97 protein-coding genes and 3 tRNA genes are annotated in these 106,904 nt (G+C 73.4%); 72 read left to right on the top strand and 28 right to left on the bottom strand.

The window, feature by feature from the left end; translation table 11 throughout:
* Positions 1-328 (top strand): hypothetical protein (locus tag VMF70_07065; protein HTT67770.1); only part of this gene is annotated, 328 nt, incomplete at its 5' end.
* Between the two features lie 245 nt (positions 329-573).
* On the opposite strand, the gene VMF70_07060 is transcribed toward VMF70_07065, so the two are convergent.
* From VMF70_07060 to VMF70_07020, 9 genes are all read right to left on the bottom strand, one after another.
* Positions 574-1,101, bottom strand: a complete 528-nt coding sequence (locus VMF70_07060) for a nuclear transport factor 2 family protein (GenBank protein ID HTT67769.1) — start codon at positions 1,099-1,101, stop codon at positions 574-576.
* A gap of 145 nt (positions 1,102-1,246) precedes the next feature.
* Positions 1,247-1,320, bottom strand: a tRNA-Ile gene (locus tag VMF70_07055).
* A 79-nt stretch (positions 1,321-1,399) separates the two neighbouring features.
* Complete coding sequence (locus tag VMF70_07050) at positions 1,400-2,518, bottom strand: glycosyltransferase family 9 protein (protein ID HTT67768.1); 1,119 nt, start codon at positions 2,516-2,518, stop codon at positions 1,400-1,402.
* Positions 2,518-3,702 carry a glycosyltransferase family 4 protein gene (locus VMF70_07045; protein ID HTT67767.1) on the bottom strand — a complete coding sequence of 395 codons (1,185 nt, stop codon included), beginning with the start codon at positions 3,700-3,702 and terminating at the stop codon, positions 2,518-2,520. The genes VMF70_07050 and VMF70_07045 overlap by 1 nt, the downstream gene beginning before the upstream one ends.
* 13 nt (positions 3,703-3,715) lie before the next feature.
* The gene (locus tag VMF70_07040; GenBank protein ID HTT67766.1) at positions 3,716-4,858 is read right to left on the bottom strand and encodes a glycosyltransferase; all 1,143 of its coding nucleotides are present in this window, start codon (positions 4,856-4,858) and stop codon (positions 3,716-3,718) included.
* Entirely contained in the window at positions 4,855-5,499 is a 645-nt protein-coding gene (locus VMF70_07035; protein HTT67765.1) for a methyltransferase domain-containing protein, read from the bottom strand. Before VMF70_07035 ends, VMF70_07040 begins: the two co-directional genes overlap by 4 nt.
* Positions 5,496-6,767 (bottom strand): glycosyltransferase family 4 protein, encoded by a 1,272-nt coding sequence (locus VMF70_07030; GenBank protein ID HTT67764.1) that lies wholly within the window; start codon positions 6,765-6,767, stop codon positions 5,496-5,498. Before VMF70_07030 ends, VMF70_07035 begins: the two co-directional genes overlap by 4 nt.
* The gene (locus VMF70_07025; protein ID HTT67763.1) at positions 6,767-8,215 is read right to left on the bottom strand and encodes an oligosaccharide flippase family protein; all 1,449 of its coding nucleotides are present in this window, start codon (positions 8,213-8,215) and stop codon (positions 6,767-6,769) included. Before VMF70_07025 ends, VMF70_07030 begins: the two co-directional genes overlap by 1 nt.
* A 12-nt stretch (positions 8,216-8,227) precedes the next feature.
* Positions 8,228-9,115: a class I SAM-dependent methyltransferase gene (locus tag VMF70_07020; protein HTT67762.1), complete on the bottom strand. Its 888-nt coding sequence runs from the start codon at positions 9,113-9,115 to the stop codon at positions 8,228-8,230.
* 60 nt (positions 9,116-9,175) lie between these two features.
* On the opposite strand from VMF70_07020, the gene VMF70_07015 reads away from it, so the two are divergent.
* Positions 9,176-10,324, top strand: coding sequence for a glycosyltransferase family 1 protein (locus VMF70_07015; protein HTT67761.1), 1,149 nt, complete (start codon positions 9,176-9,178; stop codon positions 10,322-10,324).
* Here VMF70_07015 and VMF70_07010 read toward each other — a convergent pair.
* The 3 genes from VMF70_07010 to VMF70_07000 are packed head-to-tail and all read right to left on the bottom strand — an operon-like array spanning position 10,321 to position 14,196.
* Positions 10,321-11,337, bottom strand: coding sequence for a PfkB family carbohydrate kinase (locus VMF70_07010; protein ID HTT67760.1), 1,017 nt, complete (start codon positions 11,335-11,337; stop codon positions 10,321-10,323). The two genes, VMF70_07015 and VMF70_07010, sit on opposite strands and share 4 nt — an antisense overlap.
* A complete protein-coding gene (locus VMF70_07005) occupies positions 11,334-12,458 on the bottom strand; it encodes an NAD(P)/FAD-dependent oxidoreductase (GenBank protein HTT67759.1) in 1,125 nt (374 codons plus the stop codon). Before VMF70_07005 ends, VMF70_07010 begins: the two co-directional genes overlap by 4 nt.
* 4 nt (positions 12,459-12,462) lie before the next feature.
* Positions 12,463-14,196 carry a hypothetical protein gene (locus tag VMF70_07000; protein HTT67758.1) on the bottom strand — a complete coding sequence of 578 codons (1,734 nt, stop codon included), beginning with the start codon at positions 14,194-14,196 and terminating at the stop codon, positions 12,463-12,465.
* A gap of 110 nt (positions 14,197-14,306) precedes the next feature.
* Here VMF70_07000 and VMF70_06995 point away from each other — a divergent pair, with 110 nt between their 5' ends.
* From VMF70_06995 to recN, 42 genes are all read left to right on the top strand, one after another.
* Positions 14,307-15,215 carry a DMT family transporter gene (locus VMF70_06995; protein HTT67757.1) on the top strand — a complete coding sequence of 303 codons (909 nt, stop codon included), beginning with the start codon at positions 14,307-14,309 and terminating at the stop codon, positions 15,213-15,215.
* Between the two features lie 12 nt (positions 15,216-15,227).
* Entirely contained in the window at positions 15,228-16,292 is a 1,065-nt protein-coding gene (locus tag VMF70_06990) for an asparaginase (GenBank protein ID HTT67756.1), read from the top strand.
* Between the two features lie 79 nt (positions 16,293-16,371).
* Positions 16,372-17,004, top strand: coding sequence for a carboxymuconolactone decarboxylase family protein (locus tag VMF70_06985; GenBank protein ID HTT67755.1), 633 nt, complete (start codon positions 16,372-16,374; stop codon positions 17,002-17,004).
* A 3-nt stretch (positions 17,005-17,007) separates the two neighbouring features.
* Complete coding sequence (gene obgE, locus VMF70_06980; GenBank protein ID HTT67754.1) at positions 17,008-18,012, top strand: GTPase ObgE; 1,005 nt, start codon at positions 17,008-17,010, stop codon at positions 18,010-18,012.
* Entirely contained in the window at positions 18,009-18,929 is a 921-nt protein-coding gene (gene dprA, locus VMF70_06975; protein ID HTT67753.1) for a DNA-processing protein DprA, read from the top strand. The genes obgE and dprA overlap by 4 nt, the downstream gene beginning before the upstream one ends.
* Positions 18,930-18,984: 55 nt before the next feature.
* Complete coding sequence (gene hemW, locus VMF70_06970; GenBank protein HTT67752.1) at positions 18,985-20,115, top strand: radical SAM family heme chaperone HemW; 1,131 nt, start codon at positions 18,985-18,987, stop codon at positions 20,113-20,115.
* Between the two features lie 31 nt (positions 20,116-20,146).
* Positions 20,147-21,181, top strand: a complete 1,035-nt coding sequence (gene hrcA / locus VMF70_06965) for a heat-inducible transcriptional repressor HrcA (protein HTT67751.1) — start codon at positions 20,147-20,149, stop codon at positions 21,179-21,181.
* Positions 21,182-21,188: 7 nt separating this feature from the next.
* Positions 21,189-22,403, top strand: a complete 1,215-nt coding sequence (dnaJ, locus tag VMF70_06960; GenBank protein ID HTT67750.1) for a molecular chaperone DnaJ — start codon at positions 21,189-21,191, stop codon at positions 22,401-22,403.
* Complete coding sequence (locus VMF70_06955) at positions 22,400-23,137, top strand: RsmE family RNA methyltransferase (protein HTT67749.1); 738 nt, start codon at positions 22,400-22,402, stop codon at positions 23,135-23,137. The genes dnaJ and VMF70_06955 overlap by 4 nt, the downstream gene beginning before the upstream one ends.
* 206 nt (positions 23,138-23,343) lie before the next feature.
* Positions 23,344-23,685 carry a histidine triad nucleotide-binding protein gene (locus VMF70_06950; GenBank protein ID HTT67748.1) on the top strand — a complete coding sequence of 114 codons (342 nt, stop codon included), beginning with the start codon at positions 23,344-23,346 and terminating at the stop codon, positions 23,683-23,685.
* A 104-nt stretch (positions 23,686-23,789) separates the two neighbouring features.
* The gene (rpsU, locus tag VMF70_06945; GenBank protein HTT67747.1) at positions 23,790-23,981 is read left to right on the top strand and encodes a 30S ribosomal protein S21; all 192 of its coding nucleotides are present in this window, start codon (positions 23,790-23,792) and stop codon (positions 23,979-23,981) included.
* Complete coding sequence (locus VMF70_06940; GenBank protein ID HTT67746.1) at positions 23,971-24,417, top strand: GatB/YqeY domain-containing protein; 447 nt, start codon at positions 23,971-23,973, stop codon at positions 24,415-24,417. Before rpsU ends, VMF70_06940 begins: the two co-directional genes overlap by 11 nt.
* Positions 24,414-26,498, top strand: coding sequence for a hypothetical protein (locus VMF70_06935; protein ID HTT67745.1), 2,085 nt, complete (start codon positions 24,414-24,416; stop codon positions 26,496-26,498). The genes VMF70_06940 and VMF70_06935 overlap by 4 nt, the downstream gene beginning before the upstream one ends.
* A gap of 37 nt (positions 26,499-26,535) precedes the next feature.
* On the top strand, positions 26,536-28,317 hold the full coding sequence (gene dnaG, locus VMF70_06930; GenBank protein HTT67744.1) for a DNA primase: 1,782 nt from the start codon (positions 26,536-26,538) through the stop codon (positions 28,315-28,317).
* A gap of 21 nt (positions 28,318-28,338) precedes the next feature.
* A complete protein-coding gene (locus tag VMF70_06925; protein HTT67743.1) occupies positions 28,339-29,043 on the top strand; it encodes a hypothetical protein in 705 nt (234 codons plus the stop codon).
* Positions 29,030-30,754 carry a single-stranded-DNA-specific exonuclease RecJ gene (gene recJ / locus VMF70_06920; protein HTT67742.1) on the top strand — a complete coding sequence of 575 codons (1,725 nt, stop codon included), beginning with the start codon at positions 29,030-29,032 and terminating at the stop codon, positions 30,752-30,754. The genes VMF70_06925 and recJ overlap by 14 nt, the downstream gene beginning before the upstream one ends.
* Positions 30,755-30,756: 2 nt before the next feature.
* A complete protein-coding gene (gene rsmD / locus VMF70_06915) occupies positions 30,757-31,275 on the top strand; it encodes a 16S rRNA (guanine(966)-N(2))-methyltransferase RsmD (protein ID HTT67741.1) in 519 nt (172 codons plus the stop codon).
* The gene (gene coaD / locus VMF70_06910; GenBank protein ID HTT67740.1) at positions 31,272-31,757 is read left to right on the top strand and encodes a pantetheine-phosphate adenylyltransferase; all 486 of its coding nucleotides are present in this window, start codon (positions 31,272-31,274) and stop codon (positions 31,755-31,757) included. Before rsmD ends, coaD begins: the two co-directional genes overlap by 4 nt.
* Complete coding sequence (locus VMF70_06905) at positions 31,754-32,752, top strand: phosphate acyltransferase (protein ID HTT67739.1); 999 nt, start codon at positions 31,754-31,756, stop codon at positions 32,750-32,752. The genes coaD and VMF70_06905 overlap by 4 nt, the downstream gene beginning before the upstream one ends.
* On the top strand, positions 32,752-33,087 hold the full coding sequence (locus tag VMF70_06900; protein ID HTT67738.1) for an STAS domain-containing protein: 336 nt from the start codon (positions 32,752-32,754) through the stop codon (positions 33,085-33,087). The genes VMF70_06905 and VMF70_06900 overlap by 1 nt, the downstream gene beginning before the upstream one ends.
* Before the next feature lie 7 nt (positions 33,088-33,094).
* Positions 33,095-33,562, top strand: a complete 468-nt coding sequence (locus VMF70_06895; protein ID HTT67737.1) for an ATP-binding protein — start codon at positions 33,095-33,097, stop codon at positions 33,560-33,562.
* The gene (locus tag VMF70_06890) at positions 33,466-35,157 is read left to right on the top strand and encodes a GAF domain-containing SpoIIE family protein phosphatase (protein HTT67736.1); all 1,692 of its coding nucleotides are present in this window, start codon (positions 33,466-33,468) and stop codon (positions 35,155-35,157) included. The genes VMF70_06895 and VMF70_06890 overlap by 97 nt, the downstream gene beginning before the upstream one ends.
* Before the next feature lies 1 nt (position 35,158).
* Complete coding sequence (gene rsmA, locus VMF70_06885; GenBank protein ID HTT67735.1) at positions 35,159-35,935, top strand: 16S rRNA (adenine(1518)-N(6)/adenine(1519)-N(6))-dimethyltransferase RsmA; 777 nt, start codon at positions 35,159-35,161, stop codon at positions 35,933-35,935.
* Positions 35,936-35,955: 20 nt separating this feature from the next.
* Positions 35,956-36,582: a redox-sensing transcriptional repressor Rex gene (locus VMF70_06880; GenBank protein HTT67734.1), complete on the top strand. Its 627-nt coding sequence runs from the start codon at positions 35,956-35,958 to the stop codon at positions 36,580-36,582.
* Positions 36,579-37,811 carry an arginine deiminase family protein gene (locus VMF70_06875; GenBank protein ID HTT67733.1) on the top strand — a complete coding sequence of 411 codons (1,233 nt, stop codon included), beginning with the start codon at positions 36,579-36,581 and terminating at the stop codon, positions 37,809-37,811. Before VMF70_06880 ends, VMF70_06875 begins: the two co-directional genes overlap by 4 nt.
* Positions 37,808-38,584 (top strand): 3'-5' exonuclease, encoded by a 777-nt coding sequence (locus VMF70_06870; GenBank protein ID HTT67732.1) that lies wholly within the window; start codon positions 37,808-37,810, stop codon positions 38,582-38,584. The genes VMF70_06875 and VMF70_06870 overlap by 4 nt, the downstream gene beginning before the upstream one ends.
* 98 nt (positions 38,585-38,682) lie before the next feature.
* Positions 38,683-39,549 carry an MBL fold metallo-hydrolase gene (locus tag VMF70_06865; protein ID HTT67731.1) on the top strand — a complete coding sequence of 289 codons (867 nt, stop codon included), beginning with the start codon at positions 38,683-38,685 and terminating at the stop codon, positions 39,547-39,549.
* 178 nt (positions 39,550-39,727) lie between these two features.
* Complete coding sequence (gene infC, locus VMF70_06860) at positions 39,728-40,264, top strand: translation initiation factor IF-3 (GenBank protein HTT67730.1); 537 nt, start codon at positions 39,728-39,730, stop codon at positions 40,262-40,264.
* A 49-nt stretch (positions 40,265-40,313) separates the two neighbouring features.
* Positions 40,314-40,505 (top strand): 50S ribosomal protein L35, encoded by a 192-nt coding sequence (gene rpmI, locus VMF70_06855; GenBank protein HTT67729.1) that lies wholly within the window; start codon positions 40,314-40,316, stop codon positions 40,503-40,505.
* A gap of 12 nt (positions 40,506-40,517) precedes the next feature.
* Complete coding sequence (gene rplT / locus VMF70_06850; GenBank protein HTT67728.1) at positions 40,518-40,871, top strand: 50S ribosomal protein L20; 354 nt, start codon at positions 40,518-40,520, stop codon at positions 40,869-40,871.
* 81 nt (positions 40,872-40,952) lie between these two features.
* Positions 40,953-41,993: a phenylalanine--tRNA ligase subunit alpha gene (locus VMF70_06845; protein HTT67727.1), complete on the top strand. Its 1,041-nt coding sequence runs from the start codon at positions 40,953-40,955 to the stop codon at positions 41,991-41,993.
* On the top strand, positions 41,990-44,356 hold the full coding sequence (pheT, locus tag VMF70_06840) for a phenylalanine--tRNA ligase subunit beta (GenBank protein HTT67726.1): 2,367 nt from the start codon (positions 41,990-41,992) through the stop codon (positions 44,354-44,356). The genes VMF70_06845 and pheT overlap by 4 nt, the downstream gene beginning before the upstream one ends.
* The gene (locus tag VMF70_06835; GenBank protein HTT67725.1) at positions 44,331-44,645 is read left to right on the top strand and encodes a hypothetical protein; all 315 of its coding nucleotides are present in this window, start codon (positions 44,331-44,333) and stop codon (positions 44,643-44,645) included. The genes pheT and VMF70_06835 overlap by 26 nt, the downstream gene beginning before the upstream one ends.
* A gap of 16 nt (positions 44,646-44,661) precedes the next feature.
* Positions 44,662-44,961, top strand: a complete 300-nt coding sequence (locus VMF70_06830; GenBank protein ID HTT67724.1) for a cell division protein ZapA — start codon at positions 44,662-44,664, stop codon at positions 44,959-44,961.
* A gap of 92 nt (positions 44,962-45,053) precedes the next feature.
* Positions 45,054-46,640 carry a ribonuclease Y gene (gene rny, locus VMF70_06825; GenBank protein ID HTT67723.1) on the top strand — a complete coding sequence of 529 codons (1,587 nt, stop codon included), beginning with the start codon at positions 45,054-45,056 and terminating at the stop codon, positions 46,638-46,640.
* A gap of 203 nt (positions 46,641-46,843) precedes the next feature.
* Positions 46,844-47,725 (top strand): tetrahydrofolate dehydrogenase/cyclohydrolase catalytic domain-containing protein, encoded by an 882-nt coding sequence (locus VMF70_06820; protein ID HTT67722.1) that lies wholly within the window; start codon positions 46,844-46,846, stop codon positions 47,723-47,725.
* Positions 47,722-48,945: an exodeoxyribonuclease VII large subunit gene (xseA, locus tag VMF70_06815; GenBank protein ID HTT67721.1), complete on the top strand. Its 1,224-nt coding sequence runs from the start codon at positions 47,722-47,724 to the stop codon at positions 48,943-48,945. Before VMF70_06820 ends, xseA begins: the two co-directional genes overlap by 4 nt.
* Positions 48,942-49,196, top strand: coding sequence for an exodeoxyribonuclease VII small subunit (gene xseB, locus VMF70_06810; GenBank protein HTT67720.1), 255 nt, complete (start codon positions 48,942-48,944; stop codon positions 49,194-49,196). Before xseA ends, xseB begins: the two co-directional genes overlap by 4 nt.
* Complete coding sequence (locus VMF70_06805) at positions 49,189-50,151, top strand: polyprenyl synthetase family protein (protein HTT67719.1); 963 nt, start codon at positions 49,189-49,191, stop codon at positions 50,149-50,151. The genes xseB and VMF70_06805 overlap by 8 nt, the downstream gene beginning before the upstream one ends.
* Positions 50,152-50,173: 22 nt before the next feature.
* Entirely contained in the window at positions 50,174-52,075 is a 1,902-nt protein-coding gene (gene dxs, locus VMF70_06800) for a 1-deoxy-D-xylulose-5-phosphate synthase (GenBank protein HTT67718.1), read from the top strand.
* Positions 52,072-52,932 (top strand): NAD(+)/NADH kinase, encoded by an 861-nt coding sequence (locus tag VMF70_06795; GenBank protein HTT67717.1) that lies wholly within the window; start codon positions 52,072-52,074, stop codon positions 52,930-52,932. The genes dxs and VMF70_06795 overlap by 4 nt, the downstream gene beginning before the upstream one ends.
* Positions 52,933-52,981: 49 nt before the next feature.
* On the top strand, positions 52,982-54,649 hold the full coding sequence (gene recN, locus VMF70_06790) for a DNA repair protein RecN (GenBank protein HTT67716.1): 1,668 nt from the start codon (positions 52,982-52,984) through the stop codon (positions 54,647-54,649).
* A gap of 9 nt (positions 54,650-54,658) precedes the next feature.
* Here recN and VMF70_06785 read toward each other — a convergent pair whose 3' ends face one another.
* The 3 genes from VMF70_06785 to VMF70_06775 form a co-directional block, all read right to left on the bottom strand.
* Positions 54,659-56,221, bottom strand: coding sequence for a hypothetical protein (locus VMF70_06785; GenBank protein HTT67715.1), 1,563 nt, complete (start codon positions 56,219-56,221; stop codon positions 54,659-54,661).
* Between the two features lie 169 nt (positions 56,222-56,390).
* The gene (locus VMF70_06780; protein ID HTT67714.1) at positions 56,391-57,686 is read right to left on the bottom strand and encodes a hypothetical protein; all 1,296 of its coding nucleotides are present in this window, start codon (positions 57,684-57,686) and stop codon (positions 56,391-56,393) included.
* A gap of 17 nt (positions 57,687-57,703) precedes the next feature.
* On the bottom strand, positions 57,704-59,083 hold the full coding sequence (locus VMF70_06775) for an outer membrane protein transport protein (GenBank protein HTT67713.1): 1,380 nt from the start codon (positions 59,081-59,083) through the stop codon (positions 57,704-57,706).
* Between the two features lie 163 nt (positions 59,084-59,246).
* Between VMF70_06775 and VMF70_06770 the strand changes: the two genes are divergently transcribed.
* The 7 genes from VMF70_06770 to VMF70_06740 all read left to right on the top strand — a co-directional run bounded on the left by VMF70_06770 (position 59,247) and on the right by VMF70_06740 (position 66,721).
* A tRNA-Gly gene (locus VMF70_06770) sits at positions 59,247-59,319 on the top strand.
* A 4-nt stretch (positions 59,320-59,323) separates the two neighbouring features.
* Positions 59,324-59,406, top strand: a tRNA-Leu gene (locus tag VMF70_06765).
* Between the two features lie 154 nt (positions 59,407-59,560).
* A complete protein-coding gene (locus VMF70_06760) occupies positions 59,561-59,908 on the top strand; it encodes a YciI family protein (protein HTT67712.1) in 348 nt (115 codons plus the stop codon).
* 119 nt (positions 59,909-60,027) lie between these two features.
* The gene (locus VMF70_06755) at positions 60,028-61,182 is read left to right on the top strand and encodes an RNA polymerase sigma factor (GenBank protein HTT67711.1); all 1,155 of its coding nucleotides are present in this window, start codon (positions 60,028-60,030) and stop codon (positions 61,180-61,182) included.
* A gap of 138 nt (positions 61,183-61,320) precedes the next feature.
* On the top strand, positions 61,321-64,590 hold the full coding sequence (locus tag VMF70_06750) for a glycosyl hydrolase (GenBank protein ID HTT67710.1): 3,270 nt from the start codon (positions 61,321-61,323) through the stop codon (positions 64,588-64,590).
* Positions 64,591-64,594: 4 nt separating this feature from the next.
* Positions 64,595-65,332, top strand: a complete 738-nt coding sequence (locus VMF70_06745) for a class I SAM-dependent methyltransferase (GenBank protein HTT67709.1) — start codon at positions 64,595-64,597, stop codon at positions 65,330-65,332.
* 72 nt (positions 65,333-65,404) lie between these two features.
* Entirely contained in the window at positions 65,405-66,721 is a 1,317-nt protein-coding gene (locus VMF70_06740; protein ID HTT67708.1) for an NAD(P)-binding domain-containing protein, read from the top strand.
* Between the two features lie 9 nt (positions 66,722-66,730).
* Here the strand turns inward: VMF70_06740 and VMF70_06735 are convergent, their stop codons facing one another.
* Genes VMF70_06735 through VMF70_06695 form a run of 9 tightly spaced genes read right to left on the bottom strand, consistent with a single transcriptional unit; the run spans position 66,731 to position 79,689 of the window.
* Positions 66,731-68,245 (bottom strand): hypothetical protein, encoded by a 1,515-nt coding sequence (locus tag VMF70_06735; GenBank protein ID HTT67707.1) that lies wholly within the window; start codon positions 68,243-68,245, stop codon positions 66,731-66,733.
* The gene (locus tag VMF70_06730) at positions 68,242-70,059 is read right to left on the bottom strand and encodes a hypothetical protein (GenBank protein HTT67706.1); all 1,818 of its coding nucleotides are present in this window, start codon (positions 70,057-70,059) and stop codon (positions 68,242-68,244) included. Before VMF70_06730 ends, VMF70_06735 begins: the two co-directional genes overlap by 4 nt.
* Complete coding sequence (locus VMF70_06725; protein HTT67705.1) at positions 70,059-70,949, bottom strand: hypothetical protein; 891 nt, start codon at positions 70,947-70,949, stop codon at positions 70,059-70,061. The genes VMF70_06730 and VMF70_06725 overlap by 1 nt, the downstream gene beginning before the upstream one ends.
* A 31-nt stretch (positions 70,950-70,980) precedes the next feature.
* Positions 70,981-72,600 (bottom strand): hypothetical protein, encoded by a 1,620-nt coding sequence (locus tag VMF70_06720; GenBank protein HTT67704.1) that lies wholly within the window; start codon positions 72,598-72,600, stop codon positions 70,981-70,983.
* A 2-nt stretch (positions 72,601-72,602) separates the two neighbouring features.
* Positions 72,603-74,453 carry an asparagine synthase (glutamine-hydrolyzing) gene (gene asnB, locus VMF70_06715; GenBank protein ID HTT67703.1) on the bottom strand — a complete coding sequence of 617 codons (1,851 nt, stop codon included), beginning with the start codon at positions 74,451-74,453 and terminating at the stop codon, positions 72,603-72,605.
* A 10-nt stretch (positions 74,454-74,463) separates the two neighbouring features.
* On the bottom strand, positions 74,464-76,272 hold the full coding sequence (locus VMF70_06710; GenBank protein ID HTT67702.1) for a glycosyltransferase family 39 protein: 1,809 nt from the start codon (positions 76,270-76,272) through the stop codon (positions 74,464-74,466).
* On the bottom strand, positions 76,269-76,976 hold the full coding sequence (locus VMF70_06705; protein ID HTT67701.1) for a uracil-DNA glycosylase: 708 nt from the start codon (positions 76,974-76,976) through the stop codon (positions 76,269-76,271). The genes VMF70_06710 and VMF70_06705 overlap by 4 nt, the downstream gene beginning before the upstream one ends.
* The gene (locus VMF70_06700; GenBank protein ID HTT67700.1) at positions 76,973-77,344 is read right to left on the bottom strand and encodes a response regulator; all 372 of its coding nucleotides are present in this window, start codon (positions 77,342-77,344) and stop codon (positions 76,973-76,975) included. Before VMF70_06700 ends, VMF70_06705 begins: the two co-directional genes overlap by 4 nt.
* Positions 77,329-79,689 carry a type II/IV secretion system protein gene (locus tag VMF70_06695; protein ID HTT67699.1) on the bottom strand — a complete coding sequence of 787 codons (2,361 nt, stop codon included), beginning with the start codon at positions 79,687-79,689 and terminating at the stop codon, positions 77,329-77,331. The genes VMF70_06700 and VMF70_06695 overlap by 16 nt, the downstream gene beginning before the upstream one ends.
* A gap of 98 nt (positions 79,690-79,787) precedes the next feature.
* Here VMF70_06695 and VMF70_06690 point away from each other — a divergent pair, with 98 nt between their 5' ends.
* From VMF70_06690 to rseP, 16 genes are all read left to right on the top strand, one after another.
* Positions 79,788-81,572 (top strand): 2-oxoacid:acceptor oxidoreductase subunit alpha, encoded by a 1,785-nt coding sequence (locus tag VMF70_06690; protein HTT67698.1) that lies wholly within the window; start codon positions 79,788-79,790, stop codon positions 81,570-81,572.
* An 11-nt stretch (positions 81,573-81,583) separates the two neighbouring features.
* Positions 81,584-82,483, top strand: coding sequence for a 2-oxoacid:ferredoxin oxidoreductase subunit beta (locus VMF70_06685; GenBank protein ID HTT67697.1), 900 nt, complete (start codon positions 81,584-81,586; stop codon positions 82,481-82,483).
* Positions 82,484-82,585: 102 nt separating this feature from the next.
* Complete coding sequence (aroA, locus tag VMF70_06680; GenBank protein HTT67696.1) at positions 82,586-83,860, top strand: 3-phosphoshikimate 1-carboxyvinyltransferase; 1,275 nt, start codon at positions 82,586-82,588, stop codon at positions 83,858-83,860.
* 7 nt (positions 83,861-83,867) lie between these two features.
* Positions 83,868-84,584 (top strand): (d)CMP kinase, encoded by a 717-nt coding sequence (cmk, locus tag VMF70_06675; protein ID HTT67695.1) that lies wholly within the window; start codon positions 83,868-83,870, stop codon positions 84,582-84,584.
* A 117-nt stretch (positions 84,585-84,701) separates the two neighbouring features.
* Complete coding sequence (locus VMF70_06670) at positions 84,702-86,498, top strand: 30S ribosomal protein S1 (GenBank protein HTT67694.1); 1,797 nt, start codon at positions 84,702-84,704, stop codon at positions 86,496-86,498.
* A gap of 84 nt (positions 86,499-86,582) precedes the next feature.
* Complete coding sequence (locus tag VMF70_06665) at positions 86,583-87,836, top strand: methyltransferase (GenBank protein ID HTT67693.1); 1,254 nt, start codon at positions 86,583-86,585, stop codon at positions 87,834-87,836.
* A gap of 174 nt (positions 87,837-88,010) precedes the next feature.
* On the top strand, positions 88,011-88,469 hold the full coding sequence (rplM, locus tag VMF70_06660; protein HTT67692.1) for a 50S ribosomal protein L13: 459 nt from the start codon (positions 88,011-88,013) through the stop codon (positions 88,467-88,469).
* 14 nt (positions 88,470-88,483) lie between these two features.
* Positions 88,484-88,867, top strand: coding sequence for a 30S ribosomal protein S9 (rpsI, locus tag VMF70_06655; protein HTT67691.1), 384 nt, complete (start codon positions 88,484-88,486; stop codon positions 88,865-88,867).
* Positions 88,868-88,981: 114 nt separating this feature from the next.
* Positions 88,982-89,899: a 30S ribosomal protein S2 gene (gene rpsB / locus VMF70_06650; GenBank protein ID HTT67690.1), complete on the top strand. Its 918-nt coding sequence runs from the start codon at positions 88,982-88,984 to the stop codon at positions 89,897-89,899.
* A 98-nt stretch (positions 89,900-89,997) separates the two neighbouring features.
* A complete protein-coding gene (gene tsf, locus VMF70_06645; GenBank protein ID HTT67689.1) occupies positions 89,998-90,600 on the top strand; it encodes a translation elongation factor Ts in 603 nt (200 codons plus the stop codon).
* Positions 90,597-91,307, top strand: a complete 711-nt coding sequence (gene pyrH, locus VMF70_06640; GenBank protein HTT67688.1) for a UMP kinase — start codon at positions 90,597-90,599, stop codon at positions 91,305-91,307. Before tsf ends, pyrH begins: the two co-directional genes overlap by 4 nt.
* Positions 91,304-91,864, top strand: coding sequence for a ribosome recycling factor (frr, locus tag VMF70_06635; protein ID HTT67687.1), 561 nt, complete (start codon positions 91,304-91,306; stop codon positions 91,862-91,864). Before pyrH ends, frr begins: the two co-directional genes overlap by 4 nt.
* The gene (gene uppS / locus VMF70_06630; protein ID HTT67686.1) at positions 91,861-92,607 is read left to right on the top strand and encodes a polyprenyl diphosphate synthase; all 747 of its coding nucleotides are present in this window, start codon (positions 91,861-91,863) and stop codon (positions 92,605-92,607) included. The genes frr and uppS overlap by 4 nt, the downstream gene beginning before the upstream one ends.
* Complete coding sequence (locus tag VMF70_06625; GenBank protein HTT67685.1) at positions 92,607-93,470, top strand: phosphatidate cytidylyltransferase; 864 nt, start codon at positions 92,607-92,609, stop codon at positions 93,468-93,470. The genes uppS and VMF70_06625 overlap by 1 nt, the downstream gene beginning before the upstream one ends.
* A gap of 35 nt (positions 93,471-93,505) precedes the next feature.
* Positions 93,506-94,672 (top strand): 1-deoxy-D-xylulose-5-phosphate reductoisomerase, encoded by a 1,167-nt coding sequence (gene dxr, locus VMF70_06620; protein ID HTT67684.1) that lies wholly within the window; start codon positions 93,506-93,508, stop codon positions 94,670-94,672.
* On the top strand, positions 94,663-96,036 hold the full coding sequence (rseP, locus tag VMF70_06615; GenBank protein ID HTT67683.1) for an RIP metalloprotease RseP: 1,374 nt from the start codon (positions 94,663-94,665) through the stop codon (positions 96,034-96,036). The genes dxr and rseP overlap by 10 nt, the downstream gene beginning before the upstream one ends.
* A 153-nt stretch (positions 96,037-96,189) precedes the next feature.
* Here rseP and VMF70_06610 read toward each other — a convergent pair whose 3' ends face one another.
* Positions 96,190-97,089 (bottom strand): serine/threonine-protein kinase, encoded by a 900-nt coding sequence (locus VMF70_06610; GenBank protein ID HTT67682.1) that lies wholly within the window; start codon positions 97,087-97,089, stop codon positions 96,190-96,192.
* A gap of 109 nt (positions 97,090-97,198) precedes the next feature.
* Between VMF70_06610 and rpsO the strand changes: the two genes are divergently transcribed.
* From rpsO to VMF70_06590, 4 genes are all read left to right on the top strand, one after another.
* Positions 97,199-97,459 (top strand): 30S ribosomal protein S15, encoded by a 261-nt coding sequence (rpsO, locus tag VMF70_06605; GenBank protein HTT67681.1) that lies wholly within the window; start codon positions 97,199-97,201, stop codon positions 97,457-97,459.
* Positions 97,460-97,537: 78 nt separating this feature from the next.
* Positions 97,538-99,622, top strand: a complete 2,085-nt coding sequence (locus VMF70_06600) for a polyribonucleotide nucleotidyltransferase (protein HTT67680.1) — start codon at positions 97,538-97,540, stop codon at positions 99,620-99,622.
* A gap of 1 nt (position 99,623) precedes the next feature.
* Positions 99,624-100,874: a pitrilysin family protein gene (locus VMF70_06595; protein HTT67679.1), complete on the top strand. Its 1,251-nt coding sequence runs from the start codon at positions 99,624-99,626 to the stop codon at positions 100,872-100,874.
* On the top strand, positions 100,856-101,692 hold the full coding sequence (locus tag VMF70_06590; protein ID HTT67678.1) for a polysaccharide deacetylase family protein: 837 nt from the start codon (positions 100,856-100,858) through the stop codon (positions 101,690-101,692). Before VMF70_06595 ends, VMF70_06590 begins: the two co-directional genes overlap by 19 nt.
* 65 nt (positions 101,693-101,757) lie before the next feature.
* Here VMF70_06590 and VMF70_06585 read toward each other — a convergent pair whose 3' ends face one another.
* The 3 genes from VMF70_06585 to VMF70_06575 form a co-directional block, all read right to left on the bottom strand.
* Positions 101,758-103,212 carry an aminotransferase class I/II-fold pyridoxal phosphate-dependent enzyme gene (locus VMF70_06585; GenBank protein HTT67677.1) on the bottom strand — a complete coding sequence of 485 codons (1,455 nt, stop codon included), beginning with the start codon at positions 103,210-103,212 and terminating at the stop codon, positions 101,758-101,760.
* The gene (locus VMF70_06580; protein ID HTT67676.1) at positions 103,202-105,595 is read right to left on the bottom strand and encodes a serine hydrolase; all 2,394 of its coding nucleotides are present in this window, start codon (positions 105,593-105,595) and stop codon (positions 103,202-103,204) included. The genes VMF70_06585 and VMF70_06580 overlap by 11 nt, the downstream gene beginning before the upstream one ends.
* Before the next feature lie 102 nt (positions 105,596-105,697).
* Entirely contained in the window at positions 105,698-106,099 is a 402-nt protein-coding gene (locus tag VMF70_06575; GenBank protein ID HTT67675.1) for a hypothetical protein, read from the bottom strand.
* Positions 106,100-106,323: 224 nt separating this feature from the next.
* Between VMF70_06575 and VMF70_06570 the strand changes: the two genes are divergently transcribed.
* Positions 106,324-106,902: a hydrolase gene (locus VMF70_06570; protein ID HTT67674.1), complete on the top strand. Its 579-nt coding sequence runs from the start codon at positions 106,324-106,326 to the stop codon at positions 106,900-106,902.
* Positions 106,903-106,904 lie beyond the last annotated feature (2 nt).

Raw genomic sequence — 106,904 nt, 5'->3', positions numbered from 1 at the left:
GATGGCCGAATTCGCGCGTGAGGCTCTGGGCTGGAACGAGTGGTTCGCCTCGCAATCCGGCCGCTGTCGCGGGAATGACAGCTTCGCACGCGTTGCCGCGGTTGATCGTGACCAGCTCCTGCTGCTCGGCGCACCCGGCTTGTTTCGGGCCAAGATCTCAGGCAAGTACCACGACGCAGCGGCCGCCTCGCAGCGGCCCTGCGTTGGGGACTGGGTGTGCGTGGAGAAGTCCGGGGAAAGAGTCCGAGCACCACCATGTTGCGGCGGTTCCTGCCTGTTGCTGACAATGGGCCCTGGTGGGATCGAACCACCGACCAACGGATTATGAGAGGGGTACTGGCTCGGCACCACTCGGCACGACTCGGCACAGCTCAGCACAGCTTGGCCGTTCTTGTGCATGCGGCTCGGGACTACTCAGCACCACTTGTACCACTTGGCACTGCTCGGCACCACTCGTCACCCACGGTTTCACCCACCGCCTGTTCGGCCATTGCTCTAGAGGCCGAACCTCACGAATCAGAAGGGCCCGGCAATGTGCCGGGCCCTTCGCGTCAACGGGTGGACTGCGTCGGCCTAGTGCTTCTTCGCAGCCGGGGCTGGCATCGCCCGGCTCGTAACGCCGATATCTACGAAGGCCAGCCACTGGCCGTTCACCTTCCTGAAGGCGGTCACGGAGTTGCCCGTGTCGGGGAACATCGCCGCCATTCCCGGGGGCGCGTGCGGCCCGGGCTTGAAGGTCTCTACGTAGGTGTACCACGCCAACGCCAGCGGGCCGTTCGCCTCGACGCCAGTGACGGTGAGGGAGCATTGGTACGTCCCGTAGCTCAGGTCCTTGACGAGCTCAGCCTGAATTGCCGCCCGGCCCTTGACTGCAGGCTCGTTGGGGTACATCGCCACCGCGTCTTCGGCGTAGAACATCGCGACCGAGTCCGCCCGGCCAGCGGCCCATTCCCGGCAGAATCGGTCGAGGCCAGCCTGAAGAGCGGTCTTGGCCGAGTCCGACTCGGCTTTCATACGGGCGGCCATCTGCTCGGGGGACTCGGGCTTCGGGGCGCAAGCGGCGAGCGCGAGCAAGGTGACCGCGGCGATGCAGCGGGTCATGCCTTCCTCCTGGATTGCGGTCGCGGGCAAATGTACGCCGCGCCCAACCACTCGCCAGCCAATGGCGAGGGCCGTAGTCGGCATGCTCTCGCCGCCGCGCATGGTTGCGCCGAGAGCATACCGCTGACCGTTGTGGAAGGGAGAATGGGCCCTGGTGGGATCGAACCACCGACCAACGGATTATGAGTCCGCCGCTCTAACCATCTGAGCTAAGGGCCCGTGCCGGGCAATCTGGGGCCGCCGCCAGGGCGCGACAAGACCGGCCGGCGGCTCCGTCGCGGCGCGAACGCCGGAACGCCTACGGTGCCCGGTCGGCGCCGCTCACCCTCCCCGACGGCCCGGAGGGTCGCGACCACCGGGACCGGCTCAGCCAGCGCGCCGTCGCGTCGAACAGCCGCGCGACGCCGATGCTCTGCATGCAGTGCGGGCGCACCTCGCAGTCCTGGAGGTAGCAGCGGCGACAGGGCAGCGGCGTGACGACCTTCTCGCCGAGGCCGAACAGGTCGATCTCGGCGTCGGAGGTCGGGCCGAAGAAGGCGATGGTGCTCACGCCCTGCGACAGCGCCAGGTGCATCGCGAGCGAGTCGCTGGTCACCACGGCGTCGCACCGGCCCAGCAGCGCGGTGAACACCAGCAGGTCCGGCAGGAGCGGCGCCGCCAGCACGCCCGGCCGGTCGGCGGCGGCCACGATCCGCGCGTTGCGCACCGCCTCCTCCACGCCGCCCGTGAGGATCACCGCGGCGCCCAGCTCGTCGTGCAGCCGGGCGGCCAGCTGCGCGGTGTCGTCCTCGCCCCAGCTCTTGTACTTCCACCGCGTGCCGGCGCCGGTGTTGAGCGCGACCACCTTCGCGCGACGCTCTCCGCCGAGGTCCGTGCCGGTCTGCGCGGCGAGGTCCATCAGGACCCGGTCCGCCTCGAGGCGCGCCGCCGGCGGGATCTGCACCAGCGGCCGCTCGACCGGCCCGGCCAGGCGCAGCCCGTCGAAGAGGATCTGGCCGAAGGTGCGCGCGTTCGCCTGCTTGCGCCGGTTGGCCTCGGCGAGCCCGCCGTCCTCCTCGGAGCGCAGCAGCCCCATCCCGAACCACTCCTCGAGGTCGGGCGTGTAGCGCAGGCTGCCGTCCGCCGCGCGGTAGGCGCCGGAGAGCTGCAGCGACCTGAGCAGGCTCGCGAGGTGGCAGGCCACCCGGCTGTCGTCGAGCGAGATGACCCAGTCGAACTGGGTCTCGCGCCAGGCGCCGGGCTCGTCCGGCGTGCGCACGAAGCGCACGTCGCCGTGGTAGCCGATCAGCGGGACCGCGGCGGCGTCGGTGATCCAGGTCAGCTCCAGCGCGGGGTCGAGGCGCTTGAGCCCCGGCACCAGCGACGTGGTGCGCACGACGTCGCCCAGGGCACCGAGCTTGATCAGGGCGACGTGCATCAGCGGTGCGCCGTCCGGGACGACCAGGCCGCCAGGAGGTCCCCGGCCACGGCGGACCAGTCGTAACGCTCGAGCACCGCCGCGCGCCCGCGCCGCGCGAGCGCCGCTCGCTCGTCCGGCGCCGCGACGAGCCGCGCGAGCTGCGCCGCGAACCGTTCGGCGTCGTCGGCCAGCACGAAGCCCTCACCCTCCGACAGCTCGAGCCCGCCCACGCCCGGCGTGGTGGTCACCACGGCGCGCTCGTAGGCCAGCGCCTCGAGGATCTTGCCCCGCGTGCCGCTGCCCTGGAAGACGGGCACCACGCACAGCGCGTGGGCCGCGTAGAGCGGCGCCACGTCCTCGGGCGAATCCTCGAAGCGCACGGGGGCGCGCGCGAGCCGGCGCCGCACCTCGTCGGGGGCGCGCGAGCCGGCGATGGTGACGGCGACCCCGCGCGGCAGCAGCGGCAGCACGTGATCGAGGAACCAGTACAGCCCCTGCACGTTGGGCGCGTAGCCGAGCGACCCGAGGAGCAGCACGGCCGGCGGGGTCGGCGGCGGGGCCGGCGTGATCGCGGCCGCGTGGGTGCCGTTCCGGGTCGCGGCCCAGCGGCCGCCGGGCACGAGCTGGCGGTAGCGGGCGAGATCGGCCGCCGAGTATGCGAACGCCAGGTCGGCGCCGAGGACGGCTTCCCGCTCGAACCGCGCCAGCGAAGCGCGGTGCAGCAGCTCGACCAGCGGGCGGCCGCGGCGCACCGCCGTGGAGCCGGTCTGCCGCAGGAGGTCCGACTCCACGTTGTGGAGGGTCATCGTGCGGAGCGACCGGGGCAGGTGGCTGCGGTCCGGCAGGTACGCCGCCATCCGCAGCTCCTCGGCGTGGATCACGTCGGGGTGCCACCCGTGCATGAACTCGTGCACCCGTTGCCGGAGCGAGCTCGAGACCGGCCACTGGTGGTAGCTGCGCGTCAGCGCGTGCCAGGCGCGGAGCGGCAGGCGCTCGCGGTCGAGCGTGTGCAGCTCGACCTCGGTGCGCCCGCCCGCGTCGGCGGCGTGGTTGCGGACGATGGGCCCGTGGCCCTGGTCGAGCGCGAGCAGCCTGACCTCGACGCCGAGGCGCTGGAGCTCCGGCCAGAGGTACGCGTTGCGGACGCGCGAGCCGGTGTTCGGCGGCCACGGGTTGTCGGAGAGCAACGCCAGGACTTTCACGCGGCGCTCGCCGTCACGGAGTGGGCGCTCCGGTCAGCAGCCGCTCGAGGGGCACGACCAGCCGGTCCCAGTCGTACCGGTCCACCGCCGCGTCCCAGGCGGCCTGCCAGCCGGCGTCGAGCGACGCCAGCACCGCGGCGGCGAACTCCCCGGTCGCCGGGGCCGCGATCCGCAGGAACGGCAGGTCCTCGCCCGCGTACGCGCCGAGCGGTGTGCTCACCACCGGCTTCCGCGCGGCGGCGCAGTCGAACACCTTGATCGGCAGCATCGCGTCGGTGAGCGCGTTCCGCGCGAACGGAACCACGCCGACGTCGAACAGCGCGACGTGCGCCGGCACCTCGTCGGGGGCGACGAACCCGGTGACGGTCACGCCGGCGCCGGCGTCTCTCAGCTCGCCCGCGCGCTCGCCGCCGCCCACCACCAGGAGCTGTGCCGTCGGCCGCGCGCGCCGCACGGTGCGCCAGGTCTCGATCAGCAGTCCGGCCAGCAGCCATCCGTCGAGCCCGCCGGTGAATCCGATCACGGGCCCCGGGCCCAGCGCCAGCCGCTCGCGCAGCGACGCGGTCGGGAGCGCCACCGCGTCCCGGAACCGGCGCACCCAGGTGCCGTTGGGCACCAGCAGGGCGTCGCGGCCGAACTCCCGCTTGAGCACCTCGATCAGCACGCGCGAGGAGGCGGTCACGGCAGCCGCGCCCCGCAGCTCGCGTGCGATGAACCGCCGCACCTCGCCGGCAGCCGCGCCGCGTGAGGCCAGCTCGAGGCCCGCGACGTGGTCGTCGGGCAGATCGTACACCACGCGCACGCGCCGAAGCCGCGGTGCGCGCACCTCCCCGGTGTTCTGCGTGACCACCCCCTCCGCCCGGGCGGCGCGCGCGAATACGGCGAGCCACAGCGACTGCCAGGCGCGGGAGGCCGCGGGCCAGCGCGGCAGGGAGGGGAGCCGCCGGGCCGTGACGCCCGGGCCGAGCGGGCGGCGCGCGGTGGTGAATGCCTGGCGCAGGTGCCACAGCAGCTTGCCCGCGAGGCCGAGGCCCGACGGCTGGCGCTCGCCGTAGAGGATGGTGACGCGATGCCGCGCGCCGAGCGCGAGCGCGATGTCCGCCGCCCGGTGCCGCAGCGGCGTGTTGGGCACGGCCGGCACGACCCAGATCTTCACGGGCGCCGCGCCGTCATCACCAGGCTCTCGAAGTCGCGCGCCGCCTGCTCGTACTCCCGCGACGGGGCGACGGCGCGCGGATCCGCGAAGCCCGCGGCGCGCAGCCGCTCGGCGAGCGTCTCGGCGTCGTAGGCGTAGAGGTGCTCGCCGTCCTGCCGGAAGTGGTGGTTGAGGGCGTCGGCGCGGGTCACCGCTCCCGGCGGAAGGAACGGCGCGAACGCGCCGGCGAACGCGGCGTCGCCGTCGACGTAGGCGCGCACGTGACGGGCGAGATCCGGGACGCTGAGGCGCAGCACGCCCCCGCCGTGGAGCACCCGCCGCGCCTCCGCGAGGAAGTGCGCGGTCTCCGCCGGCCACGCGAGGTGCTCGAACAGGTGCTCCGCGTAGACCTCCCCGGCCGATCCGTCGGCGAACGGCCAGGCGCGACGCACGTCCAGCCGGAGGTCGGCGGCCGGGTGGATGTCCACGTTCACCCAGCCCGTCCGCAGCCGGTCGCCCGATCCGAGGTGCAGCCTGAGGCCGCCGCCCGTGTTCAGCGCCGCGATCGCGTGCCGCCGCGTGAGCAGCGTTCGCCGGTGCACGTAGGCCACCACCAGCTCGAGCCGGAGCCGGCGCCAGGCCGCAGCGAGCGGGCCGCTCACGCGCTCACCCGCCGCCGCGTCCGCACGATCTCGGCGAGGTGCGCCTCGACCTCGTCCACCATCCGCGCGCCGAGGAACCGCTCGCGCACGGTGGCCTTGCCGCCTTCCCGCAGCCGCTCGCGCAGCGGCGCATTTCCGAACAGAAACGCCAGCCGGTCGGCCAGGTCGCCAGCGTCGCCCGCCCGGAAGAGCAGGGCATTCCGGTCGCGTTCGAGGATCTCCGAGCTGCCGCCCGTGCCGGTGCCCACCACCACGCATCCCGCCGCCATCGCCTCGAGCTGGACGATGCCAAACGGCTCGTCGTACTCCGACGCGAACACCAGCACGTCATGCGCGCGGTAGAGCGGTAGCAGCTTCTCGCGCGGAACGGCGCCCGCCCACCGTACTTGGGCGGCCACTCCCAGCTGGTCCGCCCGGCGGCGCAGTGCCGCGACGTAGTCCAGCTGCTCTTCGGGACCGGCCACCGTGAGCGTCACCCCGCTCTCGCCTCGCCGGCGCAACGCGCCCAGCGCCTCGACGACGGTGTGCACGCCCTTGGCCTCCCACAGGCGGCCGACGAACAGGATCTCCCGTCCGCCGGCGCCGCGCGGCGCGGGCGCCTCGTCCGCGGCGCGCGCGTAGTCGCCGAACAGTCCGTAATAGACCAGCCGCTCCGTGCCTGCGGCCGTGAAGCCGCTGCGGTGCAGCAGGTCCATCATGAAGCGCGAGCCGTACTCGAGGTGGTCGAACCGCAGCGGCGCGGCCTCCGTGGCCACGCCACGGAGGCGCGCGAGGCCGGCGAACACCCGGCGCGCCGCGCGGCGCCAGCTCGGCTCGGGCCGGGGCGCGAAGATCCCCGCCCAGGGATCGAGGTCGGCCGGATCCACGAACTTCCGGAGCGGCCAGTCGCCGAACACGTAGATCACCGTCGGCACCGGCCCGTTCATCAGGCGGCTCAACACCTGGTGCGACACGCCGCCGGTGTTCCAGAGGAAGACGACGTCCGGGCGCGCCTCGGCGAGCAGCCGCTCGACCGCCGCGCGGTCGGCCGCCTGCCGGCGCGCCTCGCCGCCCAGGCCGAGCACGCCGGGCGTCGTGCCCATCCGCGAGCGCAGCACGCGGGCGACCCGCGGCTCGGCCGCGGCTCCGCTGGCCGCGCCGGCGTCGCCGGTGAGCACCCACACCGCGTGGCCGCGCGCGGCGAGCGCCTCCGCGACCTCGCGCGCGGCGACCTCGTAGCCCCCGAGGCTCACCGGCGGATACAGGTCCGAGAGGACGAGGACGCGCATCAGGCCCCGGACCGGGCGGGCGCCAGGTGCCGCAGGTCCCGCACCAGCTCGGGCCAGATGGTGCGGCGGCCGAGCAGGTACACGGCGGCCGCGGCGGCGACCGCGCCGGCGGCGCAGCCGGCGAACAGCGCCGGCCAGGGCGCCAGCGCGCCCGCCACCCAGAAGCTGGCGGCGAACGTCGCCGCGAGCGCGACGAGGGGCAGCACGACGTTGTCGAGCCAGGCGGGCCGCGCCGCCGCCGGCAGCAGCGCCCGCAGCACCACGACCAGCGGGACCGTGGCCGCCAGGTGCGCCACCGGAATGGCGACGATGCCGAGCGGGCCGGCGAGGGCGAGCGCCAGCCCGACCTCGACCGCGAGGTATGCCAGGATGATGCCGAGCGACCACAGCGCCGGCCGCACCACGCGGACCGCGGCGTCGAGCGGGATCAGCACCGCGCCGGCGGTCATGTGGAGCGCGAAGATCCGCAGCGCGAGCGTCGCCGGCAGCCAGCGGCCGCCGAAGACGGCGGTGATGACCGGCGTGGCGAGGCCGGCCAGCAGCGCGAGCGGGAAGCCGATGAGGAGCGCGTTGTAGCGGACGGCGCGCGCGAGCACCCGGCCCAGGCGCACGGCGTCGTCCTGGATCAGCGCGACCGTGGGGAAGACCACCTGGCCGATCGCGTGCGCGAGGCCGATGCCCACGCGGCTGGTCATGTCCAGGCTCCACCGCAGGTAGCCCACGCCCACCGGGCCGAACAGCGGCGTCCCCAGCCAGTTCACCATGCCGGCGTGAAAGCCGGACACGATGCCGGTGAGGTGGAGGGGCAGGCCGCTCCGGATCACCTCGCGGAGCCGGCCGAGGCGCGGGAGGGCGCGCGGGCGGACCGGATACCACCAGGCGAGGACGACCTGGCGGGCGGCCTGCGTCAGCGCGGTGGCGGCCACCAGGCCGGCCACCCCGGCACGCAGGAACCCCAGCGTGGCGAGGATCGTGATGTAGGCGACCTGCTGCACCAGGTCGAGGACTGCGAGCCGCGCGAAGTCGAGGCGGCGCTGCACCAGGACGTTGGCGCGGAGCGCCGCGGCGCCGAGCAGGGTGGGCAGGTAGAGCAGCACCGCCAGCGGGAGCCACGACGGCGCGCCCCGGACCTCGGCGCCGGCGGCGACGGCGATGACGGGGAACGCCAGCACCGCGACCCACAGCTGCAGCGACGAGGCGAGCGAAAGGTCGCCGGCGGCCGGGTCGTCCTTCTGGCGCACGAACGCCTGGGAGAGCCCGAAGTCGCCCACCAGCGCGGGAATCGAGACGACGAAGGCGAGGATGCCGAAGCGCCCGAGGTCGGCCGGCGCGTAGAGACGGGCGACGGTGATGGCGGACAGCAGCCCGAGCGGCAGCGCGAGCACCTGGCGCACGCTCGCCACGGCGGTCATCCGGGCGGCGCGGCGCTCGATCCCGGGGTCAGCCACGCCGGGGGGCGCTCATCCCGGGGTGCGCGCTCCGGGGCGCGACCTGGCCAGCAGCCATTCCATCGGTCCGGGGCGTTGCTCCGCCATGGCCAGCTCGCGGGCCAGCGGGGAGAGTCCGCGGAGCGCCGCGAACCGGCCCGGATGGCGCCGCGCGGTCCGCACGGTGTGCACCGCATGGCTGGGCCGGAACCGCTCGACGAGGGTGGAGGAGATCGTCGGATCGATGAAGTCGTGCAGCTCCACGATCACGTCGCACCCGGCCAGCCGCTCCACGACGGGCGGGGTGAAGAGCGACAGCTCGCACCCCTCGCAATCACAGACGATGAGACCGTCCGCCAGGGCGCCGAAGCGCCCGAGGTCCTCGGCGGAGACGGCGCCCCCCAGGTGCAGCCGGTCGAGGACGCCGTTGGCGCGCGCCGTCTCGCGGCAGGCGTCGAGTGCCGCCGGATCGGAGTCGTGGGCGTGCACCTGGGCGGCCGGCCACAGCAGCGCCAGCCCGACGGCGTAGTAGCCCTCGGCGCAGCCGATGTCCATCACGTGGGCGTACGGTCGGCGGCGCAGCTGCTCGAGCCAGGGGTGCAGCTCGCACTCGTAGCTGCCCACCAGCTTCGGGTACAGCATGCTGCCGAACGCGCGCGGCGCAGGGTATCGCATCCCCCGGAAGGGACCGTCGAGCACCATGCGCGCGGCGAGCGCCGGCGATCCGGCCAGCGCCGCCTCGGCCTCCCGGGTGGCGTCCAGTCTGCTGCGACGCAGCAGCTCGCCCAGCCGCACCAGCCGGGAGCCCACCACCGCCCACCACCGCGGTGAGGCCGCCGTTCTCCTCGCCACCCGGGCCGCGAACGTCCCGGGGCGGGCGCCCGGCGCAGGCGGACTCGACTCGAGCGGCTCGGCTTCCACGGGCAGTCATCGTAGGCCCTTTTGGCGGATCGCGCCAGAGCGCGCTAGCATTAGCGGCGCATGACCGCGCGCCGCGACGGCTCGCCCCTGCGAGTGGGCATCAACGCCCGGCTGCTGGCCGGCCCCGACCGGCGCGGCTTCAACCGCTACACGGCCGAGCTGGTGCGCGCGCTGGCGGCGTCGGGGCGGGTCGAGCCGGTGCTGTTCTCCGATGCGCCGATCCACCCCGTCCACGGCCTCGATCAGATTCCGCGCGTGCTGCGCTTCGTGCGCCCCCAGGCGCTGTGGCAGCACCGCTGGCTCCCCGGCGCGCTGCGGCGCGAGCACATCGAGCTGTTCCACGCGCCCGCGCACTGGGGCGTGCCGTGGCACTCGCCCTGCCCGGTGGTGGCCACGATCCACGACCTCGCCGACCGGGAGCGCCCCGAGCTCGCCGTGCACGGCGGCCTGAGGGCCGCGGCGCGCCACGAGATGGAGCAGTGGCTGGTGCTGCGGAAGACCCGGCGCATCATCGCCGTCTCGGAGTGGACGGCCGGCAGCATCGCGCGCCACCTCGGCGTCGAGCGCGAGCGGATCGCGGTGACGGTCGAGGGCGCGGCACCCGCGTTCGACCTGGCGCCCGAGCCGGCGCGCGTGTCGGCGGTGCGCGCCGAGTTCGACCTGAAGGACCCGTATTTCCTCTACGTGGGCGGGTTCGACGACCGGAAGAACCTCGGCGCCATCGTCGAGGCCCTCGGGATGCAGCCGCCGGAGCGGCGCGCGACCGTGGCGCTGGTGGGCGAGGGTGGCCCGGGGGCCGACACGCTCAGGCGCGGCGCCATCCGCTCGGGCGTGAAGGCGTGGATGCGGTTCCTCGGCGGGATGGACGACGCGCGGCTCGCGGCGCTGTACGCGGGCGCCCTGGCGCTGGTGCTGCCGTCGTGGCTGGAGGGCTTCGGCCTCCCGGTGGTGGAGGCGATGCACATGGGGACGCCGTCGCTCATCTCGACCGGCGGCTCGCTGCCGGAGATCGCGGGCGACGCCGGCCTGCCGTTCCCGCCCGACAACGCCGGCGCCCTGGCGGCCGCGATGCGGCGCCTCGCGTCGGATCGCGCGCTGCGCGAGAGCCTGGCCGCCCGGGCACGCGAGCGCGCGCCGTTCTACACCTGGCGGCGCGCCGCCGAGCAGACCGTCCGCGTGTACGAGGAGGCGCTCGGGGCGACCGCCTAGAGCACGCCTCCCCGCCGGAACATCCCGACCTCGTCGAACTGGCGCTCGAACAGGGCCCGGACCTCGTCGCGCGAGACCACCGCGACGCCCGCCTTGGCCACCTCGATGCCGGCCGCGTAGTTGGCCAGCTCGGCCGCCTCCAAGACCGTCGCCCCGGCCGCGAGCGCGGTGCCGACCCACGCGGTCACCGTGTCGCCGGCCCCCGAGACGTCGTACACCTCGCGGGCGTGGGAGCTCAGCCGCTCCACGCCGCCGCTCCGGGTCAGGAGCGCCATCCCGTGCGCGCCGAGCGTGAGGAGCAGGTTCTCCACCTCCAGGCGCTCCATGACGGCGGGCAGCGTGTCGGCGTGCTCGATGTCCAGCACGGCGCCGATGGCGGCCTCCAGCTCGCGCCGGTTCGGCTTGAAGACGGTGGCGCCCTTGTAGGCGAAGAACTGCTTGAACTTCGGGTCCACGACCGACGGGATGCCCCGCTCGCGCGCCACCCGCAGCGTGGTCTCGATGACCGGCGGCGCGAGCGCGCCCTTGTTGTAGTCCTCGAGCAGCACCGCGTCCACGTCGCGCATCGTCTTGGCCAGTCGCTTGCGCAGCGCCTCCAGGGTCTCGCCCTCGAGCAGCGCGTCCTCTTCCTCGTCGAACCGCAGCATCTGCTGCCCGCGCGCGACCACGCGCGTCTTGGACGTGGTGGGGCGCTCCGGCGTGGTGACGATGCCGTCGTCGCGGATCCCGGCCGCCACCATCTCGGTGCGGAGCTGCTCGCCGCGCCGGTCGTCGCCCACGGTGGCCACCAGCGTGACCTCCGCGCCGATGGCGGCGACGTTGGCCGCGACGTTCGCCGCGCCGCCCAGCGCGTAGCGGCGCTCCGCCACGCGCACCACCGGTACCGGCGCCTCGGGCGAGATGCGCTCGACGTCGCCGATCAGGTAGATGTCGAGCATCGCGTCGCCCACGACGACGATGCGGCGGTGCGGCATGCCCTCGAGCAGTGCGTTCAGCCGGTCGCGGGTGATCACGCGTTCTCCTCCAGCAGGTCCGCCACGGCCGTGGCGATGGCGAGGCAACAGGTTAGCCCCGGCGACTCGATGCCCACAAGGTTGATCCAGCCCGCGAGGCCGCGCCCCGACTCCTCGGCGATCACGAAGTCCCGGAACGGCTCGCCCGGGCCCTGGAGCTTGGGCCGGATCCCGGCCAGGTCGGGCGAGAGGTCCTCCGGCTCGAGGCCCTCGAGGTAGCGCGAGGCGGCGGCGAAGAACGTGTCGCGGAGCCCCGGCGAGACGCCGTAGTCCTGGACGCGCTCGGCGAGGTACTCCGCGTCGGGTCCCAGGCGCACGCCGCCCGCCAGGTCGAGCGTGACGTGGATGCCGAGGTGCGAGAGGCGCGGGGTCGGGTAGACGAGGTGGCGCACCAGGTGCGCCCGGCGCGGGTGCACCCGGAAGTAGTGCCCGCGCGCGAAGTGCAGCCGGTAGCCCGCGGCGATCGGGTCGAGCCCCGGGAGCGCGGCGACCGTGTCGGCGTCGAGGCCCGCCGCGTTCACCACCGTCCGCGCCTCGAGCGTGGTGGTCTCGCCGCCGCTCCGCGCCGCGACGCGGAAGCCGCCCCCGCGCGCCGGCTCGGCGCCGATCACCTCGTGGCGCCACGCCGCGGCGCAGCCGTGCGCCTCCGCGTCGGCCAGCAGGCTCGCCATCAGCCGGTGCGAGTCCACGATGCCGGTGTCCGGCGACCACAGGCCCCGCGTCGCACGGACGTTCGGCTCCAGGGCGCGCACCCCGGCGGCCGACAGCGGCACCAGCGACGTGACGCCGTTGGCCCCGGCCTGGCGGAGGATCTCCTCGAGCCGCGGCTCCTCGTCGGCCGTCGTGGCGACGATCAGCTTGCCGAGCCGCGCGTGCGGCACGCCGCGCTCGGCGCACCACGCGTACAGGCGGCGGCTGCCCGCCCCGCACAGCCGCGCCTTCAGGCTGCCGGCCGGGTAGTACAGGCCCGCGTGGATGACTTCGCTGTTGCGGCTGCTGGTCTCGACGCCGAAGCGCTCGTGGCGCTCGATCAGGACCACCTCGCGGCCCCGCGCCGCCAGCTCGCGAGCGCAGGCGAGCCCGACCACGCCCGCGCCGACGACGACGGCGTCCGCGTCCAAGCGCTCAGTCGCCCGGGTGGACTCGGCCCGTGTAGCGGCGGCGGATCTCGGCCCGGACGCGCCACACCCACCGGTCGCCGCGGGCGCCCGCCACGTGGTTCGCGTTCCGGACGAAGTGCCGGCCCACGTCGGCGCTGAGGTCGACGCCGGGCACGGGCGTCCAGCTGGCCTGCGCCGCCAGGCGCAGCGTGCGCTCCACCACGCCGGTGAGGAACCACAGCGAGTCGGCGTACTGGGACACCGCCGGGTAGTGGGTCCCGATCGCCCCCTGGCCCTGGCGGATGAGCGTGACCTCGCCCGCCAGGAGCGCGCGCGGGGCCGGGGCGGTGGTCACGCGCGCCGTGAGCTGGTCGTAGTCGTCGTGGCTGCGCGCCAGGCCGACGGAGTCGCTGGTGTACTGCTCCTGGTTGGCCGGCGTGCGGTAGGCGAGGTTCGTGACCCGGGTGTAGAACGCGGTCCAGCTCACGGCGCCGCGCAGGGCGCCGCCCGACGCGTTCAGCGTGAAGCCGTAGCCCGGCGGCTCACGGTCCGAGGTCTGGCGGCGGTCCACCTGGATGTCGTCGAGGTACAGCTGCCCGAACAGGCGCAGGCCCGGCCGCACCTGCCAGGTGACGTCGCCCGCCAGCAGCGAGTTGCCGGTGGTCTTGCCCTGGTACTGCGCCAGCAGCCACAGGTTGAGCGGGTTGAGGTACCACGGCTCCCAGCTGCGGTTGATCCCGCCCTCGTTGGCGTACAGCATCGCCTCGGAGAGGGAGAAGGCGAACCGGTCCGTCGGCTCCACCACCAGCCGGTGGACCGACAGGAAGCGGCGGTCGAGCGTCGAGGTCTGCGACTGGCCCACCGAGTCGGCCCACTCGGGCAGGTCGTTCAGCTCGGTGGCGACCATCTCGAGCCGCAGCCGCCGCGGCCCGAGGCGCAGGAACAGGTGATCGTAGGCGTAGGGCGCCGTGGAGAGGATCAGGCCCTCGGCATCGGGCGAGCCCCAGTTGCGGTCCACCAGGCCGAAGAACGCCTCGAAGTACTTCCACGATGCGATGACGTACGCCTCGTCGTTCCGGCCGGCGACGATCCGGTCCTTCTTGCCGATGTACTCCGGGTCGTACTTGAGCCGGTTGTCCACGCGGGGGTGGGTGACGAACGCGAAGTGCGGCAGCTCGACCGACAGCGCGAGATCGGCCTGGGCGAACGCCCGGGCCGTGTCGCCGGCCGGCCGCCAGGCCTCGCGACTCGCGTCCGACGCGCCCAGCACGCCGACGCCGCCGTCCAGCTTCCAGCGCACGGCGTCCTGCCGTTCCTCCAGCTCGCCCGCCAGGAGCCGCAGCTGGCTGCGCACCGACGCCGGGAGGCCGGCCGTATCCACCCGCGCGACGGCGCGCGCGACGTCGGCGCGCTTCAGCGGACGGGTCAGGGGGTCGAGACCCAGGAGCACGCCGGCCCGGATGAGGTGCTCCACGTAGGGCGTCACCCAGGAGCCGAGCGGGAGGTACAGGCTGCTCTCGATGCCGCCCGCGGGCTCGGCCGCCGCCGGTGGCGCCTTGCTGACCAGGGTCCGCGACGGGCCCATGGCCGCGGTGTCGGCCGTCGCCGTGGCGCCCGGCGGCGCCTTGCTGATGAGGCCCCGGGGGTGCCCCGCGGCCGCGGTGTCGGCCGGTGCCGCCGGACGGAGCGTGTCGTTCTGCGCCGTGAGCGGAGCGGCGGCGCCGAGGGCGATGAGGCAGGCGAGAAAATGGTGCCGCATGGCGGCGAATATAGGTGCGGGACCGGCGCACGCGTCAGGGGATTGGGGTTTGGGGTTTCGGGTCCCCAACCCCTAACCCCCAATCCCCAACACCGTGTTTATTCCCCTCCGTGCGATCCCGTCCCTCGCCCCTGCTCGTCATGCTCGTCGCGGTCGTGGCCATGTCCTGGGCCGCGCCGCTCATCCGGCTGTCCGGCGCCCCGCCGCTGGCGATCGCGGCCTGGCGCCTCTCCTTCGCCTCGCTGCTCCTCGCGCCGGCGTTCGCGGCCTCTCGCGGACGGATGGAGTGGTCGCGGCTCGGCCGCCCCGGGCGTCGCCTCGCCCTCCTCGCCGGCGGCCTGCTGGCGCTGCACTTCGCGTCGTGGATCACGTCGCTGCGGCTCACGAGCGTCGCCGCCTCCGCGGTCCTCGTGTCCCTGTCGCCGGTCTTCGCGTGGGGGTTCTCGCGCGTCTTCCTGCACGAGCGGCCGGGCCGGCGCCAGGCGGCGGGCATCGTGCTGGCCGTCCTGGGCGCCGTGGTCATCGCGCTCGGCGACTACCGAGCCGCCGGGCACGGCGCGCTGCTGGGCGACCTGCTGGCCCTCGTCGGCGCCGTGTGCGGCGGGGCGTACTTCGTCATCGGCCGGCGGCTCCGCGCCCACCTCGGTCTCGTGGCGTACATCGCGCCGGTGTACGCCGTCGCGGCGGTGGTGCTGCTGGCGTGGGCGGGACTCCGGGCCGAGGCGTTCGTCGCCTATCCGGCCACCGACTGGGCGATCTTCGCGGCCCTCGCCGTGGGCCCGATGCTGGTGGGACACGGCGGCCTCAACTACGCGCTGCGCTACCTGCCGGCCTACACGGTCAACGTCGCGGCGCTCGGGGAACCGGTCGGTGCCACGCTGATCGCCTGGCTGCTGCCCGCCATCGCCGAGCCGCCCGGGACGAGCGCGCTGGCGGGCGGCGCGCTCGCCCTCGCCGGGATCGCCCTGGCGCTCGGCCGCGCGGGCGGCGCCGGGGCGGAGCGCACGTCCCCCCGTTAGCTTTCGCGCCGGATGACCTCCACCATCGACACGGTCCGGGGCCGGACCGTCGAGTCCCGCCACGTCGTCTCCGCGGCCGTCGTCGACGCGGACGGACGGCTGGTGGCGCGGACCGGCGACCCCGGCCTGGTGACCTACTGGCGCTCGTGCGCCAAGCTCGTCCAGGTGCTGCCGCTCCTGACCGACGGCGCCGCGGATGCGCTCGGCGTGGGCGACGCGGAGGTCGCCGTCGCGTGCGCGTCGCACAACGGCGAGCCACGACACGTCGAGGTGGTCGAAGGCCTGCTGCGCAAGGCGGGGTGCGCGGAGGACGACCTGGCCTGCGGGCCCCACCCGTCGCTGTCGCCGGCGGTCGCCCGCGCGATGGCGGAGCGGGGCGAGAAGCCGCGACGGATCCACAGCAACTGCTCGGGCAAGCACGCCGGGATGCTCGCGTTGGCGCGGTTCCACCGCTGGCCCACGGAGAACTATCGCCGGCCCGAGCACGCCGTGCAGCAGCGCGTGCTCCAGGAGGTGGTTCTGTGGACCGGGGTCCCGGAGCCGCGCCTGGGACAGGGCACGGACGGGTGCGGCGTGGTGTCGTTCGCGCTGCCGCTCCGGAACATGGCGCTGGCGTATGCCAGGCTCGGATCACGCGCCGAGCCGACGGTTGGTGGGTCGTGGGTGGTAGGTGATGGCGCGGCCTCACCCACAACCCACCACCCACAGCCTCCCACCCGTTCTCAGGCCGCCGACCGCGTCGTGCGCGCCATCACCGCCGACCCCTTCCTCGTCGCCGGCACCGGCCGCCTGTGCACCGAGGTCGCGGCCGGCTCCGGCGGCCGCGTCGTCGCCAAGATCGGCGCGAGCGGCGTGTACTGCGCGTTGATCCCCGAGGCCAGGCTCGGCATGGCGCTGAAGGTCGAGGACGGCGACGACGAGAGCGCGCGCCTCGCGCTGCTCGCGATCCTCGATGCCCTCGCGCCGGGCGTCGTCCGCGTCCCCGAGTCCTTCCGCGCCCCGGTGCACAGGAACACGTTGGGGGAGGAGGTCGGTCACCTCGCGGCGCACGTCTCACTCGAGCGGGGAGGGCAGTGATGGAGATCCGGCCCCACCGGCCGGCATTCGTGCCGTGCCGCAACGAAACGGTCGCGGACCCGGCGGCGGGCCAGCTAGCGTGACGGCCGTGCTCGATCCCGCGACGCGCGCCCTGGTGCGGGTCGCTCTCGGCCTGGCGCACGCCTCCGAGGCGCGGCTCGGCGAGTGGCTGGAGGAGGCCGGCCGCGCCGGCACTCCGCCGCTGTGGCTCGACGAGCTGCTGATCTCCAGCCTGCTCTACGTCGGCTATCCGCGCGCGCTGGTGGCGCTGGCCGTGTTCCGGCGGCTGGTGCCTGCGGCCGCCGCGGGGGCGGAGCCGGCGGACTACGAGCGGTGGCGCGAGTGGCGGGAGCGCGGCGAGGCGACCTGTCGCGCGGTGTACGGCAAGCACTACGATCAGCTGCGGGTGAACGTGCGCGCCCTGCATCCGGCGCTCGAGCAGTGGATGATCGTGGACGGCTACGGCAAGACGCTCGGCCGGCCCGGCCTGGACCTGAGGCGCCGGGAGCTGTGCTCGATCGCGATGCTGATCCCGCAACAGGTCCCGCGCCAGCTGGTTTCGCACTTGCGGGGCGCGCTCAACGCGGGCGCCGCCGCGGCCGAGGTGGACGAGGTGCTCGAGCTGGCGGGCGAGGCGGGCGTCTTCCCGGAGGTCCTCGCCTTGGCCCGGGACCTGTGGCGGGAGCTGCGGGACACGCGGCGGCACGACTGAGCCATGTTCATCGACGAGGTGGTCATCGAGGTGGTGGCCGGCGACGGCGGCTCCGGGATGGCCGCGTTCCGGCGGGAGAGCCGCGTGCCGAAGGGCGGCCCCTCGGGCGGCGACGGCGGGCGCGGGGGCAGCGTGCACGTGGTCGCCGATCCGCAGCTCTGGACCCTGCTCGACTACACCTACCATACGCGCTGGGTGGCGGAGTCCGGCCAGCACGGCGGCCCGTCGCAGCAGAGCGGGCGCTCGGCCGCCGACCTCGCGCTGCCGGTGCCGCTCGGCACCGAGGTGCGCGACGCCGCCACGGGCGCGCTGCTGGGCGAGGTCGTGCGCCCGGGCGACTCCTTCGTGGTGGCGCAGGGCGGACGGGGCGGCCTCGGCAACGCGCACTTCGCGACGCCGACCCGTCAGGCGCCGCATCACTACCAGCCCGGCGAGGACGGAGAGCGGCGGACCATCCGGCTCACGCTCAAGCTGATCGCCGACGTGGGCCTCCTGGGCGAGCCGAACGCGGGCAAGAGCACGCTGCTCGCGGCCGTCACGGCGGCCCGGCCGAAGATCGCCGACTATCCGTTCACGACGCTCGAGCCCAACCTCGGGGTCGTCCAGCTGAGCGATCACCGCAGCTTCGTGGTGGCCGACCTGCCGGGGATCATCGAGGGGGCGCACCAGGGGAAGGGGCTCGGCCTGAAGTTCCTGCGCCACGTCGAGCGCACCCGCGTGCTGGTCTGCATGATCCCGCTCGACGCGCCCGATCCGGGCGCGTCCTACGCCATGGTGCGGGGCGAGCTGGAGCGGTGGTCGCCGGCCCTGGCGGCGAAGCCGCACTGCGTGGCCTGGACCAAGAGCGACCTGGTGGCGGACGCCGGCGCCCTCGGGCTGCCCGCGACGCCGGCGGCGTTCGCGCAGTTCGTGATCTCCTCCGTCTCGCACCGCGGCCTGGACGAGCTGCTCGAAGCGCTGTGGCAGAGGCTGGCCCGCGAGCGGCAGGAGGTCGAGGCGGCGACGTGACGGCCGCGGTGGCCGGCTCCGCGATCCTCCGGCTCACCCGGGACGATCCGCTCTTCCCCAAGTCGCTGCTGGTGCTGCGGGAGCCGCCCGACGCGCTGTACGCGCTCGGGGACCTCTCGCTGCTCGCGCGGCCGCTGGTGGCGATCGTCGGGAGCCGCACGCCCACGACCTACGGCGCCCGGGTGGCGTACCAGGCGGCGCAGGCGGCCGCGCGCGCCGGCCTGGTGGTGGTGAGCGGCATGGCGCGGGGGCTCGACACGCGCGCCCACCGCGGGGCGCTCGACGCCGGCGGCAAGACCATCGCCGTGCTGGGGAGCGGCGTGGACGTTCCCTATCCGCGCAGCAACTGCGACCTCTACGCCGATGTGCGGGGCGCGGGGCTCCTGGTGAGCGAGCAGCAGCCGGGCACCGCGCCGCACCAGGGCTCGTTCCCGCAGCGCAACCGCATCATCGCCGGCCTCGCCGCCTGCCTGCTGGTCGTCGAGGGCCGGGTGAAGGGCGGGACCAGCAACACGGCCGAGTGGATGCTGAAGTGCGGCAAGCCCGTCCTCGCCGTGCCCGGCCGCATCGAGGACGAGGTGGCCCAGAACCCGAACCAGCTGATCAGCGAGGGCGCCACGCCGTACCTCGGTCCCCAGAGCCTGCTGGACCAGTTCGGCGTCACCTGGGAGGGCGTGGAGGAGGGCGAGCGGCGCGCCGCCGCCGCGCAGCTCGACGCCCTGCTCGGCACCTCCGCCGAGCTGCTGGGTGCGGAGGCGTCGGTGTTCGACGTGCTCACCCAGGAGCCGCTGCACGTGGATGCGATCGCGGCGCGCACGGCGCTCGCGCCGGGCCGGCTCCTCGCGGCCCTCTCGTCGCTGGAGATCAAGGGGCTCGCGGTGCAGCTGCCGGGGAAGCACTTCGTGCTGGCGTCGTGAACGCGCGCGGTGGCCTCGGGGTGACGCCGCCCGGGTGCGGGCGGCGCGCCGGACGATGACGACGTCGGAGCCGCCTCCGCCGGCGCACGTCTACGTCCACGTTCCCTTCTGCGCGCGGCGCTGCACCTACTGCGACTTCAGCATCGCCGTCAGGCGCGAGCCGCCGGTCGCCGCGTTCCTGGGGGCGCTCGAGCTGGAGCTGGGGCGCCTCGGCCCGCCCGCGGACCCCGCCACGGTCTACCTCGGCGGGGGGACGCCGTCCTCGCTCGGCGCCGAGGGCGTCGCCCGCCTGGCGGCGCTGCTCGGCCTGAAGGGCGCGCCGGCCGAGTTCACCATCGAGGCCAACCCCGAGGACGTCACGCCGGAGGCGGTGCGCGGCTGGACGCGGGCCGGCGTCAACCGCCTCTCCCTCGGCGCCCAGTCGTTCGACGACGCGGTGCTGGCGTGGATGCACCGGACCCACCGCGCGGAGCGGATCGGGGAGGCCGTGCGCGCGGCGCGGCGGGGCGGCATCGGGAACGTCTCGCTCGACCTGATCTTCGCGCTCCCCGAGGAGCTGCGGCGCGACTGGAGGCGCGACCTCGACGCGGCGATCCGCCTGGAGCCGGACCACGTCTCGCTCTACGGGCTGACGGTCGAGCCGGGCACGGCGCTGTTCCGCCGGCAGGAGCGCGGCGAGCTCGCGCCGTGCTCCGAGCAGCGCTACGCGGACGAGTATCTCCACGCGCACCGGCGGCTGGCCGAGGCGGGCTTCGCCTTCTACGAGGTCTCGAACGCCGCCCGCGCCGGCCGGGAGGCCGTGCACAACCGCGCCTACTGGACGCTGGCGCCGTACCTCGGCGCAGGGCCGTCGGCGCACAGCTTCGACGGCGTGTCGCGGTGGTGGAACGAGCCGGCGTACGCGCGCTGGCTCCGGCTGCTGGCCCAGGGCCGCGCGCCGGTCGCGGGCCGCGAGATTCTCGGCGACCAGCAGCGGCGGCTGGAACGGATCTACCTCGGGCTCCGCACCGTCGAGGGCATCGTGCTGGAGGAGCCCGTGGCGGCGGCGTTCCGCCAGGCCATCGGCCGCTGGACGGCCGCCGGCTGGGCGGTCGTGGCGGAGGAGCGGGCCAACGGCGCCACGGAGCGCCTCCGTCTCACGCCCCAGGGATGGTTGCGGCTAGACGAGTTGGTGGCAACCATTTAAGTTGCTGCGGGACATAACGTTGACTCCAGCGATGGATTCCCTGAGCGAGCGGGAGCGCCGGGTTCTGGAAGCGATCGTCCAGAGCTACGTCGAGACCGCCGAGCCGGTGGGCAGCCGCACGGTCGCCCGCCGGTTCGGGCTCGGCGTGTCGCCGGCCACCGTTCGCAACGCGATGAGCGACCTCGAGGAAAAGGGATACCTGTTCCACCCGCATACGTCGGCGGGGCGGGTGCCCACCGACCGGGCGTACCGGCTGTACGTGGATTCCCTGATGCGGTCCCCCGCGCTCTCGACGGAGCAGGAGCGGCGGCTGCGCGTGGACCTGATCGCCGACGGGTCGGCCATCTCGGCGATCATTCACCGGGCGGCGCAGGTGTTGAGCGTGCTCACCCAGGAGCTGGGCGTGGCGGTCGCGCCCTCGCTGGATGCGGTGGTGCTCGAGCGGCTCGAGCTCCTGGCCGTCGCCGCCGACCGGCTGCTGCTGGTGCTCACGCTCAAGAGCGGCGTGGCTCGCACGATCTTCGTGCAGGTGCCCTCCACGCTGCCGGCCCAGGCGGTGGTGAACATCGCCGCCACGATGAACGACCGGCTCGCGGGGCTCACGCTCCGCGAGATCCGCCAGACGCTGCCCGAGCGGGTGCGCGACTCGGCCCGGACGGCGGCCGAGAGCGAGCTGCTGGACATCTTCGTCGCCACCGGGGACCAGCTGTTCGATCTGCCGGTTCCGACGGCGGAGGAGGTCGTCCTCGGGCGCACGTCGCTGCTGGCCGACCAGCCGGAGTTCGCGACCGGGCCGAAGATGCGGGAGCTGATCGAGCTCACGGAGCAGCGCGACGTGCTGCGCAAGGCGCTCGAGTCGCGGGCCCACGCGGTGGGTCTCACGGTCACCATCGGCGGCGAGAACGAGAGCGAGAGCCTGTCGCGGCTGACGCTGATCACGGCCCCGTACCGTTCCGGGCCGCTGTCCGGCGTGATCGGCGTGCTGGGCCCGACGCGCATGCCCTACGAGAAGGTGGTGACGCTCGTCGAGCACACCTCCAAGCTGGTCGGCGACCTGCTGCGATGACTCCACCGTGTGGGCGGGTAGCGTCGCGGGCGGCGCGAGGGATGCGCCCGGCGCCGGCTCGGCTTCCCCCGGCGCGATGAGCGATTTCTACGAGGTCCTGGGCGTGCCGCGCAACGCCGACGAGGCGGCGCTGAAGCGTGCCTACCGCAAGCTGGCGATGCAGTACCATCCCGACCGCAACAACGGCGACCGCCAGGCCGAGGCGAAGTTCAAGGAGCTGACCGAGGCGTACGAGGTCCTGCGCGATCCCCAGAAGCGCGCCCTGTACGACCGGTACGGGGAGGCGGGCCTGAGGGGCGGGGCGGGCCAGGCCTACGGGTTCCACCCCTTCGACCTGTCGGAGGCGCTGAACATCTTCATGCGCGACTTCGGCGGGTTCGGCGGCTTCGAGGAGATGTTCGGGGGGCGGGTGCACGGCGCTCAGGCCGACCGGCGGGGCAACGACCTGAAGGCGGCGGTGTCGGTGAGCCTGGTGGAGGTCGCCACCGGAACCAAGAAGACACTGAAGTACAAGGTGCTGGTGCCGTGCGAGACGTGCGGCGGCTCGGGCGCGAAGCCGGGCACGACGCCGCGGACCTGCCAGACCTGCGGCGGCAGCGGCGAGGTGCGGCGCGCGCAGCGGTCGTTCTTCGGCCAGTTCGTCTCGGTCTCGCCGTGCCCGACCTGCGCCGGCGAGGGGCGCGTCATCACCGAGGCGTGTCCGATCTGCCGGGGCGACGGGCGGACGCGGACCGACCGGACCGTGACGGTGGAGGTGCCGCCGGGCGTGTCGTCGTCGAACTACATCACGATGCGGCGGCAGGGGCATGCCGGCCCGCGGAGCGGGCCGCCCGGCGACCTGGTGGTGATGCTGGAGGTCGAGGAGGACGATCGGTTCCAGCGGCACGGCGACGACCTGATCTACGACCTGCCGCTGTCGTTCAGCCAGGCGGCGCTCGGGACCGAGGTCGCGGTGCCGACGCCGTACGGGGACGAGTCGCTCGCCGTCCCGCCGGGGACGCAGCCCGGCACGGTGCTGCGGCTCAAGGGGCGGGGCCTGCCGCACCTGGGATCGGGCGGCAAGGGCGACCTGCACGTGCGGATCGGCATCTGGACGCCCGACCGCCTGACGCCGGAGATGGAGCGGCTGTTCCGGGAGCTGTCGCACCACGAGGGCGAGCCGCCGGCGGGGCGGGTCGGCCGGTCCTTCTGGGACCGCATGAAGGACGCGCTGGGCGCGTGAGCCTGCGCGGTCTGGCGCCGCCCGCTGCGACGGTGGTCGCGCGCGGGCCGTTCCTGGCCGGCGGCGTCGTGATCCTGGACGAGGCCGAGGCCCACCACCTCGCCGTGCGCCGCGTCGGGGACGGCGCGCTGATCCGGCTGGTGGACGGGCGGGGCGGCGTGGCGACGGCGCGGGTGAGCGAGGAGAACCAGGTGATCGTGGCGCGGGTGATCGCGACCGCGTCCATCGGTGCGCCGCCCGTGACGGAGCTGCTGCTCGGCGCCGGCGACCGCGACCGCTTCCTGAGCGCGGTGGAGAAGGCGACCGAGCTCGGGGCGACGCGGATCGTGCCGGTGGTGAGCGAGCGGGCCGCGGGGGTGGCGACGCGCTTCCAGGCCGCCCACGTGGAGCGGGCGACGGCGCGGGCCCGGGAGGCGGTGAAGCAGTGCGGCGTCTCGTGGGCCCCGGCGATCGGGGCGCCCGTGGCGCTGGGGGAGGCCCTGCGGCCGCACCCGGCGGGCGTCGTGCGCCTGGTCGCCGACCTCGAGGGCGGGCCGATGCCGGGGTTGCGGGAGGGCGATGCGGTGCAGTGGTTGATCGGTCCCGAGGGCGGGTTCAGCGACGCGGAGCTGATGCTGGTGCGCAGCGCCGGCTTCCGTCCGGTCGCGCTGGGCCGGGCGACGCTGCGCTTCGACACCGCGGCGGCGGCGGCGCTGGTGGTGACGTGGATGATGAGGGGAAGGGGAGAGGCGTGACGGGGGTGAGGAGTGAGAGGTGAGAGGTTAGGGTGAGAAGTGAGCGGCCGCGGCGTGAGAAGTGAGCGGCGACGGCGTGAGAAGTGAGCGGCAAGGGCCTGAGAAGTGAGCGGTTTCTTCTCACCACTCACGTGACCTCTCGCTGCTCACTTGAACGTCCCACCTCTCGCGTCTCACTCCTCACGCCATTCTTGATCGGAGGTTCCATGAGCACCGACTGCCTCTTCTGCAGGATCGTCAAGGGCGACGCCACGGCCGACGTCGTCTACCGCACGCCGACGCTCGTCGCCATCCGGGACATCAACCCCCAGGCGCCGACCCACGTCCTCGTGATCCCGACCGAGCACGTCGAGACGCTGAACGACACGGCCGACGGCGATTTCCTGGGCGGCCTCCTGGTGGCGGCCGCCGAGGTGGCCCGGCGCGAGCGGCTGGACGTGCGCGGCTACCGCGTGGTGATCAACAACAAGGCCGAGTCCGGGCAGACGGTGCCGCACATCCACCTGCACGTGCTGGGCGGGCGGGCGATGAAGTGGCCGCCGGGCTAGGGGCCCCGGGCGGCCCGCCGCTCACTTGTCGTGGGCGTGGAACTCGCGTAGCTTATTTGGGTTACGCCAGATAGCCGTGCCCCTCAACCACGGGCGGTCGTCGCATGCCGGAAGTGATCATCCACGAAGACGAGAACTTCGAGCGCGCGCTCAAGCGTTTCAAGAAGAAGTGCGAGAAGGCGGGCATTCTCTCGGATCTTCGCAAGCATCGCCATTACGAGAAGCCGAGCGAGCGCCGGAAGCGGAAGATGAACGCTGCGCGCCGCAAGAACCGCCGCAGCAGAAGTGAACGGTAGTCTCGCCGAGCGACTCCGCGCCGCGCTGAATGCGGCCCGCAAGGAACGCGATCAGGACCGCACCCTCCTCCTCTCCACCATTCTGTCGGACGTCCGGAACCGGGAAATCGAGCTCGCCAGGCCGCTCGACGACGCCGACGTCGTCGAGGTGCTGCGCCGCGGCATCAAGCGCCGCCGCGAGTCGGTGGAGGCGTACACCGCCGGCAAGCGCCAGGAGCTGGCCGACCGCGAGGCGCGGGAGGTCGCGGCCCTCGAGGCCTTCGTGCCCCCGGGCCTCTCGGACGACGAGATCCGCGGCGCCGTGCGCGAGGCGATCGGCTCCGGCGCCAAGGACCTGGGCGCGCTGATGGGGAAGGTGATGCCCCTCTTCAAGGGCCGGGCCGACGGCAAGACCGTCAACCGCATCGCCCGAGAGGAACTCGCCGCGGCGTCATGACCCTGGGGTTCTCGGAGTCCGCGCTCGCCGCCATCGAGTTTCCCGCCGCGCTCGATCTCGTCGCTCAGCACGCCATCTCGCCCCTCGGCGCCGACCGTGTCCGCGCCCTCCGTCCCCAGTCGGACCCGTGGCTCGTGGGCCACGAGCTCGAGCGCGTCGCCCAGTTCGTGGAGCGCCTCGAGGCCGGCGACGACGTCGCGCCCGAGGCGTTCCCCGACGTGGGCGCCGCGCTGGGCCGGCTGCGGCTCGAGGGCTCGGTGCTCGAGGGCGAGGAGCTCGCCCGGCTCGGCGTCGTGCTGACGGCCGTGCGCACCGTGCGCGGCCGCCTGGCCAGGGTCGAGCGCACGGCCCCCCTCGTGGCGGCGCTCGGCGTCGAGCCCCCGCCACGCCAGCTGGAGGACGCGCTGGTCACGGCCCTCGAGCCCGACGGCCTCGTCAAGGACGCGGCCTCGCGGGACCTCGCCCAGGCGCGCCGCGAGGTGCGCGAGGCGCGCGACGATCTCGTCCGGCGCCTGGCCGGCATCCTCGGATCGCTCGACTCGCGCCTGGTGCCGCCCGACGCCACGGCGACCGTGCGCGGCGGGCGCTACGTGATCCCGGTGCGGCGCGAAGCCCGGTCGCGGCTCGGCGGCATCGTGCACGACGAGTCGGCCACCCACGCCACCCTGTTCGTCGAGCCCGCCGAGGTCATCGAGCTGGGCAACCGCCTGCGCGAGGCCGAGGCGGCCGAGGCGCGGGAAGTGCTCCGCGTGCTGCGGCGCCTGACGGAGCTGCTGCGTCCCCAGGCGGACGCCGTCGCCGCCGGCTTCGAGATGCTGGTGGCCGTGGACTGCTGCGCGGCGCGCGCCTCGTTCGCGGCCCAGGCCGGCGCGTCGCGGCCGGCGGTGGTGGAGTGCGGCGCGGGAACCCTCGCGGTGGTGAAGGGCCGGCATCCGCTGCTCCTGGGCGACGAGCGTCACGTCGTGCCCTTCGACCTGGTCCTGGATCCCGAGGAGCGCGTGGTGCTCGTCTCCGGCCCCAACACCGGGGGCAAGACGGTGCTGCTCAAGGCCGTGGGCCTGATCGTGGCGCTGGCCCAGAGCGGTATCGTGCCGCCCGTGGGGCCGGGCACCCGGCTGCCCGTCTTCGCGGCGCTGTTCGCGGACATCGGCGACCGGCAGAGCATCCAGGAGAGCCTCTCCACCTTCAGCGCGCACGTCGCGGCGCTGCGGGAGGTGCTCGAGGGCGCCGACGGGAGGTCGATGGTGCTGCTCGACGAGCTGGGCACCGGCACCGATCCCGCCGAGGGCGCCGCCCTGGCCGGGAGCGCCCTGCGCGCGCTCGCGGCGCGCGGTGCCACCACGCTCGCGACCACGCACCTCGGCGCGCTGAAAGAGCTGGCTGCCGAGGAGCGCGGCATCGTGAACGCGTCGCTCCAGTTCGATGCCGCCACCCTCACGCCGACCTTCCGGTTCACCAAGGGGCTGCCGGGCCGATCGTACGGGCTCGCCATCGCCCGCCGGCTGGGCCTCGACGCCGCCGTCCTGGCCGAGGCCGAGCGGGCGCTGCCCGAAGGCACGCGCACGCTGGAGGCGACCCTCGCCGGGCTCGAGGCGCGCATCCAGGACTTGGGCCGGCGCGAAACCGAATTGGCCGCGCGGGCGGCCGAGGCCGAGAACCAGGTCGCGCGCCTGGCGCGCCGCGAGGAGGAGCTGGCGGCCCGGGAGCAGGAGATCCGCCGCACCGAGAAGACGCTCGAGCGTTCGGGCAAGCGCGCGATGAAGGAGTACCTGCTCGAGGCGCGCAGCGAGGTCGAGAAGGCGATCGCCGTGGCGCGACAGGAGCAGAAGGAGCGCGAGGCGCGCCGGCTGGTCGAGGAGGCCATCGCGGCGGTCGCCGCGGCGGAGAGCGTGGCCGCGGAGGCGTCGGCCGAGCCGGTGCCGCCCGGCCGGGCGGGGCCGGTCGCGCCGGGTGACCGCGTGAAGATCACCGCGCTCGGCGTCGAAGGCAGCCTGGAGAGCCTGCGCGGCGACCAGGCCACCGTCCTGGTCCGCGGGCGGCGCGTGCGCGTCCCGGCCGCGACCCTGGTGCCCGCCTCGTGACCGCCGGCAACCTGCCACCCGCCACCTGCAACCCGTCGTGATCGCCCCCGAGCTGATCGAGCAGATTCGCGACGCGGCCGACCCGGTCACGATCATCGGCGAGCACGTGGAGCTGAAGCGCACCGGCAGCGACTTCCGCGGTCCCTGCCCGTTCCACGGCGGCACGCACCGCAACTTCTCCGTGGTGCCGCGCAAGCAGATGTACCACTGCTTCGTGTGCCACGAGTCGGGCGACGTGTTCACGTTCTACATGAAGAAGTTCGGGATGGACTATCCCACGGCGGTGCGGGAGATCGCGGCCAAGGTGGGGATCGTGGTCCCCGAGGTGCGCACGGCCGGGCCCGATCCGAACGAGCCGCTGTACTCGGCGCTGGGCACCGCGGCCGACTGGTTCGCGCGCCGGCTCCGCGAGGGGGACGACGCGGCGGCGGCGCGCCGCTACCTCGACTCCCGCGGCTTCGACGAGACGGTGCGGGACCTCCACCAGCTCGGGTTCGCGCCGCCGGCGGGCGAGGAGCTGCTGGCGGCCCTGCGCAGCCTCGGCGTCGAGGACGCCGTCGTGCACCAGGCCGGCCTCCTGGTCGAGCGGGACGACAAGACGCTCGTGCCGCGGTTCCGCGGCCGGTTGATGTTCCCGATCGCCGACGTGCGCGGGCGGGTCGTGGGCTTCGGCGGCCGGATCATCGGGGACGGCGAGCCCAAGTACCTCAACTCGCCCGAGACCCCGGTCTTCCACAAGGGGACGCTGCTCTACGGGCTCGACCGGGCGCGCGGACCGATCCGCACCGCGGAGGCGGCGATCCTGGTCGAGGGATACTTCGACTCGATCCGCCTCCAGGCGGCCGGCGTCGCGAACGTGGTCGCGCCGCTCGGGACCGCGCTCACGCCGGAGCAGGCGCGGCTGCTGCGGCGCTACACCAAGCACGTGGTGCTGGTCTACGACGCGGACGCGCCGGGGCTCAAGTCCACGTTCCGGGCCGCCGACGAGCTGCTGCGCCAGGGGGCGAGCGTGAGCGTGGTGACCCTGCCGCCCGGCGAGGACCCCGACACGCTCGTCCGCCAGGGCGGCGCCGACGCCTTCGAGGCGCTGCTGGCCCAGGCCGTGGACGTGTTCGAGCGCAAGATCCAGCTGGTGGAGCGCAAGGGACTGCTGCGCACCCTCGAGGGCCGCCGGGAGGCGCTCGACCGGCTGCTCCCGACCGTCCGCGCGGCCCAGGACCCCATCACCCGGGAGCTGTACGTCGCCCGGGCCGCGGCGTGGAGCGGCGTGGCGAAGGACGTGCTCGAGCGGGAGGTCGGGCGGCTGGAAGCCCGCGCGCCGGGAAGTGCGGGTGCCCGGGCGGAGGGGGCCGTTCCCGGGCGGAGCGATGAGAGCGGAGCCCAGCCCCAGGCGCGGCCGGACGAGATCCCCATCGAGCGCACGCTGGTGCATGTGCTGCTGGCGACGCGCGAGCTGGTGCCGCGGGCGCGGGAGGCGGTGGCGAGCGGAGAATTCCGGCACCCCTGGTACCGCGCGATCGTCCAGGCGTTGTACGACGGCGCCGAGGAGCCCGCCGGGCGGGAGGCGCAGGCGGTGTGGGCGGAGCTCTCGGCCCTGCCTCCGGTGGAGCAGAATCCCGAAGAGGTGCTGGTGTCGTGCGTGTCGTGGATGCAGGACCGCCGGGCCAAGGAGCGGCGGGCGGAAATCGATCGCCTGATCGACCTCGCGCCGGCCGACGAGAAGGCGCGGCTGCTCGAGGAGAAGCGGGGGCTGGCGGCCGCCAGCGAGCCGCGGTTCGGCCGGAAGGCGTTCAAGTCCCAGCGGGAGCCGAAGTACTGAAGACCATGGAAAGGAGACGCGGTGCATCCTGATCTCGAGGCTCTTCTTGCGCTGCAGGAGCGCGACAAGAACGTGGGTGCGGTGAAGAAGGCGATGGACCAGCTGCTCCCGGCGGAGGCGGCGCTGGACGAGGAGCTGGGGGCGGCCACCAAGGCGCTCGAGGACGGCGAGCGCGCCGCGACGGGAGCGGAGACGCGCAAGGCGGAGCTGGAGGCGCGCATCGCCGGCTACAAGCGGTTGCAGGAGCAGCGGCGCCAGCAGCTCGATTACGTGCGGGGCGCGAAGGAGGCCTCGGCGCTGATGGCCGAGCTGGATCTCGCCCGCAGCGTGCTGGTGAAGGAGGAGACCGAGTACCTGCGCAGCGGCGACGCGATCGTCGAGGCGCAGAAGAAGGTCAAGGACGCGATCAAGGCCCACGAGGCGGTGGTGGCGCGGCAGACGGAGGCGCGGGCCGAGCTGGCCGCCAAGCGCGCCGAGCTGGCGGTGCAGCTGGAGGGGGCCGAGCGGGAGCGCGAGGCGGCGACCAAGACCGTCAAGCCGGCGTTGCTCGCCAGGTACGAGCGCATCCGCCGCGGCCGCGCGCCGGCCGCGCTGTACGCGCTCCATCAGGACGCGTGCGGGCACTGCCACACCGCCGTCCCGCTGCAGCGGCGCGTCCTCATCCAGCAGGGGCAGTCCATCGAGGGTTGCGAGGTGTGCGGCGTGCTGCTGTATGCCGAGGGGTGAGACCCTGGCGCGGCGCTGGCGGCTCGAGCCGGCGCCCGACCCGGCCCGTTCCGCCGCTCTCGCGCGCGATCTGGGCGTGCCCGCGCTGTTCGCGTCCCTGCTGGCGGGCCGCGGGCTCTCCGACGCTCCGGCGGCGCGCCGGTTCCTGAAGCCTTCCCGGGACGATCTGTGCGATCCCGCCCTGCTGCCCGACGCGGCGCCCGCCGTCGAGCGGATCGCCGGCGCCGTCAGGCGTGGCGAGACCATCCTGGTCCACGGTGACTACGACGCCGACGGCCAGTGCGCGGCCGCGATCGCGACCCGCGTGCTGCGGATGGCGGGCGCGCGCGTGGTGCCGTTCGTGCCGCACCGGCTGCGGGACGGCTACGACCTCTCGGCCGCCGGGATCGCGGCCGCCCGGGAAGCCGGCGCGAAGCTGATCCTGGCCCTCGACTGCGGCACCACCGCCGTGCAGGCGGTGGCCGACGCGCGCCGCGCCGGCAGCGACGTGGTGATCGTGGACCACCATCTGCCGGGCCCCGAGCCGCCGCCCGCGCTCGCGTTCGTGAACCCGCGCCGGCCGGACAGCGCCTATCCCTTTCCGGACCTGTGCGCGGCCGGCCTGGCCTTCAAGCTCGCCCAGCTCCTCGCTCCGGCCCTCGGCCTCGGCGCGGGCGCGCCGTGGCACTGCCTGGACCTCGTGGCGCTCGCGACCGTGGCCGACGTGGTGCCGCTGGCGGGCGAGAACCGGATCCTCGTGCGCCTGGGCCTCAAGCTGATGGGCGCCAGCCGCTGGCCCGGTCTCGCGGCGCTGGTCACCACCGCGGGCCTCGGGACGGCGCCGATCCGGGCGCTGCACCTCGCCTTCGTCCTCGGGCCGCGCCTCAACGCCGCAGGCCGCGTCGGCGACGCGAGCGACGGCCTGCGGCTCCTGCTGACCGACGACGACGCCGAGGCGTACCGGCTCGCGGCCCAGCTGGAGCGCCAGAACGGCGAGCGGCAGGCCCTCGACCAGCGCACGCTCGCCGAGGCCCTCGACGATTTGGGGGCGGTCTTCGACCCGGCGCGCGACGCGGGGGTCGTGCTGGCCCGGGACGGCTGGCACCCGGGCGTGGTCGGGGTGGTGGCGTCGAGGGTGGTCGAGCGCATCGCGAGGCCCGCGATCCTGGTCGCGTTCGACGGCGATTTGGGCAAGGGCTCGGGGCGCTCGGTGCCGGGCTGCGACCTGCACCGCGCCCTCGCGGACTGTGCGGGCCTGCTCGAGCGGTGGGGCGGGCACCGGATGGCGGGCGGCATCACGCTGCGGCGCGAGCGGCTCGACGCGTTCCGCGACGCCTTCAACCGGGCGTGCGCCGAGCAGGTCGCGCCGGGCGAGCTGGTGCCCAGCCAGCGGATCGACGCGGTCGTCAGCGTCCGCGACCTCACCCTCGAGCTGGAGCGGGCGCTGCACTGGCTCGAGCCGACCGGAATGGGCAACCCCGGTGCGGTGTTCGGCCTCGAGAACCTGCGGCTCGAGGGCGCGCCGCGCCCGGTCGGCACGGACCACGTGCGGCTGCTGCTGGCCGACGGCGCCGGCCGCCTCCCGGTGATCGCGTTCGGCATGCGCGAGGAGGTGGAGCGGGTGGTGGCGGGCTCGGGGGGCCCGTTCCGCGCGGCGGTCCGGCTGCAGCGGGACCGCTGGCAGGGACGCGAAGAGGTCGAGGGGCGGCTGGTGGCCTTCGAGGCGGCCTAGGGGTGCGCATCGTCGCGGGCGAATGGGGCGGGCGGCGCATCGAGTCGCCGCCGGACGCGCGGGCGCGGCCCACCACCGACCGCGTGCGGGAGGCGTGGATGGCGATCCTCGGCGAGCGGCTGCACGCGGCGGCCGTGGTCGACCTGTTCGCGGGGTCCGGCGCGATGGGTCTGGAGGCGCTGAGCCGAGGCGCGGCGCGCTGCGACTTCGTCGAGCTGTCGCCGCCGAGCCTCGCGGCGCTGCACCGCAACCTCGAAGCGCTCGGCGTGGCGCGGGGCCAGGCGACGGTGCACCGGGCCGACGCCCTGCGCTGGGCCGCCCGGCTCGGCGTGCTCGCGTTCGACGTGGCGTTCGCCGACCCTCCGTACACGACCGGGCACGCCTCCCGGATCGCCGCCCTCTTCCGGGAGCGGCCGTTCGCGCGCATTCTCGGCGTCGAGCACGACGTGCACGAGGACGTGGGGCCGGGCGAGGAGCGCCGCTACGGCCGCACCGTACTCACCTTTCTCGAGGCGCCATGACGCGACTCGCCGTCTACCCCGGCTCGTTCGACCCGATCACCCGCGGCCACGAGGACCTGATCCGGCGCGGTCTCGACATCGCGGACGGGGTGGTCGTGGCCGTCGCCACCCAGGCCGCCAAGCGGCCGCTGTTCACCACGGCCGAGCGCGTCCGGCTGGTGCGGGCCGTGCTGGGCAAGGTCCCGCGGCTCGAGGTGCGCACGTTCGACGGGCTGCTGGTGAACTTCGCGCGCACGATCGGCGCCCACCTCATCGTCCGCGGCCTGCGGTACGTCAGCGACTTCGAGTACGAGTACCAGATGGCGCTGATGAACCGGAAGCTGGCGCCGGACATCGAGACCCTGTTCCTGGTTCCCGCCTTCGACCTCACCTACCTGTCCAGCTCCCTGGTGCGGGAGGTGGCGCGGTTCGGCGGCGACGTGGGCGGGCTCGTGCACCCGACCGTCGAGAAGGCCCTGGCCGCGAAGTTCCGCCGCCGTTGAGCTCCTTCATCGAGACGCTGCTGGAGCGCGCCCGCCGCGCCCGGCGGCGGCTGGTGCTCTCCGAAGGCGAGGACGAGCGGGTGCGCGAGGCCGCGCGCGCGGCGGCCGCGTCCCGCCTCGCGGCCGTGACCCTCCTCGGGGACGACGGGGCCGCGGCCTGGGCGGCCCGCGAGGCCCCGCTGGTCTCCGTCCGCAACCCGTCCACCGATCCCGGCCTCGGCGCGGTGGCCGACCTCCTGGCGACGCGCAAGCCCGAGAAGGTGCCGGACCGCCGCGCGGGCCTCGACCTCGCGCGGGACCCGCTGCGCTTCGCGGCCGGCCTCGTGGCCCTCGGGGAGGCGGACGCCACGGTGGGCGGCGTGACGCACGCCACCGCCGACGTGCTGCGCGCCGCGCTGTGGGCCGTCGGCCCGGCGCCGGGCATCCGGACCGTCTCGAGCTGCTTCTACATGGTGACCGCCTCCTTCGGGGTGCTGACCTTCGCCGACTGCGGGGTGGTGCAGTACCCGACGGCCGAGCAGCTCGCCGAGATCGCGGTCGCGGCGGCGCGCGACCGGCGCCGGGTCGTGGGCGACGAGCCGGTGGTGGCGTTCCTCTCGCACTCGACCCGCGGGAGCGCGGAGGGCGAGAGCGTGGACCGGGTGCGGCAGGCCGTGGAGCGGTTCCGGGCGCTGGAGCCCGGCGTCGCCGCCGACGGCGAGCTGCAGGGCGACGCCGCCCTGGTGGACACGGTGGCCGCGCGGAAGGCGCCCGGGAGCACGGCGGCCGGACGCGCTAACGTCTTGGTATTCCCGGACCTTGACAGCGGGAACATTGCGTACAAACTGGTACAGCGCATAGCGCCGGCGCGGGCCCTCGGCCCCATCGTCCAGGGCCTCCTCCGGCCGTGCTCCGATCTCTCGCGCGGCGCCACGGCCGACGACATCGTCCTGGTCTCCGCCATCGCGCTGCTGCAATCGTCCGACGTCGTGGACGAGCCCACCTCGGAGGAGTGATGGCCTTCAACGTGCGGAAGCACCCCGGCGGCGTCCTGGTCATCGACGTGGATGGCCAGCTCATCGTGGGCAACCGGCAGGAGCTGAAGCAGCGGGTGCTCGACGCGCTGGAAGCGGGCGACCGCAAGTTCCTCATCGACTTCACCCGCACGGGCTACATCGACTCGTCCGGCCTCGGGGTGCTGGTCTCGCTCTCGAAGAAGATCCGCGACGAGGGCGGCGACCTCAGGCTCGCCGGCCTCAACGAGGACCTCAAGACGCTGTTCGAGCTCACCAAGCTCGACACGCTGTTCGCCATCACCGACTCGGCCGACCAGGCGCTGGCGGCGTTCTAGGGGCCGCGTGAGGCTCGCCGTCCAGCCGCTGCTCTCCGCGCCCGACCCCGGGCGGCAGGCCGAAGGGCTGGAGGCGGAGCTGCGGCTGACGCTGCCCAGCGACATCCGCCTGGTGGAGGACGTGGTCGACGTGGTGGCCCGGCACCTCGAAGAGCGGTTCGTGGACCGGCACAGCGTGCGCTTCAACCTCCGCGTGGCCCTGGCGGAGGCCCTGGTCAACGCCATCCTCTACGGCAACGGCGAGGACGACACCAAGGGGGTCGCCCTCCGGGTGCTGTTCGGCCGCCACGCCGTCGAGATGGAGGTCACCGACGAGGGGGACGGGTTCGACTACCGCTTCCTGCCCGATCCGACCCTGCCCGCCAACCGGCTGCGGCCGTGCGGCCGCGGCGTGTTCCTCATCCGCCAGCTGGTGGACGAGGTGCGCTTCAACGACACGGGGAATTCCATCTGCATGATCCTGCGGCGCACCTGAGCCGCCTGGATTCCGTACTCGCCGCACTGCGGGACCTGACCGGCGGTGCGGTCCGGCTGTGGCGCTCCGAGGCCGACCGCGTCCGGGGCATCGCCCTGTCGGGGGAGCACGGTGCGTGGTGGCCGGAGCTGGACGGCGACCAGGGCCACGCCCTCGCCACCCGCAACGGCCAGGCGTGGCTCGAGCCGGTGCCGGACGTGGCCGGCACCTGGATCCAGCTGGGGCCCGACGCCAGCGACCCCGCCACCCGGCCGGCGCGCGCCCACGCGGCGGCCCGGGTGATGGCCGAGCATTACGCGGCCGAGCGCGAGGCGGGACAGGTCGCCTCGGAGCTGGCCGGCCGGTACGAAGAGATCAACCTGCTGTACACGATCAGCGAGGTCCTCGGGCGTACCGTGCAGCTCGAGGAGGCGGCGCGCATCATCGTCAAGGAGGTGTCCGACGTCGTGGGCGCGCGCCGCGCCTCGATCATGGCCTACGACCCCGGCGCCGAGGTGCTGCGGGTGGTGGCCGGCCGCGGCCTCGACGTGGCGCAGCTCGGCCCGGTGGCGGTGGACGACGATTGCAGCGTGGCGGCGCGGGTGTTCCGGGACAGCGCCGCGATCACCTACGACCCGCGCGACGCCACCCCGAGCCCCGGCTGCCCGGGCGGGCGGACCTACCGCGGCGAGTCGTTCCTCTCGGTGCCCATTCTCTACGCCGGCGCCGGCGGGCCGCCGCGGCCGGTGGGCGTCATCAACCTGACCGACCGGCTCGGCGAGGACGCGTTTTCCGCCGGCGACCAGAAGCTGGTGACCGCGATCGCCAGCCAGGTCGGCGCCGCCATCGAGAACGCGCGGCTGGTGCGCGAGGAGCGCAACCGCGAGCGGCTCTCCACCGAGCTGAAGCTGGCCCACCATCTCCAGCTCGCCCTGCTGCCCGGACCCTCGCTGCTGGCCTCGGCCGGCGACGTGGGCGCCCGCTGCCAGCCCGCCGAATCGGTGGGCGGCGACTTCTACAAGCTCATCCCGCTCGGCGCCCGGCGCCTGGGCGTGCTGATCGGCGACGTGTCGAGCCACGGGATCGGCGCGGCCCTCCTGATGGCGAACGCCATCTCGGCCGCCACGGTCGTCGCCCAGTCGGCCCCGACGCCGCAGGAGGCGCTGCACCGGCTGCTCGGCGTGATGGGCGACGAGCTGACGCGAACCGAGATGTTCATCTCGCTGTTCTACGGCGTCGTGGACTCGGAGCAGGGCACGCTGACCTACGCGAACGCGGGCCATCCCTACGCGTTCCTCCTGCCGGTGGACGGCGGCGCACCCCGGCGGCTGCGGGCCACGGCGCCGCCGTTCGGCCTGGCGCCCGGCGGCGTGATCGGCGGGGCCAAGTGCCCGTGGCGGACGCGCGAGGACCTGCTGTGCCTGTTCACCGACGGGCTCACCGAGTCGCGCAGCCCCTCCGGCGAGGCTTACGGGGAGCGGCGGCTGCTGGAGACCGTGCGCCGCCACGAGGCGCGGCCCGCCCCCGAAATCGTGGACGCCGTCTTCCAGGACGTGGCGGAGTTCTCCGGCTACGTCGCCCAGGACGACCGCACGCTCGTGCTGCTGCGCTGCTGACGTGGGGGCCCGGCTCGGCCAGCACTTCCTCTTCGACCCGTCCATCCTGCGCCGGATCGCCGCGGCGGCCGTCGCCGGGCCCGACGACGTGGTGCTGGAGATCGGCCCGGGGAAGGGCACCCTGACCCGGGAGCTGGCCGCGCTGGCGCGCCGGGTCGTCGCCATCGAGGCGGACCGCGCCCTGGCGGCGGCGCTGGCCGCGGAGTGCCGCGGCACGGGCGTCACGGTGGTGACCGGCGACGCCCTGAAGACCCCGTGGCCCCGCGCCACGGTCGTGTGCGGCAACATCCCCTACCGGATCACCTCGCCGCTGATCGATCGCGCGCTCCGCCCGCCGCGGCCCGAGCGGATCGTGTTCCTGGTGCAGGCCGAGGTCGCCGCGCGCCTCGCGGCGTCGCCCGGGGCGAACGAATACGGGGCGCTCACCGCCGGCGTGCGGCTCGTCGCCTCGGTGGAGCGGCTGTTCGGCGTGCCGGCGGGCGCGTTCCGGCCGCGGCCGCGCGTGGAATCGGCGGTGGTCCGGCTGGTGCCGCGGCCCGCGCCGCTGGTGGACTCCGAGGAGGAGGAGCGCCGGGTGCGCGGCGTGATCCGGGCGCTGTTCCAGCGGCGCCGCCAGCAGCTCGGCCGCTCGGTGCGCGAGGCGTTCGGCGTCGCCCGCTCCGAGGTGGCGGGCCTGCTCGAGGGCGCGGGCGTCGACCCCGCGGCGCGGGTCGAGGTGCTCGCGCCCGAGCGGTTCGTGGCCCTTGCTCGAGCCTTGGGGCCCCGTCTAGCTTCGTGAATTCCTTCACGAGGTCCGGCTTGCGCGACGTGGCGGCATCGACGGTGCGGCGGCTGTCGCTGTACCTCCAGTTCCTCGACCAGTGCGAGCGCCAGGGGACCGCGACCGTGTCCTCCGGCGCCCTCGCCGAGCGCGGCGGCGCCTCTCCGGCCCAGGTGCGCAAGGACCTCTCGTTCTTCGGGTCGTTCGGCCGGCGGGGCGTGGGTTACAACGTGCCGCGCTTGGCCGGCCGGCTGCGGGAGATCCTCGGCCTGGTGCGGCGCTACCGGGTCGTGCTCGTCGGGGCGGGACGCGTCGGCGCGGCGCTGGCGGCGTACCCCGGGTTCCGCGCCCGCGGGTTCGACGTGGTCGCCGTGTACGACGCCGATGCGGCGCGGATCGGCGCGGCGGTGGACGGCCTCGTGGTGCGGGGCGTGGAACGGCTGGAGGCGGACCTGGCCGCTGAGCCCGCCGACATCGCGGTGATCGCCACGCCGGCCGACGCGGCCCAGGCGGTGGCCGACCGGCTGGTGCGCTCCGGCGTGCGGGCGCTGCTCAACTTCGCCCCGGTCTCGCTGGCCGTGCCGCGGGGCGTCACGGTCTCGGACGTGAACATGGCGCTCGAGCTCGAGGCCCTCAGCTACGCGCTCCACCACGCACAGCCGTGAGCCGGGTCCACGTCACCTCCGAGATCGGCGCGCTCCGCACGGTGCTGATGCAGACGCCGGGCGAGGAGCTGCTGGCGGTGACCCCCGGCACCCGCGCGGACTACCTGTACGACGACGTGATCGACCTGGAGCAGGCCCGCCGCGAGCACCGGCAGCTGGTCGCGGTGCTGCGCCTGTTCGCCGAAGTGCTCGAGACGCGCGCGGTGCTGGCCGAGATCCTCAAGCGCGCCGAGGTGCGCGAGCGGCTGGTGGGCCGCACGCTCGACGTCGTGCCGTCCGACGCGCTGGCCCAGCGCCTGGCGCAGCTCCCGGTGAGCGCGCTGGTGGACGTGCTGGTGGCGGGGGCGATGGAGGAGGCCGGGCCGATCGCCGCGGCTCTCAACGAGGCCGGCTTCATGCTCCCGCCGCTCCCCAACCTGTTCTTCACCCGCGACGTCGGCATGGTGATCGGCGAACACGCGGTCATCGGCTCGATGCGCTACGGCGTGCGGTGGACCGAGGAGCTGCTGATCTCCGCGCTGTTCCGGCACCACGCGGCGTTCGAGAACGCGGGCGTGCTGTACGACGGCTCGGAGGAGAAGCGGCCCAACTACACGCTCGAGGGCGGCGACGTGCATCCGCTGCGGCCCGACCTGGTCGTGCTCGGCTACTCGGAACGGTCCTCCCCGGCCGCGCTCGACCACCTCACCGAGCTGCTGTTCGCCCGCTGCGGGGTCACGGACGTGATCGTGGTGGTGCTGCCCAAGGAGCCCACGGCCATCCATCTCGACATGATCTTCACCCAGGTGGACCGCGAGCTGTGCGTGGTTTCGCCGCCGCACTTCGTGGGCCCGGAGCGGCTGGCGGTGCTGCACCGGCGCCGCGGGGACGCGGGCGTGCGCGAGATGCCGAACCTGTTCGCCGCGCTGCTGGCGGTCGGCCTGCCCCTGGAGCCCGTCTTCTGCGGCGGCCCCAACCGCGCCGACCAGGAGCGGGAGCAGTGGGGCTCGGGGTGCAACTTCTTCTCGGTGCGCCCCGGCGTCGTGGTGGGCTACGACCGCAACGAGGCCACGCTGCGCGAGGTGGAGCGCGCCGGGTTCCGCGTGGTCCCCGGCCACAAGCTGCTCAAGGGCGAGGCGGCCGTGGGCGACGGCGACCGCGCGGTCGTCACGGTCAAGGGCAGCGAGCTGGTGCGGGGCGGCGGGGGACCGCGCTGCATGACGATGCCCCTGCGGCGCGACGACCCGTGAGCGCCACCTTGGCCGAGCGGGCGGCGCTCTACCTGAGCACGGGGCCGCGGGCCCCGGACGACATCGCACACGACGTGCTCGGCATCGCCCGTGCCCGCGGGGTCCTGGCGGAGCGGCTGGTCGCGGCGCTGCTGGGGGCGGACCCGCGCTTCGCCATCGACGTCGAGGGACGCTGGTCCGCGGTGCCGGAGCCGGCGCTGGGCGCGCTCCCGCTGGCCGACCTCGGCTACGCGGTGGTGGACGTGGAGACGACCGGGATGCGCGCCCGGGCCGGGGACCGCATCACCGAGGTCGCGGTGGTGCACGTGGACGGCGAGCGCACCGCGCTGGCGTTCGAGTCGCTGGTGAACCCCGAGGTCCCGATCCCGCACTTCATCGCGGCCCTGACCGGCATCGACGACGCGCTGGTCGAGGGCGCCCCGCGCTTCGAGGCGGTGGCCGACCAGGTGCTCGCGGCGCTGAACGGCCGGGTGTTCGTCGCCCACAACGCGCGATTCGACTGGGCGTTCGTGGCGGCGGAGATCGAGCGCGCGGGCGGCCTCGCCCCCCGGGTGCAGCGGCTGTGCACGGTGCGGATGGTCAGGGCGCTGGTGCCGGAGCTCGCGCGGCGCAACCTCGACAGCGTGATGCACTTCTTCGACATCGAGACCGAGCGCCGCCACCGCGCCGGCGGCGACGCCCTGGCCACGGCGGCGGTCCTGCGCCGGCTGCTGCGCCGCGCCGAGGCGCTCGGCATCACGAGCTGGCACGCGCTCCGGGCCCTGGTGCCGTGAGCCGGGCGCCGGAGGGACATCGTCCGCCCCCGGACGCGGCCGGCGCGCCGCCCGCCCCTGCTCGCCCTGCGCCGAGTGCCACGGCGACGCGGTTCACGGTGGGCCGGCTGGTCTGCTGGACCCTCGAGGGCGGGCTCCAGCGGCTCGACGGAGGCGCGATGTTCGGCGTCGTGCCGAAGCCCCTGTGGGCCCGGCGCGCCGAGCCGGACGAGCGCAACCGGATTCCCCTCGCGCTGCGCTGCCTCCTGGTGGAGCATCCCGACGGCCTGGTGCTGGTGGATACCGGTCTCGGCAACAAGGAGAGCGGCAAGTTCCGGGACATCTACGCCGTCGAGAACGCGGGCCGCACCGGCCCCACGGCGCTGGAGGACGCGCTCCACGACGCGGGGCATTCGTCCGCCGAGGTGAAGTGGGTCATCAACACCCACCTGCACTTCGACCACGCCGGCGGGAACACGTTCCACGACGGCGCCGGGGCGACGGCGCTGGCCTTCCCCAACGCCACCTACGTGGTACAGAAGGGGGAGCTGGACTTCGCCGCGCACCGGAACGAGCGGACCGCGGCCAGCTACCTGCCGCCCAACTTCGCGCCGGTGGCGGCCGCCGGCCGGTTCCGGCTGGTCTCGGGCGAGCTGGCCGTGCTCCCGGGCATCCACCTGCTGCCGACGCCGGGACACGTGCCGCACCACCAGTCGGTGCTGGTCACCAGCGCCGGCGAGGGCGCCTGTTTCCTGGCCGACCTGGTGCCGACCGCCGCGCACCTGCCGGCCGCGTGGATCATGGGCTACGATCTGGAGCCGCTGGTCACGCTCGCGACCAAGAAGCAGCTGCTGACCCGCGCGGCGCGGGAGCACTGGCAGCTGGTCTTCGAGCACGATCCGACGGTCGCGCGGGCGCGCCTGGCGGAGGATTCCGAGCACGGCTATGCGAGCGAACCCGTTGACACGGTGCGGCTTGGCGCCTAGCTTCCGCGCCGAACGTCAAGCAGGAGCCGGTGGCTCCTCACCCTCCGACCCCCGGCTGCGGGTGGTGGATTCGGGTTCTCGCGTGCATCGCGCTCCCGCCTCGTGCCGGGGCGGTGTTGTGGCGGACTCCGGAGGGCTCGGGAGTCCGCTTCGTGCTTCACGACCCTAGCGCCGGAGGCTGCGAATTCTCGAAAAACCAACGCCGGACAGCAAGAACCGAGTACGCATCAATCGCATGATCCGCATCAGTCCCGTCCGGGTGATCGCGCCCGACGGGGCCCAGCTGGGGATCATGGCGGTGGACGAGGCGCTCGCGGCCGCGGTGGCCCGCGGTCTCGACCTCGTCGAGGTAGCTCCGACGGCGCGGCCCCCGGTGTGCCGCATCATGGACTACGGGAAGTTCAAGTTCGAGCAGGCCAAGGCCGCGCGGGCGGCCAAGAAGAAGCAGCACTCGATCCAGCTCAAGGAGATCAAGTTCCGGCCGGGGATCGACAACCACGATTTCGAGTTCAAGTGCCGGCACGCGCGGGAGTTTCTCGCGGAAGGCAACAAGGTGAAGGTGACGATGATGTTCCGGGGCCGGCAGATGGCCCACCCCGAGCTGGGCCGGGAAGTCCTGGACCGCGTCTCCGAGCTGCTGGGGGACGTGGCCAAGCTGGAGCAGGAGGCCAAGCTCGAGGGCCGGAACATGACGATGCTGCTCACGCCGAAATGACGCGGCGCCGGGCCCGCCGGGCCGGGCGCGCGCGCACGGGAGAAGCGCGGTGAAGAAGAAGACGAACAAGGCGGCGGCCAAGCGGTTCCGGCTCACCGGCAAGGGCCGGGTGCGGCGCCGCAAGGCCTACAAGAGCCACATCCTCACGAAGAAGTCGGCCAAGCGGAAGCGGCACCTCCGCAAGGCCGCGGTGGCCTCGCACGCCGACGAGCGGCGTCTGCGCGGCCTCATCACGGCGTAGGGAGAGGGAGCCATGCCTCGCGTCAAGAGCAACGTCACGCGCCTCAAGCGCAAGAACAAGATCATGAAGGAGGCGCGCGGAAACCGTGGCGGCCGCAGCAAGCTGTGGAAGGCCGCCAAGGAGACCGTCGAGCGCGGGTGGGCCTACGCCTACCGGGACCGCAAGCAGAAGAAGCGGCAGTTCCGGCGCCTGTGGATCACCCGGATCAACGCCGCCGCCCGCCTGCACGACCTGTCGTACAACGTGTTCATGAACGGGCTGAAGAAGGCGGGCGTCGAGATCAACCGGAAGGTCCTCGCGGACCTGGCGGTGAAGGATCCCCAGGCGTTCGCCAAGCTCACGGAGCTGGCCAAGACCGGCTCCTAGCCGGTGGCACCCAGTGACCGTCCGCATCGCTCGGGCGGCGCAGAGCCCGAGACGACTCCCGGGCCGCCTGCGTCCGGCGCGGTGAGCGACCGGGCGGCGGACCTCGTCGCCGCGCTCGCCGGCCTCAAGGCCGAAGCGGAGCAGCAGATCCGCTCCGCCGCGGACGGCGACGCGCTGCAGCGGCTCAAGACCGACTACCTGGGCCGCAAGGCGGGCCGCGTGTCCGCCATTCTCAAGGCGCTTCCCTCCCTGGAGGCCGAGGCGCGGCGGACCGTCGGCCAGGCGGCCAACGACGCCAAGGCCGCGATCGAGCAGCTGCTGGCCTCCGCCGAGGCCGAGCACGCGGCCCGGGCCGCCCCGCCGGCCGGCGACCTGACGATGCCGGCGCGGCCGGCCTGGCGCGGCGCCCTCCACCCGGTCACCCTCGTCGCCACCGAGATCTGCGAGATCTTCCACGAGCTCGGGTTCACGCGCGCCGTGGGCCCCGAGGCCGAGACCGAGCGCAACAACTTCACCGCGCTGAACTTCCCGCCCGGGCACCCGGCGCTGGACATGCAGCCCACCTTCTACCTCGGCACGGGCGCGCTCCTGAGGAGCCACACCTCGCCGGTGCAGATCCGCGTGATGGAGGCCTACCGGCCGCCCATCCGGGTCACCATCCCCGGGCGCTGCTACCGGCGCGACCCGTTCGACGCCTCGCACGCGCCGGTGTTCACGCAGGTCGAAGGGCTGTGCGTGGACGAGGGCATCAGCTTCGTCGATCTCAAGGCCGCGATCACGTTCTTCGCGCGCCGGTTCTTCGCGGCCGGCGTGAACGTGCGCTTCCGCCCCTCGTTCTTCCCGTTCACCGAGCCGTCGGCCGAGGTGGACGTGGAGTGCCAGCTGTGCCACGGCTCCGGCTGCCCGGCCTGCAAGGGCACCGGGTGGATGGAGATCCTCGGCTGCGGGATGGTGGACCCCGCGGTGTTCGAGAACGTGGGCGTGGACCCGGAGCGCTACACCGGCTGGGCCTTCGGCATGGGACTCGACCGGGCGGCGATGGTGCGCTACGGCATCCCCGACATCCGGCTGCTGTTCGAGGCCGACATGCGCTTCCACCGCCAGTTCGTGGACTCGGTGTGAAGGCCTCGCTCCGCTGGCTCTCCGATCTGCTGGGTGTGCCGCTCGACGCGCGCCAGGCCCTGGAGCGCCTCCCGATGCTCGGCGTGCCGGTGGACGCCGTCGAGCCGCTGCACCACGACCTCGCGCAGGTGGTGGTGGCCCAGGTGCTCGAGGTCGCGCGCCACCCCAACGCCGACCGCCTGTCGCTGTGCAGGGTGGACGCGGGCGGCCCGGTGGTTTCGGTGGTCTGCGGCGCGAAGAACGTCACCGCGGGCCGCCGCTACCCGTTCGCGGCCGTCGGCACCACGCTGCCGGGCGGCGTGGTGCTGGAGCGGCGGAAGATCCGGGGCGAGTTCTCGGAGGGCATGCTGTGCTCGGCGCGCGAGCTGCGGCTCGGCGACGACCACGAGGGCATCCTGGAGCTGGAGACCACGGCCGCGCCCGGCACGCCGTTCCTCGACGCCGTCCCGGTGGCCGACACGCGGCTCGAGCTCGACGTGACGCCCAACCGGCCCGACCTGTTGAGCCACCTGGGCCTGGCCCGCGATCTGGCCGCCGTGCTCGGCCGGCCGGTGCGGCTGCCGGCGTTCGCCGACGCCGCGGCCGCGGCGCCGCGGGCGGTTCGCGCCGCCGGCGCGGCCGGCGAGACGGCCGGCGTGCGGATCGCGATCGAGGACGCGGAGGGCTGCCCCCGGTTCACCGCCGCCGTCCTGCGCGGCGTCACGATCCGCCCCTCGCCCCCGTGGCTCCGCATGCGGCTCGAGGCCGCCGGCGTGCGCGCGATCAACAACGTCGTGGATGCGACCAACTACCTGCTCCTCGAGGTCGGGCAGCCGATGCACGCCTACGACCTGGCGAAGGTGGCCGGGCCGGCGCTGGTGGCCCGGCGGGCCCGCTCCGGGGAAGCCATCGTCACGCTCGACGGGGTGCGGCGCACCCTGACGCCGGCCATGACCGTGATCGCGGACGCGCGCGAGGCGCAGGGGATCGCGGGCGTGATGGGCGGGTCCACCAGCGAGGTCTCGACCTCGACCACCGACGTGCTGCTCGAGTGCGCGTACTTCGATCCCAAGCGCACCCGCGCCACGAGCCGGGCCGTCGGCCTGGCGACCGAGGCCAGCCAGCGCTTCGAGCGCGGCGCCGATCACGGGGCGCAGGCCGACCACCTCGCGCGCGCGCTGGACCTGCTCGTGCGCGTGGCCGGCGGCGCCGTGGACGGCGCGCCGGTGGACGTGTACCCGTCGCCCATTCCGCCCGTCACGGTCTTTCTCCGCGACCGGCGGGTGAGCCACCTCCTGGGTGTCGAGGTCCCGCGCCCCGAGATTGAGCGCGTCCTGACCGCGCTGGGCTGCGTGGTGGGCCCCAGGGAGGACCGGCTGGCCGTGCAGGTCCCGACCTTCCGGCCGGACCTGACCCGCGAGGTGGACCTGATCGAGGAGATCGCGCGCATCGTCGGCTACGACCGGTTCCCGGACGAGATGCGGCCGCAGCGCGCGGGCGTCGTGCCCGACGCGCCGGCCGAGCAGCTGGCCACGCGGCTGCGGGGCTCGCTCACCGCGCTGGGCCTGCACGAGGCCATCACCGCCTCGCTGGGCCCGCGGCACGACGAGCGCTGCGTGGAGCTGGCCAATCCGCTGAGCCAGGACGAGGGCTACCTGCGTGCCGCGCTGTTGCCGGGCCTGGTGCGCCGGTGCGAGCACAACTGGCGGATGCAGCAGCGCGACGTCCGCCTGTTCGAGATCGGGAACGTGTTCTTCCGGAGCCCGGATCCGCTGCCGGTGGAGGAGCTGCACGTGGCCGCGGTGATCTCGGGCGCCCGGCGGCCGCCGCACTGGAGCGACGCGGCGCCGCCCGACGTCGAGCTGTTCGACGTGAAGCTGCTGCTGGAGGCGGCCGTGGCCCAGGGCCGGCCGGGGGCGGTGGTGGTGCCGGCGGAGGACGGCGGGCGCCTGGTTGCGAAAGAGCCCGGCGGCCGGCAGGTTGGCTGGGCGGGAGAGCTGGCCGGGGACCGGCCCGCCTGGGGCGCCCGGCTCTACGGGTTCGAGCTGGAGCTGGAGGCCGCCGCGGCGGCTCCGGTGCGGTTCCGGCCGCTGCCGGCCTGGCCCGCGGTCGAGCAGGACGTCGCGCTCGTGCTGCCCGACGGCCTGGCGGCCGCCGGGGTGGAAGCGGCGCTCCGGGCCGGCGCCGGGCCGCTGCTCGAGACGTTGTGGCCGTTCGACGAGTACCGCGGGGCGCCGCTCCAGGCCGGAACCCGGAGCGTCGCGTGGCGGCTCGTCTTTCGCGCCGCCGACCGGACGCTACGCGACGCCGACGTCGAGGCGGCCGTGACCGGCGCGCTGGCGGAGGTGGAGAGGCGACATGGGGTCCGCAGGCGAGAGGCCTGATCTCGACGCGCTCCGCGAGCTCGAGGAGGTGTTGCACCACCTCGCCGACGAGCTCGGGGCCTGGCGCCGCAGGGCGCTGACGGCCGAGGCGCGCCTGGCCGAGCTGGCGCGCCTGCAGGAGGGCGGCGGCACGGCGCTGCTGCGGCTGCGGGAGCTGGAGGAGGAGAACACGGGCCTGGAGCGGCGGCTCGGCTCGGCCCGGACCCAGCTCTCGGAGCTGGTCGGCCGCCTCGGCTTCCTGGAGCAGCAGGCGGTGGTCGGCGCGCGCACCGAGGTGGCCAAGTCGTGAACGGCGGGGGCGAGCGGTGAAGAAGCACGCGGTGCGCGTGACGATCGTGGACGAGGAGTACACCGTGCGCTCCGAGCTGGACCCGGAGTACACGCGCGAGGTGGCGTCGCACGTGGACGCGGCGATCCGGCGGGTGCTGGCGTCGGGGACCATCGTCGAGAGCCACAAGGCGGCGATCCTCGCGGCGCTCGCGATCACCGACGAGCTGCTCCAGTCCCGCCGCCAGCAGGAGGAGCTGTCGCAGCGCCTGAAGCAGCTCTCCGGCGAGCTGGCCCGCCTGCTCCCGCCCCAGAAGCGGCAGAGCGTGACCGGGTGAGCTTGTCTTAGCCCTCTATTCCATCGTAAGTTAGCACGCGAGAGACTTGACCTTCGACATCACTCAGGGCGGGCGACCGCCGGAGTGGTCATATGACATCGGATTTCAGTTTTGCCGCGCTCCTCGTCGCGGTTGGTGCGACGGGGACGGCGGCGGCCCTTGCCTTCTTCTTCATCGGGCGGTGGGTCGAGCGGCGGATCGCGGCCAGGGCCAAGGCCACCGCCGAAGCCCTCGCCAACCGCATCCTCGAGGACGCGCGGCGCGACGCCGAGGCGTTCCGCACGTCGCTGGTCGTCTCCGGCAAGGAAGAGCTGGCGAAGGCGCGCGAGGCGTGGGAGGCCGAGGTCGGCCGCCGCCGCGAGGAGATCGACCGCATCGAGCACCGGCTCGAGGAGCGGGAGGACATCCTCGAGAAGAAGCTCCAGGTGCTGGAGCGGCGCGACCGGGAGCTGGAGGCCCGGCACGGCGACGTCGACGCGGCCGAGAAGCGCGCCGTGGCCGCCGAGGCGGAAGCCCAGGCGCTCGTGGCCGAGCGGAAGCGGCGGCTCGAGGCCCTGGCGGGCCTCTCGGCGGCGGACGCCAAGAAGGAACTGGTCCGCAGCATCGAGGAGGAGGCGAAGGCGGACGCGGCCGCCCTGGTGCGCAACGCGCGCGAGCAGGCGCGGCGCGAGGCGGAGAAGGAGGCGAAGAAGATCGTCGCCCTCGCGATCCAGCGCATCGCGGCCGACCACACCGCCGAGACGACGGTGGCGGCGGTGGCGCTGCCGAACGACGAGATGAAGGGCCGGATCATCGGCCGCGAGGGGCGCAACATCCGCGCCTTCGAGACCGCGACCGGCGTGGACGTCGTCATCGACGACACCCCCGACACGGTCATCGTCTCCTGCTTCGACCCGGTGCGGCGCGAGGTGGCCCGGCTGTCGCTGGAGCGCCTGATCGCCGACGGCCGCATCCACCCGGGCCGGATCGAGGACGTGGTGAAGAACGCGCAGGCCGACGTGGACCGGCAGATCCAGGAGGCCGGCGAGCAGGCGGCCTACGAGGTGGGCGTCCACGGCCTGCATCCGGAGATCATCAAGCTGGTGGGCCGGATGCGGTTCCGGACCTCGTACGGCCAGAACATGCTGAAGCACTCGAAGGAAGTGGCCTGGCTGGCCGGGATCATGGCGGCCGAGCTGAAGCTCGACGTCCCGCTCGCCAAGCGCGGCGCGCTGCTGCACGACATCGGCAAGGTGCTGACGCACGAGAGCGAGGGCACCCACGTGCAGCTGGGCGTCGAGGTGGCGACCAAGTACGGCGAGCCGGCGGTGGTGATCAACTGCATCGCCGCCCACCACGACGACGTGCCGCACGAGTCGCCCATCTCGGTGATCGTGCAGGCGGCCGACGCCGTCTCGGGCTCGCGCCCGGGCGCCCGCCGCGAGGCGTTCGAGAGCTACGTCAAGCGGCTCACCAAGCTCGAGGAGATCGCGTCGGGGTTCGACGGGGTGGAGAAGGTGTACGCGATCCAGGCGGGTCGGGAGATCCGGGTGATGGTGACGCCCGACCGGATCGACGACACGCGCGCCTCCACGCTGGCCGAGGAGATGGCGCGCAAGATCGAGAACGAGCTGCAGTACCCCGGACAGATTCGCGTCGTGGTCATCCGGGAGACGCGCGCGGTGGATTTTGCGAAGTGATGAGGCGTGAGAGGTGAGAACGTGGTGAGAAGTGAGACGTTCAAGTGAGTGGTGGGAGGCAAGGACGTGAGCGGTGAGAGGCAGTGAGGGGTGAGAAGGATCTCACCTCTCACGTCTTTGCTTCTCACTCTCACTACTCACTTGAGCCGCTCACGCCTCGCCTCTCACCGCTTACCGCTGGTAACCGCAAGGAGCCCGCGATCGTGACCGCCCGCATCATCGACGGCACCGCCATCGGCAAGCAGATTCGCGCCGAATTGAAGGCCGAGGTCGAAGCCCTCAAGGCCAAGGGCGTCGTTCCCGGCCTCACGGTCGTGCTCGTGGGCGAGGATCCGGCGAGCCAGGTCTACGTGCGGATGAAGGGCAAGGCCGCCGACGAGCTGGGCATGAGGTCGGACACGATCCGCCTGCCGGCCGACGCCGCGGAGGCGGAGCTGCTGTCCCTGCTGGACGGGCTCAACGCCAATCGCGCCGTGCACGGCATCCTGGTCCAGCTGCCGCTCCCCGGGCACATGGACTCGAGCAAGGTCCTGCTCCGGATGAAGCCGGAGAAGGACGTGGACGGCTTCCACCCGGTCAACGTCGGCAAGCTGGTGATCGGCGACCGCACCGGGTTCCGGCCCTGCACGCCGGCCGGGGTCCAGGAGCTGCTGATCCGCAGCGGCGCCGATCCCGGCGGCAAACACGTCGTCGTGGTCGGGCGCTCGCTGATCGTGGGCCGCCCGGTGGCCAACATCCTCATGCAGAAGGCGCCGGGCGCCAACGCCACGGTCACCGTGGCGCACACCGGCACGCGCGACCTGGCGAGCATCACCCGCCAGGGCGAGATCCTCGTGGTCGCGGCCGGCCGGCCCGAGGTCATCCGCGGCGCCATGATCCGGCCCGGCGCCGTGGTCATCGACGTGGGCGTGAACCGGGTGGACGATCCCGCGGCCGAGAAGGGCTACCGCCTCGTGGGCGACGTCAACTTCGCGGAGGCCGTCGAGGTCGCCAGCCAGATCACGCCCGTGCCGGGCGGCGTCGGCCCGCTCACCATCGCGCTGCTGATGCGCAACACCGTGCAGGCGGCGCGCCAGGCGGCGTGACGCTCTCCTTGCCGCTCGAGACCGCGCCGCGCGAGCGGCCGTCCACCGTCACCGAGGTGGTCGAGGCGGCGCGCCTGGTGGTCGAGCACGCCCTCGGGCCGCTGTGGGTGGAGGGCGAGATCTCCAACTTCAAGACCTATCCCTCCGGCCACTGGTACTTCTCGCTCAAGGACCCCTCGACCCAGCTCCGCTGCGTGATGTGGCGCTCCGACGCCCGGCGAGTCCCCGCCGTGCCGCAGGACGGACTCAAGGTGTACGCGCGCGGCGAGCTGACGGTGAGCCCCAAGCGCGGCGAGCTGCAGCTCACGGTGCGGCAGCTGCTGGCGACGACCGAGGGCGGCTTCTACGCCATCGCGCTGGAGCGCGCCCGCGTCGCCCTCGAGAAGGACGGCCTGCTGGCGCCGGAGCGGAAGCGCCCGCTGCCGCCCTTCCCGCGGAGCATCGGCGTCGTCACCAGCCCCGAGGGCGCGGTGTGGCACGACATCGTGGCCGTGATCGGCCGCCGCTGGCCGGCCGTCGAGCTGGTGCTGATCGGCGCGCGGGTGCAGGGCGAGGGCGCGGCCACCGACCTGATGCGCGCGCTCGCCCTGGCCGACCGCGTTCCGAGCCTCGACCTGGTGATCGTCGCGCGGGGCGGCGGCTCCAAGGAAGACCTCTGGGCCTTCAACGACGAGCGGGTGGCCCGCGCAGTCGCCGCCTCGCGCGTGCCCACCATCGCTGCGGTCGGGCACGAGACCGACGTGACGCTGACCGACCTGGTGGCCGACGTGCGGGCCGCGACGCCCTCGGCGGCGGCGGAGAAGGCGGTGCCCGACCGCGCCGACCTCGCCCGCCGGCTCGCGGCGGTGAGTGCCGGCCTGGGCGCGGCGGTGGCCCGGCGGCTCGAGCTGGCCGACGAGCGCGTGCGGCACGCCTCGACCCGCCTCGGCGGCGCCGTGGACCGGCGGCTGGCGGCGACCCGCGAGCGGCTGCGGCGCCACGCGGCGCGGATGGGCACCGCCGCCGAGGCGCGGCTCGCGGAGCGGCGGGCCGTGCTGTCGCGGGTGGCGGCCTCGCTCGACGCGCTCTCCCCGCTCAGGGTCCTCGAGCGCGGCTACGCCGTTGCGCGCGACGCGGGCGGCCGCGTCCTGAGGCGGGTGGCCGACTTCGCGCCCGGCGCCGCGTTCCGGCTGCGGGTCAGCGACGGCGAGGTGCCCTCCCGCGTGGAGCCGCGACCGTGACTGCGCAGCGCCGCCCGTCGCTGGAGGAGGACCTCGGCCGCCTCGACGTGATCGTGCGCGCGCTGGAGACCGAGGACGTGGACCTCGACCGGGCCCTGGCGCTGTTCGAGGAGGGCGTCGAGCGGCTGCGCGCGGCGCGCGAGCGGCTGGGCGAGGCCGAGCTGCGGCTGCGCCAGCTCCGGGAGGCCGCCGACGGAGGGGTGAAGCTTGACGCGCTCGACCGCGCCGGACGTCAGCAGACGGATGACTGATTCTTCCGTCGCGCCGCCCGACGGATCCCGCCCTGGCACGAGTGCCACCGCTGAGGGGCGCGTCGCGATCGACGCCTTCCTCGCCCGCGCGCGCGAGGCCACCGACCGCGCGCTGGAGCGGGCCCTGGACGAGATCCTCCCGGCGGTGCCCGGCGGCCTCGCCGAGGCGGTGCGGTACGCCGTCCTGGGCTCCGGCAAGCGGTTCCGTCCGGCGCTGGTGCTGGCGGCCTACGAGGCCGCGGGGGGCGGCAGCGCCGCCATCGCCGATCTCGCGGCGGCCGTCGAGATCGTCCACGCCTATTCGCTGGTCCACGACGATCTCCCCTGCATGGACAACGACGACCTGAGGCGGGGGCGCCCGACGCTGCACCGCGCCTTCGACGTGCGCCGCGCGACCGAGGCCGGCTTCGCGATGGTCCCGGTGGCCGCCGCCGCCCTGGCGCGCGGGGCCCGGCTGATGGGCCTGGCCGCCGGGGCGCGGCGCGAGGTGGAGCTGCTGCTGTTCCGGGCGGCCGGGGCCGGGGGGATGATCGGCGGCCAGGTCCTGGACCTGGTCGCGCCGGGGCGCGCGCCCTCGCGGGAGGCCATGACCGACATTGACGTGCGCAAGACCGGCGCGCTCATCGCCGCGTCGGTCGAGATCGGGGCCGTGGCGGCCGGCGCCCCGCCGGGAACCCGCGCGGCGTACCGGGCCTACGGCGAGGAAGTGGGGCTCGCCTTCCAGATCGCCGACGACGTCCTCGATGTCACCGCGACGTCCGAGCAGCTCGGCAAGACGCCCGGCAAGGACGCCAAGCTCGGCAAGCCGACCTTCCCGATGCTGCTCGGCGTGGCCGGGGCGGAGCAGGAGGCCGGCCGGCTCGCCGAGCGCGCCGTGGCCCATCTGGAGGCCGCGCGAGTATCTTCACCGCTCCTCGCGGCGCTGGCCCGCTTCGTGGTCGCGCGCCGCTCCTGACCTCACCGGACCAAGGGCGCGCATGGGACTGCTCGAAGGCATCTCCGGCATCGACGACGTCAAGCGGTTGCCGCGCGAGCGGCTGCCGGAGCTGTGCGACGAGATCCGCCAGCGCCTGATCGACGTGGTCTCGACCACCGGCGGCCACATCGGCGCCGGCCTCGGCGTCGTGGAGCTGGCCACCGCCGTCGCCTACGTGTTCGACTCGCCGCGCGACAAGATCGTGTGGGACGTGGGGCACCAGGCCTATCCGTGGAAGCTCCTCACCGGCCGCAACGCCCGGTTCCCGACCCTCCGCCAGGCCGGCGGCCTGTCCGGGTTCCTGCGCCGCGACGAGAGCCCGCACGACCAGTTCGGGGCGGGCCACGCCGGCACCGCGATGTCGGCCGCCTACGGCATGGCGGTCGCGCGCGACCTCAAGGGTGAGCGCCACGACGTGGTCGCCATCGTCGGCGACGGCGCGATGACCTGCGGCCTGTCCTACGAGGGGATGAACAACGCCGGGCACTCCGGGCGCGACATCATCGTCATCCTCAACGACAACGGGATGTCCATCGCCCCGAACGTCGGCGCGATGAGCCGCTACCTCTCCAACGTGGCCACCAACCCCCTGTACAACCGGGTGCGCGAGGAGCTGAAGCGCCTGACGCACCGGGTGGATGCAATGGTCGGCCACGGCGTGCAGGATTTCGCGCGGCGCGTGGAGGAGAGCCTCAAGAACTTGGTGCTGCCGGGCGTGCTCTTCCAGGAGATGGGGCTGCGCTACTTCGGGCCGGTGAACGGCCACGACGTGCGCGGGCTGGTCGAGGCGCTCGAGAAGATCCGCCAGCTCAAGGGGCCGCGGTTGCTGCACGTGCTGACGCAGAAGGGCAAGGGGTTCCCGCAGGAGGCGCCCGACCTGGAGAAGTTTCACGCGCGGGCGCCGTACGATCCGGCCACGGGCGAGCTGAAGGCCGCCGGCGGAGGGCCGCCGCTGTGGACGCGGGTGTTCGGCGACGCCATCACCCAGCTGGCGGCCGAGCATCCCGAGCTGGTGGCGATCACGGCCGCCATGCCGTCGGGGACGGGGACCAACGCGTTCCAGAAGAAGTGGCCCGACCGGTTCTTCGACGTCGGGATCGCGGAGGGGCACGCGACGACCTTCGCGGCGGGACTCGCGACCCGGGGCATCCGGCCGGTGGTGGCCATCTACTCGACGTTCCTGCAGCGCGCGTACGACAACATCATCCACGACGTCGCGATCCAGGGACTGCCGGTGATCTTCTGCCTCGACCGCGCCGGCATGGTCGGCGACGACGGGCAGACGCACATGGGGCTGTACGACATCGCGTACCTGCTGGCCGTGCCGGGCATGACGGTCACGGCACCGAGGGACGGCGCGGAGATGATCGGGCTGCTGCGCTGCGCGCTGGCGCGGACCGAAGGGCCGTTCAGCATCCGCTACCCGCGCGACAAGGCCCCGGCGGAGCCGCCGCCCGCGGCGGAGGTGGCGGCGGTGCCGTACGGGACCTGGGAGCTGCTGCGGCGCGGGAAGAACGGGGTCGCCGTGCTGGCGGTCGGGGCGATGTGCGTTCCCGCGCTGGAGGCGGCGGAGAAGCTCGCGCCCGAGGGGCTGGACGTCACCGTGGTGAACTGCCGCTTCCTCAAGCCGGTGGACCGCGCGATGCTCGACGCGCTGCTGAGGGACCACCGCCTGCTCCTGACCGTGGAGGACGGGGTGGTGACGAACGGGTTCGGCGCCTACCTCGCCCGGCTGGTGCAGGAGGAGGCCCCGGAGGTGCGCGTGGTGGCGCACGGCGCGCCGGACCGGACCTACGAGCACGCGCCGCGCGCCAAGCAGCTGGAGTCGGTCGGCCTCACGGCCGACGGGATCGCGGCGCGGGTGCGCGCGCTGCACGCCGAGGAGGCCGCGCTGCCGTCATGAACGTCGGGCTCGTCGGGAACCGCCGCTACCGGCCGATGGACGAGATGCTCGCCGCGATGGCGGCCGAGGCCCCGAAGCTGGGCGCCCGGCTGTTCCTGGAGCCGACGCTGGCGGCGGCGCTCCCGGATCGGCCGGCGGGCGGGCTCGACGGGGCGAAGCTCGACATCATCGTCAGCCTGGGCGGCGACGGCACGCTGCTCCGGGGCGCGCGGCTGGCGTGCCTGCGCGGCATCCCGATCCTCGGCATCAACCTGGGCCGGGTGGGCTTCCTCGCCGCGGCGGGCCCCGAGACCGCGCTGGACACGCTGCGGCGCGTGGTGCGGGGCGAGTACACGATCGAGTCGCGCCTCGCCCTCTCGGCGCGCGTGGGCGGCGCGGCCGAGGAGTGCCTGGCGGTGAACGACGTCGTGATCCACAAGGGCGGGATCGCGCGCCTCATCCGCATCTCGGTGGCGGTGGACGGCCAGGAGGTCGGCGTCTACACGGCGGACGGCATCATCGTCGCCACCCCCACGGGCTCGACGGCATACTCGATGTCGGCGGGGGGCCCGATCGTGGTGCCGGGCGTGGACGCGCTGGTGATCACCGCGATCTGTCCGCACACCCTCGCGGTGCGGCCGCTGGTGGTGTCGGCCAGCTCCATTCTCACCCTGCGGGCGCTCGATCCCGTGCCGGCGCCCGAGGAGCTGATGGTCTCCATCGACGGCCAGGTGGCCGCGCGCCTGGCGCCGCGACAGGAGGTCACGGTGGTCCGCGCGTCCCGCCCGGTGCTGCTCGCGCGGGCCGGCGCCGAGTCGTTCTTCGTCCGGCTGCGGGAGAAGCTGCAGTGGGGTGATCTCTCCGACCGAAAGGGCTGAGACCGCAGCCGATACCGATGACCCCCCTTCGCCGCCGGGATCCAACGCCATGCTGACCGAGCTCAGGGTCCGCGACGTCGCGGTCATCGCCGACGCGCGGCTGGAGCTCGGGGCGCGCCTCAACGTGCTCACCGGGGAGACCGGCGCCGGCAAGTCGCTGCTGGTGGACGCGCTGGCGCTGCTGCTGGGCGAGCGGGCGACGGGCGAGATGGTGCGCACCGGCGCGCCGCGCGCGTCGGTCGAGGGCGCCTTCGACGTCGCCGGGCGGGCGGACCTGGCCGCGGCGCTCGGGGAGCAGGGCATCGAGGTGGAGGACGGCCGCCTGGTCCTCAAGCGCGAGGTGCAGGTGTCGGGGCGCAGCCGGGCCTGGGTGAACGGCAGCCCGGTGACGGTGGGCGTGCTGGCGGAGGTGGGCCGGCGGCTGGTGGACCTGCACGGGCAGCACGAAACCCAGTCGCTGCTGCGGCCCGACGCGCAGCGGGACATCCTCGACGCGTTCGCCGAGGCCTCGGTGGAGGCGGCGGCGGTGCGCGCGGCGCACGAGCAGCTCGAGTGCCAGGTGGCCGAGCAGCGGCAGTTGGAGGAGCGGCGCGCCGAGGCGCGGAAGCGGGCCGACTACCTGCGCCACGTCGCGGAGGAGATCGAGCGTGCGCGGCCCAGGCCGGGCGAGCTGGAGCAGCTCGAGGCCGAGGTGCGGCGCCTGGGGCACGCGGAGGAGCTGGGGCGGATCGCGGAGGAGCTGTCGCAGCTGCTGGACGGCGACGACCGCGCGGCCAGCGCGGCGCTCGCGCACGCGGCGCGGCTGGTGGCGGCGCTGGAGCGCTTCGACGCCGGCGGCGCGGCCGGCTGGCGGGAGATGCTGGACGGGGCGGTCCTCAACGTCGCCGAGCTCTCGCGCGCGGTCGGCGCGTACCGCGAGGGGGTGGAGCTGGATCCGGCGCGCCTGGCGTCGCTCGAGCGCCGGCGCGACCTGCTGTTCCGGCTCGACCAGAAGTACGGCCCGGGCATGGACCGGGTGATCGCGGCGGGCGAGGAGGCACGCCGCGAGCTCGGCCTCCTGGACACGGCGGACACCGACCTCGCGGCGCTGGCCCGCCGCATCGAGGAGGCCCGCAGTGCGCTGGCGGACCGGTGCCGCGCGCTCACCGCGAAGCGGTCCACGGCGGCGCGCAGGCTCGGCCGGGCGGTCACGGCGCGGCTGGCCGCGCTGGGGATGCCCGACGGGAAGTTCCGGGTGGAGCTGAAGCGGCTCGAGGCGCCGTCCCGCTCCGGAGCCGAGGCGGTCGAGTTCATGGTGCAGCTCAATCCCGGCATGGACGAGCGGACGCTCGCCCGCGCGGCCTCGGGCGGCGAGCTGTCGCGGATCATGCTGGCCCTGAAGGGGGAGCTGGCCCGCCACGACGCGGTGCCGACCCTGGTGTTCGACGAGGTGGACCAGGGCGTGGGCGGCCACGTGGCCGGCCGGGTGGCGGAGTCCCTGAGCGGCGTGGCCGGCGACCACCAGGTCATCGTGATCACCCACCTGCCGCAGGTGGCCGCGGCCGCGGCGCAGCACCTGGTGGTGGCGAAGGCGTCGGCGGGCGGCGTGGCCCAGACCGACGTCCGCGCCGTCGAGGGCCAGGAACGCGTGGAGGAGATCGCGAGGATGCTGGGAGGCGACGCCTCGCCGGAGACGGCCCGGAAGCACGCGACGGAGCTGCTCAAGCGGGCGGGCTGAGCGCGCGGCCTACTTGAACAGCTTGACGTACCCCCGGATCGCGATGTGGAACACGCTCTCCTGTGGCACCCGCCCGCCGCCGCCGTAGACCGTGTTCTCGTACGACACCGTGACGCTGTACGGGAGGCTGGCGCGGCCCTTCGCGTAGCGGCCGACCGTCGAGAAGGTCACCCCGCCGCCGATGCGCATCCAGCGCACCCCGGTGTCCTGGTCGAGCACGCTGGCCGGCAGGAGCACCACGGCGCTGTCGGCGGGATTCACGTAGCTGTGCTTCGTCGGTCCTTGCGAGAAGAAGCCGTACGCCACCCGCACCGAGAACGCGTCGTCCACCAACCAGGTCGGGGCCAGGTCGGCCCCGAGCCAGGGCGCCGGCTTCCGGCGGATCGTGGCCAGCTGGCTCAGCGGCGCGATCGGGAATTCGGGCGGGGTCACGCGCATCGGGATCTGGTCGGCGGCAGCGGCGCCGGCCCGGCCGACGGCGTGGATCAGGAAGTGCTCGCCGAGGATGAAGTCGTTGGCCAGCGCGCCCTCGAAGCCGAGCTGGTGGGTGCCGGTGCCGAGGTCGAGGAAGGTGGTGGCTGACGGCGCCTCGCCGGTCGGGAAGCGCACGGTGAGGACGATCTGTCCGCGGTACCGCGCGCCTTCCGCGACCTGGTAGGTGAGGTGGGCGGTGATGTCGCCGATCCCCGTCTTGACCACCGTGCCGAACGTGTCCGCGGCCACCGGGAGCGCGGGATCGCTGTAGAGGCGCTCCAGGTCGTCACGGATGAGCGCGGCTTCGGGCAGCGTCAGGCCGGCGGAGCCGAGCGCGGGCAGGCTGTCTCCGAGTGCCTGGTACTGTCCGGCGAGCTGCGTATAGGAGGAATCGGCCCGCGCCAGGCGGATCAGAAGGCTCTCGGCCGCGACCGTGCTGTCGCGCGGCAGGAACGGCTGGCGGCTCGCGGCGAGGAACGGCGTGAGCGCCGCGATCGCCGCCAGCGCCTGCGGGCGCAGGGCCGGGGGCCCGCTCGTGGCCTGCGTCTGAAGGGCCGCCAGGGCCGCGGTCATCTGTGAGCGGAAGGCCGAGTCCCTGGTCGCGTCGAGGAAGGCCGGGTTCCATCCCACGTTGCTGCGCCGCGCCAGCGCCGTGTCCAGGTTGAAGCTCGCGTCCACCCGGCTCCGCACGATGGGCACCGTGACGCCGATCGCGAGCCGCCGGCTGATGCCCAGCTCGAGCCCGACCGGTAGCGTGCGCACGCTGGCATTGAGCGCGATCAGCGGGTGGCCGAGGTTGAGCGAGAAGGCGCCGAGTCCGGTCGCGCTCCGGAGCGTATCCTGCAGCTGCGAGAGGAACGGCAGGTTCGCGGTGCCGAGGGAGTCGGTCGTGTAATCCGCGGTGATCGGCACCAGACCCGCCGCGCCGGGCTGAAAGCGGTGGTCCCAGCTCGACCACAGCGGCGTGAAGTCCACCCGCAGCGTGCCGGGCGCCAGCGGAACGGCGAACTCCGTTTGTGCTTGGAGGGGTCCGGCGAGGAGCACGCCGGCGGCGATGCCCAGGACGGCGGCGAGCAGGGCGGAGCGGCGGGGCGGCATGGGCGGCGTCAAGTCTAGCTACGCGCCGGCGGCGATGTCCAGCGTGCGTGCGTCGGGGACGCGGTAGCGGCCGCGTCCCGGCGCACCAGCCGGGTCCGCGGCGACAGCAACGAATCGGGCGGCCGCCCGGAGGCGGCCGCCCGATGGGGGATCAGATCAGGCTCTGGCGTCAGGGAGGCGTCAGCGTCGTGCCGTACTTGGCGTTGATCGCGGCCACGAACGCGTCGGCGATGGCCTTGTGGCCGGCGGCCGTGGGATGGATGCCGTCGAGCGAGACCAGCGGGCCGAACGACACGGCGGGCGGCGGCCCCGGGGTGAACAGCGGGAACGGCGGGATCAGTGCCGCATTCGCCGCCAGCAGGCCGTTGAAATCCACGAGCGCCCAGCCGCGCGTCGTGGCCTGGGCCTGGATGTACGCGTCCAGCGTCAGGATCCGTGTGACGATGGCCTTGACCGTCGCCTTGGTCAGCACCGCGCCGGCGGGCAAATTGGCGGTTCCGAAGTTGACGGTGGCCTGGCCCGTGCCGCAGTTCAGGTACGCTGCGGCGCCGCGGCTCAGCGCGCCCGTGATCGTCGCGATGGCGGGGAAGGTGACCAGCATGCTGTCACCCACGCCTCCGAGGGCGCTCGGCGCGCAGCTCGGGTCCACGGCGAAGTTCGGCGATGTGTACGGCGCCGTGGTGTCCGGCAAGGGGGCCGGGCAACCGTGGTGACTGAGGCAGAAGAGGATCACGCCCACGCTGAAGTGTGGAATCACCGTCACGTTCGGAATGTTGATCACCGCCACCTTGGCGCCCGTGAGACCGATGGTGTCCGCGATCGCGGCGAACTGCGTCTCGAACGCCGCCACAGGCGTCAGCAGCGTGGTATCCGCCTCCGTGGCGGCGCTCAGCACGTCGTTGCCGCCGATCTCGAGCGTCACGAACGCGGGCCTTGCCGCATACAGGATGTCGATCGGGTTGCGGCTGCCGGTGATGAACTGGGCCAGGAACAGCGTGTCCGTCGCGGGATGCGTCACGTCCTGGATGTTGAGAACCTGGGCCGCGCGGAGGCTCGGCACCCCGAGGTTGTTGAACCACCCCTGCTTCCCCGGGACCGACAGCGGGCTGATCAGGTTGCACGCCGCGCCGGCGCCGCTGCTGTCGTTGCCGCCGCCCACCCGGTCGCCCGTCAGGGGGTCGGAGTACGGCGCCGGGCACCCCGGGGCCGTGAAGCCCGGGTAGTACCAGTTGGCGTTCGGCGAGAAGCCCATCGCGGTCGCCAGCAGGTACGGGAACGCCTGGCGCTGCGTGGCGTCGCTGATCCCGCCCGACTGGACGCCGGCGCTGATGCTGGTGCCCAGGGCGATGTAGCCGCGGAAGTTCGTGCCGCCGGCCGGCGCAGCCATCGGCCCGATCTGCTGGTTGTCCAGGCAGCCGGTCGCGAGCACAGCCAGCGCGGCGAAGGCAACGGTGGAAAGGCGCATAGGACGCGGCTCCATGGTTAGAACCCCAGCGCCAGGCTGGCGCCGAAGAGGTTCGCCTTGAACTGGTAGAGACCGTGGTTGACCAGGTCGCCGGGCACGCCGGCGGGCGGATCGATCATCCGGCCGCGCCGGTCCTGCTGCTGCAGGTACTGGTAGGCCAGGTCGAGCCGCAGCCGCGGCATGAGCAGGACGCCGACGCCGAGCGTGCCCTCGTAGCGGTTACCCTCGGGAAGCACCGGCGTCACCGACGCGTCGGGCGAAGCGCCGTTGTGCCGCAGGGCGCCCGCGCGGATCGCGAACTTCGGTGTGGCCCGCCAGTCGATCCCGAAGCGGAACGCGTCCGTGCTCTTGTAGTTCTCCGGCTCCGTGACCGTGGGCGCGACCGTGAGGGTGAGCTTCAGCGTGTCGAAGACCGACCAGTTGGTGTGCTGCCAGTCCGCCAGCACCGTGAGGTTGTCCATCAGCTTGTACGCGATGCCCGCCACGATCTGGTCCGGCATCGTGATCGAGGTGCTCGCGCTCTGGTTGGACAGCGGCTGGCCGGCGGCGAAGCCCTGCGCGAGGACGACGTCGAGCGGCGTGCCGCCCGGCACCTGGAGAGGGTTGCCCGCCGGGAGCACGATGCCCGTCGGCACCTGCGTGAAGCTGGCCGTGCCCGTGAAGTCGATCTTCACGCGGCTCAGGTACCGCGCGCCGATGCTCAGCCGGTCGGTGACCTTCACCAGGCCGCCGACGTGGAAGCCCCAGCCATTGCCGCTGACGTCGAACAGCACGTCGGCCATGTCCGTCCCCGCGGGCACGCCGAGCGAGCCCAGCGTGAGCGGCGTGCCGGTCACCGGCAGCGTCGAGGCGTCCACCCGCCGGTGCACCTGCGCCGAGGAGTGCACGTAGTCCACGCCGGCCCCGATCTGGATGCGCGGGGTGATGGCGTAGGCGACCGTGGGCTGGACGTAGATGCTGGCGATGGTGGTCTTGTAGGCGAGGTACCGGCCCGGCGAGGTGACCGGCCAGTCCGTCGTCAGGCCGTAGGGCGCGAACACGCCGGCGCCCACCGCGAGCCGCGGCGTGACCTGGTAGGTCGCGTAGCCGGACGGCACCGGGAACACCTTCTTGTTGAGATCGGTGCGGGCGTTGGTGGCGCTGTCGGTGAAGTTCCCCGTCGGCGCGATGAACGTCACCCCCGCCTGGAGGTTGAACTTGGTGGCGCCGCCCAGGATCGCGGCCGGGTTGAGGAACACGGCGCTCGCCTGGTTGCACGGCGCGGCCACCCCGGTCATGCCCCGCGCCATGCTGCAGGCGTCGTGCTCGTACACTGAGAACCCCTGCGCCCGGGCGCTCGGTGCGAGGCTGATCGCGGCCAGCAAAGTGGCCGCACACGCTACGGCGATTCGCCGCATGGTGCCCTCCGACAGGCGTGATGGACCAACGAAAAGCGACGATGTTACGCAGGCGTTACGAACCGGTGGTGAGGCTACGGATCACGATGGTATTTGTCAATGTTAATGGCGGCGTTGCGCTTGACGATCCATCGTGCGGAAGCCTAGGTTCCCACTCGGAATTGCGGGAATAGCTCAGTTGGTAGAGCACAACCTTGCCAAGGTTGGGGTCGCGGGTTCGAGTCCCGTTTCCCGCTCTCGGCCCGGGTGGCGAAATGGCAAACGCAGGGGACTTAAAATCCCCAGGGGGCGACCCCGTGCGGGTTCGAGTCCCGCCCCGGGCATCCAGGCACGCCACACGAGGAGGGGCCGCCAAGGCGGCCCCTTCGAGTTTCAACCGGGCTCGGCCGGTCCCCTGGGCGAGCCGGTGTCGATTTGGCCCCCGGCCGGACGACTAGCTGGCGTCCACAGCAACGCACCACCACCCCGGAGGGAGCCATGAAGTACCTGTGCCTGCTGTACGCCGACGAGGCCCAGTACCCGAAGCTGACCAAGGCCGAGGCCGACCAGTGGATGGCGGAGTTCGCCGCGTTCACCGACGACATCAAGCGGAGCGGACACTTCGTGGCCAGCAACCGGCTGCAGCCCACCCAGGCCGCGACGACGGTGCGGGTGCGCAACGGGAAGCTCTCGACGACCGACGGGCCGTTTGTCGAGACCAAGGAGCAGCTCGGCGGCTACTACGTGATCGAGGCGCGGGACCTCAACGACGCCATCTCGGTGGCGGGGAAGATCCCGGGCGCGCGCTTCGGCAGCGTCGAGGTGCGCCCGATCATGGACATGTGACGGGGGCGTGACGGGAATCGGGACGGGCGGGGACGCAGCCGAGCGGGTGCGCGAGATGGTGGATTCGATCTACCGCGCCGACTCGCGCCGCGTCCTCGCCACCCTGATCCGCCTGCTCGGTGACTTCGACCTCGCCGAGGAGGCGCTACACGACGCCTTCGCCGCCGCGGTGGAGCGCTGGCCGGCCGAGGGGCTGCCGGCCAACCCGCGGGCGTGGCTGGTCTCGGGGCCGCTTCAAGGCGATCGACGGCCTCAGGCGGCGGGCCCGCTTCGACGCGTCGCTCGCCCAGATCGCCTCGGACCTCGACGCCGAAGCCGCCGCCAGCGACGCGGCGGAGGAGAGCGGCATCGACGACGACCGCCTCCGGCTCATCTTCACCTGCTGCCATCCGGCCCTGCCGCCCGATGCCCGCGTGGCCCTGACGTTGCGCGAGGTCTGCGGGCTCACGACCGAGCAGATCGCCGCCGCGTTCCTCACGCCGCCCCCCACGGTGGCGCAGCGGATCGTGCGCGCCAAGGCGAAGATCCGCGACGCCCGCATTCCCTACCAGGTGCCCTCGCGCTCGGACCTCGGCGACCGGCTCGACAGCGTGCTGCACGTCGTCTACCTGGTCTACAACGAGGGCTACTGGGCCTCGTCCGGCGACCGGCTCACCCGCAGCGACCTCGCGGACGAGGCGATCCGCCTCGGCCGCCTGCTCGTCGCGCTGCTGCCCGAGCCCGAGGCGCAGGGCCTGCTCGCGCTGATGCTGCTGCACGAGTCCCGGCGCGCCGCCCGCACCACGCCGGCCGGCGAGCTGGTGCTGCTGGAGGACCAGGATCGCTCGCGGTGGGACCGGCAGCGGATCGCGGAGGGCGCGGCGCTCGTCGCGCGCGCGCTCGGCTCCCGGCGCGTCGGTCCGTTCGCGCTGCAGGCCGCCATCGCGGCCGTGCACGCGGAGTCGCCCGGCGCCGACCGCACCGACTGGCGCGAGATCGTCGGTCTCTACGACGTGCTGGCGAGGATCGCCCCGTCGCCGGTCGTGGAGTTGAACCGCGCCGCGGCGGTGGCGATGCGCGACGGTCCGGCCGCCGGCCTGGCGCTCATCGACGCGCTCCTGGCGCGCCGCGAGCTGGACGACTACCACCTGGCGCACTCCGCGCGCGCGGAGCTGTGCCGGCGGCTCGGCCGTCGCGCGGAGGCGCGGGCCTCGTACGCCCGCGCGCTCGATCTCGCCCGCCAGGAGCCGGAGCGGCGGTTCCTCGAGCGCCGGCTGGCTGAGCTGGCCGGGTAGGCTCCGCCGCGGCCGTCGCCCGCGGCGGGCATCCTGAGTAGAATTGAGGCCGCGCCCGGCCTCGATCGTCCGGGACGCTTCCAATTTCGGTCAACCGACATCCCCGTTCTCGACGAGCCGTTGCTCGCGGAGGCTCCGGTGCGCGTTCGCCTCTTCCGTTCCGTCACCCTCTGGCTGCCGGCGGTGCTTGCCCTTGCCCCGTCGCCGGCCCGGGCGCAGGTGCCGTACGACTCGACCGCCTTCCGGGCCCTGGCCTGGCGGGAGATCGGCATCTTCCGTGGCGGACGCTCCGTCACGGCGGCGGGCTCGGCCGCGCGGCGCGACGAGTACTGGATGGGCACGACCGGCGGCGGCGTCTTCAAGAGCACCGACGGCGGCAACACCTGGACGGCGGCGAGCGACAAGTACTTCGGGGGCACGATCGGCTCGATCGCCGTGAGCGCGTCGAACCCCGACGTGGTCTACGTCGGGACCGGCGAGTACCCGGTGCGCGGCAACGTCTCGCACGGCGACGGGGTGTTCAGGACCACCGACGCGGGGCGCACCTGGACGCCGCTCGGGCTCGCCGCCACCCAGCAGATCGCCCGCGTGGTGGTGCACCCGACCAACCCCGACATCGTCTACGTGGCGGCACTGGGCCACGCGTTCGGTCCCAATCCGGAGCGCGGCGTCTACAAGTCCGCCGACGGGGGGAAGACCTGGACGCAGGTGCTCTCGCGCAACGACTCGACCGGGGCGTCGGACCTGGCGATGGACCCGTCGAACCCCGAGGTGCTGTACGCCGCGTTCTGGCAGGTGCAGCGCACGCCCTGGGGCCTGACGAGCGGGGGCAAGGGCAGCGGCCTGTTCAAGACCACCGACGGCGGCGCGCACTGGACCGAGCTGACGGCGAACCCCGGCCTGCCGCGGGGCCTGTGGGGCAACGTCGGCGTGGCGGTCTCGCCCGCCAGGCCGTCGCGCCTGTGGGCGATCGTCGAGGCCGACTCGGGCGGCGTGTACCGCAGCGACGACGGCGGCGCCACCTGGACCTGGACGAACCGCGACCACAAGCTCCGCCAGCGGGCCTGGTACTACATGCGCATCACGGCCGATCCGAAGGACAGCAATACGGTGTGGGCCGTGAACACGGGGCTGTTCCGCTCGAAGGACGGCGGCCGGACGTTCGAGCACCTGCCCGATCCGCACGGCGACAACCACGACCTGTGGATCGCGTCCAACGACCCGCAGCGGATGATCGAGTCGAACGACGGGGGCTCGAACGTGTCCACCAACGGCGGGAAGACGTGGACCGACCAGGACTACGCCACCGCCCAGTTCTACCACGTGACCACCACCAACCACTTCCCGTACCGCGTGTGCGGCGCGCAGCAGGACAACTCCGGCGTGTGCGGCCCGAGCCGCTGGCCGGGCGGGATCACCCGCGCCCAGTGGTACGACGTCTCGGGTGAGGCGGGCTACGTCCAGGCGCGCCCGGACTCGGCCGACATCACCTACGGCGGCGACAACAGCGGCTTCCTCGCGAGGGTGGACCATCGGACCGGCTTCTGGCGGATGGTCAGCCCGTGGCCCGACGACCCGGACGGCCACCCGGCCGCCGAGGGTCGCTACCGCATGCAGTGGACCTTCCCGCTGCTGATCTCGCCCCACGATCCGAACACGCTCTATGCCGGCGCCAACGTGCTGTTCAAGACCACCAACGGCGGGCAGAGCTGGAGCGTGATCTCGCCGGACCTCACCCGCCACGACCCGCGGACGCTCGGCGCCTCCGGCGGCCCGATCACGCTCGACCAGACCACGGCGGAGTACTATGCCACGATCTTCGCGCTGGCCGAGTCGCCGCTGGCGCGCGGCACGATCTGGGCGGGCTCGGACGACGGGCTGATCCACCTGACCCGCGACGGCGGCCGCACCTGGGCGGACGTGACGCCCCGAGACCTGCCGCCCTTCACCCGCATCTCGATCATCGAGGCCGGGCACTTCGCGCCGGGCACCGCGTACGTGGCCGCGAACCGCTACCAGCTGGACGACCCGTCCCCCATCATCCTCAGGACCGCCGACTACGGCCGCACCTGGAGCCGCATCGTCGCCGGGATTCCGGCCGGCGAGTTCGTCCGGGTGGTGCGCGAGGACCCGGCGAAGCGCGGGCTGCTGTTCGCGGGCACGGAGCGCGGGGTGTGGGTGTCGTTCGACGACGGCGGGCAGTGGCAGTCGCTGCGCCGCAACCTGCCCATCGTGCCGGTGCACGACCTGGCCCTCAAGGACGGCGACCTCGTCGCCGCCACCCACGGGCGCTCGTTCTGGATCCTCGACGACATCACGCCGCTGGAGTCGCTGACGCCGGCGGTGCTCCAGGAGGACGCCCACCTCTCCCCGGTCCGGGACGCCTACCGGGTGGACTGGGGCGGCGCGGACGCGGGCAGCGACGCGCACCCGGTCGGGAAGAACCCGCCGAGCGGCGCGATCGTGGACTACTGGCTGAAGGCCGCGGGCCAGGAGGTGACGCTGACCTTCCTGGACTCGGCCGGGCGCGTGATCCGGCGCTTCACCAGCCGCCAGGACTCGATCGTCGCCGCCGACTCCGCGCGCGCGGCGGGGGGCCTCAGCGCGCGGCGCGACAGCCTGATGAAGGCGCTGGGCGACAGCGTGAAGGTGGACAGCCTGCTCGGCGACACGCTCAAGGACGGGGACAAGCCGTGGCCGCAGCGGCCGCCGGCGCCGCCGCGCGTGGGCGACAAGGCCGGGCTCAACCGGTTCGCGTGGAACCTCCGCTATCCGGGCCCGGCCGTGTTCTGGGGGATGAACGACATCGGCACCGACGGTCCGGTGGCCTTGCCGGGGCGGTATCGCGTCCGGCTGGAGGTCGGAGGGAGGAGCTACGAGCAGACCTTCCGCCTCAAGGTGGACCCGCGCTCCGTGGTCACGCCCGCCGCGCTCCGGGAGCAGTTCGTCTTTCTGCAGCGGATCCGGGACACCGTGAACGCGGTGACGACGGCGGTGATCCGCCTGCGCAACGTGCGCTCGCAGCTCGAGGACCGCGCGGTGCTGCTGGCCGCGGGCGCGCCCGCCCGCGCACAGGCCGAGTCGTTCGCGGCGCGCCTGTCGGCGCTCGAGGACTCGCTGTACCAGGTGCGGCTGCAGGCCGACGAGGACAACCTCGTGTACCCCTCGCGCCCGGTCGAGCGGATCAGCGCGCTGGTGGGCGTGGTCGCCAGCACCGACGCGCGCCCCACCGCGCCGTCGTACGAGGTGTTCCGGCTGTTCGCCCCCGACGTCCAGCGGGCGCTGGCGGCCGCGGAGGCCGCACTGCGCGACGGCCTGCCCGCGGTGAACTCCGCGCTCGCCGCGGCGGGCCAGCCGGCCGTGGTGGCGGCCGTCGCCGAGCTGCGCCCGCCTCGGCCGGTGGATTGACCGCATGCTGCTGAGGCCTCCGTTCGAGAACGCCTGGCTGCGCACGGTCGGGCTGCGCCAGGTGTCGGGGCCGCTCCGGCTCCCGGCAGAGGTCTTCCAGGTATTCCTGGCGGCGCCGTGGGACCCGTCGCCGGACTTCGCCTTGCCGGCCAAGTGGAAGCGGCGCGAGCACGACCACCCGCGCTACGGGCGGTTCTGCTACGCGCTCGCGCGCGGGACCGGAGCGCGGCGCATCCTCGAGGTCGGCTCCTCGAGCGGCGGCACCACCGCGGGCTGGGCGCGCGCGCTCGCCGAGTCGGCCGCGGAGGGAGCGGCGGTCCATCTGGTGTGCGTGGACGACGACTCCTACGAGCCCGGGGTGTACCCCGCGATCACGGCGCGGAACGTCGAGCGCGTCGGCCTCGCTCCCGACCGGGTCAGGTTCGAGTGCGGCGACTCCGCCTCGCGCCTGCGCGGCATCCGGGCGGAGTACCCGGCGTACTTCGACATCTACCTGGTGGATGCCGGCCATTCTTACGAGGCCGCCAGCAGCGACCTCGGGAACGGCCTGCCGGCGGTGCGGCCCGGCGGGCTGATCGTCGTGCACGACGTCGATCGCTCCCGGCGGATGCCCGAGGCCACGGCCGCCCACCCGGCGCCCGTGTACGACGCGGTGCGGGACTTCACGCGTGCCCACGGCTTCGCCTCCTGCACGCTGCGCTTCATCCGCAAGCACCTCGCCGTCGTCCAGGTCGGGCGCTGACGACCGGCGTCCCGGGCTCCCGGGCGCGGCCGTCGTTACGGCGGAACCCGCCGGGCTATCTTCTTCCGACCCATGTCACTCGATACCATCGCGATCCTGGTCGTGGCGTTCCTCGTCGCGCTCGCCACCCTGCCGATCATCGCCTACCAGGTGCGGAAGGACCGGCGCGCCAGGGCGCTCGTCCGCGAGGCCCGCACCCTCGGGAGCCACGAGACCGTGTCGCTGCACCCCACGGTGGACGAGGGGCTGTGCATCGGCTGCGGCGAGTGCGTCAAGCACTGCCCCGAGCAGGACGTGCTCACGACCATCCGCAACAAGGCGGTCGTGGCACACGCGGTGGAGTGCGTGGGGCACGGCATCTGCGAGCGCGTCTGTCCGGTGGGCGCGATCACGCTGGTGATCGGCACCGAGAAGCGCGGCGCCGAGATCCCGCGGCTATCGGAGTATTTCGAGACCAACGTGCCGGGCCTGTACGTCGTGGGCGAGCTGGGGGGGATGGGGTTGATCCGCAACGCCGTCTGGCAGGCGTCCCAGGCCGTGCAGCACCTGGCCAAGGGACTGCCGCGGGGCCCGGGCCTCGAGCTCCTGATCGTCGGCGCGGGCCCGGCGGGCCTCGCCGCGGCGCTCGTCGCCCAGCAGCAGCGGCTCCGTTACCGGGTCGTCGAGCAGGAGACCCTGGGCGGCTCGATCCTGCACTATCCCCGCAAGAAGCTGGTGATGACGCACCCGGTCGAGCTGCCGGGCGTGGGCACCATGCCGTTCCGGGAGGTGGAGAAGGAGCCGCTGCTGGAGTTCTGGCTGCAGACCCTGGGTCGGAAGGGCATCAGGGTCGAGGAGGGTGTGCGTCTCGAGCGCGTCGAGCGAGGCGTGGGCGGGTTCGTCGCCCACACCTCGGCGGGAACGATCGAGGCGGCGCGCGTCGTCCTGGCCCTCGGCCGCCGCGGCACTCCGCGCCGGCTCGAGGTTCCGGGCGAGGAGCTGCCCAAGGTCGCCCACCGGCTCATCGAGCCCGAATCCTACGACGGGCAGCACGTGGTGGTCGTGGGCGGTGGCTCCTCCGCGCTCGAGGCCGCGATGGCGCTCGCCGAGCGGCCCCGTTCCCGGGTGACCCTGTGCCACCGGCGCGCGGACTTCTCCGGGGCGCGGGCCGCGCTGGTCCAGCGGGTGCTGCTTCTGGAGAAGGAAGGGATGCTCCAGATCCTGCGGGAGGCGCGCGTCACCGCCATCACGTCCGACCGGGTGCACTTCGACGTCGCCGGCCGGCCGGCTCAGCGGGAGAACGACTTCGTCTTCGTGCTGGCCGGCGGGGTGCCGCCCTACGAGCTCCTCAAGAAGTGCGGCGTGGACCTCGAGACCAGGTTCGGCACTCCGCTGCCGCGCTCTGCCTGACGTTTCCGCCTAGCCGCCCGATCCCCTCGGGTGGCACGAGTAGCACCCCGCCGCCGTGTAGGAGTAGCCGGTCCGCCCCTGGTGCTCGTTGTCCGTCGCCGTCTGGGGGTGACAGCCGCTCGACATGCACGTGAAGAGGTTGGGCGAGCCGGCCGTCGGATGACAGGCGGTGCAGGCCGACCAGAGCCCGGCGTGGGTCCCGCTGTAGATCGGGAAGTACGAGGCGTCGTGCTGCGTGAAGCTCGCCGGCTGGCCGGTCGGGTGGCACGACAGGCACTGGCTCGCCGTGTACGCGTAGCCGGTGATGCCGGCATGGATCGGGTCGGTCGCGGCCTGCGCGTGACAGCCGCTCGACATGCAGGTGAACACGGTAGTCGAGCCGGCCGTGGGATGGCAGGCGGTGCAGGCCGTCCACACGCCCTTGTGGCTTCCGCTGTAGATCGGGAACGTCGCGTCGTGCTGCGTGAAGCTCGCGGGTCCGCCGGTGGGGTGGCACGACAGGCACTGCTGGGCGACGTACGCGTACCCGGCGATCCCGCCGTGAATCGGGTCGGTGGACGCCTGCGGGTGGCAGCCGGTCGACATGCAGGTGAAGGAGGTCGTCGAGCTGCCGCTCGGGTGACACGCGGTGCAGCTCGTCCAGGTGCCCTGGTGGGCGCCGCTGAAGATGGGGAACACCGCGTCGTGCTGGCCGAAGCTGCCACGGCTGCCGTTGGGGTGGCACATCAGGCAGGCCGAGGACTGGTAGCTGTACGCGCTGCCCAGGCTCTGGTGCTCCGCGTCGGTGCGTGCCTGGGCGTGGCAGACCGTGCACGAGTACACCGAGTAGTCGCTGCCGCTGGTGTGGCAGCTCGCGCAGTTGCGCCACACGCCGGCGTGCGCGCCGGAGTAGATGCCGAAGATCGCTTCGTGCTGCCGGTAGAGCGCGAAGTCCCAGGTCGTGAACTGGTGGCAGCTCTCGCACTGGCTGGAGAAGCCCATCGCGGCGTGGGCCGGGCTCGTGGTCGCGGCGAACGTCGCCTGGTGGCAGGCGACGCACGGGGTGACCGCGCCGCTGAACTGCTGGAAGGCCGCCTGGCGGTGGCAGTCCACGCACTTGAGCGAGGCGTGGACGCCGAGCTCGGGGAGCCGGGTGCGGGCGTGCGCGTCGCGCGCGCTCACCTGCTGCCAGCTCGCCTCGGTGTGGCACTGCTCGCACCGCAGCCCCGCGTCGCCGCGGTGCGGGTCCTGGTGGCAGGTGCGGCACTCGCGCGCCGCGGTGCGGAAGTCGCGCAGGTTGTGGCAGCCGGCGCACGGCGCCGAGGCGTGCTGGCCCCGGAGCGGTGTGCCGGTCTTGCGGTGATCGAACACCACGTCGCGCCAGTTCTGGGTGGTGTGGCAGACGGTACAGGCCAGGCCCCGCAGGTTGACGTGCGGATTGGCCACCGTCTCCTGGTACTGGGCGGCCGCGGTGCGCGGGGCGGCGGCCCACGCCAGGAGCAGCAGGGCGGCCATGACGAGGTCTCGAAGCAGCAGTCGCCTCACCGGACCTGACCTCCCTGCGCCGTGGCGTGGCAGTCCTCGCAGCGATGCGGCAGCGGACGGAAGCGCACCACCGGCGGGTGGCCTGCCGGGCGGTGGCACGCGAGGCACCTGACGTTGCGGTGGGCCCCGTCGAGCGGGTAGTCCGAGTCCTTCTGGTGGTCGAAGACCAGCGACGCCCACGCGGTCTCGGTGTGGCAGGTGGTACAGGTGCTGCCCCGCGGCCGGTCGACGAACTGGCCGGCGTGCGGGTCGCGGTGGCAGCCCGCGGCGTCGCAGCTGGTGCCCAGCCCGCCGAAGCGCACCGGGAGGCCGGCGGCGGCGCTGGTGTGGCACTTGCCGCAGGGCAGGGCGCGATGCGCGCCGCGCAGCGGGTACCGGGTCGAATCGTGGTCGAAGGTCGGCGACGACCACGCGTCGGTCGTGTGACAGGGCGTGCAGGTCGAGCGGACCGACGCCTCAGTTCCGGCGGCCGGCCCCGAGCCCGCGACGTGGCGGCCGGCGAACTGCCCGCCGTGCGGGTCCCGGTGGCACGTGGCGCACGCGAGCGAGGGCACGGTGAACCGGATGTGGCCCGAGCCGCGCGCGGCGCCGGCCACCAGCGGGTGGCAGGCGACGCACGGCGTGGCCTGGTGCGCACCGGTCAGCGGAAACCGGGTGCTGTCGTGTGCCGCCATGGTGAAGCGGGCCGGTGCGAACTTCGTCTCCGTGTGGCAGGCGGCGCAGTCGGGGCTCGCGCCGCCCCGCTCCAGCTGGCCCTGGTGCACGTCGGCGTGGCAGGCGTCGCAGCGGTCGTACGCCATGTGCAGCCGGCTGAAGGCCCGCAGGAAGTTCCCCCGCTCCAGCGCGACGCCCGCGGGCAGGGCCGCCCGCGGCGAGGCGAGGTGGCAGCTCTCGCACCGCGAGGAAGCGTGCGCGCCGCGGAGCGCGAAGCCGGTGGTGGCGTGGTCGAACCGGCGTGCCGAATCGGCGAGCACGAACCAGCCCGTCGTGAAATGGCACTTCTCGCAGCCGCCGGCGAATCCGGCACCGTGGTGCGGCGACGCATGGCAGCCGGCGCATCCGGCCGCCGTGGACGTGCGGGTGGCGCGGAAGTCCACGAACGCCGAGTCGGTGCTGCCGCCGGGCCCGGAGGCCAGCTCCTCGCGCACGGCGTGGCACTTGTCGCAGGGCACCTGGGCGTGCAGGCCGGTGAGTGGGAACCGGGTGCGGTCGTGGTCGAACCCGGGCGCCGGCTTCCACGCGTCCAGCGTGTGGCAGGCGAGGCACTCGCGGCTCACCCGGCCGCGGTGCTCGTCGAGATGGCACGCCGCGCAGGTGGTGCCCAGACCGAGGTAGGTGCGCTGCACGGCCAGCGACGCGTCGCTCCGGACCGAGGCGTCGGCCACCAGCGCGGGCCTGTGACACGCCTCGCACGCCGGCTTGGCGTGACCGCCCTCGAGCGGCCACCCGGTCTGGCGGTGGTCGAAGCCCTCGCGGCCGCGGGGACCCGGCCACCTCACCAGCTGGAACGGCCGCCCGTTGTGCTCGCTGTGACAGGTGCGGCAGGCGAGCTCGGTGCCGTGACGCGTGGCCGCGGCGTGGTAGCCGCGGTCGGCGCCGATCTCGGCAGCGAGCGACCGGTGGCACGCCAGGCACTTCTGGCCCGACAGCTGGCGGCCGGCGTCGTGGCAGTCCAGGCAGTGCGCCAGGTCGTCCAGCTTCGCGTGGGCGGTCGCCAGGGGGCCGGGCGACGCCAACCCCTGAGCCAGGACGCGCGTCGTGGCGGTCATCAGGAGCAGCACCAGGGCGGCCGCGGCCGGGGCGCCGTGGTGCACTAGGCCCCCATCAGCGGGACGCCGAAGAACGCCTCCGACGCCACGTGCAGGACCAGGAGCACCATCATGGCCGCGAAGAACACCAGGTGCACCACGTGCCAGTAGCCGAACAGGTTGCGGAAGGTGCCGAGGAACGCGACCCGGCGCGCCGTCGCTACCTGACGCCCGACCAGGTCGAAGATCGCCTTCGCCTCCGCGCGCGGCAGCCGGCGGCCCTGGCGGATCCGGCGGTGCAGCCGTGCCAGCCGGAACGGGCGAGCCAGATCGTCCACCAGCAGCATGGGGAGGGCGCGCAGCCCGCCGCCCGTGCCGCCCTGGATCCGGCGCACGCTGCGCTCCGCCACGTCGTCGATCGCCGCCAGCTGCGCGGGCGACAGCTTGAAGTCGGTGGCCAGGCGCTGCCGCCGCGCCGCCTGCTCCTCGCGGATCTGCTCCAGCGACATCAGCTCGCCCCGGATCGTGCGGGGGAACTGCTGGTAGATCCAGCGCCCGACGACCCCGCTCGCCGCCACGACCATCATCGACCAGAACGAGTAGACTCCCAGCCCGTGCAGCTTGCCCGAGGTGTGGAGCGCCACCAGGAAGGGCCCCGCCAAACACAGGTAGATGTGCAGGTTGAGCCAGGTCCGCATCGGCCCGCGCCCGCGCATCGGCCCGAGCCGCTTGCGGCCCGAGTACAGGATGACGCCCACCAGCACCAGCGCGGAGCCAATCCAGCCGAACGGGTGGCCCAGGCTCCCCGAGGAGCGCAGCGTCTCGTGGAGCGGCGAGTTGGGCCGCTCCCACAGCGGCAGCAGGTAGTACGCGCCGCTCCGCACCAGGAACAGAGCGCCCGCGGCGGTCGAGACCAGGCCGGCGAGCAGCAGCAGCCGGTCGACGTACACCGACACGCCGATCCCGGCGGACGGCCTGGGAGACCGATCACCAGAGCTGATAGGAGACCCCCGCGCGCAGGTAGCTGCTGGTGAGCCCCGCGTACTGCCCGATGTCGGCGTTCAGGGACGCGTAGAATCCGCCGCCCAGGCGCAGGCCCAGCTCCGGCGAGAGCCCGTACCGCCACAGCGTCTGCGCCCCGCCCGGCGTCCGCGTCACGTTGGACGAGACGCTCAGCGCGGCGGTGAACGGCGAGGCGCCGAACAGGAACGGCACCCGTGCCACCGCCGATCCGAAGTCGAACAGGTCACCGTGCTGGCCCATCGCCGCGAACATGAAGTGCCGGTTGAAGATCGTGAACGTCCCGCGGTACGTCGGGTTGACGTCGGTCACCCGCTTCAGGTAGCCCGCGGAGACCTCCACTGCCGAGCCCAGCAGGTCCCGGCCGAGCGTGGCCGTGACGCCGGTGAGCCGCCCCGGCAGCGGGAACGTGTCGCCCGCCAGCAGCATCGAGAACAACAGCAGCGACGCGTGCGTCTCGTACGTGACGCCGCCGCGGAAGCCGAGCGGCAGGTTGGCGTGCAGGCCCACCGCGAGGTTGGTCAGGCGGAAGCCGCGGAAGCTCTCCCAGCCGGCGCCGTGATCGACGTCCGCCAGCAGCGAGAACGACGCGCCGGTGGTCGGCGCCCAGAAGGTCTGCGCCGAGAACCAGGTGCGCCGGATCTGGCTCCACTGCCACTGGGTCGCGCCGCTCAGCGCGCCGCTGAGCGTCTGCCCGCTGAAGCCCCAGTACGCGCCCGCCTGCGCCACCTGCGTGGACGGGTCCATCGTGTACACGTCCGGCGCGTAGCCGGCCAGGAAGCCGATGCGCTCCCCGCGGCCGGGCTGCACCTCCAGGCTCGCGCCGTCCACGAACCCGAGCGACGGGATGTCGGTCGGCACGAAGCGGCCGATCTGGAAGTTCCACCACCCGCCCGCCGGGGCCACGCGCGCCTTCAGCTCGTAGAGGATGGTCGAGCTGCCGGTCAGCCCGAAGCCGGCCAGGCCGCCGGAGCCGTTCCGATAGCGCGTCGTGCTGCGGGTGCTGAAGCTGAGCCACGAGGCCACGGGCCCGCTGGCCGCCACCGTTCCGATGGTCTGGTAGGTGGTGAGCGATTGGGCCCCGCCGGTGGAGCTGGCGGTCTGATCGAGGTTGACGCTGGCACGCCAGCGCGCCGGGCGGACCGGGCGGGCCACGACCCGCGGGACCGCTCCGGTGTCCGCCGGTGAAGGCGCCGCGACCCCGGCCACGGCCGTGTCCGGCGGCGGCGCCGGAGCGGCCGCCGTCTCCGCCCGCGGATGGGCCGTGAAGCGCACGATCTGGCCGACGGCCACCAGGTAGCCTCCCGAGATCAGCGCCGCACTCGCCGTGCGCTGCGCGACGCTCGTGACCACGGCGCGCGCCACGACGGCGCCACCCCGGCCCGCGATCTCGAGCGTGTCACCCACGGCCAGACCGGCCAGCCGCCCGGCCGTGACGAAGACCAGGTCCTCGGTGCGGTAGGAGACCCGCGCGCTGTCACGCCGTGCCGCGGCGCTGGCCTGCTGCGCCACGGCGGACGAAGGCACCGCCCACGCCACGAGCGCGCCGGCCAGCAGGCCGCGCAGCAGGCAACGGCGGTCGGGCACGGTCAGGCTGGAGTACGGCCGGCAGCCCAGTCGAGCCACTCGCTCAGCACGATGAGGGTCCAGAGAGCCCGGCCATGGTCCACCCTTCTGGAGCGATGCTCCTCCAGCAGTGCCAGCGCGGCCCCTCGCTCGACTCCGGCCGCCGCGAGGCGCGCCGAGCCGATGCGCGCGTGGGCCCACTCGAGCAGCGGCCCGCGCAGCCAGCCGCTCAACGGTACCGACAGCCCGCGCTTGCGGCGGTGCACGATGCCGCGCGGGAGGTACGCCGTCGCGTACTGCTTCAGGAACACCTTGGTCGTCACGCCGGAAACCCGCGACGAGGGGGGGAGTGTCGCGGCGTACTCGATCACGTCACGGTCCAGGAACGGCGCCCGCAGCTCCAGGGCCGAATTCATGCTCGCACGATCGGCTTTGGTCAGCAAGCCCTCGGCGAGAGACGTCTCCAGGTCGTGCCGTTGCACCGCATCGAGCAATCCCGCCGCGTCCCATTCCTCGTCCGCCACCTCCGGACCCTCGACGCCCAGGCGAGCGAGCAGCGGCGAGGCGATGTTCGACGTCCAATCGGCGTGCCGGCGCATGCCGTCCAGCTCCGCGGACGCGACGAACTTCTTGAGCAGAAACGAGATACTGACTTTCTTGTCGCTTGGAGGCCAGGCGTCGATCAGCCGCCGGCACATCCCTTTGACTACGGGGGGCAGCCTCGCGTAACGCTGGGAGATCAGGGCGCCGATGTAGGTGGGGTACCCGCCGAACAGCTCGTCGCCCCCCTCGCCCACCAGCGCGACCTTCACCTCCTCCGCCGCGCGCCGGGCCAGCAGGGCGGTGGGAACCCAGGCGGGGTCCGCGAGCGGCTCGCCGGCGTGCGCGATCAGCTCGGCGAGGGTCGGGGGGAAGGCGCCCGGGGCGACCCACACGGCGTCGCACGCGATGCCCAGGCGCTCGGCCATGCGCTGGGCGAACAGTCCCTCGTCGTAGGATCGCTCCGAGAACCGCAGCGTGAAGGCCTTGAGCGGATAGTCCGGCCGCTCGGCGCGCGCGACGGCCGCGACCAGCGACGAATCGATGCCGCCGCTCAGGAAGGCGCCGTAGCGCACGTCCACTTCGCTCTGGCGGCGGACGGCCTCGCGGAACACGGCGTCGAACTGCTCGCGTCGCGGCGCCGACTTGGGCGCCGCGGCGATGCTCCAGCGCCAGTACCGCCGCCGGGCCACGCCGCCCGCGCCGACCGTCACCAGCTCGGCCGGTCCCACCTTCCGCGCTTCGGCGAACGGCGACGCCGGGGCTCGGAAGTATCCGAACTGCAGGAACGAGCGCAGCGCGGCGGCGTCGCTGGTGAGCCGTTGCGCCGGCACGGCCGCGAGCGCCGCGATCTCGGTGGCGAAGCGCGTCCGTGCGGCGTCGGCGGCGAGGAACAGCGGGCGCTCGCCGGCCCGGTCGCGGGCCAGCAGCAGGCACTCCGCGCGCGGGTCCCAGACGGCGATGGCGAACGCCCCCACCAGGCGCTCCACGAACGCCTCGCCGAGCTCCGCGTACAGCCCGGGGATGACGGCGATGTCGGTGTCCTGCGCCGGCTCGCGCCCGCGCGAGCGGAGCCAGGCGCGCAGCTCGGCGTGGTTGTCGATCTCCCCGTTGCAGACGGCCACGACCCCGCTCGCGCGATCCACCATCGGCTGCTGCCCGCTGGCCAGGCCGCGGATGGCCAGCCGGGTGGCGCCCAGCGTGGCGGCGCCGCTGGTGAGCTGGCCCCGGTCGTCGGGGCCGCGGTGCGCGAGCGCGTCGAGCATGGCCGCGACCTCGCGCTCGCGCGCGGCCGCGTCGTCGCTGTGGCGCTCCCACCCCACGACCCCGCACACCCCGCACACGTCAGCGGTCCCGGGAGGGAGTCGGCGCCGCCGGGTGCGTCGCGGGCCGGCTCGTCGAGTCGGGCAGCTCCGCGGAGGGCGCGGGGCTGGTGGCGGTGTCGGACGGCGACGGGGCGCCGAGGAACGCGCCCCACCAGCCGGGTGCCACGGGTTCCACCTTGGCGAAGGCGCGCCAGGCGATCGAATCCAGCGCGGCCCGCTGCCGCTCGCCGGCCAGCAGGTACGTGGCCGGGCCGCGCCCGGCGAGCCAGCGGTCCACGTCGGAGCGCCGCACCACGCCGGCCGGCCACTGCGGCGCGCGCCGCAGGACGAAGGTCACGTAGTTGCTCGTGGTCTCGCTGCCGTCGCGGGTGATCAGCGTGACGCGCTGCTTGAGATAGAAGGGCAGGCCGTTGGGGAGACACTCGAGGCATGCCAGCTCGGTGCCGGGCGGCAGCGCCGGCATGCCGGCGGCGAGCGTGCGGCCCGAGTCGGCCTCGGCGTACGCCTCGACGCCGCCGAACGCGACCGTGAGCAGCAACAGCGGCAGGAGGGCGAACGTGGCGCAGGCCATCACCAGGGCGCGGCTCGACAGGGCGGCGATGGCCACGAGGGCCAGCGCGCCGACCGACCAGAGGAGCGGCGCCGCGGCCGGCCCGAGCAGCGATGCCTCGCCGCCCTCGAGGCCGAGCAGCGCGGGGAAGCCGCCGGGGTGCCCCAGACCGGCCGCGAGCAGTGCCGCGGTGCCGAGCCCGATCACGGCCAGCGCGGCGGTGGCGCGCCAGAGGAGAGCGCGGGCGTAGCCGTCCTCGGCTTCGAAGGCCAGGTCGAGGACGCGGGCGATCAGCATGCCCAGGGCCACCACACCCGTCAGCACGTAGCCCGGCAGCTTCGACTGCGACACGGAGAAGAACAGCACCACCACGACCGCCCAGGTCATCAGGAGCCGGTCCGCGCGCGTCCAGCGCGCCCGGGCGCGCAGCGCGCCGGCGACCGACTCCGGCAGCAGCAGGCTCCAGGGGAACAGGACGGCGAACGTCACCGGCGCGTAGTACCACCACGGAGCGGTGCGGTGGAAGCTCGACGTGGTGAACCGGTGCAGCGACTCCTCGACCAGCCCGTAGTAGGCGAAGTCGCGCCGCACCCACGCCAGGCCGAGGAACCAGGGCAGCACGATGGCGAGGAACAGCAGCACGTTGCGGGCGGCGAACACGCGGCCGAGGGCGCGGGCGTTCCCGTCCACCAGGTTGAAGGCCACCAGCACGAGGACGGGGAGCAGGAACCCGACCGGTCCCTTGAGGAGCGTCCCGACCCCCGCGCACGCCGCGGCCGCCAGGTACCAGGCGGCTCGCGCCGCGCCGTCGCGCTCTTCCGCGCGGAAGCCCGCGAGGATGGCCCCCGTGACGAACAGCGCCAGGGGCATGTCGAGGATGACGATCCGGGCGAAGGCGACGATCAGCGGCGTCGTGCCGACCACCAGCACCGCCAGCGCCGCGGCCCGGCCGCCCCAGGCGTGGCGGCAGAACGCCCAGACCAGGCCGAGCAGCGCGAGCGCCGCGAGCGCGCCCGGCAGGCGCGCGGCGGTCTCCGTCTCACCGAGCGCGCTCATCGAGAGCGCGACCATCCGGAAGTAGAGCGCGGGCTTGTCGAGGTAGGGCAGGCCGTCGTAGGTCGGCACCAGCCACGCGCCCGCGTCCTTCATCTCGCGGGCGACCTCGGCGTTGCGGCCTTCGTCCGGCTGGATCAGCGGGAGGGTGCCGAGCCGCGCGAACAAACACCCCCCGGCGACGAGGAACGCGAGCAGCGTGCCGAGGCGCCGGCGCACCGTCACGCCCGCGCCCGGCCCAGGGCCCGGCGCGCCTCCGCGAACACGCGGTGGAACATCGGGCGGGTCAGGAGGCCGGTGTTGGTGTTCCGCTGGCTCGGATGGTACGACGCGATCAGCAGCGTGCCGTCCGCGAGCCGCGTGGTGGCGCCGTGGCCGAACCGCGGGACGCCGCCGCGGGCGAGCCGGCCCTTCCAGCCGGACGCGGTGAGCCACGCGTCGTGGGCGAGCCGGCCGAGCGTGACGACGACCTCGACGTGCGTCAGCAGGTGCAGCTCGGCCTCGAGCCAGCGGCGGCACGTCGCCTCTTCGCGGCGCGAGGGGCGGTTGCCCGGCGGCGCGCAGCGGACGGCGGCCGTGACGAAGCAGTCCTCCAGCGACAGGCCGTCGTCCCGCGACACCGACCGCGGCTGGTTCGCGAACGCGTACCGGTGCAGCGCCTCGTACAGCCAGTTCCCGCTCGCGTCGCCCGTGAACATCCGCCCCGTGCGGTTGCCGCCGTGCGCCGCGGGCGCCAGCCCGACCACCAGGAGCCGCGCCCGTCCGTCGCCGAAGCCGGGCACCGGGCGCCCCCAGTACTCCTGGTCGGCCCAGGCCCGCTTCCGCCGGCGCGCCACCTCGAGGCAGTGGCGCCTCAGCCGCGGACAGCGCTCACAGCCGACCACGGCGCGGCCGACGGCGGCGAGCGTGGCGAGACCGGGTCCGCTCACCCGGCGTGGCTGAGGAACGCCTCGACCGAGCTGGCGAACGTGCTGACGTCGATGGGCTTGGTGAGATACCCGCTGAAGCCGGCGCGGAGCGCCTTCTCGCGGTCGCCGCTCATGGCGTGCGCCGTGAGCGCCACCACGGGCGGAAGCGCGGGTCCGAGGTCCGCGACCAGGCGCTCGAGCAGCTGGAAGCCGTCCTCGCCCGGCAGCTGGATGTCGAGCAGCACGACCTGCGGCGCCTCCGCCCGCATCGTGGGCAGCAGCTGCTCGCCGCCCGGCAGTCCCACGACCCGGTGTCCCCGGATCGAGAGCACCGCGGTGAACAGCTTCATGTTGTCGGGGTTGTCCTCGACGATCAGGATCTTGGCCACGTGTAGTGCACCCCCGCGCGCCGGAGCACGGCGCGGACCCGGACGACGAGCGACGACGGCTGGATCGGCTTGGTGAGGTAGTCCTCGGCGCCCAGCTCGATGCAGCGGGCCTCGGTCGCCGGATCGTCGTGCACGGTCACGACCACGACGGGCACGGCGCGGCCCGCCAGGCGGCGCCGCAGCGCCTCCAGGACCCCGAAGCCGTCCAGCCGCGGCATGTCCATGTCGAGCAGCAGTATGGCCGGCGCGAGCCGCTGCGCCAGGTCGAGGGCCTCCAGGCCGTCGGCGGCCTCGGCCACCTCGAACCCCTGGGCCTTCATGATCGTGATCACCAGCACCCGCATCGCGGGATCGTCGTCCGCGATCAGCACCAGCGGCGGCTTTTCGGGGGGCGCCGGCCCCTCGGGCGGCAGCTCGGCGAAGGCCGCCGCGGGCGGCACTTCGGCGAACGGCGCGGCGGGCGGGATCTCGGAGGCCGGCGGCGGAGGCGGCGGAGGCGGCGGGACCGGGGCAGGCGGCACTGCCGGCCTGGCGGGCGCGCGCGCGGGCGCCGGCGCAGCCGGCGCGGCCGGCGGCGCCGGCGCGGCGGCGTGGGACTCGGAGTGCACGATCTCGACGGCCGGCTCGTCCGCGACGCGCGCCAGCTCCTCGTAGGACGTCTCCCCCACCCAGACCCGGCGCAGTCCGGCCTGCCACAGGGTGCGCATCCCGTAGCGCTGCCCGGCGCGGACCAGCGCGTCGGGGGACGCGCCCGACCCGATGGAGCCCGCGATCGACGCGTCGATCGCCAGGGTCTCCTGGATCGCGGCGCGGCCGCGGTACCCGGTGAAGCCGCACTCGGGGCACCCCTTGGCGGCGCGGATGGCGACCGGCCGGTCGAAGTCGGCCGGCGGACGGCTGGGCGGCGGGAGCGAGGTCACCTCGGCCGGCACCGCGCAGCGCTCGCACAGCCGGCGGATCAGGCGTTGCCCCACGATGCCCCGCAGCGAGGAGGCGATGACCCGGTCGTCGAGGCCGAACTCGCGCAGCCGCGAGATCGTCGCCGCCACGCCCCGGGTGCGCAGGACCGAGAGGATCAACCTCCCGGCCCGCGCCGCCTGCCAGGCCGCTTCCGCGGTCTCCGCGTCGCCGATCTCCCCGAGCAGGATCACCTCGGGATTCTGCCGCAGCGCCGAGCGCAGACCCTCGGCGAAGGTGAACTTGCCCTTCTGACTCACCTCGATCTGGTTCACGCCCTGCAGCCGGAACTCGATCGGCGACTCGACCGTCGCGACGTTGCCGGCGCGCTGGTGGGCACGCAGGAACACCGCGTACGTCGTGGTGGTGGTGCCGCTGTCGGTCGGACCGACCACGACGATCGCGCCGTCGCGGCTCGCGAGCAGCCCCTCGAGCGCGGTCCGCTCGTCGGGCCACAGCCCCAGCTCGCCGAGTGACGTCAGCGCCGCCGACGGATCGTGCAGCCGCACCAGCACGCTCTCGCCCAGCCGGCCCACCGGGGCGGTGGACACGCGGAGGTCCCAGTCCTTGCCCTCCACCTGCGCGGTCGCGCGCCCCTCGTGCGGGTGCAGCGGGTCGGCGATGTCCAGCTTCGCGATCACCTTCAGGCGCCGCACCACGGAGCCCGCCGCGCCCGGCGGCACCTTCATCACGTCCTTGAGCACGCCGTCCACGCGGTAGCGGATCACCAGCCCCTGCTCGGAGGGCTCGAAGTGCACGTCGCTCGCCCGCTCGCGCACGGCGTCGGCGATCGCGGCGTCCACCAGCCGCGCGGCCGGCGCTTCGACTCCGGTCGCCGGCGGCGCGGCCGCCGCCTCGCCCGCGGCCTCGGCCGTCCGCGCGGTGGTGAGCCCACCCACCAGTCGCTCGATCGGCCGCTCCGGCCGGTAGACCTCGTCGAGCCGTTGCATCAGCAGGGACGGCAGGGCGTACTGGAACTCGACCTGGCGGCCGGCGACGAAGCCCAGCGCCTGCTCGGCGTCGAGGTTCAGCGGGTCGGCCGTGGCGATGCGGATCACGCGGTTGGTGGCCGAGAGCGGGAGCACGCCGTACTGCCGCGCGACGCCCTCGAGGACGAACTGCGTCGCGGTCGGATCGACCTGGGCGAGGTTCGCCGCCGGCACGTGCGCCGCGCGTGCGGCCGTCCTGATCACGACGTCCGCCGCGACCCACCCCTTCTGGATCGCGGCAGTCGCCACCCACTCCGGCGCCTGGCGGCGGAACTGCTCCACCGCGTCGGGGGGCAGCAGCTTCTCGCGCTCCAGTGCCACGAGCAGCCAGGCGTCACGCGGGAACTTGGCGCCGGCGGGGTTGGCGGAGGGGTGCAGCGTCGGGCGTGGCGCGGTCATTGCATATGAAGGTTGCGTGCTTTGTCCGCTGCGTCAAACTCAATTAGATTGCGCTCTTGGCGAATTCCGGGCTGCGCGCTCGGGATGGAGGACGGAAGATGTCGCGTGACGACCTCATCGTGGGAATCGCCGGCGCCGGTGGCGACGGGGTGGTTTCCGTGGGTGAGCTGCTCATACAGGTGGGGGCCCACGAGGGCCTGTTCGGCATGCTGGTGAAGTCGTTCGGCCCGCAGATCCGCGGCGGCGAGTCGTCGGTGCGGGTGCGCCTCGCCTCGCGGCGGGTGCTGTCCCAGGGCGACGACCTCGACGTGCTGATCGCGTTCAACTGGGCGGACTACGGGCGGTTCCGGAGCGAGCTGGCTCCGGGCCCGGCGACGCTCATCTACGTCGACGAGCTGGACAAGACGCCGCCCGAGCAGATTCCGCTGCCGGAGAGCCTCAAGGGCGCGGTGATCCGGGTGCCGTTCGAGAAGCTGGCGGTGGAGAAGGGCGGCAGCGCGCTGGCCAAGAACATCGTGGCGGTGGGCGTGCTGGCCGGGGCGCTGAGCCTGCCGCGCGACGGCTTCGCCCGGGCGATCGAGAAGAAGTTCGGCCGCAAGGGCGAGCAGGTCGTGGCGGCGAACATCGCGGCCCTCGACGCCGGGGTGGCGGTCGCGGCGGAGCACCCGCGGGTGGCGTCGCGGGTCACCGTCAGGGAAGGCGAGGCCCGGATGGTCATCTCCGGCAACGAGGCCTTCGCCTTCGGCTCCCTGGTGGCGGGATGCCGGTTCTTCGCGGGCTACCCGATCACCCCGCAGTCGGAAGTGATGGAGTGGCTCGGCAAGGAGCTGCCGAAGTTCGGCGGCACCATGATGCAGCCGGAGGACGAGCTGGCGTCGATCTCGATGGCGATCGGCGCGTCGACCGCGGGCGTGAAGGCGCTCACGGCGTCGTCGGGCCCGGGCATCTCGCTCAAGCTCGAGGCGATGGGCCTGGCCTCGATGGCCGAGCTGCCGCTGGTGGTGCTCAACGTGCAGCGGGTGGGGCCCTCGACGGGCATCCCCACGAAGACCGAGCAGGCGGACCTGCTGCAGGGGCTGTACGGCACCCACGGCGACGCGCCGCGGGTGGTGGTGTCGACCACCGACGTGCAGGACTGCTTCGAGGTCGCGGTGGACGCGTTCAACATCGCCGAGCGGTACCAGACCCCGGTGCTGGTGCTGTCGGACCAGGCCATCGGGCACCGCACCGACGCGATCCCGCCCTTCGACCTGGGCACCGTGAAGGTGGTGGACCGGCGGATCGCCACCGAGGCCGAGCTGGCGGCGGTGGACCCGCACCACGGCTTCAAGCGGTACGCCGAGACCGACAGCGGCGTGAGCCCGATGACGATCCCGGGCCAGGCGCGCGGCAACTACCTGATGAGCGGCCTGGAGCACGACGAGCGCGGCTGGCCGGTGTCGGGCTCGGCGGTGCACCAGCAGATGAGCGAGAAGCGCGCGCGCAAGCTGGAGGTGGTGCCGCGCGACTACGAGCACCTGACGCTGGTGGCGGGCGATCCGAAGGCGGAGGTCGCGCTGCTGGCGTGGGGCGCGGCCAAGGGCGCGGCGCTGGAGGCGGTGGAGCAGCTCGCCGCCGCCGGCTTCCCGGTGCGGGTGGTGATCCCGCGGCTGCTGATGCCGTTCCCGCTCGAGCGCGTCGAGCGCGAGCTCGAGGGGCGGAAGGTCATTCACGTCGTCGAGCTGTCGTTCTCGGGCCAGTTCCACACCTACCTGCGCAGCCTGCTGCGGCCGGAGCTGATCGCGCGGCTGGTGCGGCACTCGCGGGCCGGAGCGGCCCCGCTCGGCGTGAACGAGATCTGCCGCTGGATCGGGCCCGCCGCCCAGTCCATCGCGGCCGACTGAACGAGGGATCCATGGCGCATCACGCGGTAACCCAGCTCACCCAGAAGGACTACAAGGCCGCCCTGCAGCCGGTGTGGTGTCCGGGCTGCGGCGACTTCGGCGTCGTCGCGGCCATCTACCAGGCGCTGGCGAAGCTGAACCTCGATCCCGACCACACGATGGTGGTGAGCGGGATCGGCTGCTCGTCCCGGCTGCCCGGGTACGTGAACACCTATTCGTTCAACGCGATTCACGGCCGCGCCATCCCGATCGCGACCGGGATCAAGGTGGCCAACCCCGAGCTGACGGTGATCGCGGTCGGCGGCGACGGCGACGGATTCGCGATCGGGACCCAGCACTTCGTGCATGCGGCCCGGCGCAACGTGGACATCACCTACGTCTGCATGGACAACTCGATCTACGGGCTCACCAAGGGCCACGTCTCCCCGACGACGCCCACCGACGAGGTGACCAAGACGAGCCCGTACGGGAACATCGAGGAACCGATGAACCCGGTGCTGATGGCGCTGGCGTGCGGCGCGACGTTCATCGCCCGCAGCTTCTCCGCCGAGGTGAAGACGTCGGTCGAGCTGATCGTCCAGGCGATCGAGCACCCCGGGTTCTCCTTCGTCCACCTGGTGTCGCCCTGCCCGGTGTTCCGCGGGCGGCAGCAGTTCGACTGGGTGAAGGAGCGGGTGCGCCGCACTCCCGAGGGCTTCGACTTCACCAAGCGCGAGCAGGCACGGGCCATCGCGTTCGAGGACCCGGACGAGAGCATCACGCTGGGGCTGATCTGGCGCGACCAGCGGCCCAGCCTCATCGCGCGGCAGCAGGCCGTGCGCGACAAGGCCTCGGCGAAGGGCACGCCGACCTACGAGGACATCCTCCATTCCTTCATTCCCGACTTCGGCGCGGTCGGCGCCGCGCGCTAGCCGCTGCGGCGGGCGGGAAGGCGGGGAGGGCCACGCAGCACGGCCCTCCCCTTGTTGTATGCCGGATCGGGCCGCGCCGGCCGGCACGGCGGGGAGCCGCCGGTGATCGCGCGCGGCGAGGTGACGGTGCCGGGCGACAAGTCCATCACGCACCGGGCGCTGCTCCTGGCCGCGCTGTCGGGAGGGCGGTGCACCCTGCGCTCCGCGCTCGCCGCGGGCGACACGCGCGCGACCGCGGCGGCGCTGCGCCGCCTGGGCGTGCAGGTCGGCCGGCTGGGCGGGCGCGGCGCGGTCACGGTCGTAGGCGGCGGCCTGCGGCCGTGCCGCCCTCCGGCCGGCGTGCTCGACTGCCACAACTCGGGCACGACGGCGCGGCTGCTGCTGGGGCTCCTGGCCGGGCACGGCTTCGAGGCGCGGCTCACCGGCGACCGCAGCCTGCGGCGCCGGCCGATGGCGCGGGTGACGGAGCCGCTGCGCGCGATGGGGGCCGCCATCACGGCCGCGGCGGGCGAGCGGCTGCCGCTCGCGATCCGCGGCGGCCCGCTGGCGCCCCTCGCCTGGCGGAGCCCGGTGGCGAGCGCCCAGGTCAAGACCGCGCTGTTCTTCGCCGGCCTGGTGGGCGGCGTCGCCGTCTCGGTCACCGAGCCCGTGATTTCGCGGGACCACACGGAGCGCCTGCTCCGGCTGCTCGGCGTCCGCGTGACGGTGGAGGGCACGACGACCACCGTCGAGCCGCCCGAGACGCTGCCGGCGTTCGACGGCGAGATCCCCGGAGATTTCTCGTCGGCCGCCTACCTGCTGGCGGCCGGGATCCTCGCCGAGTCGGGCGAGGTGGTGGTGCGGAACGTCGGCATCAACCCGACCCGCGCCGGGTTCCTGCGGGTGCTCGAGCGCATGGGGGCCGTGGTCGAGGTCCGCGGCCGGTGGGTCAGCCTGGGCGAGCCGGGCGCCACGCTGGTCGCGCGACCCGCGGCGCTCGCCCCGGTCGTGGTCGAGCCGGAGGAGATCCCGAGCCTGGTGGACGAGGTGCCGCTGCTGGCGTGTCTGGCGTCGCGAGCGGAGCGCGGGTGGACGTCGGTGTTCCGCGGCGTCGGCGAGCTGCGCGTGAAGGAGAGCGACCGGCTCGCGCTGGTGGCGTCGAACCTGGCGGCGCTCGGCGTCGCCGCGCGCACCGAGGGCGACACGCTGTTCGTCGAGGGGGCCGCCGCGCCGCCCCGGGGGCGGGTGGCCACGGCCGGCGACCACCGCCTCGCGATGGCGTTCGCGGTGCTGGGCACGGTGCCGGGGGCCGCGGTGGAGCTTGACGACCACCGGTCGGTCGCCATCTCGTATCCCGACTTCTTCAGGGACCTGGCGAGTGTCCTCCACGCCTCGTAGCCGCCCCGTGATCGCGATCGACGGCCCCGCCGCCAGCGGCAAGAGCACGACCGCGCGGGCGGTGGCCGACGCGCTCGGCTACGCGCACATCGACAGCGGCGCGTTGTACCGCGCGGTGACGCTGCTCGCGCTCGAGCGGCCCGAAGCGCCGGAGCGCTGGCGTCCGGAGGAGCTGGTGGAGCGGGCCCGCGCCCGCGGGCTCGGGCTGGCTCCGTCGTCGTCGCCAGGCACGGTGGCGGTCACCCTGGACGGCGCGGCGGTCGGCGAGGCGCTGCGCAGCGAGGCGGTGACGCGCGAGGTGTCGCGGGTGGCGGCGATGGGGCCGGTGCGCCAGCTCGTCAACCGGCTGCTTCGCGCGGCCGCGGCCGGCGGCGGCGTGGTGCTCGACGGTCGGGACATCGGCACCGCCGTCTTCCCCGATGCGGAGGTGAAGGTGTTCCTGGTGGCGGACCCCGCCGAGCGCGCGCGCCGGCGGCTCGCCGAGCGGGGGCTCACCACGGATGCGGCGAGCGTGCGCGCCGAGGCGCAGGATCTCGTGCGCCGCGACCAGCGGGACTCCACGCGGGACGTGGCGCCGCTGGCCCGGGCCGCCGACGCGGAGCTCCTCGACACCACCGTGCTCGGCTTCGAAGAGCAGGTCCAGGCCATCGTGGACCTGGTGCGGCGCGGGCCGGGCGGCGGCGGTGGTCGCCCGGCCCACTCGCCTGGGCCCTCCGTCGCTTGACCCGCACGCCGGCGTCGGGTAGCCTATAGGGCTACGTGCGTCCGCCACTGGGGCTGCCGCACGGCCGTGAACCCCTATCCGCGCTGACCGACGCGCGCCGAGGCTGCAGTGTCTACCGTGACCGAAAACGAGGACGCCCAGGAAGCCGAGGCGTCCGCCACCCCCGCCGTTCCGCCCCCGACCACCAAGCTCAACGTCCGGGCCGACCTGTACGACGAGACCTACTCGCCGGAGCAGTACGCCCAGATGATGGCGATGTACGAGGGCACCCTCCAGCACATCGAGGAGGGCGAGATCGTCAAGTCGAAGGTGCTCCGCGTGACGGACAACGCGGTGATCCTCGACGTCGGCTTCAAGTCCGAGGGCGCGGTCCCGATCGAGGAGTTCAAGGACGCGCGGGCGCTCAAGGAGGGCGACGAGATCGAGGTGTTCCTCGAGAACCTCGAGGACAACGAGGGCGCCGTCGTCCTGTCGAAGAAGAAGGCCGACTTCATGCGGGTGTGGGAGCGCATCCGCGTGGCGTACGAGAACGACGAGCCGGTCGAGGGCACGCTGGTCAAGAAGATCAAGGGCGGCGTGGTCGTGGACCTGATGGGCGTGGACGCCTTCCTGCCCGGCTCGCAGATCGCGCTGCGGCGGGTGCCCAACATCGACGAGCTGCTGGGCCAGACCTACCAGTTCAAGATCATCAAGCTCAACAAGCGCCGTCGCAACATCGTCGTGTCGCGGCGCGTGATTCTCGAGGCCGAGCGCGCGACCAAGCGCGAGAAGCTGATGAAGGAGCTCGAGGTCAGCCAGGTGCGGAAGGGCGTGGTCAAGAACATCACGGACTTCGGCGCCTTCATCGACCTCGGCGGCGTGGACGGCCTGCTGCACATCACCGACATGTCCTACGGCCGGGTCTCGCATCCCAGCGAGATGGTCAAGTTCGGCCAGGAGCTCGAGGTCAAGATCCTCGACATCGACTGGGAGCGCGAGCGCATCTCGCTCGGCCTCAAGCAGCTGCAGCCCTACCCGTGGGCGAACGTGGCCGGCAAGTACCCGGTCGGCACGCGGGTGCAGGGGAAGGTGGTCTCGATCACCAACTACGGCGCGTTCATCGAGCTGGAGCCGGGGATCGAGGGGCTGGTCCACATCTCGGAGATGTCGTGGACCCGCAACGTGCGCCACCCGTCCAAGATCGTCTCCATCGGCGAGACCATCGAGGCCGTCGTCCTCAAGGTGGACGAGACCGAGGAGAAGATCTCGCTCGGCATGAAGCAGACCGAGCAGGATCCCTGGATGGTGCTGCCGCTCAAGTACCCGGTGGGCACCCGGATCAGCGGCAAGGTCCGCAACCTCACCAGCTTCGGCGCGTTCGTCGAGATCGAGCCGGGCATCGACGGGCTGATCCACATCTCCGACATGTCGTGGACCAAGCGCGTGCAGCACCCGTCCGAGGTGGTGAAGAAGGGCGACACCGTGGACGTGGTGATCCTCAACATCGACGCCGACAACAAGCGGATCTCCCTCGGCCTCAAGCAGGCGGAGGAGGATCCGTGGCTGAAGATCGGCGAGACCTACCCGGTGGGCATGGAGCTCAAGGGCCACGTGGTGCGCCTGATGGACAAGGGCGTCGTCGTGGACCTCGGCCACGACATCGAGGGCTTCGTGCCGATGAGCCAGCTCGGCGTCGCGGACATCCAGACGCCGGGCGACGCCGTGAAGGAAGGGCAGGTGGTGGTGCTGAAGGTGCTCGAGGTGGACCCGATTCACCACCGGATCGTGCTGGCCGCGATCGAGTTCCCCGACGAGCCGCTGCGGGAGATCCCCAAGCCGCCGATCGACACCGAAGGCGCGGGCGGCGAGGCGGGTGCCGAGGCCGCGGCGCCCGAGGCCCAGGCGCCCGACGCGGGTGGGCAGCCGGCCGCGTAGCCGCGGCAGGCCCGGAGCAGCGAGGCGCCGTCCGGCATCCGGGCGGCGCCTTCGTCATCGAGGCCCTGTGAGCGAGGAACGGGCGTGGCGGACGGCGATGAGACGGTCCTGATCGAATCGCTGGCGGCGGGCGGAGACGGCGTGGGCCGGCTCGCCGACGGGATGACCGTGTTCGTCCCGCGCACCGCCCCGGGCGACCGGGTGCGGGTCGCCGACGTGCGCCGCCGCCGCCGCCACGCCCGGGCCATCCCGGCCGGGGTCGCCGCGCCGGGGCCCGGCCGCGTGGAGCCGCCGTGCCCGCACTTCCGGCGCGACGGGTGCGGCGGCTGCCAGTGGCAGCACCTGAGCACGGTCGCGCAGCTGGCGGCGAAGGCCCGCATCGTGGGCGACGCGCTGCGGCGGATCGGCCATCTCGACGTGCCGGACCCGGACGTGTTCCCGAGTCCGCGCGCCCTGGCGTACCGGGCCACGGTCACCCTCACGGTCCGGTGGACGGCCGCCGGACCCGTGGCGGGCTTCCACGACTACCGCGATCCCGGCCGGGTGATTCCGCTCGAGCGATGCGCGATCGCGCGCGACGAGGTCGCGGCGCTGTGGGACGCGCTGCGGCCCGCGGCGGCGGCGCTGCCGCGGGGAAGCGACGTGCGGCTCAAGCTGCGGGTGGCGCCGGACGGCGGGCTCCACGCGGTGGTGGGCGGCGGCGACGGCGCGTGGGCCACGCCCGGGCCACTCGTTCGGGCAGCGGCCGATCGGGGCCTGGTCGTGACCGTGTGGTGGGAGCCCGCGGGCGGCGCGATGCGGTGGATGGCCGGCCCGCGCTGCGATGCCGGCGCAGTGGCCTTCGAGCAGGTGAATCCCGAGGTCGCGGCGGCCCTGCGGGCGGCGGTGCTCGCAGCGGCGCCGGCCGACGCGGCGGGCCGGGCGCTCGACCTTTACGCCGGCGCGGGCGAGATCGGCCTCGCCCTCGCCGGCCGCGGCTGGGAGGTGGCGACGGTGGAAGCCAACGAGGCCGCGGTCGCGCGAGCCGCCGAGCGGGCGAGGCGCGAGGGCCTCGCCGTGCGCACCGTGGCGGGGCGGGTCGAGGAGCGGCTCTCCGGCCTGTTGCCGGCCCGGCTGGTCGTCGCCAATCCGCCGCGCGCGGGCCTCGACGAGCGGGTCGCGGCGGCGCTCGCCGGCCGGCCGCCCGAGCGGCTCGTCTACGTGTCCTGTGACCCGGCCACGCTGGCCCGCGACCTCGAGCGGCTGGCCGCGGTCCCCGCGCGGCTCCGCGTCCGCTGCTTCGACATGTTTCCGCAGACCAGCCACGTGGAGACCGTGGCGACGCTGGCGGGGGCGTGAGATCCGGGCCGAGCGGAGCGCCCGCGCCGGCGGGCGCCCGCGGGCCGACGGCGGCGGGCGGGACGGTGGTCGCCCCGGTGGGCGGACGCGAACCCCGTTGACCGGCGGCCGCGGCCCGGGTATTTTGCTAAGCTGTCGCGGCTTAGGCCTTTACCAGCGAACGACTTGGAGAGCATGAAGACGCATTCGGTCACGCCGTCAGAGATCGAGCACCACTGGTTCGTCGTGGACGCCACCAACGTGCCGTTGGGGCGGCTGGCGTCGAAGGTGGCGCAGGTGATCCGGGGCAAGCACAAGCCGATCTTCTCGCCGCACCTCGACACGGGCGACTCCGTGATCGTGGTGAACGCGGCGAAGGTGCGGCTCACGGGCCGCAAGCTGCAGCAGAAGCGCTACTTCCGGCATTCCGGCTACATGGGGCACGAGCGGTTCACGTCGCTCGCCACGGTGATGGCGACGCGGCCCGAGCGCGTGGTCGAGCGTGCGGTGTTCGGCATGCTGCCCAAGACGTCGCTGTCGCGGCAGGTGCTGCGACTCAAGCTGCGGGTGTACGCGGGCGCGGAGCATCCGCACGTCGCCCAGCAACCCACGCCGCTGGTGCTGGGCGGCTCTGCGTCTGTGAGGAAGGCATGATTCCCGACGTCCCGATGCGCTTTCACGCCGTGGGCCGGCGCAAGACTTCCATCGCCCGGGTGTATCTCAAGCCGGGCTCGGGCAAGTGGGAAGTGAACGGGCGGACGCTGGGCGACTACTTCCCGCGCAGCTCGCTGGTGTCGCTGATCCAGCAGCCGTTCACGGTGACGGACACGCTCGGCGCCTTCGACGTCAAGGCGAACGTGAACGGCGGCGGCGTGACCGGGCAGGCCGGCGCGCTCCGCCTGGGCATCGCGCGCGCCCTGGTGACGGTGGACGAGCAGCACCGGCGCAAGCTGCGGGAGCAGGGGTTGCTGACCCGCGACTCGCGGGCGGTCGAGCGCAAGAAGCCGGGCCAGCCCGGCGCGCGCAAGCGCTTCCAGTTCAGCAAGCGGTAGACGGGCAGGACATCTCTCACACCGCTGGATCTCGCCTGGGGTGTCCGCCGGTGGCGGATGCGGGCGGGAGTGGAAGGCGGTGGACGATGAACCCCAACGACGGCGCAGGAGCACATGGCCTTTCCTGAGATTCAAGAGCTGCTGGAAGCGGGGGTGCACTTCGGGCACCAGACCCGCCGCTGGAACCCGAAGATGCGGCGGTTCATCTTCGCGGAGCGCAACGGCATCTACATCATCGACCTCGAGAAGACGATCAAGCAGCTGCAGCGCGCCCAGGACCTGATGCGGGAGGTGGTGCTGCGCGGCGAGGGCGTGCTGTTCGTCTGCACCAAGAAGCAGCTCAAGGCGATCATCCAGGTCGACGCGGAGCGGTGCGGCGCCTACTTCGTCACCGAGCGGTGGCTGGGCGGGACGCTCACCAACTACGCGACCATCAAGAAGCAGATCCGCCGCCTGAAGGACCTCGAGCAGGGCCAGGAAGAGGGCAGCTTCGAGTTCTTCACCAAGAAGGAGCAGCTGCTGCTGGAGCGGGAGCGGATCAAGCTCGAGCGCAACCTGTCGGGCGTGAAGAACATGAGCCGCCTGCCCGGGGCGCTGTTCGTGGTGGACGCCAAGAAGGAGCGCATCGCGGTCGCGGAGGCCAACAAGCTCGGCATCCCCGTGGTCGCCATCGTGGACACCAACGCCGACCCCGACGTCATCACCGTGCCGATCGCCGGCAACGACGACGCGATCCGCTCGGTGTCGCTGATCAGCAGCGCGGTGGCGGACGCCATCGGCGAGGCCCGCGCCCGGATGCCGGCGCGCGAGGAGGCCGAGGAGACGGACTTCGCGGCCTACTCGACCGACGCGGGCGCGACCGAGGGCGGCGAGACCGACGCCGAGAAGCGGCGCCGGCGGCCGCGGCGCAAGCGGCGGCCCAAGCCCGAGGCGATCGTCGCGCGCATCAAGACCGACGAGGTGGCCGCGCCGGCCCCCGTGGCGCCGGCGCCCGCGGTGCCGTCGGCCGCGGCGGAGGACGCCACGGCGTAGCGGGCGGGCCAGGTCGGAGTGGGAGCGCCGCCGCCTCTGCCCGGTCGGGCGGGCGGCGGTTTTGCAGGCGAACCCGGATGGAGACCATGACGGATACAATGGCGAGCATCAGTGCGAAGGACGTGGCGGAGCTGCGCCGGCAGACCGGCGCCGGCATGATGGACTGCAAGAAGGCGCTCGCGGAGTCGGGCGGCGACTTCGCCAGGGCCACGGAGTGGCTGCGGGCTCACGGCGTGGCGCGGGCCGACCAGCGGGCCGGCCGCGCCGCGAAGCAGGGCCTGGTGGAATCCTACGTGCACCACAGCGGGAAGATCGGCGTCCTGGTCGAGATCAACTGCGAGACGGACTTCGTGGCCCGCACCGACGACTTCAAGCAGCTGGCCCGGGACGTGGCGATGCACATCGCGGCCGCGGCCCCGCTGGCGGTGAGCGCGGACCAGCTCCCGGCGGAGGTGGTTGAGCGGGAGCGGCGCATCTACACGGAGCAGGTGGCGCAGGAGGGCAAGCCGGAGGCGATCCGGGCCAAGATCGTCGAGGGCAAGCTCAAGAAGTTCTACTCCGAGGCCGTCCTGCTCGACCAGCCGTTCGTGAAGGACGACAAGCGCACGGTGGGCGAGGTGGTCAAGGAGCTGTCGGGCAAGACCGGCGAGAACGTGATGGTGCGGCGCTTCGCCCGCTACCAGCTCGGAGAGGACGTGTGAGCCTCGTCTACCGCCGGGCGCTGCTCAAGCTCTCCGGCGAGGCGCTGGCCGGGGAGCGCGACTTCGGCTTCGACCTGGCGGTGATCGACCGGCTGGCCGAGGAGATCAAGGCCGTGCGCGCCGAGGGGGTCGACATCGGCCTGGTGATCGGGGGCGGCAACATCATCCGCGGCACCGAGGCCAGCCGCGAGGGGATGGACCGCGTCTCGGCCGACTACATGGGGATGCTGGCCACGGTCATCAACGCCCTGGCCGTCCAGGACGTCCTGGAGCGCAAGGGCGTCGACACCCGGGTCCTCACCGCGATCCGGATGGAGGCGCTGGCCGAGCCCTACATCCGCCGGCGCGCCATCCGCCACCTCGAGAAGGGACGGGTGGTCATCTTCGCGGGCGGGACCGGAAACCCCTATTTTTCGACCGATACCGCCGCGGTGCTCCGCGCGCTGGAGATCGAGGCGCAGGCGCTGCTCAAGGGCACCAACGTGGACGGGGTCTACACGGCCGATCCGCGCCAGGACCGGACCGCCAAGTTCATCCCCGAGGTGAGCTTCCTCGACGCCATGGTCAAGGGCCTGGGCGTCATGGACGCCAACGCCTTCGGGCTGTGCAAGGACAACGGCTTGCCGATTCACGTGTTCAACATCAACCAGCCCGGCGCGGTGCTGCGCATCCTCCACGGCGACCGCATCGGCACCATCGTGCGATGACCACGTTGAACCTGCAGGACATCGTGAAGCAGGCGCGCGCCGCGATGGACAAGGCGATGGAAAGCACGCGGCGCGAGTTCGCCTCCATCCGCAGCGGCAAGGCCACCACCTCGCTCCTCGACCTGGTGCGGGTCACGGCCTACGGCAACGAGATGCCCCTGAACCAGGTGGCGTCGGTGGCCGCGCCGGAGGCGCGCCTGCTGACGGTGACGCCGTGGGACAAGTCGCTGACGGGGGCGATCGACAAGGCCCTGCGCGAGAGCGACCTGGGCCTCAACCCGGTGACCCAGAGCGGCATCATCCGCGTCCCGCTGCCGCCGCTCACCGAGGAGCGCCGCCGCGAGCTGGTGAAGGTGGTGCACAAGCTGGCGGAGGAGGGCAAGGTCGCCGTGCGCCACGCGCGCCACACCTCCAAGGAGCAGCTCAAGAAGATCGAGCACGTCTCCGAGGACGACCTGCGCAAGGCGGACCACGACCTCCAGAAGGTCACCGACGACCACGTCAAGCACGTCGACGAGATGGTGAAGGCCAAGGAAGCGGAGATCATGGAGGTGTGAGCGAGGCCGCTCCGCTGCTCGATCGCATCCGCGCCGGCGGCGAGGTCCCGCGGCACGTGGCCGTGATCATGGACGGCAACGGCCGCTGGGCCCAGGAGCGCCACCTGCCCCGGCCGGTGGGCCACCGCGAGGGGATGAAGGCGGTGCGCGAGGCGGTGGAGGGCTGCATCGCCGCGGGCGTGGAGGTGCTCACGCTGTTCGCGTTCTCGGAGGAGAACTGGAACCGCCCGCCGATGGAGATCGGCGCGCTGATGGCCCTGCTCGAGGAGTACATCGCCCGCGAAACCGCCGAGCTGAGGTCCAACGGCGTCGAGGCGCACGTCCTGGGCGATCTCGGCCGGCTGGCGCCCAAGGCGCGGGAGGCCGTCGACCGGCTGGTGGCGCAGACCCGCGGCGGCACCCGGCTCGCCCTCAACCTCGCCATCTCGTACTCGAGCCGCGCGGAGATCGCGCGGGCCGCGCGCCGTCTCGCCGAGGACGTGCTCCAGGGACGGCTGGCCCTCGAAGACGTGGACGAGGACGCCGTGAGCCTGCGGCTGTACACCGCCGGCATCCCCGACCCGGACCTGCTGGTGCGGACCTCGGGCGAGCGGCGGATCTCCAACTTCCTCCTCTGGCAGCTCGCCTACACCGAGCTGCACATCACGCCGGTGCTGTGGCCGGACTTCACCCGCCAGCACCTCTTCGAGGCGATTCTCGACTACCAGGGGCGCGAGCGCCGGTTCGGTCGCGTCACGGCCTGATGCCGGCCGCGCAGCTGACACGCCGCGTCGCGTTTTCCGCGGTCGCCATCCCCGTGGCCGCGGCCGCGGCCTACGTCGGGGGCTGGGTCCTCGCCGGGCTGCTGGCCGTGATCGGGGTGCTCGCGACGCGCGAGCTGTACGACCTCGCCGCCGCGGGCGGCGTCGATCCGCTGCGCCGCTCCGGACTGGCCGCCGCCGCCGCGATCCCGCTCGCCACCTTCTGGGCCAAGGGCTCCGAGATCCACTTCGCCGAGCCGGCCATCTACCTGGGCGCGCTGTGGATGCTGGCGGTGATCGCCGCCGCGGCCTGGCGCCGCGGGCCGGCCCGCCACCCGCTGGCGGCCGTGGCCGTGACCGTCTTCGGCGTGCTGTACGCGCCGGGGCTCCTGTGCTTCGCGATCGTGCTGCGGCACCCGAGCGGGGTGGGACTCGAGTCGTCCACCGGCACGGCGCTGCTGTTCTTCCCGCTCGCGCTCACTTGGATCGGCGACACCGCCGCGATGGCCGGCGGCAAGGTGATCGGCGGGCCGAAGCTGGCGCCGACGCTCTCGCCGAGCAAGACGTGGGCGGGCGCGGTGGCCGGCCTCGTCGCGACCCTGCTCTCGGCCTGGCTCTACGGGACCTGGATTCTCGAGCCCCTGGGGCGCTCACTGCCGCTCGCGGCCGCGCTCGCGGCCGGCGCCGCGATCAGCGTCACCGGCCAGGCGGGCGACCTGGCGGAGTCGCTGCTCAAGCGGGAGGTCGGGGTCAAGGACAGCTCCGCCCTGATCCCCGGGCACGGCGGGATGCTGGACCGCATCGACTCGCTGCTGTTCGTGCTCCCGGTCACGGCCGGGATCTTCCGTATCCTGGGCCTCACGTGATCGCGCCGGACGCAGGCCGACCGGCAGAGGAGCGGGTGGTCGCGCCGCCCGCCGGATCCGGCCCTGGCACGAGTGCCACCATCGGCGTCGCGGTGCTGGGGTCCACGGGCTCGATCGGCACTTCCGCCCTCAAGGTGCTGGCGCGCCAGCGCGACCGGTTCCGGGTCGTGGCGCTCACCGCCTTCGGGCAGCGGGAGCGGCTCGAGGCGCAGGCGGCGGCGTTCCATCCGGCGTTCGTGGGCCTGGTCAACGGCGAGGCGTCGGACGGGTGGCGGGCGGGCCGGGCCTGCCTGGTGGAGGCGGTGACCCGGCCGGACGTGGACGTGGTGCTGAACGGCATCGTGGGCGCGGCCGGTCTCGAGGCGACCCTGGCGGCCCTCACGGCCGGCAAGCGCGTCGCGCTCGCCAACAAGGAAACGCTGGTGATGGCGGGGGAGCTGGTGATGCGGACCGCCCGGGAGAAGGGCGGCGAGATCGTGCCGGTGGACTCCGAGCACTCGGCGATCCTCCAGTGCGTCACCGGACGCCGGCCCACCGGCGTCAGCCGGGTGATCCTCACCGCGTCGGGCGGGCCGTTTCACGCCTGGGAGGCGGAGCGGGTGCGGCACGCGACCGTCGCCGAGGCCCTGAACCACCCGACTTGGCGGATGGGGCGTAAGATCACGGTGGACAGTGCGACCCTGGTCAACAAGGCGCTGGAGGTCATCGAGGCCCATTTCCTGTTCGCCCTGCCGTACGACCGCATCGAGGCCGTGGTGCATCCGCAGTCCGTGATCCACTCGTTCGTGGAGTTCGTGGACGGCTCGGTGCTGGCGCAGCTGGGCTTCCCCAACATGGAGCTGCCGATCCTCTACGCCCTGACCCATCCGGAGCGGGTGGCCGACGACGGCATCACGCGCTTCGACCCCGTGGCCGCGGGTTCGCTGACCTTCGAGCCGGTGCGGACCGAGGTGTTCCCCGCGCTGGCCCTCGGGATGCAGGCGGGGCGCGCCGGCGGATCGGCGCCGGCCGCGTTCAACGCGGCCAACGAGGTCGCCGTGGCCGCGTTCCTGGCGGGCGCGGCGCCCTTCGGCCGCATCGCCGAGGTGATCGCGCGGGTGCTGGAGGAGCAGATCGTGAAAGACGCCTCGAGCGTGGAGGCGGTCCTGGAGGCCGACGGCTGGGCGCGCCGCCGGGCCGCGGAGCTGCTGCGATGCTCGTGAACTGGAGCCCGGTGCTGCTCGACCTCGTCGGGGCCGTCGTCGTCATCGGCGTGCTCATCTTCGTCCACGAGCTGGGGCACTTCCTCGCAGCCAAGTCGGTGGGAATCGCCGTGCTGCGGTTCTCCTTCGGCCTGGGACCCCGGACGCCGATCGGCATCAGGATCGGCGAGACCGACTACTGCCTGTCGTGGATCCCGTTCGGCGGGTTCGTGAAGATGGCCGGGGTCGAGGAGGAGGGGGCGGCCGGCGCCGTGGAGGGCGGGCGGGTCGAGGCCGAGGTGCCGCCGGAGCGGACCTTCGACGCCAAGCCGCTGTGGGCGCGCGTGTTCGTGATCTCGGCCGGCGTGGTGATGAACGCGCTGTTCGCCCTGCTGGTCTACAGCGTGATCGCCCGGGCGTACGGGACGCCGGTGGACACGACCGTGACGGTGGGCGCGGTGGACAGCACCGCGCTGCCGCTCGGCGCCTCGGCACTCGCCTCGCTCAGGCCGGGCGACCGCATCCTCCGGATCAACGGCGACTCGATGAGGGGCTGGGGCGCGATCCAGCAGAAGCTGTACACCGCGCCGGGCACACGGATCACGATCGAGGTCGCCGGCCGGGCGACCCCGATCCTGCTCGACGTCCCGCGCTCGGAGAAGGACGCCCGCGCCTCCCTGATCGGTGCCCTGGCGCCGTGGCACGAGCCGGTGATCGGCGAGGTCCTGGCGGGGCGGCCCGCCGAGGCCGCGGGCCTCGAGCCGGGCGACCGGATCGACTCGGCGGGCGGGCAGGCCATCCCGTCGTGGGAGCTGATGCAGCGCGTCATCGAGCGCAGCGCCGGCCGGCCGCTGGCCCTGGTGGTCGGGCGCGGGGGTCGCGAGGTGCGGGTGGAGGTCACACCGCAGCCGACCCAGGCCCGGGATCCCGCCACCGGCAAGACGCTGACCGTCGGCCGCATCGGCATCGGTCCCGCGCTGCAACGCTTCGGTTTGCTGGGCTCGCTCGGGGAGGGACTCCGGCAGACGGGCGCCGCGGGCGGCATCATCCTGTTCACGCTCAAGGGCCTGGTGACGGGCCAGGTGTCGGTCCGGGACATCGGCGGCCCCATCCTCGTGGGGCAGCTGGCGGGAGAGGTGGCGCGGGCCGGCCTGCGCAATTTCCTCGCCTTCATGGCGCTGTTCTCGATCAACCTGGCGATCCTGAACCTGCTGCCCATCCCGGTCCTGGACGGGGGGCATCTGGCGTTCCTGTTCGTCGAGGGCGTGCGCGGCCGGCCGCTGTCGCTCGAGCAGCGTCAGCGCCTGACGCAGATCGGGTTCTTCGTGCTGGTGGGGATCATGGTGCTGGCGCTGGGGAATGACGTGCTGCGGTTGTTCAAGTGAGAAGTGAAAGGTGAGAGGTGAGACGTCCAAGTGAGGGGTGAGAGGGCAGCTGAGAGGTGAGAAGCGAAGTGAGGGGTGCGGAGTCGTGAAGCGTGAGAGGGGCGCTCACCTCTCACGTCTCACCTGAACCTCTCACTTCTCGCCCTTCGCCTCTCACTTCTCGCCCCGTCCCAGCATCTTCCTCACCGCATCCATGGCCACCTCGGTCGTGCTCCGCTTCCCCGAGAGCAGTCCGTCCAGGTCCGCGGCCAGGTCGCCGGCGCTCGCGTAGCGCTCGTCCCGGTCCTTGGCCATGCAGGTCAGGACGATCTTCTCGAACGCCCGTGACAGCTCGGGCCGCCGCTTGCGGGGCGGCTCCGGCGGCTCCTCCACGTGGAGGCGCGCCAGCTCGAACCAGTCGCCCGCGCGGAAGGGCAGCTCGCCGGTGGCGGCGCGGTACATCGTCACGCCGAGGGCGTAGACGTCGGTGCGGCCGTCGAGCGGGAGGCCGCGGGCCTGCTCCGGGGAGATGTAGTGCGGCGTGCCGATGGTGAGCTGCTTGCCGGTGGTCGAGACGTAGGACGCGATGGTCCGCGCGATGCCGAAGTCGGTCAGCACGGCGCGCCCCTCGGCGTCGAACAGGATGTTCTGCGGCTTGATGTCCCGGTGGACGATCCCGGCCTCGTGGGCGAACGCCATCCCCAGCGCCACGTCGCGGGCGGCGCGCGTCACCTCGGCCTCGGGCAGCGCGGCCGCCGCCTCGAGCCGCGCGTCCAGCGAGGCGGCGAGTCGCGGCATCGCGAAGTAGACCACTTCGCCGTCCTGCCCGGCGTCGAGGATGCGGATGATGTTGGGGTGGCGCAGCTCGCCGGCGATCGTGGCTTCGTTGAGGAAGCGGGCCGTGAACTGCGGGTCCCGGGCGTACTTGGGCTTGAGGACCTTGAGCGCCACGTCGGGCGGCCCGCCGCCCCGGGCGGCGGCGACCACCCAGGCCATCCCGCCCGCTCCGAGCAGCTCGGTGGCGTGGTACGGGCCGACGGTCCTGCCGACGAGCGAGTCGGGTTCCAGCGGCAATTGTGCCCCTTGAGATCGGGTCGAACCGCGGTTAAAGTACACTGCTACGCGGAATTAGAGAATCGCTCCCGGAACCGCGTGACGGGAGCCAGGCAATCCAGGGGAACGCATGAGTTACGACAAGGCGGCGGCTGCCGCCCAGTATCGGCTGCACGAGCAGGACACGGGCTCCACCCGGGTCCAGATCTCGCTCCTCAGTGCCCGCATCAACTCGCTGACCGATCACTTCCGTCAGCACGCCAAGGACCACCACGGGCGGCTCGGCCTGATCAAGATGGTCGGGCGCCGGCGCCGCCTGCTGGAGTACCTGAAGCGCACGGATCTCGTGGCGTACCGCCAGCTCATCGACGAGCTGGGGCTGCGTCACTAGTCCAGGCCGGCTCGAGGGGCGCGCCACGACGGCGCGCCCTTCTGCCAGCTATCCCACATCACAAGAGAGTCTGTCACGATGATGCATCGCCTCGAACGGTCGTTCGCCGGCCGCACCTTCCGCATTGAGTGCGGGCGGATGGCCAAGCAGGCCGCCGGCGCCGCGCTGGTCCAGTTCGGCGAAACCACCGTGCTGGCCGCCGCGTCGGTGGCCGACACCGTGAGCAACCTGCCGTTCTTCCCGCTGCTGGTCGAGTACCGCGAGAAGTTCTACGCCGCCGGCAAGATCCCCGGCGGCTTCCTCAAGCGCGAAGCCCGGCCGCACGACGAGGAGATCCTGGCCGCCCGGCTCATCGACCGGTCCATCCGGCCGCTGTTCCCGGAGGGGTTCCAGAACGAGGTCCAGGTGTTCGTCTACGTGCTGTCGGCGGACCAGGAGAACGACGCCGACGTGCTCGGGATGGTGGCGGCCTCGTTCGCGCTGGCCAGCTCGAAGATCCCGTTCGCCGGCCCGCTGGCGGGCGTGCGGGTGGGCCGGGTGGAGGGGAAGTGGATCCTCAACCCGACCTTTCAGCAGCTCGAGTTCTCCGACGTCGACATCGTGGTGAGCGGCACCGCCGACTCGATCATGATGGTCGAGGGCGGGGCGGGGGAGATCGCCGAGACGGAGATGGTCGAGGCGCTGAAGGTGGCGCAGAAGGGGCTCCAGGAGCTGGTGGCGCTGCAGCAGGAGCTGCTGGGGAAGCACAGCGTCCCCAAGATGGAGTGGACCAGGGCCGCACCGCCGGCCGACCTGGCCGCGCGGGTGGAGGCGCTGGCGAAGCCGCGGGTCCAGGAGGCCATGAACCTGGCCATGAAGGAGGAACGCTCCCAGGCCCTGTCCGCGGTGTACACCACCATCGTGCAGGAGCTGGCCGCCGAGTTCCCGGACCAGAACCGCGTCATCGCCAACCTGCTGGCCGACCTCCAGTACGACGTCATGCGCAAGCAGGTGCTGGAGCGGGGCGAGCGGGTGGACGGCCGCGACGCCACCACGGTCCGGCCGATCACCTGCGAGGTCGGCCTGCTGCCGCGGGTCCACGGCTCGGCGCTGTTCACCCGCGGCCAGACGCAGGCCCTGGTGACCACGACCCTGGGCAGCGTGGACGACGAGCAGCGCATCGACAACATCGACGTGCCGCGCGAGACCACCAAGTCGTTCATGCTGCACTACAACTTCCCGCCGTTCTCGACCGGGGAGGTGCGGCCGATGCGCGGCACCTCGCGCCGCGAGATCGGGCACGGCGCCCTGGCGGAGCGCGCGCTCACGCCGCTGCTCCCGTCCTACGAGGATTTCCCGTACACCATCCGGATCGTCTCCGAGGTCCTCGAGTCGAACGGGTCGTCGTCGATGGCCAGCGTGTGCGGCGCCTCGCTGTCGCTGATGGATGCGGGCGTCCCGCTCAAGGCGCCGTGCGCCGGCGTGGCGATGGGCCTGATCAAGGACCGCGACCAGGTCGTCATCCTCACCGACATCCTCGGCACGGAGGACGCGCTCGGCGACATGGACTTCAAGGTCGCCGGGACCGAGACCGGCATCACCTCGATCCAGATGGACATCAAGATCCAGGGGCTGTCGCTCGACATCATGGCGAAGGCGCTCGACCAGGCGAAGAAGGGCCGGCTGCACATCCTGGGCGTGATGGGCAAGACGCTGAAGGAGCATCGCTCGGAGATGTCGCCCTGGGCGCCGCGGATCCTCACCATCCAGGTCAAGCAGAAGGACATCGGGAAGATCATCGGGCCCAAGGGCGCCACCATCCGCGAGATCGAGGAGGTGTCGGGGGCCAAGGTCAGCATCGACGACGACGGCGTGGTGACCATCGCCGCCGTGGGCGGCGAGGCGGGCGCCAAGGCGCGCGAGATGGTCGAGGCGCTGGTGCAGGAGCCCGAGGTGGGCAAGACCTACACCGGCAAGGTGAAGACGACCACCGCCTTCGGCGCGTTCGTCGAGATCCTGCCGGGGGTCGAGGGCCTGGTCCACATCTCCGAGCTGCAGCACGGGCGCACGGACAAGACCGAGGACGTCGTGAAGAAGGGCGACACCCTCACCGTCAAGCTGCTCGAGGTGGACGAGCGGGGCCGGCTGCGGCTCTCGCGCAAGGCGCTGCTCGAGAAGAGCTGACGTGCGGACGGTCCGGCTCGACGACACCGTGTGGCGCAGCGACGCGCCCAACGGCCTCGTCATCCTGACCGAACGGATGCCGTGGCTGCGCTCGGCCGCGGCCGGCTTCTGGGTCAAGACCGCGTCGGCGCACGAGCCGCGCGAGAAGATGGGCGTGTCCCACCTGCTCGAGCACATGGTGTTCAAGGGCACGCCCACCCGCACCGCCCAGGACATCGCCGTCGCCCTCGAATCGCGCGGCGGCGGGCTCGACGCCTACACCGGCCGCGACCACACGACCTACCAGGCCCGCATGCTCGACGCGGACCTGCCGCTCGCCGTGGACCTCCTCACCGACATCGTGCGGCGCCCCCTGCTGCGCGACGCCGACCTCGCGCTCGAGCGCAAGGTGGTGCTGGAGGAGATCGCCACCGTCGACGACACGCCCGACGATCTCGTGTTCGACCTGCACGCAGCGGCACTGTGGCGCTCGCACGCATACGGCTACCGCATCCTCGGCACCCGCGAGACCGTGGCGGGCATCACCGCGGGCGACCTGCAGGCGCTGCACGGACGCGCCTACGGGCCCCGGCACCTGGTGTTCGCCGCCGCCGGGAACCTCGAGCACGAGCAGGTGCTGGCGCTGCTGGACGGCGCCGGCTGGCTCGACCTGGAGCCCGGCCCGGAGGGCACGGACGTGCCACCGCCCGCCGGGGCCACCCGCGTCGAGCAGCGCGTCGCCCGCGACGGGGCCCAGGTGCACCTGGTGTTCGGCACCGAGACGTTCCGGTACGGGGACCCGCGCCGGCACGCCCTGGTCCTGGTGTCGACCATCTTCGGCGGGGGAATGAGCTCGCGGCTGTTCCAGCGCGTGCGCGAGGAGCTGGGCCTGGCCTACACCGTCTACGCGTTCCACTCGTTCTTCCAGGCATCGGGCGCCGCCGGCGTGTACGTCGGCACGCAGCCGCCGACGGCCGAGCGCGCCGCGGCCACGATCCGGGAGGAGTTCGCGCGGCTGGCGGAGCGCTCGCTCACGCCCGAGGAGCTGGCCTCGGCCAAGCAGCAGGTGAAGGGCCAGCTGGTGCTGGCCCTCGAGGGCCCGGTGCCGCGGATGTACCGCCTCGCGGGCGCGGCGCTGTACCGCGAGAGCTACAAGCCCATCGACGCGGTCCTGGCCGAGATCGACGCGGTCGCACCCGAGCAGGTGGCCGCCGTCGCGTCCGAGTTCTACTCGCCCGACCGCCAGGTGGTGGTGTGGCTGGGCCCCAGCTGACGCCTGGCCGCCGCGGCGCGACGGGCGCGCCGGACGGGTTCCCGCCGGTTCTCTGCTACCACAAGATCGACACCCGCTTCGAGCTGGGGTTCACCCAGGTCGATCCGCGCGTGTTCCGGCGCCAGGTCGAGGCGCTGGCCCGGGCGGGCTACCGTACCCTGGGCTCGGGCGGCCTGCTGGAGCGGCTGGCGTCGCCCGGCACGGCGGCGGGGCGGGAGGTGGTCGTCACCTTCGACGACGGCTACGCGGGCCTCGCCCGGCACGCGTTTCCCGTCCTCGCCGACCACGGCTTCCGGGCCCTGGTCTTCGTCATCACCGACTACGTGGGGCGGGAGAACAGCTGGGACGTGCAGTACGGGTGGCGCCGGTTCACGCACCTGGCCTGGGAGGACCTCGCGCGGTGGCAGGAGCGGGGCATCGAGGTGCACTCGCACGGCGCGACGCACGCCCGGCTCACCTGGCTGTCCGACGCCCAGGTGACGGACGAGCTGGAGCGATCGCGGGAGACGATCGGCGAGCGGCTCGGTCGCGTGCCGTGCGCGGTGAGCTACCCGTTCGGATCGGCCGATGCGCGGGTGCGCAGCCTGGCGGCTCGCGCCGGATACCGCCTGGGGTTCGCCGGGCCTGGCCCCGGCGGGTTCGAGGCGCTCGCCCTGCGCCGCCGGCCGGTGTACGGATGGGACCGCGGCGCCGTGCCGCTGGTGCTCGGGGCATCGCCGCTCTCGGGAGCCGGGCTCGCGCTGGCCCGGTTCACCAGCCGCTGCGCCGTGGGGACGGCCGCCATCCAGCGGGTTCTGGGACGGCGCTACCGTCGCTGAGCCGCGCGGCGGCGCCGCGCCGCCTGGAGGGGCGACGGGCGGTCCCGCGGTCGCCGGAAGCGGTTCTAGCGGTGTGCCGCGGCGGGCCTGCCGTTGCCGGCGAGCGCCTCGACGTAGCGCTCGTGGAACGACTTGAGCCGCGCCACCAGCGCCTCGATCTCCTCCCGCGTCGGCAGGAACGTGGTGCGGAAGTGCAGGGTCCCCGGCTCCTGGCCGAAGCCGGATCCGGGCACGACGCAGATGCCGGTCTCCTCGAGCAGGGCCAGGCAGTAGGCGGAATCCCGCCGGCCCTCGTACTCGCCGCGCTGCTCGGCCGTCATCGCGCCCAAGTCCACGCCCGGCTCCGGCGGCAGCTCGAAGCGCACGAAGCCGTACAGCGCGCCCTGCGGCGACTCCAGTGACATCCCGGGGATGGCGTTGATCCCGCGGCTCAGGATCTCGGCCTTGGCCTTGAGCTCGCGCAGCACGCCTTCCCGCTCGGCCACGTAGCGCTCGTAGCTGGGCTGGCCCGGCTGGGGCGGCGAGACCATCACGTCCACCGCGATCTGGCCCACGACGCTCGAGCACAGGCTGATGGACTGGAGCTTGACGAGCTCGGCCAGGACGTCGTCGGGGATGTTGCGGAACTCGACGTATCCGCCCCGGTGCCCGCACTCGCCCAGGAAGCCCTTCGACACCGAGTGGAAGCTGAACAGCGAGACCGAGGTCTCGCCCAGCTCGTGCATGACCTTGGCGAACGAGTGGAAGCGCCGGTCCGGCGCATACACGTTCTCCTGGTAGACCTCGTCGGCCAGGATGGCGAGCCCGTTGGCCCGCGCGAACCGGATGACCATCGCGATGTTCTCGCGGGTCAGGACCGCGCCCGTCGGGTTGCCGGGATTGATCACCGCGATCGCGACCGGCCGGATCCCCTCCGCCCGCGCCCGCGCGTGGCTGGAGAGCAGCGACTCCTCGCGCAGCTGCCAGTGATGGGTCTCGTCGAGGTGGTAGCCGATCGCCTTGCCCCCGTGCAGCGCGATCTCGGCGCTGTAGAGGGGATACTGCGGGATCGGGATGAGGATGCCGTCGGTGCGGTCCCGGAGCAGCGCGACGACGGCGGCCTCGACACCCTTGCTGGCGCCGTCGGTGAGGATGACGTGGTCCTTGTCGGCGGGAATGCCGTCGCGCCGGGCGATGAAGTCGGCCACCGCCTGGCGGATGAACGGGATGCCCGCGCTCTGCGAGTAGGCGCCGGCGCCCGGGGGGTGCCGCTCGAGGATGCTCCGCACCCGCTCCACGACGTCGGCCGGGAAGTGCTGCACCGCCGCCGGGTCGTCGAGCAGCGCGGGGTACTCCACCAGGCACAGGACCTGGCGCAGGTAGGTGAGCGGGCGCTGGGCGAAGGCCAGCGGGTTGCCGATGTTGCAGTAGATGATCTTGCGGCCCTGCGCCTCGAGCTCCAGCGCGCGCGTGGGAATCGCGCCGCGCACCGCGTACTCGGCGCGCAACAGGTCCCGGTTGAGGGCGTTCCTAGCGATCATGGTGACCGGCGAGCTGCTCGAAGGTGAGGTTCAGGACCGGGTAGCGGGCCCAGTCGCGGTAGTCGAAGTGCCACCACTCCGCATCATACACCGCAAACCCCTGCGCTTCCATAGCGCGCCGCAGCAGGGCGCGATGCCAGCGCTCCAGTCCCGTGCCGCCCGGGTAGTCGGCGAACGAGCGGGGCGAGAACTCGTCGTAGCCGCCCACCATCTCGACGGGCTGCCCGGTCGCGAGATCGTACAGCGTGAGGTCCACCGCGCAGCCGCGGTTGTGGTGGGAGCCCTGCTTCGGGTCCGCGACGAAGATCTTGAGCGAGTCCGGGGTCGCGTCCCAGAAGGTCTCCGTGACGTACCACGGCCGGTACGCGTCGTGGATCAGCAGGCCGTAGCCGCGCGCCGCCAGCCAGCGCGCGGCCCGGGCCAGCGCCGCGGCCGCGGGCCGCTGCAGGTAGGCGTGCGCCGACGTGTACATCGGCGTCCCCATGAAGTTGTTCGACGTCGCGTAGCGGATGTCGAGCTTGATGCGGCGATCCACCGTGGTGAGGTCCACCAGGTCGCTCGCGCGCATCCCGGGCCGCGGCGGCGGCGGGGTCATCGCCAGCGCGGCGCGCCGCAGCTCGTCCACCGGCCTGACGGGCGTGATGCGGAAGGTCACGCCGCGCTCTGGGCCGACGGCGCGGCGCGGGAAGCGCACGCCCGCCACCAGCGCCGCCCCGATCCGGCCGTCGGCGCCGCGCGTGAAGGCGAGGGGTTCGCCGGCGTACAGCCCGCCGTCGGGGAAGCGGAACAGGGTGTCCGACACCCGGGTGAGCGGGTACAGCGCGAACCACTCGATCTGCGCGAACAACTGCCCGTCGCGCTCGAGCACGTAGAGCACGTCGTGGTCCCAACCGTACTCGCCGATCAGGTCGAGAAAGCGTGAAGGAGGGGGTTGGGGTTTGGGATCAGGCGTGAGGCGCAGGGTGTCGCCCTCGTAGAGCAGCCAGCCCGGCCCCCTCGGGATGCGCTCGCCGTACACCACGCGCCCGTCCACCACGAGCGTGTCGCCGATGGCCCGCAACGGCGTGACGAAGCCCCCGGACACGGGCTGCATCCACGGCACCCCGGCGCGCACGTCGACGTCGAGCCCGAGGCGGCGACCCCGCCACCGCCCGGCCAGGCGAGCCGCCTCGGCAGGCGGGACCGCCGACGTGGCCTCGACGGCGGGCAGCGGCCGCCCCTCCTTCGCGGCCAGCATCAGGCGCAGCGCCGTGTTCGCGACCCGCTCCGGCACGGCCATGCCGGCGTCCACCGTGGTCGAGACGGCCACGCCGAGGCTGTCCTGCGGGAGGGCCGCGACCTCGGTGCCGAAGCCGTAGTGCCACCCGTCGTGCCCGATCCACTGGTGCCCGTCGAGCCGCGAGACGGCGAAGCCGAGGCCGAACCCGCTCGTCTGCCCCGCGCCGGCGAACTGGATGCCCCACATCCGGGCCAGCGTGGTGTCGGCGAGCACCCGCCCGCCGGGCCCCACGCCGCCGGCGAACAGCGCGCTCAGGAACCGGCCGAGGTCGAGCATCGAGGTCGTCAGCTCGGCGGCGGGCTCGATGCCCAGCGGGAAGGTGGGCGCGTCGAAGGTGCGCCCGTCGGTCGTCCACATCTGGCCGCGGGCACGCCCGGCCAGCAAGGGGCCGGAGGGCTCGAAGCTGCTGCTGGACATCCCGAGCGGCGCGAGCACCGATCGCTGGAGACGGGCCGCGAACGGCTCGCCCGTCACCCGCTCGACGACGTAGCCCGCCAGGGCGATGGCCGCGTTCGAGTACTTGGTGCGGCTCCCGGGCGCGTACACCAGCGTCGTGGCGTTCAGGCTCTGCGCGGTCGCGGCCAGCGTGGGCGAGGTCGGGTCGAAGTAGTTGCCGACGGGCGGCTCGCGCACCAGCCCCGATCGGTGGGACAGCAGCTCACGGAGCGTGATGGGCTGGCCGAACGGGTCGGTGGGGTGGATCTCCGGCACGTAGCGCGTGACCGGCGTGTCGAGGGCGACCCGCCCCGCCTCGACGAGCTGCATCACCGCGATGTCGGTGAACAGCTTCGAGACCGAGGCGACCCGGTACGGCGTCTCCGCCGTCGCGGGGGTGCCGTCGGCCGGATTGGCCAGGCCGAAGCCGCGGGCCCACACGGTCTCGTGGCCGTCGATCAACGCGATCGACAGGGCGGGGAGCTTCTTCTCCATCATCTGCCCGTCGATGAACCGGGTCAGGGCAGCCGCGACCTCGGCGTAGTCGTGCCGTGGGGGGACGACGGTCTGGGCGGACAGGGAGCGGGCGATGCCGGCGAGGCCCAGGACGGCCGCCGCCCGGCACCAGCGCGCGGGCGCCCTCCACGGCCTCCGAGTGTGGTAGCGCATGGCTGTCACGTAGCGCGGTCGCGGGACTCGGCGCAACCCCGCGGATGCGGAAAGGGCGGGCCGTGCAGCCCGCCCTCGAACCCCGCGACCGTGCGACGGGTCCTACTGCCCGCCCGGCGGGCCGCCGCGCGGCCCACCCATCGGCGGCATCGACGACACGTTCTTGTCGAAGACCTTCTGCTGGTCCGGCGTCAGCACCGCCCGGATCTCGCCATCCTGGGCCGTCCGCAGCGCCGCCATCCGCGCCCGCGCTGCCGAATCGGGCGGCGTGCCGGGTGTGAACAGCGCCCGCATTTGGGGCTGGTACTTGGCCTGAATGGAATCCACCTGCGCCTGCTGCTGCGATGTGAGGGTGATCCCGTTGAGGAGCATTTGCATCCGGCGGCCGGGGCCGCGCATGCCGCCCATCCCGCCACCCTGCGGGTACTGCGGATTCTGCGCGAGCACCGCCGAGCCGGCGAGCAACAACAGCGCGGTCGATGCCAGCGTGACGCGGAGCTTCATCGTGCCTCCCTGCGATTTCGTGGTAGCGTGCGAGTCCGTGATCCCCTGCTACGGCCAAGCCGCGCCGTCCGTTGGCGGCGCGCGACGCCCCGCCTTCGACGGCCGCGCGCCGAGCGCGTTAACCGGACGGGGCGGTCGGGAACCGCGTCCCAGGAGAGCCACCCCGGGATGACCCAGCCGGCTTGAGGCGTTACTCTCCAGCCAACCGTTGCGGAGGTGTCGTTGTGGCGCCCCTCACGCTGGATCCTCGTACCACGGCCCTCGTGCTCATCGACCTGCAGCGCGGCATCGTGGGCCGGCAGACCGGCCCGCACGCGGCGAGCGACGTCGTCGCTCGGGCCGGGCGACTGGCGGCGCGATTCCGCCAGGCCGGGGCGACCGTGGTGCTGGTGCGAGTCGCCTATTCGCCGGACGGCCGCGACCGGCTCACGTCGCGGAGCGACGCCGCGCCGTTGAGCGGGGCGGTGCCGCCGGATTTCAGCGAGCTGGTGCCCGAGCTGGGACAGGCGCCCGGCGACGTGGTCGTGACCAAGCGCCAGTGGGGCGCCTTCTACGGCACCGAGCTGGAGCTCCAGCTGCGCCGCCGCGCCGTCCGCACCATCGTGCTGGGCGGGATCTCGACCAACTTCGGCGTCGAGTCCACGGCCCGGGACGCGTACGAGCGCGGCTACGAACTGGTGTTCGCGGAGGACGCGATGGCGGGGCTGTCGGCCGAGGCGCACCAGTTCGCGGTGGCGACGATCTTCCCGAGGATCGGGATGGTGCGGTCGACCGAGGACGTACTCGCGGCACTGGGGAAGTAGCT

Source organism: Gemmatimonadales bacterium, from assembly GCA_035502185.1.
Classification (GTDB): domain Bacteria; phylum Gemmatimonadota; class Gemmatimonadetes; order Gemmatimonadales; family JACORV01; genus Fen-1245.
The sequence above is the reverse complement of the archived record's forward strand: the minus strand, read 5'-3'. Positions and strand labels throughout refer to the sequence as shown.

What these genes read in the sequence shown, in the direction of transcription:
- VMF70_07060 (HTT67769.1), bottom strand. Translation starts at nt 1,101, where the DNA reads ATGACCCGCTGCATCGCCGCGGTCACCTTGCTCGCGCTCGCCGCTTGC.
- VMF70_07050 (HTT67768.1), bottom strand. Translation starts at nt 2,518, where the DNA reads ATGCACGTCGCCCTGATCAAGCTCGGTGCCCTGGGCGACGTCGTGCGC.
- VMF70_07030 (HTT67764.1), bottom strand. Translation starts at nt 6,767, where the DNA reads ATGCGCGTCCTCGTCCTCTCGGACCTGTATCCGCCGGTGAGCCTCGGG.
- VMF70_07015 (HTT67761.1), top strand. Translation starts at nt 9,176, where the DNA reads ATGACCGCGCGCCGCGACGGCTCGCCCCTGCGAGTGGGCATCAACGCC.
- VMF70_07000 (HTT67758.1), bottom strand. Translation starts at nt 14,196, where the DNA reads ATGCGGCACCATTTTCTCGCCTGCCTCATCGCCCTCGGCGCCGCCGCT.
- VMF70_06990 (HTT67756.1), top strand. Translation starts at nt 15,228, where the DNA reads ATGACCTCCACCATCGACACGGTCCGGGGCCGGACCGTCGAGTCCCGC.
- obgE (HTT67754.1), top strand. Translation starts at nt 17,008, where the DNA reads ATGTTCATCGACGAGGTGGTCATCGAGGTGGTGGCCGGCGACGGCGGC.
- hemW (HTT67752.1), top strand. Translation starts at nt 18,985, where the DNA reads ATGACGACGTCGGAGCCGCCTCCGCCGGCGCACGTCTACGTCCACGTT.
- hrcA (HTT67751.1), top strand. Translation starts at nt 20,147, where the DNA reads ATGGATTCCCTGAGCGAGCGGGAGCGCCGGGTTCTGGAAGCGATCGTC.
- VMF70_06950 (HTT67748.1), top strand. Translation starts at nt 23,344, where the DNA reads ATGAGCACCGACTGCCTCTTCTGCAGGATCGTCAAGGGCGACGCCACG.
- rpsU (HTT67747.1), top strand. Translation starts at nt 23,790, where the DNA reads ATGCCGGAAGTGATCATCCACGAAGACGAGAACTTCGAGCGCGCGCTC.
- VMF70_06935 (HTT67745.1), top strand. Translation starts at nt 24,414, where the DNA reads ATGACCCTGGGGTTCTCGGAGTCCGCGCTCGCCGCCATCGAGTTTCCC.
- recJ (HTT67742.1), top strand. Translation starts at nt 29,030, where the DNA reads ATGCCGAGGGGTGAGACCCTGGCGCGGCGCTGGCGGCTCGAGCCGGCG.
- coaD (HTT67740.1), top strand. Translation starts at nt 31,272, where the DNA reads ATGACGCGACTCGCCGTCTACCCCGGCTCGTTCGACCCGATCACCCGC.
- VMF70_06900 (HTT67738.1), top strand. Translation starts at nt 32,752, where the DNA reads ATGGCCTTCAACGTGCGGAAGCACCCCGGCGGCGTCCTGGTCATCGAC.
- rplT (HTT67728.1), top strand. Translation starts at nt 40,518, where the DNA reads ATGCCTCGCGTCAAGAGCAACGTCACGCGCCTCAAGCGCAAGAACAAG.
- VMF70_06835 (HTT67725.1), top strand. Translation starts at nt 44,331, where the DNA reads ATGGGGTCCGCAGGCGAGAGGCCTGATCTCGACGCGCTCCGCGAGCTC.
- rny (HTT67723.1), top strand. Translation starts at nt 45,054, where the DNA reads ATGACATCGGATTTCAGTTTTGCCGCGCTCCTCGTCGCGGTTGGTGCG.
- VMF70_06805 (HTT67719.1), top strand. Translation starts at nt 49,189, where the DNA reads ATGACTGATTCTTCCGTCGCGCCGCCCGACGGATCCCGCCCTGGCACG.
- dxs (HTT67718.1), top strand. Translation starts at nt 50,174, where the DNA reads ATGGGACTGCTCGAAGGCATCTCCGGCATCGACGACGTCAAGCGGTTG.
- VMF70_06795 (HTT67717.1), top strand. Translation starts at nt 52,072, where the DNA reads ATGAACGTCGGGCTCGTCGGGAACCGCCGCTACCGGCCGATGGACGAG.
- recN (HTT67716.1), top strand. Translation starts at nt 52,982, where the DNA reads ATGCTGACCGAGCTCAGGGTCCGCGACGTCGCGGTCATCGCCGACGCG.
- VMF70_06785 (HTT67715.1), bottom strand. Translation starts at nt 56,221, where the DNA reads ATGCCGCCCCGCCGCTCCGCCCTGCTCGCCGCCGTCCTGGGCATCGCC.
- VMF70_06780 (HTT67714.1), bottom strand. Translation starts at nt 57,686, where the DNA reads ATGCGCCTTTCCACCGTTGCCTTCGCCGCGCTGGCTGTGCTCGCGACC.
- VMF70_06775 (HTT67713.1), bottom strand. Translation starts at nt 59,083, where the DNA reads ATGCGGCGAATCGCCGTAGCGTGTGCGGCCACTTTGCTGGCCGCGATC.
- VMF70_06760 (HTT67712.1), top strand. Translation starts at nt 59,561, where the DNA reads ATGAAGTACCTGTGCCTGCTGTACGCCGACGAGGCCCAGTACCCGAAG.
- VMF70_06745 (HTT67709.1), top strand. Translation starts at nt 64,595, where the DNA reads ATGCTGCTGAGGCCTCCGTTCGAGAACGCCTGGCTGCGCACGGTCGGG.
- VMF70_06740 (HTT67708.1), top strand. Translation starts at nt 65,405, where the DNA reads ATGTCACTCGATACCATCGCGATCCTGGTCGTGGCGTTCCTCGTCGCG.
- VMF70_06695 (HTT67699.1), bottom strand. Translation starts at nt 79,689, where the DNA reads ATGACCGCGCCACGCCCGACGCTGCACCCCTCCGCCAACCCCGCCGGC.
- VMF70_06690 (HTT67698.1), top strand. Translation starts at nt 79,788, where the DNA reads ATGTCGCGTGACGACCTCATCGTGGGAATCGCCGGCGCCGGTGGCGAC.
- VMF70_06685 (HTT67697.1), top strand. Translation starts at nt 81,584, where the DNA reads ATGGCGCATCACGCGGTAACCCAGCTCACCCAGAAGGACTACAAGGCC.
- rplM (HTT67692.1), top strand. Translation starts at nt 88,011, where the DNA reads ATGAAGACGCATTCGGTCACGCCGTCAGAGATCGAGCACCACTGGTTC.
- rpsI (HTT67691.1), top strand. Translation starts at nt 88,484, where the DNA reads ATGCGCTTTCACGCCGTGGGCCGGCGCAAGACTTCCATCGCCCGGGTG.
- rpsB (HTT67690.1), top strand. Translation starts at nt 88,982, where the DNA reads ATGGCCTTTCCTGAGATTCAAGAGCTGCTGGAAGCGGGGGTGCACTTC.
- tsf (HTT67689.1), top strand. Translation starts at nt 89,998, where the DNA reads ATGGCGAGCATCAGTGCGAAGGACGTGGCGGAGCTGCGCCGGCAGACC.
- frr (HTT67687.1), top strand. Translation starts at nt 91,304, where the DNA reads ATGACCACGTTGAACCTGCAGGACATCGTGAAGCAGGCGCGCGCCGCG.
- VMF70_06625 (HTT67685.1), top strand. Translation starts at nt 92,607, where the DNA reads ATGCCGGCCGCGCAGCTGACACGCCGCGTCGCGTTTTCCGCGGTCGCC.
- rseP (HTT67683.1), top strand. Translation starts at nt 94,663, where the DNA reads ATGCTCGTGAACTGGAGCCCGGTGCTGCTCGACCTCGTCGGGGCCGTC.
- rpsO (HTT67681.1), top strand. Translation starts at nt 97,199, where the DNA reads ATGAGTTACGACAAGGCGGCGGCTGCCGCCCAGTATCGGCTGCACGAG.
- VMF70_06600 (HTT67680.1), top strand. Translation starts at nt 97,538, where the DNA reads ATGATGCATCGCCTCGAACGGTCGTTCGCCGGCCGCACCTTCCGCATT.
- VMF70_06585 (HTT67677.1), bottom strand. Translation starts at nt 103,212, where the DNA reads ATGATCGCTAGGAACGCCCTCAACCGGGACCTGTTGCGCGCCGAGTAC.
- VMF70_06580 (HTT67676.1), bottom strand. Translation starts at nt 105,595, where the DNA reads ATGCGCTACCACACTCGGAGGCCGTGGAGGGCGCCCGCGCGCTGGTGC.
- VMF70_06575 (HTT67675.1), bottom strand. Translation starts at nt 106,099, where the DNA reads ATGAAGCTCCGCGTCACGCTGGCATCGACCGCGCTGTTGTTGCTCGCC.